Below are 110762 nucleotides of genomic sequence, written 5' to 3'. Positions count from 1 at the left end.
ACGTCCTCTGGCACGCCGTGCCAGCCTTCCCGACCCGCAGCGAGATCTGGCTGCGGCTGCTCGAGAAGGCGGGGCTCTAGGGCAGCCCCTGCTCCAGCGCGCCCTTGACGCTCGCGTCCAGCGCGTTCAGCCGCGCGAGGGTCAGCGCCTCCACCGAGCCGAACCGCCGCCCGGGGGCCTGGTCGGGCCCGTGGTGGGTGAGGACGCAGTGGGCGAGCTGCAGCCGCCGCGCCTCGTCCATCGCCGGGAGGCCGGCCGCGAGCCGGTCGACGATCCGCAGGCCGAGCTCGACGTGCCCGAGCAGCCGGCCGGCCTCGCCGAGCTGGATCTCCGCGCCGTAGGTGAACGCCTCGGTGTGGCCGAGGTCGTGGACGATCGCCGCGCAGATGAGCAGGTCGCTGTTCAGCCGCGGGTGCAGCAGGCACGTCTCCTGCGCGAGCGTGGCGACCGCGACGGTGTGCTCGAGCAGGCCGCCGAGGTACGCGTGGTGCCCGCCGCGCGAGCAGGGCGTCCGGCGCAGCGCGGTCCGCAGGGGCTCGTCGGTGAGCAGGCGCTCGAGCACGCCGCGATAGCCCGGGTCGTGGACCTCGCGGGCGAGGTGCTCGAGGAAGCCGTCGAGCTCCTCCATGTCGCGGTAGGCGACCGGGAGGAAGGCCGACGGGTCGGCGTCGCCGGCGGGCGCCCGCGCGATCGCGGTGATGTCGAGCTGGAGCTCCTCGCGGAAGCGCTCGACCCGGGCCTGGACGTGCACGAGGTCCCCGCGGTCGAAGCGCGAGGCGACGAGGTCGGCGTCGCGGAAGACCCGCCCGGCGATCGACCCGGTGCGGTCACGGAGCTCGACGGCGAGGTACGTCGTCCCGGTCTTCGCGGTGAGGCGGTCCTTTCGCGTGCACGCGAAGGTGCCGCGGACGACGTCCCCCGCGCGCAGGGTCGCGATCGACCCCGGAGGGCCGGGCGACGCGCCGCCACCCGGGCCGGGCGGCGCGCTCGCCGTCGGCGATTGGACGGGCGGCATCCGGCCATTGTGTACGGTGGATCGGATGCAGCCGTTGATCTGGGAGCACCGACCCGAGGGCCTTCGCGCCCCGGCCCTGGTCTGCGCGTTCACCGGCTGGAACGACGCCGGCGACGCCGCCTCCGCCGCCCTGCAGTTCCTCGGATCCTCGCTCGACGCCACGCGCTTCGCGCAGCTCGACCCCGACGATTACTACGACTTCCAGGCGACGCGCCCGCAGATCGCGCTCACCGACGGCCGCACGCGCCGCATCGAGTGGCCGACGGTCGAGCTCTACGAGGCGCGCGTCCCGCGGGCCGCCCGCGATCTCATCCTCCTCCAGGGTCCCGAGCCGTCGATGCGCTGGCGGTCCTACTGCCGGCAGGTCATCGACGTCGCCGAGTCGCTCGGCGTGCAGATGGTCGTCTCGCTCGGCTCGCTGCTCGCCGACGTCCCCCACACGCGCCCGGTGAGCATCACCGGCCTCTCGAGCGACGAGAGCCTCGTCGCGCACTCCGACCTGCCGCGCACGACGTACGAGGGGCCGACCGGCATCGTCGGCGTCCTCCACGCCGCGTGCGAGGAGGCGGGCATCCCGTCGGTGTCGCTGTGGGCGTCCGTCCCCCACTACGTCGCCGCCGCGCCGAACCCGAAGGCCGCGCTCGCGCTCGTCCGCAAGCTCGAGGGGCTCGTGGGCGTCACCGTCGACGCGACCGACCTCGAGCAGGCGACCGCCGACTACGAGCGCCAGGTCTCGCTCGCCGTCCAGAGCGACCCCGAGGTGCGCGAGTTCGTCGAGCGCCTCGAGCAGGCCGCCGAGGAGGAGGCGCCCGAGGTCAAGCCGTCCGACCTGCCGTCCGGCGACGTCATCGCCCGCGAGTTCCAGCGCTTCCTCAAGCAGCGCGGCCCCGAGGGCACCTGACCCACGACCGCACGCCTACCGCTCGGCGGCCGGGCAGGCGATGCGGTAGTCGCACATCGAGCACGCGCCGAAGGACGGCGTGGGCTCGAAGCCCTGCGAGAGGATCCCGTCGGCGACCTGCATGACGGTGTCGGTGATCCAGTCGCGGTCGAGCTCCTCGGCCGGGACGCGGACCTTCTCGTCGTCGAGGACGTAGTGGTAGGCCTGGCGGGAGGAGTCGAGCTGCCACGCCTCGCGCGCCCCGACCGCGTAGAGCGACAGCTGCACGTCCTCGCGGAGCTGCGCGACGGTCCGCGGCCGTCCGGTCTTGTAGTCGATGAGCTCGTACTCGCCGCTCGGCAGGCGGTCGACGCGGTCGACGCGGCCGCGGAGGACGTGCGGGCCGAGCTTGAACTGGAAGCTCTTCTCGAGCCACACCGGGTCGGCCTTCTCGTCGGCGAAGCGCGCGTGATAGCGGTGCAGGGCGCTGACGGCCTTCGCCTTGAACTGGCGCTCCTCCTCGGTGTCGCCGAAGCCGCCGCGCCGCCAGCCCGCCTCGAGCAGCCCGAGGAGCTCGTCGATCGAGCCCGGCGTGCCGTAGCTGCCGATGCCCGCGATGCCGTGGGCGCCCGACCCGCCCTCGGTATGGAAGCGCTCGAGGACCTGGTGGAAGAGGATCCCGAAGCGCTGGTTCATCGTCGACTCGCTCGGGATGCGGAAGACGCGCGCGAACTTGTACTTCAGCGGGCATGACCGGTAGGTCTCGATGTCCGACGCGCTGAGCAGCAGGCCCTCGCCGCGCCGCGGCAGGAAGGCCTCCAGCGACGGCTCCGCGCGGCCGGAGACGGCGGCGGCCCGGGCCTGCGCGTCCGCCTCGGCGTTGAGCAGCAACTCGTCGAGCGCGCTCGAGGTGAAGACCTCGCGCTGGTGGGCGGAGACCGGTTGCAGGAGCTTCGAGTTGACGTCCGCGAGCGCGTCGCGCACCGACTGCCCGGCGGGCCGCTCGAGGATCGCGGCGATCTTCACGAGCTCGAGGTAGCGGGTGACCCCGTGGGTGACGTCGAGGTCGGTGTCCAGCCGCAGCTCGCCGAGCCGCGAGCCGACCTTCGACACGGACGAGAGCAGCTCGTCGCGGAGCATCGCGTACGTCGCGTGGAGCGCCTCGTCAGGCCCGAAGAGGACCTCCTCGCGGTCCTCCCACCCGGCGCCGAGCGCGGCACGCGCCTCCTCGGCGAACGGGGACGGGGGCTGGCGTGCGCCACGGTCGGACGCGGCCGCGTAGGCGAGGACGACGCCCTCGCTCGCGCGGGTCATCGCGACGTGGAGCAGGCGCCGCATGTGGGCGACGTGGTCCGCGCGGTCCCCCGTCGCCTCGGGCGCCACGACGTCGGCCACGCCGAAGTCCGCGCCCGCCGCGTCCGCGACGAGCGCCGCCGGCACCGGCTCGACGAGCTCCTGCCGCGCGCCCGGCATCCGCGAGGACTGCAGGCCGAGGACGAACGCGTGCCGCAGCTCGACCCCGCGGGCGCCGTGCATCGCGAGGACGGCGACGGCGCCGCGGGGCGCGACCGCCGACTGGTCGAGCTCCTCCTCGTCGCGCAGCCCCGCGTCGGCCACGGCCGTGAGGTACCGGGCGAAGTCGCGCGCGGTCGCCGTCGGGGTGCGGGCCGTGTAGTTCGACGCGAGCTCCCCGAGGCGGGCGAGCGCGAGCAGGCGCTCGACGACGTCCGCCTGCGCGGCGAAGAGCTGCTGGCGGCGCAGGCCGAGCCGCTCGATGAGGCGGTGGACGAAGAGGTCCGGCCGCATCGTGTCGAGCGCCGCGGCGGTCTGGCGCTGGAGCTTCAGGAAGGTCTGGATGCGCTCCCGGGCCTCCGGTGCGACCTGGGGGGATTCGAGCGCCGCCCCGAGCGCGCTGACCATGTCGAGCTTCCGGCGGCGGGCGATCTGCACGCAGCGGGCGAGGTCGACCGAGCGCAGCTCGATCGGCGGGCGGGCGAGGACGCGCACGACGGCGGCGGCGTCCCCCGGCTCGACGAGCAGCCGCAGCCAGGCGAGGACGTCGCGGATCTCGGTCCGCTGGAAGAAGGCCGCCGCCCCGACTATCCGGTAGGGGACGGCGCGCTCCTCGAGCGCGACGGCGACCGCCTGCCCCTCGTTGCGGACCGAGCGCACCATGACGCCGATCTGCTCCGGGGCGACGCCCTCGCGGATGAGGCGCTCGATCTCGGCGGCGACGCCCTGCGCCTGCGCGCGCTCGTTCGCGCAGCGCCAGAAGCGGACGTTCCCCCCTCCGTCGCCCTCGAGCCGCTTCGGCAGGCGGTGGGGGTTCGCGCCCTCGCGCCCGGCGACGACCGCCTGCGCGGCGGTGATGACCCGCGCGCGGCAGCGGAAGGAGCGCTCGAGGCGGACGACCGTCGTCCCGGTGGCGGCGCCGCCCGCCGCCGCCCGCAGCGCCTGCGAACCGGGCTGGGCGGCGCTCGTGCGGCGCACCGCCTGGTCGTCGTCGCCCGCGAGCACGAGCGTCCCGGTCGCGCCGCCGAGGAGCGTGATGAGCGCGTGCGCGGCCGGCGTGGCGTCCTGGTGGTCGTCGGCGATGACGTGCCGGTAGCGCGCGGCCGTCCGGGCGAGCACGTGCGGGCGCCCGGCGAGCAGCGCGTGCGCCCGGAGGATGAGGTCGCCGGCGTCGAGGAGGTCCTGCTGGTGCAGGAGCGCGTCGTGCGCGGTGTAGAGGGCGGCGAACTCACGCTCGCGGACCGCGCGGGCGTCTGAGTCGTCGAGCCCCGCCGCCCAGGCGGTGAAGGCCTCGGCGGTGACGAGCTGCTCCTTCGCGCGGTCGATGCGGGCGAGGAGCCGTGCGAGGGTCGCGGCGGGCCGGCCGGCGAGGTCGTGGACGCGCAGCGGCAGCTCGTCGATGCGCGCGAGCAGCAAGGCGAGGCGGTCGGCGCTGCCGGCCATGCCGACGGTCGGGTCGATCGCCGCCTCCATCGCCTCCTCGCGCAGGAGGCGGGCGGCGAACCCGGAGGGCGTGTGGACCGCGAGCTCGGCGAAGGCGCGGTCGCCGAGGACGTCCTCCACGCGCGTGCGCAGCTCGTCCGCGGCCGCCTCGCCGCCGGTCAGGATGAGCACCTGCTCGGGGGCGACGCCGCCCTCGGAGGTCAGGAGGGCGAAGCGGGCGACGAGCGTCGCGGTCTTCCCCGTCCCGGCGCCGCCGAGCAGCACGAGGGGGCCGCCGTCGTGGAGGACGGCGGCGCGCTGAGGCTCGGTGAGGACGACGGGAGGGTCGGGCGACGGCAAGGCCTACCTAGTATGTCGCCATGGCCGACCCCGCTGACGGACTCCCGTACGCCTGGCTCGACGCCGGCCGCCGGGCCGCGGCCGGGATCGCCGCGCTCCTCGACGGGGTGCCGTGCGGCGACGGGCGCGTCGCGGAGACCGGGAGCACGGGCGAGGGCGGCGACCGGACGCTCGTCATCGACGCCCAGGCCGAGCAGCTCGTGTTCGACGAGCTCGACCGCCTGCACGCCGAGGGCGCGCGGTTCACCGTCGTCTCCGAGGAGCGCGGCACCGTCGACTACGGCGATCCGGGCCTGCTCGTCCTCGTCGACCCGATCGACGGCTCGAACAACGCCAAGCGCGGCTTCCCCCACCACGCCGTCTCGATCGCGGTCGCCGACGGCGAGACGATGGCGGACGTCTGCTTCGGCTTCGTCCACGACTTCGGCTCGGGCGAGGAGTGGCGCGCCGAACGCGGGGGCGGCGCCTTCCTCGACGACGTCCCGCTCTCCCCGGCGCCCCCCGAGCGGTGGCGCCCGGACGGCAAGCTCGAGATGGTCGCGATCGAGAACTCCGACCCGCGCTGGCTCGCGGCCTCGTCGGACGCCCTCGTCGAGCACGTCTACCGCGTGCGCGCGCTCGGGTCGATCGCGCTCTCGATGTGCCAGGTCGCGACGACCCGCGTCGACGGGATGGCGACGCTCTGGCGCTCGCGCGCGGTCGACGCGGCCGCCGCGCAGCTCATCGTCCGGGAGTCCGGCGGGCTCGTCGCCTTCACCGGGTTCGAGGACCCGCTCGGCGCGCCGCTCGACCTCGCGCCGCACTCGCCGGTCGTCGCCGCCCGCTCCCCCGAGGCGCTCGCGCGCCTCGCGACCCTGCCGTCGGTATGAGCGGGTCCCGCATCGACTGGGGGCTCGCCGAGCGCGTCGCCGGGCTCACCGGCGGCGGCCTCGGGGAGACCCACGCGCTGCCGGTCGACCTGCGGGCGATCGCCGCCGACGCCGCCGAGCGGGTCGTCGCCTACACGGGCCTGCAGCCGCGGACGCCGCTCCCGGTCGCCGAGGCGGTCGGCCGCCCCGCCTGGCGCGCGGCGAACTACGCGGCGTTCGACGCGCTCCTCGCGCCGGTCCTGGCGAAGGCGGGCGCGGGGCTCGGGCCGCTGCAGGGCCCGGCGCTGCTCGGGGCGGGGGCGCTGCTCGGTGCCGAGGCCGGCGCGGTGACGGGCCTCCTCGGCCGCCGCGTCCTCGGGCAGGTCGACGTCCACCTCACCGAGCCCGACGCGCCGCTGCGGCTGCTGCTCGTCGTCCCGAACCTCCACGCGGCCGCGAAGACGCTCGACGTCGATCCGGCGCAGCTCGTCCGCTGGGTGACGATCCACGAGATGACCCACGCGGTCCAGTTCACGGGGGTGCCGTGGCTGCGGCCCCACCTCGGCGCCCTCGTCGACGAGCTCGTCGGCGGCCTCACGGGCGCGCCCGGGCCGGACGGCCGGCCCGTCGTGCCGCGGCTCGCGCTGCCCGACGTCCGCGCGGTCGCGGGCCAGGTGCGCTCCGGCTCGGTCCTCGCGCTCGTCGCGGGCCCCGAGCGCAAGGCACTGCTCGACCGCATCCAGGCGGTCATGTCGCTCATCGAGGGGCACGCCGAGCACGTCATGGACGCGGCCGGCGCCCCGGTCCTCCCGGACCTCGCCGACCTGCGCGCGGCGCTCGCCCGTCGCCGTGAGGCGGCGAGCGGCTTCAGCCCCTGGCGGCTCTTCGAGCGGCTGCTCGGCCTCGAGCTGAAGCTCCGCCAGTACGAGGACGGCAAGCGCTTCTGCGATGCCGTCGTCGCGCAGGCGGACGTCGCGACGCTGCACCGCGCGTGGGACGCCCCGGAGCTGCTGCCGAGCCTCGCCGAGCTGGTCGAGCCCGCACGGTGGCTCGGGCGCGTCGCACGAGCTCCCGCCTGAGCGGGCGTTTCCGCGTCCGTTTCGCGGACGAACGAGCGTTCGGCACGTCACAAGCGTACGAACGGAAGAGCCCCATTTCATCGGCACTTGTGACGATGGTGTGACCGGACCTGTAACAAACGCTCCGGACGGGTTTACAAACAGATGTTCGGTGGTATTCTCCGGACAACTTAGTTCTAATATCCTTAGAGAAGTCCGAAGGAGGAGCACACTCCACATGGCCGACCAGAGCGCCCCCACCCGCAACACCAGCCCCGCCGCCAACGCCACCGCCGCGACGAAGTCGAACACGACCGTCAAGCGCGCGACCGCCGCCACGAAGCGGTCCACGACCGCGAAGAAGGCTGCTGCGACCCGCAAGCAGAACGCGACCGCCACCAAGGCGAAGACGGCCGCCAAGAAGGTCGAGACCAAGGTCGAGACGCCCGCCGAGCGCGTCCAGGTCTACGCCGAGAAGGCCGTGCTCATCCCCGTCGGCGCCGCCCTCATCGCGCGTGACGCCATCGTCGACGTCGTCGACGACCTGGCGACGAAGTACGGCTCGGTCGATGCTGCGCAGAAGCAGTTCGAGTCGATCGTCAAGGAGCTCGAGGCCGACCTCAAGAAGGCCGAGAAGCGCGGCAGCAGCGCCCGCACGAAGGCCGAGCGCGAGCTGAAGAAGAACCGCACGAAGCTCGAGCGCCAGCTCCGCACCCGCCGCACGAAGGCCGAGCGCGAGCTGAAGAAGAACCGCACGAAGGCCGAGAAGGAGATCAAGGCGTTCCGCGCCGATCTCGACAAGCAGTTCTCGGGCCTGAAGAAGGACGTCGGGGCGCGCACCGACCTCTTCACCGCCACCGCGAGCGACCTCGCCGCGTCGGTCGAGAAGACGGGCTCGGAGCTCGTGGATCGGATCGCCTCCCTGGCGTAGCAGCACCGCAGCACCCGCCCGCCCCCGCCGCGAACACGCGCGGGGCGGGCGGCACCCACTTCCCCGCACCGGCCGAGAGGGTCCGGGCTCGCGGACAGGTCTGGCGACCTCATATCCCGTCGTCAGTCGTAGCACCCTCTCCTCCCTCGACAAAGGGCCCGCGCTTCGCGTGTGGGCCCTTTGTCTTTAAGGCGCGCGGCGCCGCCGGGCCGGTGCCCACCCGCACCGACCCGCGGCGCCGACCCTGCGACAATGGGGGCATGCCTTCGACTGACGACATCCGCGAAGCCCTGCGCGCGGTCATCGATCCCGAGCTGCGCCAGGACATCGTCGAGCTCGGCATGGTCCGCTCGATCGAGCAGCAGGCCGACGGCAGCGTCGACGTGATGGTCTCGCTGACCACCCCGGGCTGCCCGATCAAGAAGCAGTTCGAGGTCGACGTCGCCAACGTCCTCGGCGACCTCGGAATCACGACCTCGCGCGTCACCTTCGACGTCCTGAGCGACGCCGAGAAGGGCGCGCTGCAGCAGAAGCTCGGCCGCGGCTCGATGCCCAAGGGCGCGCTCGCGCAGGTGAAGAACGTCATCTGCATCGGCTCCGGCAAGGGCGGCGTCGGCAAGTCGACGCTCACCTCGAACCTCGCCGCGGCCCTCGCGGCCGACGGCAAGAGCGTCGGCATCCTCGACGCCGACGTCTGGGGCTACTCGATCCCGCGCATGTTCGGCCTCGGGTCCGACCGGCCGCCCGTCTCCCCCGACCGGAAGATCCAGCCGCTCGAGGCGCACGGCGTGAAGGTCATGTCGATCGGCTTCTTCGTCGCCGAGGACGCCGCCGTCGTCTGGCGCGGCCCGATGCTCCACAAGGCGCTGACGCAGTTCCTCGAGGACGTCGCCTGGGGCGCGCTCGACTACCTGCTCGTCGACCTGCCGCCGGGCACCGGCGACGTCTCGATGACGCTGAGCCAGCTCCTGCCGCAGGCGCAGTTCGTCATCGTCACGACGCCGCAGGACACCGCGCAGAAGGTCGCCCGCCGCAGCGCCGAGATGGCGAACAAGGTGAGCCTCGACATCGCCGGCGTCATCGAGAACATGTCCGGGTTCACGACGCCCTCGGGTGAGCGGTTCCCCATCTTCGGCGAGGGCGGCGGCAAGGCGCTGGCCGACGAGCTCGACGTCCCGTTGCTCGGCAAGATCCCGCTGACGATGCCGCTGCGCGCCCAGGCCGACGCCGGCACGCCGCTCGTCATCACCGACCCGGACGACCCGGCCGCGCAGAACATCCGCCAGGCCGCGCGCGGGATCATCGCGATGACCCCGGAGCCGCTGCCGGTCCTGAACGTCATCACGGCCGACATCCCGCTCCCCGAGGCGCCGGCGCCGACGGGGATGACGCTCCCCATGGCGTGACATCCTCGCCCGGGGGCTCGGATGTCATCGGAGGTACTCGCCCAAAGGCTGGTACCTCCGGCTCCGGGCCTCCGTGAGGCCGAGCCGCGGGCTCAGCCCTTCGGGCTGAAGCTCGCGCACGCCTTCGCGTTCGCGGTGATGTCCTTCGGGGGGTCGGGCAGCTTCACGGCGTTGAGCTTGCCCTGGAGCTGGGTCAGCGCCTTCGGGCCGTTCTTGTCGGCCGACGCCGCCGTCGTGCGGAGCGTCGAGATGAACGTGCGGAAGCCCGCCGACGTGCCCTTCTGGTAGTCGGAGAACTTCGCCGGGACCTTCGCCTGCTCGAGCTTCGTCAGCGCCGCCTCCGTCGAGTCGGCGAAGCGCGTGAGGGACTTCGTGATCGCGGCGTAACGGTCGGCGGCGGGGGCCTTCGAGTCGCGGCGCACGGCGGCCGTGTCCGTGGTCACCTGCTGGGCCGCGGCGGTCACCTTCCCGCAGAAGGTGTCGATCGCCGCGTAGTAGTCCTTCGAGGACCCGCCGCTGCTCCCGCCGCAGCCCGAGGCGGCGACGGTGAGCGCGAGGGTCAGGACCGCCGCCGACGACCGCACCCCGCCGCGCCGGACGGGGTGGGAGGTCATGCGCGGGACCTACTTGGAGCTGGCGAAGTAGTCCGCGTTGATCTGGACGAACTTGCCCCACTCGTCCGGGAGCTGATCCTCCGCGAAGCAGGCGTCGACCGGGCACGCCTCGACGCACGCATCGCAGTCGATGCACTCCTCGGGGTCGATGTAGAGCTGCTCGACCTTGTCGTAGTCGGGCTCATCGGGCGTGGGGTGGATGCAATCGACCGGGCACACCTCGACGCACGAGTTGTCCTTGGTGCCGACGCAGGGCTCCGCGATGACGTAGGCCATACAGGTATTCCTCTTACTCCGGGGGACTGAAGATGAACGGCCGCGGGTGCGACTCGGACGGCGTCATACTACGACAGCAGCATGGGTATCACCTCCAAGATCCTCGGCGAGCGTGGCAGACGGCAGGCGAAGGAGGCCGGGGTGGACGCCTCGAGGGTCCCGCCGGGGCAGTACCTGACGTCGAAATTCCCGGTCCTGACGTACGGCCGTGTGCCGAAGACCGACCTCTCCTCGTGGACGCTCGCGGTGGACGGGGAGGTCGAATCCCCGTTCGCGGTCACCTGGGACGAGCTCCTCGCGATGGAGCAGCGCACCCAGACGGTGGACATCCACTGCGTCACGCGCTGGTCCAAGCTCGACACGACGTGGACCGGGGTGCCGATCACGGCGTTCATGGAGCGGGCCGGGGTGCGGCCGTCCGCGACGCACGTCCTCGCCCACTCCGACGGCGGCTACACGACGAACATGCCGCTCGAGGTCCTGCTGGACGACGACGTGATGCTCGCCCACACGTACGAGGGTCAGCCGCTCGAGCCCGATCACGGCTACCCGCTGCGGCTGCTCGTCCCCAAGCGCTACTTCTGGAAGTCGGCGAAGTTCCTCCGCCGCCTGGAGATTCTCACCGCCGACCGGCAGGGCTTCTGGGAGCTCAACGGCTACCACAACGACGGCGACCCGTTCAAAGAGGAGCGTCACTGGTTTTGAGCGATCACGACTTCTCCGATCTGCGCGCGCTGTTCGTCAACTGCTCGCTGAAGGGCGCCTCGGAGCCCTCGAACACCCAGGCGCTGATGGACGTCGCCATCGGCGTCATGGAGAAGCAGGGCGTCGGGGTGGAGACGATCCGCGCCGTCGACGAGGACCTCGTGCCCGGTGTGTACCCGGACATGACCGAGCACGGCGCCGCCTCCGACGGGTGGCCGGCGATCTTCGAGCGGGTCCTCGCGGCGGACATCCTCGTCCTCGGCACGCCGATCTGGCTCGGCGAGAAGTCGAGCGTCTGCACCCGCGTCATCGAGCGCCTGTACGGCAACAGCGGGCAGCTCAACGACCGGGGCCAGTGGGTCTACTACGGCCGCGTCGGCGGCTGCATCGTCACCGGGAACGAGGACGGCGCGAAGCACTGCGCGATGAACGTCCTCTACTCGCTCCAGCACCTCGGCTACTGCATCCCGCCGCAGGCGGACAGCTGCTGGCTCGGCGAGGCGGGGCCCGGCCCGAGCTACGCGGACCCGGGCTCGGGCGGCCCGCAGAACGAGTTCACGCAGCGCAACACGGTCTTCGCGGCCTGGAACCTCATGCACCTCGCGGCCATGCTCAAGCGCAGCGGGGGCTTCCCGGCCCACGGCAACCAGCGGGAGCAGTGGGACGCCGGCTGCTCGTTCGACCACCCGAATCCGGAGTATCGCTGAGGGCCGCTAGGTTTCGGGTGTGCTCCTGCTCACCGGCGCCACCGGCCTCGTCGGCACGCCCCTCCTGCGGCGGCTCGTCGCGGCCCGTGTCCCCGTCCGCTGCCTCGTCCGGGACCCGAAGCGCCTCGGGCCCGAGCGCGTACGCGTCCAGATCGCGCTCGGCGACCTGACCGACCCGCCCTCGTTCCGCAACGCGCTGCGCGGGGTGAAGACGGTCGTCCACCTCGCGGGCGCGATCCGGGACCAGTCCGCCGGCTCGATCGAGGAGCTCAACGGCATCGCGACCTGGCGGATGGTCCAGGCGGCCGAGCGCGCCGGCGTCGAGCACTTCATCTTCCTCAGCGCGCTCGGGGCCGGGTCCCACAACCGCACCCGCTACCTCCGTGCGAAGGCGCTCGCCGAGCGGGCGGTCGTCGACTCGCGGCTGCGGCACACGATCGTTGCCCCGTCGCTCGTCTACGCCCCGGGGGACCGCTGGGCGACGCTCATGGGCCGTCTCGCCCTCGCGCCGGTCGTGCCGCTCCCCGGCTCCGGCTCGGCGCGCTCCCAGCCGATCTGGGCCGAGGACGTCGCCGACTGCCTCATGGCGATCGTCCAGGCGCCTGCCGCCGCGGCCGTCGCCGCCGCCCGCCACGAGCTCGCGGGCCCCGACACCCTGAGCGCGACCGAGGCCGCCCACACGATCCTGCGCGCCGCCGGCCGCGAGCGCCCGGTCCTCCCGGTGCCGACCTTCATCGCCTCGCGCGGCCTGCGGGTCGCCGAGGCGCTCGCGAAGTCGCGCACGCCCGTCACCTGGGACGAGGCGGAGCTGCTCCAGGTGCCGATGACGACCCGGCACGGGACCGCGGACGCCGAGGCGCTCGGCGTCGTCCCGCAGCGCATGGCCGCGGTGCTCGGCACGGTGTAGCCCACCGCCGCGGGGTGGCGGCGGGTGTTCACGATCTGCCGTCAGACAGGCTGTCGGGGAACGGTAGGCTCGGATCATGAGCACGATCGACACCAGCGACGTACAGAGCGGGCTTGAGGGCGTCGTCGCCTTCGCCACGACCATCGCCGAGCCCGACAAGGAGGGTGGGTCGCTCCGCTACCGCGGTGTCGACATCGAGGACCTCGTCGGCCACGTCGCGTTCGAGAAGGTCTGGGGCCTGCTCGTCGACGGCAGCTTCGACCCCGGCCTCGCGCCCGCGCAGCCGCACCCGCTGCTCGTCCGCTCCGGCGACCATCGCGTCGACGTGCAGGCGGCGCTCGCGATGCTCGCTCCCGAGTACGGCTACCAGCCCGTCATCGACATCTCCGACGAGCAGGCCCGCGACGACCTCGCGCGCGCGTCCGTCCAAGCGCTGAGCTTCGTCGCGCAGTCCGCCCGCGGCCTCGGCCGGCCGTGGGTCCCGCAGGACGAGATCGACAAGCAGGACACGATCGCGGGGCGCTTCCTCATGCGCTGGCGCGGCGAGGTCAACCCCGACCACGCGAAGGCCATCGACGCCTACTGGATCTCCGCGGCCGAGCACGGGATGAACGCCTCGACGTTCACCGCGCGCGTCGTGACCTCGACCGGCGCCGACTGCGCCGCCGCGCTCTCGTCCGCGGTCGGCGCGCTCAGCGGCCCGCTCCACGGCGGCGCCCCCTCGCGCGTGCTGAAGATGATCGAGGGCGTCGAGGCGATGGACGGCGACGCCGAGCGGTGGGTCAAGCAGGCCCTCGACAGCGGCGAGCGCCTCATGGGCTTCGGCCACCGCGTCTACCGCGCCGAGGACCCGCGCGCCCGCGTCCTGCGCCGCGTCGCGTCCGAGCTCGGCTCGCCGCGCTTCGAGGTCGCCGAGGCGCTCGAGAAGGCCGCCCTCGCCGAGCTCAAGGCCCGCAAGCCCGACCGTGTCCTCGCGACGAACGTCGAGTTCTGGTCGGCGGTCATCCTCGACCTCGCCGAGGTCCCGGCCGACCTCTTCACGCCGATGTTCACCTGCGCGCGCGTCGCCGGCTGGTCCGCCCACATCCTCGAGCAGAAGCGCGAGGCCCGGCTCATCCGCCCGACGGCGAAGTACGTCGGCGAGGGCCCGCGCGCGGTCGCGGACGTCGCCTGACCCGGGGGCGCGTCAGCCGAGCGCCTTGCGCAGCAGGTCGCGGAGCTGACGCTGCTCGGCCGTGCTGAGCCGCAGCAGCGGCTCGGGCGGCTCGCTCAGCTGGGCGACGAGCCGCGCGCGGACCGCCGCGCCCTCGTCGGTGACGAGGAGGTGCTTGATGCGCCGGTCGTGGGTCGCGGGCCGGCGGGTGACGAGGCCGCGGGCCTCCAGCCGGTCGACGATGCCCGTGACGTTCGAGTTGTCGCAGTGCATGAGGCCGGCGAGGTCGCTCATCGGGGTCGGGATCGCCGGCTCGAGGAGCTGCAGTGCCATGACCTGCGGGGGGGACAGGCGCTCCTCCGCGCAGGCGGCGAAGAACGGGCCGCGGTTCTCCCGGAGCAGCCGGCTCATGAGGAGCCAGGCCTCGGAGGCGGCGGACGTCGGCGGCGCGGCGGGAGTGCCCATGTCCTATCCAGGGTACTTCGCAGCAGCGACGTTTGACGACCTCAAGCAGATGGCCGGGCTCCGGGGCGCGGCGACGGGTGGGACCGCGGGGCGCCGGGTATCCCCGGAAGATGACGTCACGCACCGATGACCTGGACCTGACGGCGATCCGCCGTGTGCTGGAGGACCGGCGCGACGGGAGCCGCGAGCGCGTCTCCGGTCTCGCGCGCACCCCCGAGCGCGGCAGCGGGCTCGGCTTCGGCAAGCGCATCGGGGACGGCACGATCGAGGCGGTGAGCCGGCTCACGGACATCGGCGTCGGCAGCACGCTCGAGCGCGGGCTCGCGCGGACCGAGCGCGCGCTCACGAAGCTCGACGAGGGGACCTACGGCGTCTGCGACACCTGCGGGGCGGCGATCCCCGCGCCGCGGCTGCGCGCCATGCCCGACAGCGTGCACTGCCTCGCCTGCGCGGCCGCCGAGCGGACGCCGCGGCCCGCGCGGCGGCGCTGAGCGGCGGCGTGGGCCGCGGGCGGGGCGGCGGCCGGCCGGGCGGCTCGGCTAGGCCCCGGCCAGCCCCGCGAGCAGGCTGCGCTCGAGCTCGCGCACGTGGCCGCGCAGGGCGGCGGGCGAGGCGAGCACCGCCGGCGACTGCGTCCGCAGCTGGGCGAGCCCGAGGTAGTGGCTGTAGGCGATGATCGCCCGGTGGCCCGCGACGGTGCGCGTCGCGCCGAGCTGGGTGAAGATCCGCCGCAGCAGCGCGAGCCGGGCGGTCGCCGAGCGCTCCAGCGCCGCGGCCACGTCCGGGTCGTCCGCCGCCGCCATGAACTGGAGGATGACCGTCGGCTGCATCTCGAGCGCGGCGTAGAGGAGCAGGCGGTGCAGGCGCTCGGCGGGGTCGGCGATCGCCCCGAACCGCTCACCGAGCTCGGTGACCTGCCGCCGTTCCCAGCGGGCGAGGGCGGCCTGCAGCAGCGCGCGCCGGCCGGAGAACTGGTGGTAGGCGCCGCCCTTGCTCACGCCGAGCCGGCGGGCGACCGCCTGCACCGAGAGCGCGCGGACGCCGGTTTGCTCGAGCTCGTCGAGCGCGGCGGCCGCCCACGCGTCGGGCGTCGTCAGCGTCGGGCGGCCGGGCCGGGTCACACGTCGAGCTCCGTCGGCGTGCCGGCCGCGAGCCACCGCACGCGCGGCGCCAGCGGTGAGGCGGCCAGCACCTGCTCGGCCGGGCCGCGGCCCTGACGGAAGTGCTTCCACCCCTCGTAGTGGATCGGGATGATCGTGTGCGGGTCGACGAGCCCGCAGAGCTCGGCCGCCTCCTGCGCGTTCATCGTGTACCGCAGGGGTCCGGAGAGCCACGGGAACGTCACGCCGCCGAGGTGGACGACGGCCGTGCCGACGTTCAGCCGCTGCGCGACCTCGCGGACGCCGTCGTAGAGGACGGTGTCGCCGGAGATCCACAGCACGCCGTGCTGCTGCCCGTCCCACTTCAGCGCGAAGCCGACGACGTCGCCGACGATCGGCTTGCTGCCGGGCGGCCCGTGGCGGCACGGGGTGGCGGTGATCTCGATGCGCGGGCGGCCCTCGGCCTCGAGCGTCGTCGTCGCCCACGGCGCGAGGCCGACGGCGCCCCCGCCGAGCCGTCTCGCCCCCGGCTCGGTCGTGACGATCTGCCCCATCCGCGGCAGCAGCTCACGCCCGGTGGGGTCGAGGTTGTCGCCGTGATGGTCGTGGCTGATGAGGACCGCGTCGATCCGGCCGAGGTCGTCGAAGGCGACGGCCGGGCCCTGGAGCTTCTTCGACGCGGTGCCCCAGCCGAAGAAGTAGCGCTTGCCCGGCGGGTCGAAGGTCGGGTCGGTGAGCAGGCGCCACGGCCCGATCTCGATGAGGGCCGTGGGCCCGCCGATGTAGGTGATGCGCACGTCCGTCAAAGCCGATCAGCTCCCTCGTCGCCGTGGTTTCATGCCGATACGTATCATACGGCGCCGTGTGAAACAGGCGACGGATGTTCACGCGCCGTCCCGGGTGACCCGCTTGACTATGGGGCGATGAGCGACGTCTTCCCCCGCTGGCCCCCCGACTGGACCGACGACCACACGCTCGCGACCGACGAGTCGCTCGCGGTCTCCGAGGACATCGAGTTCTTCAGCGCCCTGCGCTCCGACGGCCAGGTCCTCTTCGCCGTCGCGTGGCCCGGCGGCCGCCGCTACATGCTCGTCGATCCCGAGGGCGAGACGCCGCCATGCGCCCTGCGCGTCGGCGAGAGGTCCGAGGACGCCGACGTCGGCCGCGGTGTCGAGGGCGTGTGGTCGGGCGCTCTCGCGCTGGCGCGTCAGATCCTCGACGGCGAGGTCGACCCGCTGCGGCCGGGTCTGACGCCGCTCCCCGCCGAGGACGAGCCGAAGCGCCGCCGCCGGTGGCGCTCGTGACCGGCGCTCCCGACGTCGCCATCCGCGCGCGCGGGCTCGTCAAGCGCTTCGGGGACATGACGGCGGTGGCCGGGATCGACCTCGAGGTCGCGCGCGGCAGCGTCACCGCCGTCCTCGGCCCGAACGGCGCCGGCAAGACGACGATGGTCCGGATGCTCACGACACTGAGCGACCCCGACGAGGGGACGGTGTCCGTCGTCGGCTTCGACGTCGCGACCGACGCGAACGAGGTCCGGCGCCGCATCGGGTACGCCGCCCAGGACGCGACGGTCGACGAGCTGCTCACCGGCCGCGAGAACCTCGTCATGCTCGGCGAGCTGCACCACCTCGGCCGGCGCCGCGCGAAGGAGCGGGCGACGGTCCTGCTCGAGCAGTTCTCGCTCACCGAGGCGGGCGACCGCGTCGCCGGCAAGTACTCGGGTGGGATGCGGCGACGGCTCGACCTCGCGGCGACGCTCGTGGCCACGCCCGAGGTCCTCTTCCTCGACGAGCCGACGACGGGCCTGGACCCGCGGGCGCGCAACGAGCTGTGGGAGGTGCTCGACACCCTCGTGGCGAGCGGCGCGACGATCCTCCTGACGACGCAGTACCTCGAGGAGGCCGAGCGGCTCGCCGACGACATCCTCGTCGTCGACCACGGCCGCGTCATCGCCCAGGGGAGCGCGCGCGAGCTGAAGCGGCGCATCGGCGGCGAGCAGATCCGGGTCATCGTGCGCGACCGCGCGCGCCTCGACGAGGCGGTCCGCCTCGTGTCGGCGGCGGCCGGCGCCGAGGCGCTCGTCGACCCCGACGGCGACGCGATCGTCGTCGCGACCGACGGCGGGGCCGCGGCGATGGCGGCGGTCGGCGGGGCGCTCGCGGACGCGGGCGTCGAGGTCGACGAGCTCGCGCTGCGGCCGCCGACGCTCGACGAGGTCTTCCTCGAGCTCACCGGGCACAGCGCCGCCGACGCGGCCGCGCGCGCCGACGCGGGGCCGGGCCGCGGCCCCGGCCGTGGCCCCGGGGAGGCGGCGGCATGAGCCCGCGCCGGTACGTCGGCGACGCCTGGGTCATCGCCCGGCGCAGCCTCAAGCACATCCGCCGCCAGCCGGAGATGCTCACCGACGCGACGATCCAGCCGATCATGTTCGTGCTGCTCTTCGCCTACGTCTTCGGCGGCGCGATCTCGGTCCCCGGGGGCGGCAGCTACCGCGAGTTCCTGCTCGGCGGGATCTTCGCCCAGACGATCGTCTTCGGCTGCTTCGGGATCGCCGTCGGCCTCACGGCCGACCGCTCGACCGGCGCGATCGACCGCTTCCGCACCCTGCCGATCAGCCGCAGCGCGGTCCTCGGCGGGCGCGCGATCGCGGCCGTCCTCATCGGCTTCGTCCCGGTCGCGCTCATGTCGATCACCGGCCTCGTCGTCGGCTGGCGCATCCACAGCGGGGTGCTCGACGCGCTCGGCGGCTACGCGCTGATGCTCGGCTTCCAGTTCGCGATGATCTGGGTCGGCATCCTCATGGGCTGCCTGCTCGACTCGCCGCAGGCCGTGCAGGGCGTCGCCTTCACCGGCCTCTTCCCGGTGACCTTCCTCGCGTCGACCTTCGTCCCGGTGAACACGCTCCCCGGCGTCCTGCGGACGTTCGCGGAGTGGAACCCCGTCACGTCGCTCTCGGGCGCCCTCCGCCACCAGTTCGGCAACCCGGACGTCGTCGCGGGCTCGAGCGACGCGTGGTCGCTCCAGCACCCGGCGGTCTACACGCTGCTCTGGGCGGTCGCGATCGTCGCGATCACCGCGCCGCTGGCCGTGCGGGCGTTCGGTCGCGTCGCCGGCGACTGAGCGGACTCGAACCGCCCGCCGATGAGTTCCGGCGTCTCGGGGCGTCTGCGGATCATGCGTGCCGTTCACCGGGGGTCCCGCGGGGCTGGTGCTACAACGTGCGGCAGATGACCGACGCCGCCACCGCCGCCATGCCCGCCCCACACGACCCCGCGACGGGCGACCGGTCCCGCTGGATCGCCCTGTACGTCCTGTGCACGGGCGTCCTCATGATCGTCCTCGACTCGACGATCGTGAACGTCGCGCTGCCGTCGATCCAGGACGACCTCGGCTTCTCCCAGTCCGGCCTCGCCTGGGTCGTCAACGCGTACCTCATCGCGTTCGGCGGGCTGCTGCTCCTCGCCGGGCGCCTCGGGGACCTGCTCGGGCGCCGTCGCGTCTTCCTCGCCGGCCTGGCGATCTTCACGCTCGCGTCGCTGGCCTGCGCGCTCTCGCCGGCGCAGGGCGTCCTCGTCGGCGCCCGCTTCATCCAGGGGATCGGCGGCGCGCTGACCTCCTCGGTCGTCCTCGGGATGATCGTCACGATGTTCCCCGACCCGCGCGAGCAGGCGAAGGCGATCGGCGTCTTCGGCTTCGTCGCGGCGGGTGGCGGCGCGCTCGGCCTCATCGTCGGCGGCGTGCTAACCGACGCGATCAGCTGGCACTGGATCTTCCTCGTGAACCTCCCGATCGGCGCGGCGACGGGGTACCTCGCGCGGCGCCTCGTCCACGAGGACGCGGGCCTGGGGCTCGCCGAGGGCGCCGACGTCCCCGGCACGGTGCTCATCGTCAGCGGTCTGATGCTCTTCGTCTTCACGATCCTCCAGGTCGAGCAGCAGGGCTGGGGCTCGGCGCGGACGCTCGGCTCGCTCGCGGTCGCGTTCGCCCTCCTCGGTGGCTTCGTCGCGCGTCAGTCCCACGCGACCAACCCGCTCATGCCGCTGCGTCTCTTCCGCTCGCGCAACGTCAGCGGGGCGAACCTCGTGATGATCTTCACCGTCGCGGGGCTCTTCACGCAGTTCTTCCTCGGGGCGCTCTACATGCAGCGTGTCCTGGACTACAACCCGCTGCAGGTCGGCCTCGCGTTCTTCCCGTCGACCGCGGTCGTCGCCTTCCTCTCGCTGCGGACCTCCGAGCGGCTCGTCATGCGCTTCGGGGCGCGCGGGGTCCTCATCCCGACGCTCGTCTGCCTCGTCGGAGGGCTGCTGCTCTTCGCCCGCACGCCGGCCGACGGCTCGTTCGTCGTCGACATCCTCCCCGCCACGATGCTCACCGGCATCGGTGCCGGGCTCGCGTTCCCGCCGCTCATGACGCTCGCGATGTCCGGGGCGACGCCGAGCGACTCGGGCCTCGCCTCCGGCCTCATCAACACGACCGTGCAGGTCGGGGGCGCCGTCGGCCTCGCGCTGCTCGCGACGCTCGCCGCGGAGCGGACGAGCCGGCTGAAGGACGACGGCGTCGTCGAGAAGCTCGCGCTGAACTCCGGCTACCACCTCGGCTACGTCGTGGGCGCGGGCCTCGTCGGCGTCGCGCTCCTCGTCGCGATCTTCGTGCTGCAGGCGGCGCCGGCCTACGGGCACGCGCCGGCGGGCGCGGAGGCCGAGGCGGCCGGGGCCTGACGGCGGGGCGGAGGCGAGCGACGCCACCGCCCCACCTCCGTCGATGCCCCGGGCACCCGCGGCGCACGCCCGTCGGTGCCGGTGCCGCGTCAGGTAAAGACGATGGGATCGCCGCGGCGGATGCGCGCGCCCGCGGCCGGTCCGACGTAGCGGGCGTTGATCCCGAAGAGACCGCCGTGCTCGCGGGTGAGGTGGCGCAGGATGCGCGGGTCCTTCATGCCGGTGTCGGGGTCGCGGGTCGGGATGACGCAGCGCACGCACGGGTGCAGGAGGACGAACTCGGCCTCTCCGATGCTCACGTGCGCACCCTCCCACGCCTCCTCGGCGAAGGCGGGTGCGTCGAGGTCCGCGTGCACGTTCGTGCGCATCCGGCGCAGGTCGAGCCCGCCGGAGCCGAGCTCGGCGGCGAGCGCCTCGAAGGTCGCCCGGGTCGTGATGAGGACCGAGCGCTCGAGGTCCTGCTGGCCGGCGAGGTCCCGGCGGAGGACGACGTCGCGACCGAGGTCCGCGGCGAAGGCGGCCGGCAGGTGTGCATCCTCCCAGCCGTAGGTGCGGCCGTCCGGCGCGGTCACCGCGGGCAGCGGCGGCGCGTCCGGCGCAGGGTCGGCCCCCGCGTAGCTCGCGCGCCACGCGAGTAGCCTCGGCACCTGGCGGACGGTCAGGCGCCGCGGCGCGTCCTTGAAGGTGTCGAAGAGCGCGTGCGTGCGGTCCCCCGCGATGCCGCGCCCGTCGACCTGGGCGGTGTCGACCGGCTCGCCGGCGAGCGACTTCACCGGCCAGCGGTGCAGCTCGGTGACGGTCCCGGTGGCGAGCGGCATGCGCGACAGGCTAGATGGTTCGTTCCACGGCGGGGGCGGAGGAGTCGGGTAGGCAGGTGACATAAGCAGGCAGGTCGAAGTCGGCGGTGCTATCTCGCCAACGCCGACCCTGGGGGCCTCGATGGACGCCGACCTCGACCTGCTGCTGATCGCTGTTTACTGCACCTGCGACGATCTCCTGCCTGCGAAGGGCAAGAACGCCAAACGGATCTTGACCGACGCGGAGGTCGTCACGTTGAGCGTGGCTCAGCAGGTACTGCGGATCAGCTCTGACGAGCAGTTCTGGGCGATGGCACCGCATCGCTTGGGGCACCTGTTCCCGCGACTGCCCAAGCGCCCGGGTTTCGTCAAACGCCGCCAGCGCCTGTCGGACAAAATCGAAGCGCTGATCCTCGAGTTCGCCCGCCACACCAACGGCTTTGACGACGACCTGCTCGTGGTCGACAGCACACCGGTCGAATGCGGTCGCTCGGTCGAAACGACGCGCCGCAGCGCCCTGGGCAACGCCGCGGAGTACGGCTACTGCGCCAGCCATTCCCGCTTCTTCTGGGGCTTCCGCCTGCACGGCCTGTTCGCGACCGACGGCACTCCACGCGCCCTTGCCCTGACCTCCCCGAAAACGGGCGAACGAGACGTCGCGCTGGACATGCTCGCCCGCTGCCACCGCAACGGCCCGGTCACCGTCATCGGCGACAAGGGCTACTCCGGCCGCGACTTCCACGCCCAAGCCTCCGCGCTCGGCGCCACGATCGTCCGCCCCCGACGCAAGGACGAGGCCGGCAAAGAGCCGCACCTGGCCCCGATCCGGCAATGCGTGGAATCGATCTTCTGGACATGCAAAGACATGCTCAACCTCGAGGACCACCGCGCCCGCGAGCTCCACACGCTCCGCACCCGCCTGGCCGCCAAGTTCCTCGCTCTCACCGCCGCGATCGCTCTCAACGAACGCCTCGGCCGCCCACCACGCAACCTCACTGCCTACTACGCCTGACCGATCCGTGGAACGAACCATCTAGGGGGCGGGCCGGGTGCGGCAGCCGGCGCGCCGCGGGTCGGGCGGGAACGGGAGGTCCGCGACGAGCGCCGTCTCGACGTAGTCGCCCTCGTGGACGTCGCCGGAGCCGGGCGCGAGGCGGGCGCCGGTCGCGCGCAGGGCGGCGCGCGGCGCGTCGGCGGTCACCCAGGGCGCGAGCGCGAGGAACTCCGGGTGGTCGCCCGCCTCGTCCTGCAGGTCGGGCCGGTCCTCGCCCGCCGTCCACGTCCCGTTGCCGACGTAGTGGCATCCGCGGCCCCGGAGCCCGCGCTGGGTGATCGCGCTCTGCCCGTCGAAGGCGAGGTCGGCCAGGTTGCCGACGAGCATCGGCGTGACGTCGTAGGCGAAGCGGACGGACGGGTCGGTGACGGCGCGCGCGGTCGAGGTCATCCACGAGAGCGGCTGCCACTGCTCCACGCCGTCCCCGTCGGCGCCGGTCCAGCGGCCGGGGTTCGCCTCGTCCTGGAGGACGACGTTGGCGCCGAGGTGGTCGAGGCAGCGCATGTACGTCCTCGATACATCGGCGCACGGATCCGCGCCCGGCGCGACCGTCCCGTAGACGAAGGCCGGCAGGCTCGTCGCGAAGCCGAGCCGGGCCCGGGTGTGCGGGATGCGGAAGGGCCGCAGGTTCGCGACGGCGGCGGGGCCGGTCGCGGGCCCGGGGGTCAGCCCGAGGGCCTGCTCGATCGGGGTCAGCGGCACCTTCTCGTTGGCGGCGACGACGTTGCGGAGCATGGGCGGGCCGCCCGTGCGCACGTCCCGCGGGCCCCACACGAAGACCTTGTTGTGCACCGCCCGCGAGGTCGCGACGTAGACCTCCTGCGGCCGCGGGAGGTCCGGGTCGGCGAGCGCGTCGATGTCGCCCGGCGCCGAGGAGGCGGCGAAGTCCGGCTGGTCGGCCGAGCCCGCGAGGTAGACGCGGTAGCGCCGCGCGAGGTCGGAGAACGTCTGCATCCATCCGCGGGCGAACGTGTCGGTCGCGGCGACGAACGTGTCGCTCAGCCCGGGGACGCCGCCGAAGCGCAGCGCGTAGAACGCCTGCTGGCGGACGTAGCCGGCGCCGACGAGCGCGAGCGCCGCGAGCGTCGCGCAGGGGAAGCCCTGCCCCTCGCAGCCCGGGTGGCCGAGGGGGTTCGCGAGCAGGGCCCGCGCCGCCGCGCCGCGGGAGCCGGTGCCGATCGTCATGAGCCCGATGTCTTCGTCGAAGACGACGACGTTCGGCCGGGTGCGGCTCAGGTGGGGGACGACGAAGGCGCGCAGATCGCACTCGGTCTTCCGGCGGAAAGCGGCGTAGGTCTGTACGTTCGCGGGGTCCTGCTCGAGCTGCATCGCGAAGACCCGGGGGCCGTGGCCGCTGCCCCGGCGGGCGGGCGCGAGGATCGGCGCCACGGTGCGCGGCGGGCGGACGGCGGCGCACGCGGCAGGGGTGGGTGGCGGCGGGCCCGTGCCGGCCATCCCGGTCGCGGCGGCCGCCGTCGCCGCGCCGGGGGCGCCGAGCGCGACGGCGGCGAGCACGGCCGCACGCGTGATCACGCCCGCGCGGCGCGGCGCCGCCGCGTGCCGGGCGTCCGTCCTCATGCCCCGCCGAGCAGCTCGGCCCCGACCCGCTCACCCGAGCGGACGGCGCCGTCCATGTAGCCGTTCCAGTAGCCGGAGGTCTCGGTGCCGGCCCAGTGGATGCGGCCGGCCGGACGGCGCAGCTCACGGCCGTAGCTCGTCAGGACGCCGGGCGGCATGAAGCCGACGTAGCACCCGCGGGTGTACGGCTCGGCCGCCCAGCTCATCTCGAGGTATCGCGTCGGGCTGCGTGCCCGTTCGCCGAAGTAGGTGGCGAACGAGTTCAGCACGCCCGCCCGCCGCTCGGCGACGGTCTTCTGGCCCCAGACCCGGCCGAGCTCGCCCTCGATGAAGCCGATGAGGATCCCGGGCGAGCCGTCGGGCGGGGAGTTGTCGAAGGTGAGGTGGACCGGGTCCACGTCGCCGTTCGCGTAGCCGGCGAGTCCGTCCCCCCGCCAGAACGGCTCGTCGTACACCGCCTGCACCTTGATGACCGTGCCCATCGGGACGCGCTGGGTCAGCTGGTCGCGCTGCGCGGTCAGGGCGGGGAGGTAGTCGATCCGTCCCGCCAGCGTCGGCGGGAGCGTCACGACGGCGTGCCTGCCCCGGTAGGAGGCGCGGTCGGTCGTGACGGTGACGTGGCCGCCCGCCTGCGCGATCCGGCGGACCGGGGCGCCGAGGACGACGCGCCGGCCGAGCTGCGCCGCGGCGAGCAGCGAGATGCGCTGCGAGCCGCCGACGAAGCGGGACTCCTGCGCGCCACCCGCCGTGTTGATGAGGCGGTCGAACGTCCCGACGTGCTGCTCGTCGCCGGCGGCGGCCATGTAGAAGAGCGCGAAGAGGAGGGAGACGTCACGCGGCTCGGCGGCGAAGACCGAGGAGAAGCCGAGCTCGACGAGGAAGCGGCCGCCCTTCGTCAGCGCGTTGGCCTGCAGCCACGTCTCGAACGTCTGCGAGTCCCACTCGAGCGCCTGCTTCGCCGTCCACGGCGCGTCGACCGGCACGGTGGCGGCCATCGCGTCGAGCTTCTGGATCGCGGTGGCGGCGTCGAGGATGCCGTCGGGGATCGGCGGGATCGGGCCGAGCGGACCGCTGAGGTCGAACGTCTGGTGACTCCCCCGGTAGACGAGGACCGCCTTGCCCTCCTGGTAGGTCTTGAACGTTTCGACGCTGAGCTCCTTCGCGAGGGCGAGCAGGCGGTCCTGCGTCGGGCCGACCCACTGGCCGCCGACCTCCACCACCTTGCCCCCGCCGAGGTCGGCGTTGAGCGTGCGCCCGCCGACGCGGTCACGCGCCTCGAGCACGATGACCGAGCGGCCGGCCGCGACGAGCCGGCGCGCGGCGGTGAGCCCCGCGAGGCCGGCGCCCACGACGATGACGTCGGCGGTGCGCCGGGGCCGGGCCTTCCTGGCGGTGGCGGTGGCGGTCGTGGTCGCGGCGTCCGCGCCCGTGGGCAGGACCGCGGCCGCGGCGCCGGCGGCGGCGCCCCCGACGAGGGTCCGCCGGGTGATCCCGCCGCTGGGTGCGTCGTCCATCGGGCGATCCTCGCCGCCCGGGCCGTCCGCGCGCAACCGGAGGTCCGTCCCCGCGGCCGCCGGGGACCGGGCGCCGGGCGGGCCGCCCGCCGCCGGGCGGTCAGTCGAGGTGCCCGGCCTCCCGCAGCCAGGCCTCGGTGCGGCGCATGCCCTCGGTGAGGTCGATCGCGGGCGCGTAGCCGAGCACGCGCCGGGCCTTCGCGATCGAGTACGTGCCGCGCCGCGCGAGGTACAGGGCGCTCGCCCGTCCGGCCTCGGTCTCCTCACCGCGGGCACGCGCGACCGCGCCGACGGCGCCGGCGAGCGCGACGGCGACCGGGGTCGGCAGGCAGAGCGGGCCGCGGACGCCGAGCATCCGCGTGTAGTGGCCGAAGAACTCGCGGCAGCTCACGGCGACCCCGTCCGACAGCGTGAAGACCTGCCCGGCCCCGGCGGGGAGGCCGGCGGCGAGCACGACGCCGTCGACGAGCGTGTCGACGTACACGGGGCTGAAGACGCCCCGGCCCATCGCGGGGAGGAGGAAGCGCCGCGCCTTGATGTACTCGACCGGGAGGATCGTCCACGGGCGCGAGCGCGGACCGTATACGTCGCCCGGGCGGATGACGGTGACCGGGACCTCGCCCACCGCGTGCGCCTGGAGGGCGACCTGCTCGGAGGCGACCTTCGTGTCGACGTAGGCGTTCCCGTCCGTGCGGACGGGCCACGACTCCTCGACGCCGTCGGGGAAGCCGAGGTCCGAGAACGCGCGGACGGAGGAGAAGTGGACGAGGCGCTGCGCCCCGCCGTCGCGGGCGGCGTCGAGGACGCGCCGCGTGGCGAGGACGTTCATCCGCCAGGAGAGCTCGTCGCTCGCGGCGTTGGAGACGACGGCGGCGGTGTGGACGACGAGGTCGCAGCCGGCCGCATGCTGCTGCCAGGCCCCGGGCTCGCTCACGTCGCCGGCGACGACGCCGTGCTCCGGTGCGGCGACGCGGTCCACGCCGCGGACCTCCGCGCCCGCCTCGCGGTAGCGGCGCGCGAGGGTCCCTCCGATGAACCCGAGCGCTCCGGTGATGAACACGCGCTGCGGGACGGGCGCGGCGGGCGGGACGGGCGGGACGACGGCGGGCTCGGGCACGCCCGGGAGTATCGAGGAACGGGGTCGCCGACGGGGGGCCGGGCGGGGCCGTCAGACCGACACGCTGAGCGTGTGGATCCCGAGGCCGACGAGCCCGCCGACGAGGGTGCCGTTGATGCGGATGAACTGCAGGTCGCGGCCGACGTGCAGCTCGATCCGCCGGGCGGCCTCGGCGCCGTCCCAGCGCGCGATGGTGTGGGAGATGACGGCCGTGATCTCCTCGCCGTAGCGGGAGACGCCGAAGACGACCGCGTCGGCGAGCATCCGGTCCAGGCGCTCGCGGAGCGCCGTGTCGGTGTCCAGCCGCCGGGCGAGCGCCGTCGTCTCCTGCACGAGCCGCGCGCGGACCGGGCCGTCCGGCTCGCGCAGCGCGCCGAGCAGCGCCCGGCGCAGCCCGTTCCACAGCGAGATCCCGGAGGCGAGCATCTGCGGGTGCTCGAGGACCCGGGCCTTGAAGCGCTCGGCGCGGTCCTGCGTGTCGGGGTCGGTGAGCAGGTCGCGGGAGAGCTGGTCCAGCATCGAGTCGAGCGCCCGGCGGGCGTGGTGGTCCTGGTCTGAGCGGATGTCGCGGACCCAGTCGACCGCCTCGAGGTAGAGGCGGGCGGTGACCCGGGCGTTCAGGGCCTCGGGCGTCCACCACGGCGCGCGCTCGGCGACGACCGCGGTGAACGTCTCGGGGTTGTGCTCGAGCCAGCGTTCGAGCTCCTCGAGCGCGAGGTCGACGAGGCCGTGGTGCAGGTCGTCCCGCACGACCTCGCCGAGGACGGTGCCGAGGACGGGGGCCACGGGCTCCTCGCGGAAGCGGGGCAGGAGCGCTTCGCTCCACAGCGCCTCGATGTGCTCGTCGCGGATGCGGGCCAGGACGATCGCCGCGATGTCCGCGAGCTCGTCGACGACCCGGCGGGCGTGGCGCTCGTCCGCGAGCCAGTGGCCGAGCCGCCGGGTGACGGTGGCGGCGGCGACGCGCTCGCGGATGATCTCCTCGTGGAGGAAGTTGCCGGAGACGAACTCCTCCAGGCCCTTGGCGAGCTCGTCCTTGCGGCGGGGGATGAGGCCCGTGTGGGGGATCGGCAGCCCGAGCGGCGCGCGGAAGAGCGCGGTGACGGCGAACCAGTCGGCCATGGCGCCGACCATCGACGCCTCGGCGCCGGCGTTGACGAACCCGAGCGCGCCACCGGAGTGGATCGTCGCGACGTAGACGACGGCCGCGAAGCCGAGCAGCGAGCCGGCGACGACACGCATCCGCCGCAGGCCGCGGCGGCGCGCCTCGTCGGCGGCGGGGTCGGTCGTGATCAGGGGCGCGGACGCGGGCATGGACGGGCGATGATGCCCGGCCCGCGGCCCGGCCACCCCTACGACCCCCGGCGGCCCGCGCCCCACCCCGGCCCCGGACGCACGAAGGGCCCCGGAATCCGGGGCCCTTCGGTGAAGCTGAGGCATGGGAGTTGCGCGGTGGCCGACGCAGTCGGTCGACGCGCCACTCCCGGCCGAAGCCCGACGAAGTCGGGCCTTCGGCTACATCATGCCCGACATGTCCGGCATCCCGCCGCCGCCCGAACCCTCGTCCTCGATCTCGCAGACGATGGCCTCGGTCGTGAGGATGTTCTTCGCGATCGACGCGGCGTTCTGCAGCGCGGAGCGCGTCACCATGGCCGGGTCGATGATGCCCGCGGCGACGAGGTCGATGATGTCCCCGTTGGCCGCGTTCAGGCCGAAGCCCTTCTTCGACTTGCGGACGTCGTTGACGACGACCGAGCCCTCGAGGCCGGCGTTCTCCGCGATCTGGCGGAGCGGCTCCTCGAGCGCGCGCTTGATGATCTTCGCGCCGGTCTTCTCGTCACCCTCGTAGGTGTCCGGGTCGATCGCGTCGGCCGTGCGCAGCAGCGTCACGCCACCGCCGGGGACGATGCCCTCCTCGAGGGCCGCGCGGGTCGCCTGGAGGGCGTCCTCGACACGGTGCTTCTTCTCCTTCATCTCCGTCTCGGTGGCCGCGCCGACCTTGACGACGGCGACGCCGCCGGAGAGCTTCGCGAGGCGCTCCTGGAGCTTCTCACGGTCGAAGTCCGAGTCGGTGTTCTCGACCTCGGCCTTGATCTGGTTGATGCGGCCCTTGATGGCAGCCGCCTCGCCGTTGCCGTCGACGATCGTGGTGTTGTCCTTCGCCACGACGACGCGACGGGCACGGCCCAGCTGGGACACCGTGGTGTTCTCGAGCTTGAGGCCCATGTCCTCGGTGATGACCTCGCCGCCGGTGAGGATCGCGATGTCCTCGAGCATGCGCTTACGACGGTCGCCGAAGCCCGGCGCCTTGACGGCGACACCGGTGAAGGTGCCACGCAGCTTGTTCACGACGAGCGTCGCGAGGGCCTCGCCCTCGACGTCCTCGGCAATGATGAGCAGCGGCTTGCCGGACTGGATGACGGCCTCGAGGACGGGGAGCACGTCGCGGACGGCGCCGATCTTCGAGTTGGCGATGAGGATGTACGGATCCTCGAGGGTCGCCTCCATGCGCTCCTGGTCGGTGACCATGTAGGGCGAGATGTAGCCCTTGTCGAACTGCATGCCCTCGGTGAACTCGAGGTCCATGCCGAACGTCTGGCCCTCCTCGACGTTCACGACGCCGTCCTTGCCGACCTTGTCGATGGCGTCGGCGATGACGTCTCCGATGTCGTCGTCGCCGGCCGAGATGGTGGCGACGCGGGCGATCTGGTCCTTGGAGGAGATCTCCTTGGACTGCTTCGCGATGGCGGCGACGACCTCGTCGACGGCCTTCTCGATGCCGCGCTTGAGCGCGAGCGGGTTGGCACCCGCGGCGACGTTCTTCAGGCCCTGGCGCACGATGGCCTGGGCGAGGACGGTCGCGGTCGTCGTGCCGTCACCGGCGACGTCGTTGGTCGCCGTGGCGACCTCGCGGACGAGCTGCGCGCCCTGGTTCTGGAAGACGTCCTCGACCTCGATCTCACGAGCGATGGTGACACCGTCGTTCGTGATCGTGGGAGCACCGAACTTCTTGTCGAGGACGACGTAGCGGCCCTTCGGGCCGAGCGTGACCTTGACGGCGTTGGCGACGGCGTCGACGCCAGCCTCGAGGGAGGCGCGAGCCTCCGCGCCGTACTTCAGTTCCTTGTGAGCCATGTTCTAAGTTCCTTTGGTTCAGTCGTCGATCTTGGCGAGGACGTCGGACTCGCGAAGGACCAGGAGGTCCTCGCCGTCGACCTTGATCTCGGTGCCGCCGTACTTGGAGTACAGGACCGTGTCGCCGGCGGACACGTCGAGGGGGATGCGCTTCTCGCCGTCTTCGTCCCAGCGGCCGTCGCCCGCGGCGAGGACCTTGCCCTTCTGCGGCTTCTCCTTGGCCGTGTCGGGGAGCACGAGACCGCTGGCGGTCGTCTGCTCCTCTTCGATGGCCTTGACGATCAGCCGGTCGCCCAGGGGCTTGAGCTTCATTGTGGAACTACCTCCGTCGGATGGATGCTTACTCCTGGCACTCGAGGGGTGTGAGTGCCAACGTCGCTCGAATCTACGTGTGGTCCACGCAGATGTCAACCGGCGTTGGCACTCTTTTCACGAGAGTGCCAGCCCTATGGAGTGTAGGAACTCGGACGCTGCGAGCGCGCGCGGGGTCACGAAAGCGCCCCTGAGCAGGGAGAACGACGACCCGAGCAGGCACAACGACGACCCGAGCAGGCATCACGACGACGGCGTGCGGTCTCGTGGGACATATCCCCCCACTTCGCCGCACGCCGCGGCAGCGTGGGCGAGCTCGCTGGGGTGCCGGCGTCTACGGCGACCGGCTACGGCGGGTGGGTCGGGTGGGTCGGGTGGGGCGGGTGGGACGGGTGGGGCGCCTTGGCGGTGCGGCCGCGCCGGCCCTCCTCGGCGTTCCGCGCGGCGTGTGGTCTCGTGGGGGTATATGCCCCACCAGGCCGCACGCCGATGGGGGCGGACGCCCTTCGGCGCGACGAACGCCGAAGATCGCCCCCGGGGCGGGGGAAGATCGACGTTCGCGGTCGAAAACCGCATCGGCAACCCGGCCGGCGCTCCTCCGGACCGAACCCGACGCAGTCAGGGCGTTCGGCTAGACCATATGGATCGGGCCGTCGCTGGCGGCGGTGGTTCTGAGTCGTCTGTCTGAGGCGGGCGGTAGAAGTGGCCGGTCCCTCGCGAAGGGTCGTGGGGTGACGTTTGAGCTGTGCGGTTGCAGCCGCGCAGCGGCCCACAACCACAGAGGAGGAGACCGGCCATGACGAAGGCTAGAAGCCTCGTTGGTCTGGACGTACACGCCGCGAAGATCGTGGCGGCGGTGCTCGATGCTGAGAGCGGCGAGCTTCAGTGGTTCGCGTTGCGCGGTGACGTGCGTGAGGCGGCCAGGTTGTGCGCCGCACTGCCCAGGCCGGTGCGGGCGGCGTATGAGGCCGGGCCGACCGGGTACGGGTTGGCGCGGGAGCTCGCGGCGCGGCAGGTGTCGTGCGTGGTCGCGGCGCCGAGCAAGATCCCGCGGGCGTCGGGTGACCGGGTGAAGACTGATCGTCGTGACGCCGAACTGCTCGTGCGTTTGCTCTGGGCGGGGAAGCTGCATCCGGTGCGGGTGCCGGGCCACGAGGAGGAGGCGCTGCGCGATCTGATCCGGGCGCGCGAGGCCGTGCGGGTGGACCTGATGCGTGCCCGCCACCGGTTGTCGAAGCTGCTGCTGCGTCACGACCATCGCTTCGATGACGGCAAGGCATGGACGCAGCGCCACCGTGACTGGCTGGATCAGGTCGACCTCGTGTGGCCCGCGGCGCAGGCGACGCTGCTGGACCTGCGCGGCGCGGCCGACGTGCTCGTGCATCGCCGCGATCAGCTCGAGGCGCAGATCACGAGGATGCTTCCGAGCTCACCGTGGGGCGTGCAGGTCGCCCGGCTGCGGTGCCTTCGCGGGATCGACACGCTCACCGCCGCCGGGCTGTGCTCGGAGGTCGGCGACTTCGCCCGGTTCGCCCGGGCCGAGCAGCTCATGAGCTACATCGGCCTGGTCCCTTCGGAGCACACCACCGGCTCAAGTCGCCGCCTCGGCTCGATCACGAAGACCGGTTCCGGGCACGCGCGCCGGCTGCTCGTCGAGGCTGCCTGGCACTACCGCAAGGCGCCGCGGGTCACCAAGGCGCTGAGCGATCGCCACGACGGGCAGCCCGCCGAAGCGGTCGCGATCGCCTGGACCGCGCAGCGGCGTCTGTATCGCACATGGAACCGCCTTGAGCAGCGCGGCAAACGCCGCACGATCATCGCCGTCGCCGCAGCGCGCGAGCTCGCCGGATTCACGTGGGCGATCGGCCAGATCGAGTGACCTGAACCCGGCGACATCCCGTCGGCTGGGTCGGTGGCGGCCCGGCACCGCGCGGGGAACCCGCGGCTGAACTATGAGCAACCCGCCCTCGTCAGGGGGCCGGCCACGCCCGATGTTAGACAGCGGCTCCCCACGACGAACCCCTGGTCCTGCGGTACCCAACCCGCGCATATCAGTCTGACCGCGCGTCGCGCACAGCCTGCCGGACCGCCACCAACCCAGCCGACAGCACAGACACGAACGAGCGCTAATGCGCCACTTCGCCGACCCTACTAGGTTGACGAACGGCCGTCCATATCAGTTCTGCGCCCCGCCGATGCCCCGCAGCCGCTCGGTCACGGTCGGCGGGTTGTCGATGATCTGCGAGAAGCGGACGACGGTGACGAGGTCGTCCATCGTCACGGACTTGCCGTAGATCTGCTCGAGGAAGTGGATCATCTCCTCGACGCGGCGGAACTCGGGGTTGTCGTGCTCGATGTCCCGGGGGGAGAGGTCTCGCACGCGCTTGACCTCGACCTGGTCGATCACGGCGTCGAAGATCTTCTCGCGCGGCGAATGCTGGTACCCGATGGTGACGAGCACCGCCTGGTTCTTCTTGTACTTGTGCGACTTGTCACCCAGGCGGATCGTGGCGGTCTTCCGGCCGCGCTTGAGCTGATCCGCGAAGATCGTCGAGTAGAAATTCAACACCTGCATGTGACTCAGGACCCTACCCGTTCGGTTGCAGGTGCAACAGGGCCTTGCGCACCATCTCGCGCTCGCCGGCGTAGCTCAGCGTGGCGGCGGCCTCCTCGAGCGTGACCCAGCGGGCGGCCTCGACCTCGTGGTCGTGGTCGGCGATGTCCCCGCCGGTCGCCCGCATCAGGAAGAACCGCACGACCTTCGCGATGCGGCGGCCCTGGCGCATGTAGAAGTAGCGCACGTCGCCGAGCTCGGTGACGAGCTCCGCCGTGACGCCGGCCTCCTCGCGGACCTCCCGGAGGGCCCCGTCGAGCGCGCTCTCGCCCGGGTCGGGATGGCCCTTCGGCAGCGCGAGGACCTTGCTCCCGTCGGCGGCCCGGCGGGTCGGCACGATGACGACGCAGTGCGGGGTCTCCTCGTCCGGGGAGAGGACGACGCCTCCCGCGGAGAACTCCGGCTCGGCTCCGCCCGCCATCAGTAGATGTAGTTCTCGAGGGCGGAGGCGTCGTGGACGGTGACGCGGCCGCGGCCCTGGGTGACGACCCCGGCCCGCTCGAGGACGGCGAGGAAGCGGCTGGCCGACTCGCGGCTGGACCCGGCGAGCTGGGCGATGTCGGCCTGGGTGATCGTCACGAGGACGTCCTTGTCGCCTGCGCCCTCGGCCTGCGCCTGCTGCACGAGCTGGCCGAGGACCCCCGCGACGCGGCTCTGGACGGTCTGGAAGGACTGGCGCGTGAGGCGCTCGTTCGCCTCGCGCATGCGCCGCCCGAGCGCGATGACGAGCTTCACGGCGATGTCCGGGTGCTCCCGGAGCAGCCGCCGCATGTCCTGGCCGGCGATCGCGATGGCGTCCACGGCGTCGAGCGTCTCGACCGTGGCCGACCGGCGCTCGTCGTCGAACATCGCGAGCTCGCCGAAGATGTCGCCCGGGCCGAAGTGGGCGAGCGCGATCGTCCGGCCGTCGGTGTGCTCGCGGACCGCGCGGGCGTGACCGGAGCGGACGACGTAGCACGTGTCGCTCGTGTCGCCCTCGCGGAAGATGACCTGCTGGGCGTCGAACCGGCGCGGCACGGCGACCTGGGCGACGCGCTCGAGGTCGGCGGCCTCCAGCGCCTCGAAGACCGGAACCTGGGCCAGCAGGGCACTGGCTTCTGTCGTCTCGGGGGCCACGCGGCCTCTTTCATACCACGCGGGGCCCCCGGCGGAGGGCGGATCAGGCCGGATCGAGCGCGCCTTCGCGCCGCCGGCGGCGGGCGTACCGCGCCCCCAGCAGGGCCGGGACGAGGATCAGCCCGGCGGGCAGGAGGACGGCGAGCCCGACGAGCAGGACGCCCGCCGCGACCTCGAGGACGCGCAGCGCGTCGTGCGCCGCGTCGCCCGGCGTCCAGCCGCCGCCACCGGTGCCCCCGTGGCCCGCCGGCTTCGGGGCGGCCCTGAGCGCGGTGACGGTCACGAGGATCGTCGTGTTGTCCGCACGGCGGCGCAGGCCACGGAGCTCGCCCTTGATCGCCCCGATCTCGCGGAGGCCCGCGGCGATACGGCTCCTGAGGCGGGCGATCCCCTCGGCCGTCCTCGCGGCGGCGAGCGCCTTCAACAGGGCGCGGCGCTCGGCGCGGGCGTCGTGCAGCCGGTCGGAGACGGACACGAAGCCCGCGGTGATGTCGGTCTGCGACTGGCTCATCGAGCTGACGTGGGCCAGGCGCGAGAGCCCCGCGACCGCGGCCTTCGCCTGCGCGGACGGCACGCTGAGCGTGAAGTCGGCCGTACCGCCGCCGTCCGTAGCGTCGACGTTCGACTGCTGGACGAAGCCGCCCGCCGCCTGGGTCACCCGGACGACGCCGTCGGCCACCTGCTGCAGCCGGCCCGCGCTCGTCCGGAGGGCGAGCTGGGTCGACTGCTCGACCTTGCGGGCGACGCCCGGGGCGACCGGGGACGGCGTCGGCGCGGGGACCGGGACGCCGGGCGGGACGGTCGCGATCGACGATTTCGCCTCGGGGCCTGCGCTGTCCTGGCTCTGGGTGGCGGCGCCGGCCGCGGGGGTCGCCGGGGCGCTTTCGCCGGATCGGGTCGGGGCGGAGAGCGACGGGACTGCGGACCCATTGCCGCCACCACGTCCGGCTCCGCTGCCGCTGCCGCTGCCGCTCCCGCTGCCGTGCAACGCACTCGCCGCCACGACGAGCGCGACGATGACGGTCGCCGCCGCGCCGAGCGCGGGGACGAGGCCGATGCGATGGGCGGAGAGCCGGCCTTGGACGGCGGCCGCCAGCGCACGCGGGCCGCCCCCGCCACCGCGGGGGAAGCCGTCGGCGGCGCGGGCGTCGAGCTCACGGCGGAAGTCGGGGCGCGGGGCGGGCGTGTCGTCGCGGACGGCGGCGACGAGGCCGAGCAGCGCCGGGTCGGCGTCCGGGCGGCCGGCGAGGGCGGCCTCGAGCGCGTCGAGCTCGGCGGCGATCACGGGGTCGAGATCGAGGTCGGTGTCGTGCTGGGGGCGGTTCGGGGACATCAGGCGCAGGCCTCCCGGAGCTTGGTGATGGCGCGGTGCACCTTCGTACCCGCACTCGACTCGGAGACGCCGAGGACCTCGGCGATCTCGGCGTTGGACAATCCGGCGTGGAACTTCAGGGCGACGAGCTCCCGGTCGCGCGGTTCGAGGGCGGCGATCGCAGCGCGGACCGTCGCGCGGCGCTCGGCCTCCTCGCCGGCGCCGGAGACGGCGGCGGCCGCCGCCGGGTCCTCGGGGTCGACGACGAGCGCGGCGGTCCTTCGTCGCCGGCGCAGCTCGTCGAGCGCGGCGTTGCGGGCGATCCCGAAGAGCCAGGCCCGCTCGGTCCCCTTCCGCGGGTCGTAGCGGCCCCGTTTGCGGTAGGCCCGCTCGAACGCGAGCGCCGTCACGTCCTCGGCCGCGGCGCGGTCGTGGAGGAGCGACCACGCGTAGGCGTGGACGTCGTTCACGCACGAGCGGTAGAGCGCATCGAACGCGAGGGACGCGGTGTTCGGGGCTGGTAGAGCCATGGTCAATGTGTCGCCCATACCTGCACTACGTCGCTCCCGGCGATCCATCACGGGACGCCTGCGTGGCCCGGCGGGCGCCCGGTACCCTGCCGGTGTGCTGCGGGCCCGCGCAACCCTGCCGACGATCGTCGCCCTCGCCGTCCTGGTCTTCGTGCTGCCCGCCGCGACCGGCGTCGCCCGGTCCCGGCTCGCCTCGGACGGCAGCCTGCTGTGGGCGACGGTGAACGTCTGCGACACCGCGGACCACCCCGACACGATCGGGATCCGCGGCTCGATGCCCGGCACCGGCTACCGGCAGCAGCGGATGTACATGCGCTTCCAGCTCCAGTACCTCGCGAGCTTCGACGACAAGAAGTGGCACAACATCGGCGCGGCGGGCGACAGCGGCTGGATCGACGTCGGCTCCGCGAAGTACCGCCAGCGCCAGACCGGTCGCAACTTCACGGTCCGCCCGCCGGACACGGGCGCCTTCCGCCTGCGCGGTGCGGTGACGTTCGAGTGGCGCGACGGCACCGAGGTCGTCAAGCGCGCCCGGCTGCGGACGACGGCGGGCCACGGCAACACCGCCGGCGCGGACCCGAAGGGCTTCTCGCGCGCCAGCTGCGTCGTGACGAAGTAGGCCTCAGGCGTCGAAGAGCCGCGGGTCGTTCGAGATGATCCCGGTCACGCCCGGGATCGCCTCGAGCCGGCGCAGGAGCGGCAGCTCGTCGACCGTCCACACGTAGAGCTCCGCGCCGGCCTCCCGGATCGCGCGGGCGAAGCGCGGGTTCACGAGCGCCCAGTGGGACATGACGGCGTCGATCTCGCCGGCGGCGACCTTCGCGGCGGCACGGGGCGGGATCTGGCGACGCGCCCAGCGGACGGCGCCGAGCGCGAGCGGCTTCGTCACCGGGTTCGCGAGGTAGTTGCGACGGACCTGGGGGACCGACCAGCCGAGGCGGATCTCCGGCGCGCAGGCGCGGACGACGGGGAGCGAGACCTCCTCCATCGTCGAGATGAGCGTCCGCTCCGCCAGCCCCGCCTCCCGCAGCGCGGCGCAGACCCGCTCCTCGTACCCGGGGAGCTTGAGGTCGACGTCGAGGTGCAGGTCGCCGAAGGCGTCGCCCGCGAGGTGCGCGAGCCCCTCGGCGAGCGTCGGCGCCCCCTCGACGTGGTTGTAGTCGTGGGCGAGGTACAGCTCGCCGGTGCCGTCGCGGTGCTCGGGCAGGACGTCGAACTCGATCATGTCGACGCCGGCGGCGAGCGCGGCGTCGAACGACGCGGGCGTGTTGCCCGGTGCGATGTGGTCGGCGCCCTTGTGCCCGATGCGGCGCACGCGGGCGTCGGTCCCTGCGGTCTCCTCGGCCATCGCGTCCAGTATGGAGCCCGTCGACGGGAGGGGTCAGGCCCGCGGGCTCAGGCCTGGCAGCCCGGGCACCAGTAGACGGGGCGGCTGTCGTCGCCGAGGCGGCCGCGTGCGATCTTCGCGCCGCAGCGCCGGCACGGTCGCCCGTCCAGCCCGTAGCAGGCGCGGTCGCGGGCCTCGGTCCCGGTCCGGGCGCTGACGGCCATCCGCGGGCCGACGTCGCGGACGGCCTCGAGGACCTCCTCGTCGCTCACCTCGCCGGCGCGCCGGTGCGGATCGATGCGCGCCGCCCAGCACGCCTCCGTTCGCCAGACCGTCCCGAGCCCCGCGATCGTGCGCTGGTCCAGGAGGGCGTCGCCGATCGGGCGCGTCGGGTCGTCCTCCCGCAACCGCCGCAGGAAGCGCGCCTCGTCGAGCCCGTCCGGCGCGAGGATGTCCGGGCCGAGGCCCGCGATGCGCTGGTCACCGCGGGCCCGGCCGGCGGTCATGAGCTCGAGGACCGGCCCGTCGAACTGCACGACCTCCACGTCGCCCGCGCGGATCACGAGCCAGGCCCGGCGCGGCGCCCGCTTCCAGCGCGTCCCGAGCGGGTGCACGCCCCACGAGCCGGTCATCCGCAGGTGCGAGTGGATGACGAGCCCCCCGTCGAACCTGACGAAGAGGTGCTTGCCGCGCGCGTCGACGCCGGTGACCGCGAGGCCCGCCAGGCGGTCGGGCCAGCGGTCGCGCCCGAAGCGCGGGTGCGGCGTGCGGATCTCGTCCGGGACGGCCCCCTCGAGGACCGGCCGGATGCGGTTCGCCGCGTAGTGGATGGTGTCGCCCTCGGGCACGGTCGCCCAGGGTACGGCCCGCCTACACTCGGGGACGATGCACTCAGACCTCGCCCGGATCGTCGGAGAGCAGTACGTCCTGAAGGATGCGCCGGCCGAGTGGACGCAGGACGCGTCGATCGCGATGGGACTGCGCGGCCACGCCGACGCCGTCGTCCTCCCGGCCACCGCCGACGAGGTCGCGAGCGTCGTCGCCTGGTGCTACGAGCGCGGCGTCGCCATCGTCCCGCGCGGCGGCGGCACCGGATACTCGGGCGGCGCGACGCCGGCGCCGGTGCCCGGGACGGCGGGGCCGGAGGGGACGGTCGTCGTCGCCCTCGACCGCCTGGACCGCATCCGCTCCTTCGACCCCGGCCTCTGGCGCATCGAGGTCGAGGCGGGCGTCACGACGCAGACGATCGCCCGGCGCGCCCGCGAGAACGGGCTCATGTTCCCGGTCGACCCGGGCGCGGCCGAGCAGTCGCAGATCGGCGGTAACATCGCGACGAACGCGGGCGGCCCGCACTGCTTCAAGTACGGCGTCACGCGGGCGTGGGTCACCGGCGTCGAGGCCGTCCTCGCCCCGGGCGAGCTCGTCTCCGTCGGCGGCCCGACGCGCAAGGACGTCGCGGGCTACGACCTCGTCGGCCTGCTCACCGGCAGCGAGGGGACGCTCGGCATCGTCACCGCGGCGTGGCTGCGGCTGCTGCCCGCGCCGCCGCACCCGGCGGTCCCCGTCGCCTGCGCCTACCCGACGGTCGACGCGGGCTGTGCGGCGATCGAGGCGGTCATGGCCTCCGGGGTCGTCCCCGCGACGATCGAGTACCTCGACGCGGGCGCGCTCGCCGCGGCCGCCGCGTCGTTCCCCGGCGGGCTGCCCGCCGACGCGCAGTTCCTCGTCGTCTGCGAGGCCGACAGCGGCCAAGCGGACGTCGCCGAGCTGCTCGAGGCGCTCGGGCCCGGCGCCCGCCGCCACGAGCCGCGTGAGCTGTGGCGCTGGCGCGACGGCGTCGGCATCGCGGTCACCGCGGTCCAGGGCGGCAAGCTCTCCGAGGACATCGGCGTCCCGCTCGACCGCCTGGCCGAAGGCATCACCGGCACCGTCGAGATCGGCCTGCGCCACGGCCTCGACGCCTGTTCGTGGGGACACGCGGGGGACGGCAACCTCCACTCGACCTTCCTCCTGCGGCCGGGCGACCGCGAGCAGCTCGCCAAGGCGGAGGTCGCCGTCGAGGAGCTCTTCGACCTCGCGGTCTCCCTCGGCGGCACGATCAGCGGCGAGCACGGCCTCGGGTGGCTCAAGCGCGGCCAGCTCCACAAGCAATGGGCGCCCGCCGCGGTGCGCGCGCACCGCGCGGTGAAGGACGCGCTGGACCCGGCGGGGCTCTTCAACCCGGGGAAGAAGACGGCTTAGGGGCGCGCAACCGCAATGCGGCCAGTCAGGCTGAGGCTGAGGCTGACCGGCTGCATCCCGAAGGCGGAGCAACCGCAATGCAGCCACTGTCGCTCAGCGCAAGCAGCTGCATTCCGATTGCCCGGGCGAGCCCTCAGACCTTCAGCGGCCGCCGCCGCTTCTTCCCGGCCCGCGACGGCCGCCCCAGCGCCTCGCGCACGAGCTCGCGGTCGTGCTCGTAGTCGAGGAGGTGCTCGGCGTCGGGGACGGGGACCCAGCGGCGCTCGTCGACCTCGTCGCTGACGGTCAGCCCCTCGTCGGCGACGACGGTCATCACCCACCAGCGGACGGTCTTCGGGCGGCCCTTGCGGTCGACGTACTCCTGGGCGCTGAGCTCGGCGCCGAGGGTGCAGCGCAGGCCGGTCTCCTCGAACACCTCGCGCAGCGCGGCGTCCTTGTGCCGCTCGCCCGGGTGGAGCTTGCCCTTCGGCAGCGACCAGTCCTCGTAGTCGGGCCGGTGGATGACGCACACGCGCCCCTCGTGCAGGACGACGCCGCCGGCGGCCTTGACGTGACGGGAGGAGGACACCCTGGACGCAGGGTAGTGCGCTCGGCGGCGGTGTCCAGGACGGTGTGCTCAGGCCGACCGGCCGAGGCCGGTCCACAGCAGCTCGGTGCCCGCGTCGACCAGGTCGGCGCGGGTCGCCTCCGGGTGCTCGCGCCACCAGCCGACGGCCCCGGTGAGGGCGCCGACGAGCATCTCGACGATGATCTCGACCTGGGCCGGGCTGCGGTCCAGGCCGGCGGCGCGCGCGTCCGCGGCGAGCAACGCGGCGACCGCCGTCACCCGTGCGGCGCGGATCTCCCGCCACGTCGCGTCGAGCCCGGGGTCGCCGTGGGTCGCGTTGCCGAACAGGAGGCGCCACGCGTGCGGATGCGTCTCGGCGAAGCGGAAGACGGCGTCCATCGTGCCGCGCATCCGCTCGCGCGCGGTCCCCTCGCCGGCGATGCGTGCACCGACGTGGCCCATGAAGAGCGCGTTCTGCTGCTCGACGACCGCGAGGAAGACCGCCTTCTTCGAGGCGAAGTGGTCGTAGAGGACGGCGCGGGTGACGCCGGAGGCCTGGGCGATGTCCGCCATGCTCGTCGGGCCGTAGCCGCCGGAGGCGAACGCCTCGAGCGCGGCGGCGAGGATCCGCGTCCGGCGCGCCGGGGCGGGGAGGCGCCGGCGCGGCAGCAGCGGGTCGGGGGCCTGAGCCGACATGGGCGCAGGTTACACAGCCACCGATAGCGCGCAAGCACACCTATGCGCCGCGTTGACAACCGACAGTTGTGTTGGTTACCGTCGGCGCGACGACACGACGGGAGGGTGGTTGCGATGGACGACGGGCAGCAGGACCGGCAGGCGGCGACGGGGGTCACGCGGCGGCGCTTCCTTCGCGACGCGGGGACGGCGGGCGCGCTCATCGCCGTGCCCGGGCTCGCCGCCGGCACCGCCCGCGCGGCGACCACCGGCCGCCGCGTCGCCGTCCTCGGTGGCGGCATGGCCGGCCTCGCGGCGGCCCACGAGCTCGTCGAGCGCGGCTTCCGGGTCACCGTCTACGAGCGCAACGCCCTCGGCGGCAAGGCCCGCAGCATCCCGGTCGCGGGGACGGCGCGCGGCGGCCGCAAGGACCTCCCGGGCGAGCACGGCTTCCGCTTCTTCCCCGGCTTCTACCACCACGTCCCCGACACGATGCGCCGCATCCCCTTCGGGCACAACGCGCACGGCGTCGGCGACAACCTCGTGAACGCGACGGGCGGCAAGTTCCTCCGCGCGGGCGACCGCGCCGACGCGGGCCCCTTCGGCATCTTCCCCGACCCGACGACGATCGGCACGCCCGACGGCCTGCGCCGCCAGCTCACCGAGTCGCTCAAGGGCGAGGGCCTGCCGCCGCAGGAGCTGAGCTACTTCGTCGAGCGGCTCATGGTCTTCGCGACGAGCAGCGACGAGCGCCGCTTCGGCCAGTGGGAGCACACGAGCTGGTGGGACTTCATCGGGGCCGAGAGCCGCTCGCAGGAGTACAAGACCGTCGCCGCCGCCGGCATGACCCGCAGCGTCGTCGCCGCCAAGGAGACGGTCGCGAGCACGCGGACGATCGGCAACATGGCGGAGGCCTTCGTCTTCACCGCGGCGAACCTCGGCAACGACGGCGCCCTGGACCGCGTCCGGAACCTGCCGACGAACGAGGCGTGGATCGACCCGTGGGTCGTCTACCTGCGCTCGCGCGGCGTGCGGTTCGTCGTCGGCCGCTCGATCACGGGGCTCGACGTCAAGGGCGGCCGCATCGTCTCGGCCCGCTCGCGCGACGCCCGCGGCCGGCGCCACCGCATCGACGCCGACTGGTTCGTCTCCGCGATGCCCGCCGAGCGCGCGCGCAGGGTGTGGGACGCGCCCGTCCTCGCCGCCGACCCGGCCCTCAAGGGCATGGACGACCTCTTCGTGGACTGGATGGCCGGCATCCAGTTCTTCCTCGACCGCAAGGCCGACCTCGTCCACGGCCACATCAGCTTCATCGACGCGCCGTGGGCGCTCACCGGCCTCACCCAGGGCCAGTTCTGGGGCACGCGCGCGTTCGCCCGCGACTACGGGGACGGCAGCGCCGTCGACTGCCTCTCGGTCGACATCTCCAACTGGGACGCGAAGGGCGTCCTCTTCGGCAAGACCGCCAAGGAGTGCACGCCGGACGAGATCGCCAAGGAGGTCTGGGCCCAGATCATGCGCCACGGCACCGCCGCGAAGGTCCTCTCCGGCGTGAACGTCCGGCGCTGGTTCCTCGACCCCGGCATCGTCTTCGACCGCCGCACCGGCCGCAACCGCAACGCGACCCCGCTGCTCGTGAACACCGTCGGGACGTGGGAGAAGCGCCCGCAGGCCCGGACGGCGATCCCGAACCTCTTCCTCGCCGGCGACTACGTGCAGACGAACATCGACCTCGCGACGATGGAGGGGGCGAACGAGTCGGCCCGTGCCGCCGTCACCGCCCTGCTCGACGCGGCGGGCTCGAGCGCCGCGCCGCCGCAGATGTACAAGCTCTACCGCTCGCCCGCGATGGAGCCGGCGAAGGCGATCGACGCGCAGCTCTACAGGGCGGGCCTGCCGAACGCGCTCGACGTGCCCGTGGCGTGATCAGGCGCTCAGCGTGAGCTTCCGCGGGCCCTGGCGGAAGCCGTGCTCGACGAGCAGCGCCTCGTAGGGCGAGCCGATGACGTCCTCGCCGTCGATCCGCTCGACGGCGAGCTTGCGCCCGCGGCCGCCCCGGACGAAGGCGGCCAGCGCCTCGATCGCACCCGGGATGCGCGGGTCCTCGGGGTCGCACAGCGTCTGCAGCCCCTTGCCGGAGCGCTCGACGTAGAGCACCGGCTCGCCGCCGACGAGGACGACGTGCGCGCCGGCGACCCGGGCCGGGCGGCGGGACGGGGCGGTCGTCTGCTCCGAGGGCCGGACCGGCCACTTCAGCGCCGCGCCGTACGCCTGCGCCGGGTCGGTCGCCGCGAGGACCTGCGCGGTCTGGTCGTGCTCCTTCTGCGCGCGGAGCCGCTCGACCGCACCCGGCAGGGCGAACTGCGCGCCGCCGAGCCCCTCGATGAAGTAGCCGCGCCGGCAGACGCCGAGCGTCTCGAGGTCGGCGAAGGCGGTGTAGAGCGCGGAGAAGCCACCCGGGACGCCCTCGGCGAGGACGGTCTCGCGGGTGACGATGCCGTGGCGCTCGAGCAGCAGCTCGGCGACGGTCCGCCGCTGCTGATCGGGGGCGGGCGACCCGTCCCCACCCACCCCGAAGATCGTCGTCGTCAGCGACCAGCGGCCGGACACCTGGGCGGCGGCGCCGGTCCCGCGCCGCGTCGAGCCGAACCGGCGGCCCGGCCGGGTGACCGCGCGGTCGCGCTGCGCGGTCGCCTTCGCCAGCGCGAGCCGCGGCGCACGCAGCGGCGCCCACGCGTCGTTCGTCACCTCGCCGGCCCACACGAGGTCCCACAGCGCCTCCTGCAGCTCCTCGGGGACGAGCGGCACCTCGGCGAGCAGGTCGGTGAAGAAGCACGGCGCGGCGGCCAGGCGCGTGCGGATGAGCTCGTGGGACTCCGCCGCCGGCGCCTCGCCCTTGACGACCACGGGCCCGATGGCCTCCGCGTCGTCGCGGAACCACAGCGCCACGCGGCCGCTCGCCCGGCCGACCGACCCGGCGCCCGCCCACACGAGCTCGCCGCTCGCGCAGAGCTGGTCGAGCCACGCGGGCGAGTAGGCGCCGCAGCGGCGCGGCAGCACGTCCTGCTCCCACACGGCGGCGGGCAGCGCGAGCCCCTGCAGCGGGACGAGGACCTCGCGCAGGCGGTCGATCCCGGCGCCCGCGGGCGGGTGACGGTCCACGCCCTGCCACGACGGCGCGAAGCGGGCGAGCTGCGCGGGCTCGGCCGCCTCGATCTCCTTGCGCAGGACCGCGAGCGACGCACGGCGCAGGCGCCGCAGCACGTCGGCGTCGCACCACTCGCGCTCGGACCCGCCGGGGCGCAGCTCGCCGCGGACGAGCGCGCCGCTCGCCTCGAGCTCGTTCAGCGCGCTCGAGGGGTCGACGAGGTAGCGGGCGCGCAGCTCCGCGGTCGTGAACGGGCCGTGCGTCGCGGCGTAGCGCGCGGCGAGCCGGCGCAGCGGGTGCGGGGCGTCCTCGAGGAAGGCGGCCGGCAGCCCGCCGGGCGGGACGGTCCCGAGCGCGTCGCGGTAGAGCCCGGCGTCGTCCGCGGCGATCCAGCGCTCCTCGCCGCCGACGCGCACCCGCACCGCGCGCCGCTCGCCCGCCAGGCGCGCCGTCAGGTCCGCGGGGTCGACGCCGTCGACCACGCGCGCGGCGACCTCCGCGTCCGTGAGGTCCCCGACGCGGCGCAGGATGTCCCCGAGCTCGTCGGCCGTCGCCGCGCGCATCCGCTCGGTGAGGTGCTGCAGCGCGGCCTCGACCTGCTCGAGCGCGTCGGGGTCGATGAGGTCGCGCAGCTCCTCCTGCCCGAGCAGCTCGGCGAGGAGGTCCTTGTTCAACGACAGCGCCGCCGCGCGGCGCTCCGCGTTCGGCGTGTCCCCCTCGTACATGTACGTCGCGATGTAGTCGAAGAGCAGCGAGGACGCGAATGGGGAGGCGGTGGGGGTCTCGACCTCGACGAGCGAGAGGTCGCGTGCGTGGAGGGCGCGGAGCAGGTCGGTGAGACCCGGCACGTCCAGCACGTCGCGGAGGCACTCGCGGTAGGTCTCGAGGATGATCGGGAAGTCGGCGTAGCGCTTGGCGACCTCGAGCAGCGACTGCGCCTTCAGCCGCTGCTGCCACAGCGGCGTGCGCTTGCCCGGGTACGCGCGCGGGATGAGCAGCGCGCGGCCGGCGTTCTCGCGGAAGCGCGCGCCGAAGAGGGCGGAGGACCCGAGCTCGGCGACGACGAGGTCCTGCACCTCGTCGGGCTCGACCATGACGAGCTCGGCGCCCGGGGGCTCGTCGGCGTCGGGGAGGTGGACGATGATCCCGTCGTCGGACCAGATCGCGTCGCTCTCCAGGCCGTAGACGTCGCGGATGCGCGCGCTGAGCGCGAGCGCCCACGCGGCGTGCACGCGGCCGCCGTAGGGCGAGAGGATGCACAGCCGCCAGTCGCCGATCTCGTCGCGGAAGCGCTCGACGACGATCGTCCGGTCGGAGGGGACGACGCGCGTGGCGGCCTGCTGCTCCTGGAGGTACTCGACGAGGTTGCGCGCGGCGCGCGGGTCGAGGTCGTGGGTGCGCTCGAGCTCCTCGGGGTCGGCGTCGACCGCGGTCCGCGCGAACTCGCCGATCGCCTGACCGAGCTCCTTGGGCCGGCCGACGCCGTCGCCCTTCCAGAACGGGACGGCGCCCGGCGCGCCCGGCGCCGGGGTGACGATGACGCGGTCGCGCTGGATCTCCTCGATCCGCCAGGCCGACGCGCCGAGGAGGAACGCCTGCCCCGGCCGCGCCTCGTAGACCATCTCCTCGTCGAGCTCGCCCACGCGGCGGCCGTCGGGGAGCGTGACGGAGTACAGGCCGCGGTCGGGGATCGTGCCCGCGTTGACGATCGCGAGCGAGCGCGACCCCTTGCGGGCGCGGATCGTCCCCGCGATCCGGTCCCACGTGATGCGCGCGCGCAGGTCGCCGAACTCCTGCGACGGGTAGCGGCCGTCGAGCATGTCAAGGACGTTCTCGAGCAGCTCACGGGACAACTCTGCGTAGGAGTGCGTGCGGGTGACGAGCGCGTGGAGGTCGTCGACCGCGAGTCCGCCGCCGCCCTCGGCGTCGGTCGCGTCGGCGGCCATCGCGACGATCTGCTGGGCGAGGACGTCGAGCGGGTTGCGGGGGACGACCGTCGGCTCGATCTTCCCCTCGCGCATCTGCTTGACGACGACCGCGCACTCGAGCAGGTCGGCGCGGAACTTCGGGAAGATGCGCCCCTTCGACGTGTCGCCGACGCCGTGCCCGGCGCGGCCGACGCGCTGCAGGCCGCGGGCGACGGACTTCGGCGACTCGACCTGGAGGACGAGGTCGACCGCGCCCATGTCGATCCCGAGCTCGAGCGAGGACGTCGCCACGAGGCACGGGAGGTCGCCGGACTTCAGGAGCTCCTCGACGACCTCGCGCTCCTCGCGGGCGAGCGAGCCGTGGTGGGCGCGGGCGATGATCTCGGTGCTCGCGTCCTCGTCCGCCTCGACCCGCTCGGCGTGGTGCAGCTCGTTGAGCCGCAGCGCGAGGCGCTCGGCCCCGCGGCGGTTGTTCACGAAGACGATCGTCGACCGGTGCTCCCTGACGAGCTTCAGGATCTCGGGGTAGATCGCGGGCCAGATCGACTTGCGCGTCGACTCGCCGCCGATGACCGGCTCGAGCGGGTCGCGGGGCGCGCCGTGCTCGTCCAGCGCCTCGGGTTCGACCATCGACTCGACGGGGACGTGGATCTTCAGGTCCAGCGGCTTGCGCACGCCGGCGTCCACGAGCGTGCAGGTGCGGCGCGGGCCGACGAGGTAGCGGCCGACCTCCTCGAGCGGGTTCTGCGTCGCCGACAGGCCGATGCGCTGGACCTCGTGGGGTGGGTGAGGGCCGGTTTGTTGCAGCGCCTGCAGGCGCTCGAGGGTCAGCGCGAAGTGGGCGCCGCGCTTCGTCGCGGCGATCGCGTGGATCTCGTCGACGATGACCGCCTGCGTCCCGCGCAGCATCTCCCGCGCCTGGCTCGTGAGGATGAGGTAGAGCGACTCGGGCGTCGTGATGAGGATGTCCGGCGGGCGGCGCACCATGGCCGCGCGGTCGCGCTGCGGGGTGTCGCCGGTCCGGATGCCGACGGTGACGTCGGCGCCGATGCCGCGCAGGGGCGCACGGAGGTTGCGGTCGACGTCGTAGGCGAGGGCCTTCAGCGGGGAGACGTAGACGATGCGCGTGTGCGCCGGCTCCGGACGCGGCTCCCGCGCGAGGGCATCGAGGCCCCAGAGGAAGGCGGCGAGCGTCTTGCCGCTGCCGGTCGGCGCCGCGATGAGCGTGTGGGCGCCGCTGGCGATCGCCGGCCACGCCTGCTGCTGCACCTCGGTCGCGCCCGCGAACGCGCCCGTGAACCACTCGCGGGTGCGGGGGCTGAACTGCGCGAGCGAGGGGTCGGCGGACGGGGGCATGGCGGGCCTCCCAGCCTATTGCCCGGGGTCCGGTTTGCTGAAAGGCTCGGCGGCATGCCGGACGTGCCAGGACCGACCGCGCCGCTGCTCGTCACCGAGCGCGGGACGGTGCTGGCGTTCACCTTCGCCGACCTCATGCGCTTCCACGGCCCGGGGGCCCCCGGCGGGGTCGCCCACGCCTTCAAGGTCCTGGAGCGCGGGCTGCCGCTGCTCGGAGGCGGCGGCGCGCCGCCCGAGCGGCGCGAGCTCACGGTCGCGACGGCGTTCGGCGGCCCCGGCGCCCGGGACGGCATCGAGCTCGTCACCCGCGCGGTGAGCGACGGGCGCTTCGTCGTCGATCCGGCCCTGCGGCGCCCCGGGCTCGGGCCCGAGCGCGAGCGCTTCGTCTTCCGGCTCGCGTGCGGCGGGCGGGCGGTCGAGCTCGTCCTCCGCGAGGGGTTCGTCACCCCCGAGTTCGCCGCGCTCGCCTTCGCGCCCGAGCGGGACGCCGGGCAGGACGCGCGGCTGGAGGTCCTCAAGCCGCAGCTCGCGGCGCGGCTCATGGGCGCCGCGGCCGAGGACGTCTACGACGCGACGGTCCTCTAGATGGTTCGTTCCACGGCGGGGGCGGAGGAGTCGGGTAGGCAGGTGACATAAGCAGGCAGGTCGAAGTCGGCGGTGCTATCTCGCCAACGCCGACCCTGGGGGCCTCGATGGACGCCGACCTCGACCTGCTGCTGATCGCTGTTTACTGCACCTGCGACGATCTCCTGCCTGCGAAGGGCAAGAACGCCAAACGGATCTTGACCGACGCGGAGGTCGTCACGTTGAGCGTGGCTCAGCAGGTACTGCGGATCAGCTCTGACGAGCAGTTCTGGGCGATGGCACCGCATCGCTTGGGGCACCTGTTCCCGCGACTGCCCAAGCGCCCGGGTTTCGTCAAACGCCGCCAGCGCCTGTCGGACAAAATCGAAGCGCTGATCCTCGAGTTCGCCCGCCACACCAACGGCTTTGACGACGACCTGCTCGTGGTCGACAGCACACCGGTCGAATGCGGTCGCTCGGTCGAAACGACGCGCCGCAGCGCCCTGGGCAACGCCGCGGAGTACGGCTACTGCGCCAGCCATTCCCGCTTCTTCTGGGGCTTCCGCCTGCACGGCCTGTTCGCGACCGACGGCACTCCACGCGCCCTTGCCCTGACCTCCCCGAAAACGGGCGAACGAGACGTCGCGCTGGACATGCTCGCCCGCTGCCACCGCAACGGCCCGGTCACCGTCATCGGCGACAAGGGCTACTCCGGCCGCGACTTCCACGCCCAAGCCTCCGCGCTCGGCGCCACGATCGTCCGCCCCCGACGCAAGGACGAGGCCGGCAAAGAGCCGCACCTGGCCCCGATCCGGCAATGCGTGGAATCGATCTTCTGGACATGCAAAGACATGCTCAACCTCGAGGACCACCGCGCCCGCGAGCTCCACACGCTCCGCACCCGCCTGGCCGCCAAGTTCCTCGCTCTCACCGCCGCGATCGCTCTCAACGAACGCCTCGGCCGCCCACCACGCAACCTCACTGCCTACTACGCCTGACCGATCCGTGGAACGAACCATCTAGGGCAGGCGCCAGTCGATCGGCTCGCCGCCCTGCTCGGCGAGCAGCGCGTTCGCGCGGGTGAACGGGCGCGACCCGAAGAACCCGTTGTGCGCCGAGAGCGGGCTGGGGTGCGCGGACTCGATCGCCGGCACGTCGCCCAGCAGCGGCTTGAGGTTGCGCGCGTTGCGCCCCCAGAGGATCGCGACCAACGGCCCCCGGCGATCGGCGAGCGCGCGGATCGCCTGCTCGGTCACCGCCTCCCAGCCACGCCCCTGGTGCGAGTTCGGCTCGCCGGGGCGGACGGTCAGCGAGCGGTTGAGGAGGACGACGCCCTGCCGGGCCCACGGCGACAGGTCTCCGCTGGACGGCCGCGGCAGCCCGAGGTCCTCCTCGTACTCCTTGTAGATGTTCACGAGCGACTTCGGGATCGGCCGCACGTCGGGCGCGACGGAGAAGCTCAGGCCGACCGCGTGGCCCGGCGTCGGGTACGGGTCCTGACCGACGACGAGGACCCGCGCGGCGGCGAAGGGCTCGGCGAACGCGCGCAGGACGTCCTTCCCGGCCGGGAGGTACGGGCGCCCGGCGGCGACCTCGGCGCGGAGGAAGTCCCCCATCGCCGCGATGCGGTCCGCCACGGGCGCGAGGGCCTGCGCCCAGCCCGGATCGACGATCTCCTCGAGCGGTCGCGCGGCCACGGCGGGCAATCTAGTGCGCCACCCGCCACGACGCGACGAGGGACGCCGGCCCACCGTCGCGAAGGCCCCGGAACGAACGAAGCCCCGCTGGTTGGTCAGCGGGGCTCGGATCGTGTGGTGTCTAGCGGTGCCGCAGAACTCCCCCGCAATGGGGGCAGCTCGCGCGATCCGCGACACGCGCCGCGGGCCAGAGCCGCAGGCACTTCGCACAGAGGACACGCATGGCGGCCCTCCTCTCTTCGTTGATTGTTGCCGTACGCACGTTAGCGGCATCGCGGGGGCACGTCTTGAATTCCGGCTCCCGGGCGGCGCCGTGGGTTCAGCCGAGGCGGTCCTCGATCGCCCGCAGCTCGCGCTCGAGGATCGGGCGCAGGCGGGGCTCGGCCGGCAGGTGCAGGCGCATGACGGCGGCGCGGCGGGCGGTGAGGAGATCCCCCCGCGCGGTGTACGCCATGACGAGGTTGTTGAGCATCCGCATCGCCGTCTCGGTCGGCGTCCACGGCCGGACGTCCTCCGGGTCGCCCGCGTAGCTCACCTGCGCCCCACCGCCGAACGGGTCGAGGAGGATCGGTGGCGACGCCCCGAAGTGGCCGACGACATAGTGGCCCGGGAGCCCGACCCCGGCGAGCGGCAGCCCCGCGCGCCGGCCGACCTCGGCGTAGACGACCGACAGCAGGATCGGCAGGCCCCGCCGGCGCTCGAGGACGAGGTCGAGCATCGAGTTGTCGGGGTGGTCGTACTCGTCGGTGTCCCCCGTGAAGCCGTGCTCGCCGCCGAGGAGCGCCGCGGTCGCGGCGGCGGCGGTCTGGGGGTCCTCCTCGTCGCCGGAGCCCGCGAGCAGGACGGCCAGCTCGTCGCCGAGCGCGTCGAGCTCGGCCAGCGCGCCGTCGGCGTCCGTCCCCGGGCGCAGCTCGGCCGCGAGCGCGAGGGCGAGCTCGTCGAGCCCGGGGGCGGGGGCGGAGGCGAGCTCGGAGAAGGGCGGCAAGGTCGGCATCACCGCACATCGTCGCGCAGGGAGAGGGGCGGCGCAGGTCGAATACCCCCGCCGACGTGTCGCGTCCGTGTTCGAACACCCGTCCACTCCGCTGGGCACCCGGCAAGGTCAGGCATCGAACGACCGATGAGAGGGGCAGTCGGGCGCCGGAGATCCCCGTTTCCAGCGCCTCCCCCGGTCGCTGCCGCCGCCCGGACCGGGGCTCCGCGAACCCCTGCCCCGAGGTCTCGTCCCGATGTCCCCGCTGACTCGCAGGTCGCTGCGCGTGCTCGCTTTCGCGCTCGCCGCGTCCACCCCCTTCGCCGTCACCGCGCCCGCCGCCCACGCCGGGAAGGCCGACCGCATCGCGCCGACGATCTCGATCGCGGCGCCCGCCGCCGGCGCGACGGTGACCGGCACGCTCGCCGCGCGCGGCAAGGCCGCCGACAACGTCGGCGTCACCCGCGTCGAGGTGAGCGTCGACGGCGGCGCCGCGACGGTCGCGAGCGGCACGACCGCCTGGTCGGCCGGCGTCACGACGACCGCCTACGCGAACGGCACCCACACCCTCACCGCCCGGGCGTACGACGCCGCCGGCCACGCGACGAATGCGTCGGTCGCCTTCACCGTGGCGAACGCGGCGGCCGACACGACCGCGGCGGCCGACACGACCGCGCCGGCCGTCGCGATCACGACGCCGTCCAGCGGCACGACCGTCGGCCATCAGGTCGCGGTCGCCGGGACGGCCGCCGACGGGACGAGCGTCGCGAGCGTCGCGGTGCGGCTCGACGGCGGCGCCTACCAGACCGCGTCCGGCACCTCCTCGTGGACGGCGTCGATCGACGCCTCCGCCGCGAGCGACGGCAGCCACACGATCACCGCACGCGCGACCGACCCCGCCGGCAACGTCGCGACGACGAGCACGACGGTCTCCATCGCCTCGGGCCAGGTCGTCGCGGCCCCCGCGATGGACCCCGGCACGATCGGCGGCTTCGTCTTCCAGGAATCAGGCCGCGACGGCGTCTTCGAGACGACCGACACGGCCCTGGCGGCGTTCACGGTCTACCTGTACTCCGGGGCGGGCACGTACCTCGGCAACGCGAAGACCGACGCGTCGGGCTTCTACCGCTTCACCGGCCTCGCCGACGGCGCCTACCGCGTCGCCCTCGCCCCGGTGTCGTGGAACGCGCTGCAGGCCGACTGGGTCCCGGACACCACGGCGGGCATCAAGCCCACCCGCGACGTGACGCTCGCCGGCACCGCGCGGGCGGACTTCGGCACGCGCCGCATCGTCCGCTCGACCGACCCGGCGGCGCCGATCTCCACCTACGTCGGCCCGAGCGGCCTGACCGTCAGGAGCTACGACGACGTCGTCCCCGCGAAGGCGATCCACGACCGCCTCATGACCGGGTCGCTCGTCGGCACCGAGGCGGCCCGCGTCATCGTCCGCTTCGACCTCGTGCAGGCCGGCTTCACGACGAGCTTCGCGTCGCAGTCGAACGGCATCTACACCGACTACAACGCGACGTCCGACATCACGTGGGCCGGGTGGCTGCGGGGCGACGGCGAGCTCTTCCACGAATACGGCCACGCCTGGTCGATGGACTACGCCGCACTCGTCCAGCAGGACCTCACGCTGCGGGCCTACCTGCAGGCGCGCGGCCTCTCCGGCGACCCGCGCATCGACAGCTCGTACGGCTGGCGCCCGGGCGAGATGATCGCCGAGGACTACCGCGAGCTGTTCGGCTCGCCGACGGCGCAGGCCGACACGCAGATCAATCCCGACATCCCGCTCGCGAAGGACGTCCCGGGGCTCGAGAGCTTCCTCTCGACGACCTTCATGCAGACGCGCGTGCCGTGACCGGGGACACGGGCGGGGCCGGTCTGCCGACCGGCCCCGCCGTCACCGCCTGATCCGGTCCCCGCCGCCGGCTACGGGATGACCACCGTCGCGCTGTGCGAGCCGGACTGCAGGCTCGTCGCCGAGGCGCCCTTCGTGAGGGCGCAGAGCGCGGCCTCGGTCATCGACGCGGTGGCGTCCGCGGTGCCGATCGACACCGGCCGCACGCTGCCGTCGATCGTCACGGCGCTCGGGATGAGCTTCGCGTCCGTGTTGCGACAGACGAACGCGACGACGTGGTAGGTCCGCGGGTCGGTCGCGCCGACCTCCTTCGTCTCGCCGTTGGCGAGCGTGATCGACTGCGGGAAGGACGCGTCCTTCGCGTAGCCGGCCGGGACCGTCGTCTCGTCGATCGAGTAGGTCCCCGCCGTCACGCCGGTGATCGAGCACTGGCCCGAGCCGGCCGTCGGGGCGCCCGTCGTGCACGAGCCCTTCGCCACGCCGCCCTGGGAGATCGTGAACACCGCGCCGTCGACCGGGTTGCCGCCGTCGTCGACCTTCGTGACGTTCACCGTCGCCGGTGCGGCCTGGTCGACGAACTGGAGCGTCTTGGACTCACCCGCGGCGAGCGAGAACGTCTGGTCCGCGGCGGCGTTGTAGCCGGCCGGGACGGTCGTCTCGTGGACGGTGTACGTCCCGGGCGGGAGGTTCGTGAACGTCGTCAGCGTGCCGCCCGCCACGACGCAGGAGCCGTCCGCCGCCACGGTGCACGTGCCGACGACCGTCCCGCCGGTGCCCGTGCCGTTGTAGAGCGTGAACACGGCGCCGGCCTGGGTCCCGCCGTCGCTGCCGGTCTTCGTGATCGTCACGCTGCCGCAGTTGGCGATCGTGAAGGCACCGGGCCCGACGAGGTCCTCCATCGCCGCCTGCGCGGAGTTGCCCGAGCTGCGGCTCACGCCGTAGGCGCTGCCGAACGCGGCGCACACGCCGTTGCCGAACACGCCCGCGTCGGTGAGGTTGATGCCGGCCTCACCGAACTCGACCGCGCTCGGGTCCGTCCCGCCCGGCTTGAGGGCGTCCACGCTCGAGATGACGCCGAAGTTCACCTTCGCCTGGGCGAAGCCGAGCGTCGTGAGGATCTTCGTGTCGCCCCAGCAGCCGCCGCCGATCGGGGGCGGGTTGCCGCTCACCTCGCAGACCGCGCCCGGGCTGCCGGTGAACGTCGCGTTGAGCCAGCGCGAGAGCTTGATCGCGGGCGGGTTGGAGCCGCCCTCGAAGTCGTAGACGACGAGCATGTCGCCGCCGGTGCGCTTGACGAGCGTCGAGGAGCCGCCGCAGCCGCCGCTCGCGCCCTGGTTGAACTCGTAGCCGACGTGGGCCGACGCCGACGTCGAGTTCTGCGGGATCCGGACCCACGCGAGCGAGAGGATGACGTCGCCGTTGACGGTCTTCGTCGCGAGGTAGATGCGCTTGAGGTCGTCCTTGTTCGGCGCCTTGCCGCCCTTGAGCGTGGCGCAGTCGTCGTCCTGCTTCACGCCGCCCGCGAAGCCCGTGTCGGTCCCTGACGCCTGGGCGTCCTCGAACGCCTTCAGCGTCCAGCCGCTCGCGACCGAGCCGGCGGTGCGATAGGGCGCCGTGCCCGTGTACGTCTGCGCGCCGAAGCTGTTCCAGTCGAAGGTGCTGTCCTGGGCGAGGTTGCCGTCGCCGCTCTCGAAGCTGCCGAAGCCCGCGGCGTGCCCCGGGGCGGCGAACACGAGGCCGCTCACGAGCAGGGCGGGGAGGACGCTGAGCGTCCTGCGCACGCACCTGCCCCGGGTGCGATCCGGCGCGGGCCGGGTCCGTCGGTGGTCGAACATCGATCTGCCCTCTCGTGTCGAGTGGCGCGGCACGTGGTCGCGCCGGTGTCCCGGCCGGGCATCGGCCGAATATCGACGTATCTCTACGCGGGGTGGGGACGCCGGGCAATGGTCCGGGCGGGCACAAAGCGTTCACGGACGTGAACGATCCGATTTTTGGAAAAACGGGATGAGGTGGCGTACGGTGTGGGGGGACATGGCAACCCCGGCGACCGGCGACCGAGCGGCCACGACACGGCGGACCCGGGTGGTGGTCGTCGACGACCACGACCTCTTCCGGGCCGGCCTGTGCCGGCTGCTCGGTGACGAGCCGGCGATCCACGTGGTCGGCGACGCGCCGGACGGGGAGCGCGCCGCCGGCCTCGTCACCGCGCGCAGGCCCGACGTCGTCGTCATGGACATCCACCTGCCGGGGATGAGCGGCATCGACGCGACGCGGGCGATCCGGGCCCTCGCCCCGGACACCGCGGTGCTCATGCTCACCGTCTCCGACGACGAGGACGAGATCCTCGAGGCGGTGCTCGCCGGGGCCTCCGGCTACCTGCTGAAGGACGCGCCGCTGCCGGAGATCGTGCGCGCCATCCGCTGCGCACGCGCCGGGCAGGCGCTCCTGGCGCCGGCCGTCGCAGCGAGCCTCGTCGCCCGGGTGCGGCGGCAGGGGTGGCCGGACGGGCCGGAGCCGCCCGCCCACGGGCTCTCCGCGCGCGAGTGCGCCGTGCTCGAGCTGCTCGTCGCCGGGAGGGACAACACCGAGATCGGCCGGCACCTGCACGTGAGCCCGAGCACGGTGAAGCACCACGTCTCGAGTGTCCTCGAGAAGCTCGGGGTGGAGAACCGGGTCCAGGCGGCCGTCCTCGCGGTGCGTGAGGGCATCGTCGCCGCCCCGGCGCCGTGCGTCGCCGGGCCGCGATGGCCCGAGGCGGCCGGAGCGCGTTCAGCGCCCTGAACGCCCGGCGTGCGGGTCGAGCAGGGCGATCGCCTCGTCGCGGTCGGCGACGCCGAGCCGCTCGACGGCGCTCGACACGTGCCGGCGGACCGTCACCGGGGTGATCGCCAGCAGCGCCGCGATCGCGCCGGTGGAGAACCCCTCGGCGAGGAGCTCGAGCACCTCGAGCTCGCGGGCGGTCAGCGGCCGGCCGCCGGGGTGCGCGTCCGGCCGGTGGGCGCGGACGCGGTCGGCCGGGCGCATCGCCTCGAGCAGCGCGTAGGTCAGGCGGCGCGAGAGGGCGGCCTCGCCGGCGAGCACGCCGCGGATCGTCGCGGGCATCCGCGTCGCCGGCTGGTCTGTGCGGAGGTATCCCGACACGCCGGCGTGGATCGCGGCGACGAGGGCGGCAGGCCGCTCGGACCCGGTGAGGACGAGCAGCTTCACCGCGGGCGCGTGGCGGTGGATCGTCTCGATCGCGGCGAGACAGCCGCCCGGGAGGGCCTCGTCGAGGAGGCACACGTCGGGTGGGTCGGCCAGGGCCAGGGCGATCGCGTCGTCCGCGTCGGCGGGCTCGCCCGTGACGACGAGGCCGTCGTCCGCGAGCGCGAGACGGATGCCCATGCCGGTCGGCGCGTCGGCGCCGGCCACGAGGAGGCGGATCGGCGCGCTCACGCGAGCATCACGACGACCTGCGTCCCGTGCCCTTCGCCCGAGCGGATCTCGAGCGCGCCGCCGACTGCGGCGGCTCGCTCGCGCATCCCGGTGAGCCCGTGGTGGCCCGGGCGATCGACGCCGGGGTCGAACCCGACGCCGTCGTCGCGCACGCAGAGCCGAAGGGCCGGGGCCGCACGGAGCTCGACGTGGACCTCGCGGGGGCGGCCGTGGACGGCCGCGTTGTGCGCCGCCTCGGACACGATGCCGAGCACGGCCTCGCGCGCCGGGCCGGCGAGCTCGACGCCCGCGTCGACGTCGGCGCGCACCGCGGCGCCCCAGCGCGTGGCGGCGTCGCCCGCGGCGCGCGCGATCGCCTCGGCGAGCGGCTCGTCCGCCGGCCCGCGCAGGGTGCCGATCGCGGCGCGCGCACCGGCCAGCGCGCGGTGCGCCGCGACGGCCATGTCGGCCGCGGCGGGCGGGCCGTCCGCGCGGGCGGCGAGGGCGTCGGCCTGCTGCGCGAGGAAGGCGAGATCCTGGGCGAGGCCGTCGTGGAGCTCGCGGGCGATCCGCCGCCGCTCGTCGGCCACGTCGCGCGTGGCCCGGCGCCGGGCGCCCTGCGTCGACACGTGGGCGCAGACGGCGCACGCCGCTGCGACCGCCGCGGGTACGGCGAGGCGGCGGAAGGGGAGGGATGGAGTGCCGGGGCGCTGATCCACGAATAACCCGAAAGAAGTAAAACGTCGGGACAATCCTCCGCCCGCGACGGCCGGGAAGCAAGCCGATGGGGCTCGGATGTGACGAACGCCACGCTCCGAACGCGCCGTTCGCGCGGTGTCGCCACGGGGTGTCGTGCCTCGGGGCGTCCCGGGGCGTCCCGGCGCCCGCGCGCGACGCCGGGCGCTCGCCGGCCCGCCGGCGCGTCGTCAGGCCGGTCGCGCGGGGAGCTGCCGGCTGTGGGCGCGCAGCTCCGCCAGCAGCTGCCCGCCCCGTCGCGCGTGACGGCGACGTCGTAGATGCCGCCACGCCCGACGACGGAGCGCTCGATCGCGGTGGCGGTGATCGCCTGCCCGGGGAAGGCGGGCGCGAGGTACTCGATCGCGCACGAGCGGCCGATGGCGGGATGGCCGTGCGAGTTGCAGGCCATCGCGAAGGCGATGTCGGCCACCGCGAAGAGCGCGGCGCCGTGCGCACTCCCGTGGCCGTTGACCATCGCGGGGGCGACCGTCATGTGCGCGGTCACCTCGCCGGGCGCGACGTGGCTGACCGTGATGCCGAGCGCCTGGGCCGCCGTGTCGTCCGCGAGGAACCTCCGCACCGACGCGTTGGCGATCTCCTGCGCACCGGCCGCGCGCTGGGGGCCGGGCCGTGGCTCCGGCGCACTGGTGCTCGTCATGCCTTCCCCTCCGATGCTCGGACGTCCGACCGTCCACCCTACGGGCTTGTGTCAGGCGGCGGCGGGTGCCGCGTCGCGGAAGGTCGCGCGGTAGGCCGTCGGGCGGGTCGACGTCGCGCGCCGGAAGTGGATGCGCAGTGACGCGGCGCTGCCGAACCCGGCCTCGGTCGCGACCGCCTCGATGTCGAGGTCGGTGCGCTCGAGCAGCCGCCGGGCGTGGAGGACGCGCTGCGTGAGCAGCCACTGCTTCGGCGTCAGGCCGGTCTCTGCGCGGAACCGCCGGGCGAAGGTCCGCTCGCTCATGTGGGCGTGGCGGGCGAGCGCCGTGACGTCGAGCCGGTCGCGGAGGTGCGCCTGCGCCCACGAGAGCGTCGGCCCGAGCCCGCCGCCGGGCGCGTCCGGGACGGGCGTCCGGATGAACTGCGCCTGCCCGCCCGCGCGGTGCGGCGGGACGACGTTCCACCGCGCGACGCCGTTCGCGACCTCGGCGCCGAGCTCCTGCCGGACGACGTGGAGGCAGAGGTCCATCCCGGCCGACAGGCCCGCCGAGGTCAGGATGTCCCCGTCGTCGACGTAGAGGACGTCGGGGTCGACGCGGACCTGCGGGAAGCGGGCGGCGAGGTCCGCGCAGTAGCCCCAGTGGGTCGTGGCGTGGCGGCCGTCGAGCAGGCCGGCCTCGGCGAGGATGAAGGCCCCGGTGCAGATCGACAGCATCCGCGCGCCGCCGGCGTGGGCGGCACGCAGCGCGTCGAGCAGCCGCGGCGGCACGGGCCGCGTGACGTCGGTCCCGGGAACGATGACGAGGTCCGCCGCGGCGATGGCCTCGAGGCCGGCGTCGACCCCGACGCGCAGCCCGGACATCGTCGTGATCGTCCCGCGGCGCACGCCGCACGGGGTGAGGGCGTAGGGCTGGTCGGGCCGGTCCGGGCGCGGCGCGCGCGGCCCGAAGACCTGCAGCGCGATGCCGACGTCGTACAGGACGGCGCCTTCGAGGAGGACGAGCGCGACGTCGCGCGACACCGGCGGCATGGCAGGAACATAGCGAACCTTGTCGTTTCTGCCACTGGCGGTCCGGCGACGGCCACGCGAGAGTTCCCGGCGATGCCCGCCCGCTCCCGTCGCCTGCACCCGGCCTGGACCGTCGCCGCCGTCGGCTTCGTCGTCCTGCTCGCCTCCGCGGCGATCCGCGCGACCTTCGGCATCCTTCTCGAGCCGCTCATGGACGAGTTCGGCTGGAGCCACTCGGACATCTCGGCGGCGGCGTCGATCAACCTCGTCGTCTTCGGCCTCGCCGCGCCCTTCGCCGCGGCGCTCATCGAGCGCGTCGGCCTGCGCCGCGTCGTCTCCGCCGCGCTGCTCCTCATCGGGCTGAGCGCCGCGCTCATCACGCAGGTCACGCAGCTGTGGCAGCTCTACCTCGTGTGGGGGCTCATGGCGGGGGCGGCGACCGGCGCGGTCGCCCCGGTGCTCGCCGCGACGATCGCGGGCCGCTGGTTCGTCGCCCGCCGCGGGCTCGTCCTCGGGATGCTCACCGCCGCGAACTCGACCGGGCAGCTCGTCTTCCTCCCGCTCATGGCGCACCTCGTCCACGACGGGTGGCGCTGGACGATGCTCGTCGTCGGGGGCGCCGCCGCCGTCGCGCTCGTCGCGACGCTCGCCGCGCTGCGCGACCGGCCCGCGGCGGGTGAGGCCGCGTATGGCGCCGAGGCCGCCGAGCCGCCGCCGGAGGACCCGTTTCCGCCCACCGGGCGCCCGTCCGCCTTCGCGGTCCTGCGCGACGTCGCGCGCGACCGCGTCTTCCTCGCGCTCGCCGGGTCGTTCTTCGTCTGCGGCGCGACGACGGTCGGGCTCATCGCCGTCCACCTCATCCCGGCCGCGCACGACCACGGCATCCCCGAGGGCCGGGCGGCGAGCCTCATGGCGGCGATGGGCGTCCTCGACATCGCGGGCACGACCGGGTCGGGCTGGCTCACCGACCGCCACGACCCCGAGAAGCTCCTCATCGGCTACTACGTCGGCCGCGGGATCTCGCTGCTCATCCTCCCCGCCGCGCTGTCGATGCAGGGCGGGGTCCTCACGCTCTTCACGGTCTTCTACGGGCTCGACTGGATCGCGACCGTCCCGCCGACCGTCGCGATCATCACCCGGCGCCTCGGCCGCGAGCGGGGGACCGTCGCCTTCGGGTGGATCTTCGCCGCGCACCAGCTCGGCGGGGCGGCAGCGGCCTACGCGGCGGGCGCGGTGCGCGACCAGACCGGGACCTACGACGGCGTCTTCTTCGTCTCCGGCGGGCTGTGCGTCGCGGCGGCGATGCTCATCACGCTCGCGCGCGGCCCCCGCGTCCCGCTCGCGGAGCCCGCCGCCGCCTGACGTCCGCTACAGCCCCGCGAGCTCCCGCGCGTGGGTGAAGACGCCGTCGATCATCGGCTCGGTGAGGCGCCCGGTGAACGTGTTCTGCTGGGAGGGGTGGAAGCAGCCGAGCATCGGCAGCCAGCCGCCGTCCGCGAAGAGCACGTCGTGGCCGAAGCGCGGCCGGCGGCCCGCCGGCGGGGGTGCGCCGGCGGCCTTGCGCAGCCGCAGCGCGGCGTCCCAGGCGAAGCCGCCGAGGCACACGACGATCTGCAGCTCGGTGAGGAGCGCGAGCTCGCGGACGGCGAACGGCAGGCACGTGTCGCGCTCGGCGGGCGTCGGCTTGTTCGCGGGCGGGGCGCAGCGGACCGCCGCCGTCACCCACGCGCCCTGCAGGCGCAGGCCGTCGTCCCGGTGGACGGACTCGGGCTGGTTCGCGAGGCCCGTGCGGAACATCGAGCCGAAGAGGAAGTCGCCCGAACGGTCCCCGGTGAAGATGCGGCCGGTGCGGTTCGCCCCGTGCGCGGCGGGGGCGAGGCCGAGGACGAGGACGCGCGCGTCGGGGTCGCCGAACCCCGGCGCCGGGCGGCCCCAGTACTCCTGGTCGCGGAACGCGGCGCGCTTGACGGTCGCGACCTCCTCGCGCCACGCGACGAGCCGGGGGCAGGCCCGGCAGGCGATGACCTCGGCCTCGAGCGCTGCGAGCTGCCCGCGCCGGCCGCTCACCGCGGGCGCGTCACGCGATGCCGGGGGTGCGGGACTGCGAGAGGATGCCGAAGATGAGGCGCAGGAGCGTCGGCTCGACGTCGCGGATGTCCGCGGGCTGCCGCGTGCGGAGCTGCCGCGTGACGACCTCGACGATGCCGCCGATGACCGTGAACGCATCGTCGGGCGAGACGAACGTCGGCGCGCCGAAGGCGGGGGCGCTCTCGGCGTTGTCGCGGTGCAGCCAGTCGGCGAACGCGTCCAGGCAGGCGTCACGTCGCTGCGCGGCGCGGTCGCCCGCACCGATGCTCACGACGAGCAGCGTGCGCGTCTCGGCCGGGTACGTCGCGAGCGTCTCGAGGAACGCGCGCAGACCGCGGCGCATCCAGTCCTCGTAGCTCTCGCCGCCGACGCGCGGGCCGGCGCCCTTCCGGGTGGCGCGCATGACCTCGGCGAACGCGGCGTCGAACAGCGCGAGCAGGCACTCCTCCTTGTTGGAGAAGTGCTCGTAGAACGTCGCCTTCGACATCCCGGCCTCGCGGGCGATGCCCTCGGCGGTCGCGTCGGCGTAGCCGCGGGTGGCGAAGACGTCCGCGGCGGCGGCGAAGAGGCGCGTGCGCTGGACGCCGACCCGCACCTCGAGGGGCGGTGCGTGGCGCCCGCGGGGGAGCGGACCGGGCCCGACGGGATTGGCTGAGATGTCCGCCACGGCGCCCATCCTCGCAAAAGGCCCCTCGGCTACGCTTCGCCGCATGTCCCGGAGCCGTCGCGTCGTCATGGTCCTGCCCATCCTCGCGCTCGTCGCGGGCGGGTGCGGGAGCACGACGGCGGACTCCGCGAAGAACTTCAGGGGCGAGCCGAAGGCCGTCGCCCAGACGATCGACGACCTGCGCACGGCGGGCGAGAAGCGGGACGCCTCGAAGATCTGCGGCGAGCTCCTCTCCACGAAGCTCGTGGACGCCATCACCGCCGCCTCCAAGTCGACGGGCCGGTCGACCTGCACCGCCCAGGTGAAGGAGTCGCTGAAGGACGTCGACAGCTTCAAGCTCGACGTCGTGAAGAACGGCATCACGATCACCGGGACGACGGCGACAGCCAAGGTGAAGACCGAGTCGGGCAAGAACGACAACCACCTCGACACGCTGCAGCTCGTCAAGGAGGACCAGCGCCGGGGCGGCCGGACCGTTCAGGTCTGGAAGATCGCCGCGCTCGCCGGGTAGCTCTCCCGGCAGCGTGCGGTCTCGTGGGGGCATATCCCCCACGAGACTGCACGCCGGGTGGGGTCGGGCTCAGGTGGGGTCGGGCTCAGGCCGGGTCGAGCAGCACGTCGAGGCACCATGGCGCCCCGGGGCGCGCCGGCTCGACGAGCTCGCAGCGCAGGCCGGCGGCCGTGACGACCGCCGCGACCTCGACGGGGGTCGAGGCGTCCGCGGCGCCGCCGCCCATCCGCTGCAGCAGCGCCCGCGCGACGTCGCCGCGGGTCGCCTTCGCGTTGTGGCTCACGACCGAGCGCGTGCCGTCGGCGGCGACCACGAAGACCCGCACCGCGACGACGACGCTCGACCCCGCGGGCGCGGCGGGCGGAATCCACATCCCCGCGTACGCCGCCGAGCGGCAGTCCACGACGAGGGCGTCCGTCGGCAGCGCCCGCGCGAGCGGCGCCTTCCAGAACGCGCCGAGCTTCCCGACGCCCGGGAGCGTGACCCCGGCCGAGAGGCGGTAGGCGGGGATCGGGTCGTCCGGCCGGACTGCGCCCCAGAGCGCGGAGACGATGACGACGGACGCCGCCGCGCGGGCCCGGGCGGCGGCGTCGAGCGTCCCGAGCGACAGGTGGTCGTAGAGGACGCCGGTGTAACGCTCGGCGGCCGGCATGGTCGGCGACTCCAGGAGCGCCGCGTCGGTCGCGAGCTCGCCCGCGAGCCCCTCGGACAGCCCGAGCACCGCGCGCGCCCGCGCCGTCGTCTTCGGTCCGCGGGCGCCGGCGGCGACCTTGACGAGCGACCTCAGGACCCTCGTGCGCGGCCGCGTCAGGACGTCCGCGCCGGAGAGCGACGCGAGGTCCAGCGGCGGCCCGTGGCCGCCGGGCGCCTTGCCCTCCGAGGGCGGCAGGGCGATGAGGAGCGGACGCCGCCCGGCGCCCGCGCCCGCGTTGGCGTCCCTCAACCGCCGCAGCCGCCGAGCGCCGTGCCGTACTGGCGCTGGTAGTACTCGAGGTAGTCGCCCGAGCGGATCGGCTCCCACCAGGCGGCGTTGTCCTTGTACCACTGCACGGTCGCCTCGAGCCCCTCGTCGAAGCGCACCTGCGCCTCCCACCCGAGGGCGCGGACCTTCTCGCTGCCGAGCGAGTAGCGGCGGTCGTGACCGGGGCGGTCGGTGACGTACTCGATGATCGACTCGTCGTTGCCGGTGAGGGCGACGATCCGCCTGACGACCTCGAGGTTCGGGCACTCGTCCGGGCCGCCGACGTTGTAGACCTCGCCGGGCACGCCGTGCTCGAGGACGTGGCCGATGCCGCGCCCGAAGTCCTCGACGTAGAGCCAGTTGCGGACCTGCATGCCGTCGCCGTAGACCGGCAGCTTGTCGCCGTGGAACGCGTTGAGCACCATCAGCGGGATGAGCTTCTCGGGGTACTGGTAGGGCCCGTAGTTGTTGGACCCGCGGCAGATGACGGTCTCGAGGCCGAAGGTCTCCGCGTAGGACGCGACGAGCAGGTCGGCGCCGGCCTTCGTCGCGCTGTACGGGGAGGACGGCTGCAGCGGCGACTCCTCGGTGAAGGACCCCTCCGCGATCGAGCCGTAGACCTCGTCGGTCGAGACCTGCAGGTAGCGGAGGCTGCGCTCCCGGGCCGCCTCGAGCAGGACGTAGGTCCCGACCGCGTGGGTGGTGACGAACGCGTCCGGCTCGGCGATCGAGCGGTCGACGTGCGTCTCGGCCGCGAAGTTCACGACCGCGTCGACGTCCGCCATCGCCTCGCGGACCTTCGCGGCGTCCGCGATGTCCGCGTGGACGAACTCGTGCTCGACGTCGGCAAGGTTCTCCTTGCGGCCCGCGTACGTGAGCTTGTCGAGGATCACGACCTCGTCGCCGTGGTCGCGCACCCGCAGGCGCGCGAAGTTCGAGCCGATGAACCCGGCGCCGCCACAGACCAACAGCCTCATGCGTTCTTCCTCTCGTCCAGATGGCCCTGCACGCCGTCCTCCCATCGGGGCAGCACGACCCCCGGGTCCCGCTCGGTCCCGAGCACGCTCCACGCCGGCCGCGGCGCCGGGCGCCTGAACTCCGCGCTCGTCGTCGGCAGCACGCGGCAGGCGACGCCCGCCCGCTCGAACAGCTCGATCGTCAGCTCGTTCCACGAGCACTGCCCCGCGCCGACGCCGTGGAAGATCCCGGTGTCGCCGCGCCGCTCGGCGAGCTCGATGAGCGCCGGCGACAGGTGGCCCGCCCACGTCGGCGAGCCGACCTGATCGGTGACGACGGAGACGCTGTCCCGCTCGGAGGCCAGGCGGAGCATCGTGTCGCAGAAGTTCGGGCCGCCGGCGCCGAAGAGCCAGGCGGTGCGGACGATCGCGTACTCGCCGCCGGCCTCGGCGACCTGCTCCTCGCCGGCGAGCTTCGTGCGGCCGTAGGCGCCGAGCGGCCCGGGCGGGTCGCTCTCGAGCCACGGGGTGTCCTTCGCGCCGTCGAAGACGTAGTCGGTCGAGACGTGGACGAGCCGGGCGCCGATGGGGGTGGCGGCGCGGGCGAGGTTCCCCGCGGCGTCGCCGTTCACGCGCAGCGCGACGTCCTCGTGCTCCTCGGCCGCGTCGACGTTCGTGTAGGCGGCGCAGTTGATGATCGCCTCGGGGGCGAGCGCAGCGATGCGCGTCGCCGTCGCTTCCGCGTCGGTGAGGTCGAGGTCGGGCAGGTCGATGCCGGTGACGTCGTGACCGAGCGCGCGGGCGTCCGCGACGACGCGCCGTCCGAGCATTCCGGCCGCGCCGGTGACGAGCAGCCGCATCGGCTAGAGGATCTCGATCTCAGAGGTGTCGCCGACCATGAAGCGGTAGGCCTTCGGCTGGCGGTCGGACCGGCCGATCTTCACGTCGCGGCCGAGGAGCGAGGACTCCATGCGCCCGTCGAGGCCGGTGACCGATGAGCCCTGCAGGAGGATCGAGTGCTCGACCTCCGCGTTCTCGATGACGCACTCCTCGCCGATCGCGCTGTACGGGCCGACGTAGCAGTCGGTGAGCCGGGCGCCGGCGCCGATGATCGCGGGGCCGCGGACCGTCGCGCGGGTGAGGACGGCGCCCGCCTCGACGACGACGCGGCCGTCGACCTGGGACTCGACGAGCTCGCCGTCCACGCGGGTCTTGATCGTGTCGAGGATGAGACGGTTCGCCTCGAGCATGTCGGCCAGACGGCCGGTGTCCTTCCACCAGCCCTGCACGACGTGCGGCTCGACGCGCTTGCCGCTGTCGACGAGGTACTGGATCGCGTCGGTGATCTCGAGCTCGCCGCGCGGCGACGGCTTGATGGCGCGCGCGGCGTCGTGGATGCCGGGGGTGAACATGTAGACCCCGACGAGCGCGAGGTTCGTCTTCGGCTCCGGCGGTTTTTCGGCGAGGGCGACGACGCGGCCGTCCTCCCCGAGCTCCGCGACGCCGAAGTGCTGCGGCTCGTCGACCGGGGTCAGGAGGATGAGGGCGTCCGGCTCGCTCGCGGTGAAGGCCGCGACGAGATCGTGGATGCCGCCCTGAAGGAGGTTGTCGCCGAGGTACATGACGAACGGCGAGTCACCGAGGAACGGCTCCGCGGTGAGGACGGCGTGCGCGAGGCCCGCCGGCTCGTCCTGGACGATGTAGGTGATGGAAACGCCGAACTGCGAGCCGTCGCCCGCGACCTCGCGGATCTCGTCGCCGGTCTCCGGCGCGATGATGATCCCGATCTCCTCGATTCCGGCGCTCGCCATCGCCTCGATGCCGTAGAAGAGGACGGGGCGGTTCGCGACGGGGACGAGCTGCTTCGCGCTCGTGTGGGTGATCGGACGCAGGCGCGTGCCCTTGCCGCCCGACAGGATGAGGCCCTTTAGGGGGTTCATGAAGCCCCAGAGGGTAGTGGGCACGCCGCCATGCCGCCCGCTCGGCCCGTGCGGTGTCGGCCGGGGGGACCCGGGGTAGCGTGCAGGCATGGACCTCGTCATCGCCGGCGCGCACGGCGCCATCGGTCGCCGCCTCACCCGTCTGCTGGCCGCCCGCGGCGACCGCGTGCGCGGCCTCGTTCGCAACCCGGACCACACGGAGGACCTGCGCCAGGACGGCGCCGAGGCCGTCGTCTGCGATCTCGAGGCAGCGACCGTCGACGGGGTCGCGGCCGCGATCGGCGGCGCCGCCGGAGGGCGACGAGGTCTTCGCCGTCTACCTGCAGGCGAAGGCGGCCGCCGACGCCGCGGTGGTCGCGGGCCCGCTCGCGTGGACGATCGTGCGGTCCGGACGCCTCACCGACGAGCCGGGGACCGGCCGGGTCCGGCTCGACCTCGACCCGTTCCGCGGCGAGATCCCGCGCGACGACGTGGCCGCCGTGCTCGACGGGGTGCTCCACGGCGAGCGCGCGGTCGGGCGGACGCTCTACCTGGGCGGCGGTGACGCCGAGGTGGCCGCCGCGCTCGACGCGGCGCTGCGGTAGCGCCTAATAGACCCCGGAGCCGAGCTTGCGGTGGTCCCAGGTCGCGCGGCCGGTCTCGACGAACTCGAGGGCGACGCGCTTCTCGGCCTGCTTCTGCACCATCGCGCGGGCGCTGTCGTCGAACCCGGCGACCGGGCCCGCGCCGTAGCGCGAGAGCAGCTCGAGGCCCATCGGGAGGATCGTCTCGATGTCCGTGTGGACCTTGACCTCGCACTTGAGCATGACCCCGCGGAGCTCCTGGTACTGCTCGCCGGCCTCGACCTGGATCGTCGCCTTCGGGTCGCGCTCGAGGTTCTTCACCTTCTGCGACTTGCCGAACGTCCACGCCCACACGGTCCCGTCGCGGACGATGTACCAGAGCGGCATCAGGTGCGGGAAACCGTCCTTCCCGTTCGTCGCGGCGACGAGGACCTTCTCCTCGTCGAGGAACGCGAGGACCTCCTCGTCGCTCATCTGGATCTGGTCGCGGCGGCTCATGCCGCCGATCCTAGAAGACGACCGGCCCCGGGGTGAATCCGGTTCACCCCGGGGCCGGGTCACAGCAGGCCGGGCGGGCGGGCGCGGTGGAGCCGCCCGCCCGCGCGCGCCTCAGAACTTCGCGGTGCGCTTCGGCCCCGGCTCGACCGTGATGACCTTGCCCTTGTAGCGGACGGTCAGGTTGAGCGTCACCCGCGAGGTCACCTTGTTCGAGGCGAGGTTGCCCCGGTACTCGAAGATGATCTTCCGCGAGGTGAGGTTCAGCGGGAGGATGAGCGTCAGCCGCCCGAGCGCCCGCGAGCGGATGCCCGTCTTGCGGATGCGCACCTTCTTGCCGCGGATGACGTGGAAGACGTCGATGCGGCCACCGACGATCGACTTGCCGCCGCAGCTGACGATCCGCCCGCGGGTCACGATGCGGTTGCCGTACGTGCTCGAGAAGTACTTCTTCCGGTTCGGGACGAAGTACATCGAGAGCTTGCCGCAGCCGCCGTTGGCGCCGTTGAGCTGGATCGTCGTCGGCCTGCCCGAGGAGCCGGTGTTCGTGTTCCCGTTCGGCACCGGGACGTAGATGATCGACGGGCTGACCGGGGTGGCGGGGGCCGTGGTCGTCGTCGTGGTCGGCGGGTTGTTCGGGCTGCCGCTCGTGTCCGGCGGCGTCGTCGTGCCGTCGCACGTGCGGCCCTGGCGGGTGACCTTCGCCTCGCCGAGGACGGCGGTCGCCATCGGGGTGCCGGTGAGGCTCAGGAGCTCGACCTTCAGCGCCTGCTGGGCGACGGACTGCGTGTCGCCGTTCGCGTCGCCGACGATCTCGGCCTGGTTGACCGTGAGCTTGATGAGCGCCGACAGCGGGCTGCCGTTGACGACCGTCGAGATCTGCGTGAGCGTCGAGTCGACCGGGACGGACTGTCCGTTGACGCTGATCGTCGCGACCGAGCTCGTGCGGCTGAACGTCGGTACGCCGGCGACGCACTTCACCGAGGCGGTCGAGAGGATCGCGCCGACCTCGATCTTCACGCCGGAGAGGTTCACGACGGCGTCGGCGGCGGCGACCGCTGCGGTCGCGGTCTGGTCACGCGCGGCGGCGACATCGGGGTCGAGGAGCGTGACCGCCTTCACCGCGTCCGCGTCGACCTTGATCGGGCCGTCCGGCGTGGAGATGTGCGGGACCGACTGGCTGTCGTCGGCGCAGTAGGGCTGATCGGGGTGCGCCGGGTCGGTCGTGATGCCGTTCGCGGCGAGCGGCTCGATCCGGGCGAGCGGGCCGGGCAGGATCGAGTTCTTCACGTACGCGATGCTGGCGCGGCAGTTCCACGTCGGTGTCGTCGTGTCCGCCTGCGCGATCGCGGGCGCGAGCGCCCCTGTCAGGGCGACGGCGCCGAGCGCCGTGCCGTACCTGCGAAATCCCCTGCCGAGCATTGGTGCTCCTCCGTGTGATGTGTCCGGCGCGGGTCCCGACCGCGCCCCCGGCAGGCCGACTCCGCGTCGGACCGCCACTGCATGAGCCTAAGTATGCGCACACCGGGCCGCGACATCCAGTCGCGGCCCGGAAGCGCGGGTGCTGCGGTCAGTCGTTCAGGACGTAGCGGGTCTCGCAGTTGCGGACCCGGCGGCCTTCGTTGCGGTTGTAGCGGACCTTGTCCTTGCCGCTGCCGCAGTCGACGGTCGCCGGCGGGCCGGCGGTCGCGACGTTGATGAAGTCGACCCCCGAGCCGCCCTTGACGGTGTCCTGGCCGAAGGCGGCGTTCAGCGAATCGTTGCCGGTGCCGCCGCTCAGGTAGTCCTTGCCCGGGCCGCCGTTGAGCGCGTCCCCGCCGGAGGTGCCGTAGACGTGGTCGTTGCCGATCCCGCCCGCGAGGTTGTCGCGGCCGCTGCCGCCGTCGATGCAGTCGTCACCGCGGCCGCCGTCGACCTGGTCGTTGCCGCCGAGGGCGAGGATGCGGTCACCCGTGTTGCGGCCGGTGATGCGGTCCGCGTGGTTGGTGCCGACGATCGCGTACTTCGGGCCGGGGCCGCTGAGGCAGATGCTCCGGTACTTCTGGCGCGCCTTGACGAGCGAGAGGACGGTGCCGCCGGACGGGCCGGTGAACGGGCGCCCGATGATGATCTCGCCCTGGCCGCCGGTCTTCGACGCGGTGATGATGCAGAGCACGCGCGACGGGTCGAGCGTCGAGCCGGCCGGGCAGACGCCCTGCAGGGACGCGGTGCCGTTCGAGCCGGAGCCCGTCGTGTTGCCGTTGCCGGCGTTCGGATCCTTGTTGCCGTCGGCGTTCGGGTCGCAGGCGCTCGAGGAGCTCACCGTCGACTGGGCGACGATGACGTCCGCCAGCGGCGTGCCGGCCGCGGAGAGGACGCGAATGTGGGCCGCGCGCTGGACGAGGGTCTCGCCGGAGACGACCTGCTCGTTGAGCTTCACGGAGACGACGCCGCCGAGCGGCGAGTTCGAGATCGCGTCGGTGAGGCCCGTCAGCGGGCCGTCGAGCGTCACGGTCTGGCCGTTGATCGTCAGGCCGGTGACCTGGCTCGTGCCCTTGAGGACGGCCTTTCCGTTCGCGCACGACGCCGTCGCCGAGGACTGGGCCGCGCCGACACCGATGGCGACGGTGCCGTTCGCGGTCTGCAGCGTCAGACCCTCGATGCCGGCGGCGCCGACGATCGTCTGCTGGATCGGGCGCCCGGCCGGCGGTTTGGCGGTGGTGATCGCGTAGGCGCTCTTCGCGTTGATCGTCGGCGCGAGGCCGATGGCGTTCGTCGTGTTGGGAAGCCCGACCGCCTGGTCCGAGCACGGCGTGCGCCGCGCGGTGATCGGGTTCAGCGGGCTCATCCCCGCGACGGAGGCGGTGACGGCGTCCGCACCACAGGTCCACGTGGCGGTGGCGGCCTGCGCGCTCGAGACGGCGGTGAGCGATGCGGCGCAGGCGGCGGCGCCTGCCGCGATCCCGATGGCACGGCGAAGGGTGGGACGCGCGGTACGCGTCCGTCCAGGAGACAGCATGGAGGTTGTTCCTTCCGTAGATGGTGCCCCTGCCCCGGGGCGATTCGACGCGGTCCGGTCTACCCGGATCACGCGTGGCTCATGCCTACGAACCGGCTGCACGCAGATCGATGCGCCGCTGGACGGACTTCTTCTCCCGAGCGGGGTGTCCAGCCGCGTCGAACGGCGGGGGCGTCGTCGCTCAGTCGAGCTGGGCGGTGGCGGCGAGGACCGCCTCGCGCGCGTCCGCCGGCTCGACGATCGCGGCGTCGCCGGCCTCCATGAGGACCTCGCGCACGAGCCAGTCGGTGCCGGCGAACCGCAGCTCGACGACGACCGAGCCGTCCTCGAGCTCCTCGGCGACGTGGCGCTCCTCGCGGGCCCAGCGGGCGCGCTCGGGGCTGACCCAGACGCGCGCGGTGCGCGACGCGGGCACCTCGCCCGTGCGCGGCCAGCCCTCGACGTCGCGGGCGGGGTCGACCGAGGCGCGCGGCTCGAAGTGCGTGTCGGTGACGGTCGCGGTCTTGATGCGGTCCAGGCGGAAGTGGCGCACGTCGTCCTTCGCCGGGTCGTACGCGGCGACGTACCAGCCCTCCTGCCCGTTGATGAGCGCGTACGGCTCGATGAGCCGCTCGGAGAACTGGTCCTCGTTCGCCTTGTAGTACTCGATGTTCACGAGGACGTTGTCGCGGATGCCCTGTGACGCGGCGCGCGCGATGGCGGCGTCGTCGCCGCCGGACTTCGCGACGTGCAGCCCCTGTTCCATGGGGTCGGCGCCGAGCGCGGCGACGATCTTCTCGCGGGCGCTCTCGAGCGTCCCCTCCGGCAGGTGGTCGCCGATGAGGTCGATCGCGGCGACGAGCGCCTTCGCCTCGACGGGGAGCAGGCGCGCAGGCCGCGCGAAGTTGTCCGAGTACGGCTCCGGGTCGACCTCGATCGTCCCGTCGTCGTGCACCTCGGCGTAGAGGACGTAGGAGCCGCCGCCGAAGTTCACGACGTTGAGGACGGCGACGTCCTCGCGCAGCTCCGCCTCGGTGATCTGCAGGCGCTGCAGGACGTCGGCGAGCTCGAGGCGCTTGCCGGCGCGGCCGGCCTCGATGAGGATCGACGCGAGCGTCACGAGCCGGGCGAAGCGCTCGGGGCGGATCGCGGCCTCGCGGCGGCCCTCGCCGGCGCTGCGGGTCGGAGCGGCCTCCTCGACCGGGCGCGGCGGCAGGGCGGGGGCGAGGTCGAGCGGCCCGGTGTGGCGGGCGCGCAGCGTCTGGATCCGGGCGGCGACCTCCTCGCGGAGGGACTCGGGCTCGAGGACGCGGGCGTGCTCGCCGAGGCGCAGGACCCAGGCGGCGAGCTGGCGGGTGTTCGCGTAGTCGGTGGCGAAGACGACGCCCGGGCGGGCGGGGTCGGTCCCCGGGGTGAAGGTGCCGTAGCGCCCGTAGTGGCGCTCGACCTGCCAGGCGATGCGGTCGGAGATCCACACGCGGCCGGTCGCGACGGTGTCACCGAATTGCCAGTCGGCGCGGCTCGCGTAGTCGCGCGGGTCGAAGACCGACTGGGCCGGCCGCTTGAAGTCGTGCTCGGCCTTCGTGGCGTAGGCGACCTTGCCGCGCATCCGGGAGAGGCGGAAGACGCGCAGCGCCCCGCGCTCGTGCGAGTGGCCGAGGAGGTAGAACTGCCCGCCCTGGTAGAGCAGGTGGTACGGGTCGACCTTGCGGGCGCCCTCGGCGTCCCGCTCCATCGTGTAGTAGTCGAAGGTGATCGTCTTGTTGCGGAAGATCGCCGTCTCGACCTTCGCGAGGCGCTGGGAGAGCTCGTGGCCGCCGGCGCTGCCGGTGATGCCGAGGGCGATCGACTGCTGGGCGGGCGCAGTCAGCGGGGACGGGCGGCCCCAGGTGATCTGCTGCAGGGCGAGGCGCAGCGGCTCGGCGTAGGCGAACTCGCCGTCGAGGAGCGACAGCGACGTCTGCAGCGACGCGAGCTCCCCGTCCGTGAAGGCGATCGGGGGGAGGTGGAAGTTCTCCGGCCGCAGCGAGTAGTTCTCCTGCTCGGCGATGCCGTCGATCGGGCGCTCGACGGTGAGCTGGATGCCGAGCGAGTCGAGCTCGGCGCGGTCCGCGTAGAAGCGCCGCGCGAAGGCGTCCTCGTTCATGCCGCTGTAGCCCTCGACGTCCCGGCGGATCTCCAGCGCGGTCACGGGCCGGCGCTCAGCCATCAGGTACGAGATGAGCGAGAGCTGACGGATGAGCTTCTCGGTGTCCTTCGCCATTCGAGGCGCACGATAGTCGGGCGGCGCCCCCCGCGGGCGGCGCTGCCCGCGGCCGGATGGCCGTGCGCCAGTGTTTGCCCGCTCTTTGCGGCAATCCGTCGGTCCGCACCCTCGCCCGGTACCGTTGCGGTCCAGATGACGAAGATCGTGATCGTGGACGACCATGAGGCCCTGCGCGAAGGGCTCGCCGCGCTGCTCGGGGCCCACGGCCTCCAGATCGTCGGCGCGGCCGGGAACGTCGCGGCGGGGATCGACCTCGTCACCGTCGCGGATCCGGACGTCGCGATCGTCGACATCCGCCTCCCGGACGGCAGCGGGATCGAGCTCTGCCGGGACCTCCTCGCGCTGCGTCCCGACCTCGGCGTGATGCTCTACACCGGCGACGCGGACGCCGAGCTGCTCTACGACGGCCTGGACTCGGGCGCCCGCGGCTACGCGCTGAAGGCCGGCTCGATGGACGAGCTCGTCGGCGCGATCGAGCGCGTCGCCGCCGGCGGCTCCTACGTCGACCCGCGCCTGGACCGCATCCTCCTCTCCCCGCGCGCGACCTCGAGCGTGCCGCAGCTCTCCCCGCGCGAGCGGGAGATCATGCACCTCATGGCCGAGGGCCTCACGGCCGAGAAGATCGGCGAGCAGATCTCCGTCTCCGTCGAGACCGTCCGCACCCACGTCCGCAACGTCATCCGCAAGCTGCAGGCGCGCAACCGCGTCCACGCGATCGCGCTCGCCCTCGAGCGCGGCGAGATCGCGCTCGGGACCGTCGATGACATCGACGCCCGCTGACGCCGACGCCTGGCCGCAGGATCCGGGCGAGCGCCTCGTCCGCATCGTCCACGACGTCCGCACACCCCTGACGATCATCGGCGGCTTCGCCGACATGCTCGTCAAGCGCCCCGACATGGACGCCGCCCAGCGCGAGGACTTCATCGCCCGCATCGCCGAGGCCGCGCGCGACATGCGCGCAGTCCTCGACAGCGAACGGGCGAACCGGGGGGTCTGAGGTTCCGGGCAGGACGTCGTCGGGGCCGCAGCGCCGGCGGGGTCCGGGGCGTCTACGGGGTCCGGGGCGTCTACGGGGTCCGGGGCGTCTACGGGGTCCGGGGCGTCTACGGGGTCCGGGGCGTCTACGGCGGCTGGTTACGGCGGACGGGCGTGGGGGGGTGCGGGGCGCGGGCGGCGCCGCCGGCGCGTCTGTGATCGGCGTGCGGTCTTGTGGGGGGATATGTCCCACTCGGCCGCACGCCGGGGCGGGTCGCGGGGAGGTCGCGGGCAGGTGTGTCCTCCCAGGGGCGTGGGGGTGGTGCGGGGCGCGCCGCCGGCGCTTCCGTGGTCGGCGTGCGGTCTTGTGGGGGGATATGTCCCACTCGGCCGCACGCCGGGGTAGGTCGCGGGGAGGTCGCGGGCAGGTGTGTCCTCCCAGGCGGGCTCAGTCGGCCTGAGAGGACACACCTCGCGCCCCGCACCGCCGCGCCCCGGCCGCCGTCTTTGCCCGCCGTTCGAACGCCCGCACCCGTACGGCCCGCTCGCGTCAGCGTCAGAGGCGATGGCCCCTCGGGCGTCCCGCCACCAAGACGCCGTCAGGCCGCGTGGAACGCCGCGCTCGCCGCGACCGCCGGGCGCTCGGCGGGCGTCCCGCGCGGGGCGGCGAACGGGGGCGGTCCGTCGAGGAGCGGGGCGGGGCCGGCGACCGCGGGCGGCGTCCCCGTCCCCGCGCCGAAGAACGCCCCGCCGCCGACGACGCGGTCGAAGGCCGACCAGTCGGTGCCGGGCGGGAGGGTCTTCTCGAGCCGGTCGTAGGCGCCGAGGCGGCCGCCGAGGTTGTCGAGGAAGTGGACGAGCGTCGCCTCGCGCGTCGCCGGCAGCACGGGGGAGCCGTGCTCGAGCCGGCCGTGGTGGCTGAGGATGATGTGGAGCAGCGCCTGCGCGGTCTCCGCGGGGAAGCCGGGCATGGCGTCGAGCTCGCGGCGGACGCGGTAGTACCCGAGCGGGATCTCGCCGATGAGGCGGCCCGCGTCGGTCATCGCGATGTCGAGCGGGTCGCTCGTGTACGCGTCGAGCTTGCCGATGTCGTGCAGCAGCGCGCCCGCCGTCTAGAACCACGTGTGCCGGATCAGGGTTCCTCGGCGAAAGGGAGCACCGCGGCGAGCCGGCAGAACTCAAAGACCTGTTGCACCCGGGCGGGCCCGGGCCTGATGCTGAGGGTCTGCTTCAGCAGCCCACAGCGGTGATACAGCTGCTCGATCGCGCGTGCTCCGCTTGAGTCGATGCGGGTGAGGGTGCGCAGGTCGATGATGATCTGGCGGCGCTCTTGGCGGGTGATGCGGTCAAGCTCTGGCTGCAGCTGCGCGACGGTGGCGACGACGAGTTCGCCGTGAACGCCGATCACCCGTGCTGTTGGGGTCTGTTCTGTGGTGACGCGGAGCGTCGGTGTGGCGGCAGTGTTGCGGGCGGGCGTGCGCGGCATGGGCCTCACGTAGGACGACAACACTCGTCGCAAGCGGTCGCGCTGGCATCCGAGACCTCACTGCCCGGAGCCGGGACGAAGAGACCGTCGAGGTGCTGAGCTGGCCGTGAACTCCCGTGGCAGGTGGGCGTGGTCATGCTGGCGGGAGGTCGAGATCGGCTGGATGCGGGGTGCCGTCGGCGGGCGAGAGGGCGGCCAGCGCTCCGGCGATGGAAGGGCTGACGCCAAGGGCCGGCTCGAGGCCGGCGAGGGCGAGGATCCGTGCCACGCGGCCGCCGGGGCTGACGCAGGTCGCCAGCCGACCTCCGCGGTGGCGTCGCTGCGCGATCAGGAGGACCGCGATGCCCGACGAGTCGAGGAAGCTCAGCTCCCGCAGATCGAGCACGAGGCACGGCGCGGTGACCTGCATGACGGCCTGACGGCACATCAACATCGAGGTTATGTCGAGTTCGCCGAAGCACCGCAACACATGGGTTCGGGCATCGAACTTCTCAAGGTCTGTCCGGAACTCTCCGGGTCTCATCGGGCGCGAGGCTCCTGGACCATCTTGGGAAACAGAAGCCGTCCGACGAGAGACTGATCAAAATCCCACGAGTCCGGCACGGTCGACCCTATCGCGGCCACTCCCCGAGCTCGAGCACCACCGCTGGGCGCGACGGTGCTCGCAGTCTGCTGTCGGCCGGCCTGCGGGGTGTCAGTTCTGGTTGGTCCAGTCGAAGTCGTAGAGGATCCAGTTGCTGTCCTTGAAGGACATGTGGATGCCCTCGGCCTCGACCTCGAAGGTGCCCTGGCCGCAGTCGCCCTGCTTCCAGATGAAGCCCTGGTTCAGGACGATCGAAACGAGGTGGTCCTCGCCGGTGACGGGGTTCTTCAGCGTCGTGCCCCGGGCCTCACCCACGCCCTCGACCCGGAACCCGCTGTGCATGCCGTCCTCGTCGACGTCGATGTCGGCGCGGACCACGCCGGCGACCTCGAAGGTCGTGCCGAGGATCTCCCAGGGCATGCCGCCGAGCTGTCCGGTGTAGATCTGGGCCAGGGCGCCGAGCTGCTCGTCGGTGACCGCCGGCGGGGCGACCATGACCGCCTTGCCGCCCCCGTCGTGGATCGCCTTGGGCCAGTCGAGGATCGCGAGCGTCGTCACCCCGGCGAGGTCGACGTCGCCGCAGTGGCCGCTCGTGATCTGGTTGACGACCGCCGCCTTGCAGCTGCCGTCGGGCGAGGTCGGAAAGCCGTTGAAGTTGCACGTGCAGCCGGGCTGGCAGTTGCAGAACTCGTAGCCCTTGCCGGCGATGCGCCAGGCGGTCCGGGTCTCGGTGGTCGACATGTCTTCTCCTAGGTGATGTGCGGGATCAGGGACGGGGCGACGAGCAGCGCGGCGCCGAGCGCCGCGAGCGCGGGAGCGGCGGCGCGCGCGATCCGCTCGCCGGCCGGCAGGTTCTTCTCGGCGAAGATCAGCGCGGTGAAGGCGACGAGCCAGAGGACGCTCATGCTCGCGGCGGCGACGAGGACCGCGAAAAGCGCCCAGCAGCAGCCGACGCAATAGGCGCCGTGGACGACGCCCATCCGCACCGCGCCGCCGGGGCGGCGCGCGTCCCCGCCGAAGCGCAGGAAGACGCCCATCGGCGAGCGGCAGTGGCGCAGACAGGCCGACTTCACGGGACTGACCTGCCACGCCGCGGCGGCCAGCAGGGTCATGCCGGCGACGCGGCCGGCCCATGCCTCGCCGTCGGCGAGCGGCATCTCCAGCGCCCGCCAGGCGAGGTAGGCCGGTCCGGCCAGCACCGTCCAGAGCGCGAGGTACCCCGCGACGAACAGCGGCACCGGCGCGACGGTCCCGCGGGCCGCGGCCAGCGCGTACAGCTTCACCACCGGCAGCACGGCCGGCAGCATCATCGCCGCCATCATCGCGAGCCAGGCGACGACGAAGGCGCCGAGCGACATGGGGTCGGCCATCGCGTCCATCCCGCCGCCGGACATGTCGGCCGCGACCTTGACCGACCACCACCAGCCGGCCGCGGCGAGGGCGAGCAGGACGAGCGGTGTGGCTCGCCACGCGGCGGCGCCGCCCTGGGTGGAGCGGGGTGCGACCTGGGCTCCGGCGTCGGCCATGCGCAACCTCCTCGCGTCGTCGGCGCCAGGATGCCACTTTCCGGCCTATCGATCAAGCGTCTGGCGGGCTACCGGGGCGCTGTGCGGCAGGTGCAACAACGCGCAGCTCACACGCGTGACGTTGGCGGCGTCCCGCGCGTGCGATCGATCTCACGGCCACGGGAGACGAGCCGGCGTGGCCAGGTCGCGGTGGGGCGCGACCTGGCCGGTGGGCGGGGGTGTGGGGGTCAGCTGCCGACGGCGGCGGCGATCAGTTCCTTGATGCCGAAGCTGCCGTTGTTCTGGAGGTCGTGGCGTGGGGTGAAGGTGGGGTGTTGGCGCAGGTAGGAGTGGCTGTCGTGCCAGAGCAGGCCGACGAAGGTCTCGGCGACGAGCGTTGCGCCGACCGGGCCCAGGCGGATGGGGGCGGTGTCGTCGACGAAGGCCTGCTGGGCTTCGCGCAGGATGTAGAACCACAGCGGCGCGTTGTTTGCGAAGTGGGGTGAGATGTCCAGCAGCGGGGTCCCGGGCTGGTCGGCCTCGTTGGCTTTGCCGATGCGCAGGTCCGCGTCCGGGATGACGGGCACCCGGATGGCCCGGGCGACGCTCTGTCCCGAGGGCAGACGCATCGACTTGCCGCGGAGCAGGTTGCGGGCCGCGAGGGATGAGGGGTTTGCCGCGATCGACGGCGGGAGCGCGCCGAGGGGGTTCACGAGCGAGGTGTCGATCTTGTAGGACAGCTGCGGGCGGCCGATCTGCGTTGTGCTTTCCATGGGGAAGAAGAAGCGCCAGTCGATCGCCCAGTCGTCCGGGATGGGACGGAAGCCGCCGAGGTCGGCGGCGGGCTGGTCGGGCGTGGGGGAGAAGATCGGGCGGCGCTCGATGGTCTCGTTGAGGCGGTAGATCGGCCGGATCATCGAGTGGCCGAAGCGGTAGGCGGCGGCGGAGAACTCGATCGGCATGAACGCGTTGTTCCGCGGCGTGTACCACGACAGCTTCGGCGGCTGGTGGGGGCCGTGAGGGAAGAGCGCGTCGACGGCGGCCTGCCCCACGATCGTGGGTAGGAAATCGTGCAGGACGATCCATTGGTAGTGCCAGCGGACCTGCTCGGCCACGTGCTCGAACGGGCCCGTGATCCTGGTGGTCATGAGGTTGTGGAAGCGCAGCAGCGCGACCTGAAGTTGCGCGACGATGCGGTTCTCGTCGTTGCGGGGGTCGCCGATGAGGGCGCGGCCACCTGAGTTTCGCGGCAGGTCGACCGCGTGCGGGTCTCCTGGGTTGCCGCTCAGCGGCTCGCCGAGCAGCATCGAGCGACCGTCCGGCTGGTAGAGGTAGGGCTGATCGCTCGGGCCACGACCGTAGACGCAGTCAAGGTCAAAGCGCGGTGTGCGGAAATCCACGAGCGCGTCGGGGTCGTTGGTGCGCTGCAGCGAGGAGACCGGGTCGAAAGTCAGGTCGTGGTCGATGAGCTGGCCGAGGTAGGTGTACCCGGCCGCGATGCCGGGGTTCTCCTCGTCGTCGGCCGTCCCCTCGGGCGTGGGGTGGTCCTCGGCCTCGGCGGTCATCGCGGCCCCGAGCGCCGTGAGGTCCTCATCGTGATGATGCGCGGCGGGCAGGCTGCGGAACATCCGCCCGAAAAGCCCTTCGAACGACGTTGACGACGGAACGCTCTGCGACCCGCGGACGCCACCGTGGTGCGGTCGTGGCATGACTCTGATCCCCCTGGACGTGTGCTGGATAACCCCTCCCCGATGGTGCTCCCGGCCGGCGCCGTCGGCAAGACCACATCTGACGCAAACGCGCGAATGACGCACCAGCGGCCGGGCTGTGACGGGCGGACCACCGAACTGCGGGGACGCGCCGGCGGGTGCGCCGCGCGACCCGATCGCCCTACGCAAGATCCAGGCTTGTCCGTCCGGGCGAACCCGGCTCGGCTTCAGCGGTCAGTCGAGCGCGAGCGCCCGCGTGACGTCGCGTTGGTCAACCGCTCCGTTGGCTGGTCGGGCTGCGCGTCGCGTGGCCGCTCGGTCGCGCGATAGAGGTGATCAGACGCCGCGTCCAGCGCAGCGCGGAGCCGGTCGAAGGCCGCCGTGTCGCCGTCGGCGAGCGCGGAGAGCTCCAGTTTGGCTGCCAGAACTGACTGCAGGGCGTTCTCCTGGGCGGACGTACGTGATCGATCGATCCGTTCACGGTAGCGGTGTTTGTGCGAATCAGCATCAACACGGCCAAGATGCGAACCTCGCGACTCGACGTGTCGCGTCGTCATGTGTCGTGGGCAAGGTCGGGGCGTAGGGTGGCGAGCGGGCCGGTACTGCGGGGACCGTTGGGATGGTCGGCGCGGCGGTCGTGGTCGGCGAGCAGGGCCAGCAGCGGGGCGGTGAGGTAGACGGCGCTCTGCAGGCCGGCGCCGATGAGGAGCATCAGGAGCAGGCCGCTGGGGGCGCCGGCGATCGCGATGAGGGCGGGGATCGCCAGGGCGAGGAGGGCGAGCAGCAGTTCGGGGATGCAGGCGCTCAGGGCGCGCAGGCCTTTGGGGAGGGTGGGGAACTTGTCGGTGCGCCGCCAGGGGATCGAATGGGTCAAAAGGCCCCAGATGCTCGCGGTGGTGACGGTGTACTCGAGGGCCTTGCTGGCGAGGAACGCGCCGATCGTGTCGATGAGCGAGCAGCCAACGAGCACACGGAACGTCAGCCAGCGCAGCAGCAGGCTCGTGGCCGTTCCGGCGGTGACGGTCGCCCAGAGCTCGAACGGCACCGGGATGCGCTCGTGGTGCAGCGTCATGGACGCGGCGATCGCCACGCCGAGTGGGAGCAGCAGCACGCGCAGGCCCATCGCCACGCGGTCAAGGCCGTGGTTGAGATGGTGGATCTTCTGAGCCGGGGTGAGCTGCGAGGGCGTGGCCAAGGGGCGGGGCAGGAAGAGCCGCCAGTGGCGGCGGAGTTCCTGGACGGGCCCGTAGGTCCAGCGAAAGCGCTGGCGTTTGTAGCCGGCGAAGGTCTCGGGGATCAGGCCTTGGCCGAAGCTGGTGGCGAGGTAGAGCGAGCGGTATCCGGCTGCGTGGATGCGGACGGCCAGTTCGGAGTCCTCGGTGACGCACCATTCCGCCCAGCCGCCGGCGCGCTCGAGTGCGTCGCGGCGGATCAGGCACATGGTGCCGACGGTGATCGCGGCGGTGCGCTCGTTGCGGCTGGGCAGGATGGTCCGGAAGAAGTAGGCGTACTCGAAGTTGCACATCCGCAGGTACCGGCTGTGTTGCCACTGGCGGTAGTCGTGTGGCGTCTGCACGAACCCCAAGGAGGGGTCTTCGAAGCACGGCACGAGGGCTTCCAGGAAGTCTGCTCTTACGTGGTAGTCGGCGTCGATGACGCCGATGATCTCCGCTGCGGCAGGCGTGAGCGTCAGCGCGAGGTTCAGTGCGCCGGCCTTTGCGCCGGAGAGGCCGTCGACGTGTACGAAGCGAAACCGCGGCCCCAGGCGCCGGCAGTGCGCTTCCACGGGGCGCCAGAGCTGTTCGTCGTCGGTGTTGTTGTCGATGACCAGGACGTCGAGGTGCTCGTAGCGGAGCGCGGCGAGCGCGTTCAGGGTGCCGATCACGACCTCGGGGGGCTCGGCGTGGACGGGGACGTGCAGACAGACCGGCGGTCGGCGCGCTCCTGGCCTCGCGGTCGGGACGCTCGTCGGGCGAGTCCATGTGCGTCGGCACAGCGGCTCCCATGCCTCGAAGAGCTGCACGGCCGCGACGGGAAGCAGCAGCAGGATCAGCGGCACCCCGGCCAGCATCAGGGCACGGGTGAGGTGGCTCACGGGAATACCCGCGACGTAGAGCACCGTCCACGGGGCAGCGAACAGCGCCATCGTCGCGCACGCCGAAAGCAGCACGACGCCGGTCGGCGAGAACCCCGGGAGCATGGAACGCCCCAGCGCGCATCCTGCCGCGAAGATCAGGCCGGCTACGAGCACCGCCCCGATCGGTTCAGCTCGCCAGCCGGCGAGCAACACGCCCGCACAAGTGGCTAGGGCCAGCGGCGAGACCCAGCCGGGTGCGCGATGCCTGAGATGGGCGTGCACGAGCGCGCTCACGCTCGCCAGGTAGGCGCCGACCGCTGCCAGCAACCCCGCCGCCAGCCACCGCAGTGCTTCTTCACGGAACGTCTGATCCATCCAATGCCCCCGATCGACTGAGATCTCGCGCGTCATCGGGCGCCGGGCGGACCCCGCTCCAGCTCGGCTGCCCCACCGCATCAACACCACTGGCCGCCAAAAGGTCAGGACCCATTCCGGAGCCCTCGTCCGTCCACCAGCGGAACTGCCGGACGGCAGCCAGAGTCGTTCCAACCTTGCCGCCACTGTGGTGTTGCACCGGGTGAGAAGGGTCCACCCGCAGTCCCACCCCAAGGAGTGAAGATGCGCAAGTCATCTCTCATGTGCGTCGCGGCAGCCGCGGCGCTCGCGGTCCCCGCCGCAGCGTCGGCCGCCGACGTGCAGACCGGCGTCGACGCCGCGACGAGCCACACCGCCAAGGCCGACAGCGCGCTCACCCATGCGCTGACCCTGTTCAAGGGCGGCGACGTGACCCGCGGCACCGCGGCGTTCACGGCCAGCCGCAAGGAGATGGGCCTGGCGCGCTCGGCCGCCGCCCAGGCCCGCCACGCCGCACGCACCGCTGCCGACCGTGCCCTCGCGGCCGACGCGCAGGCCGACGTCGCCGGACAGCAGGACACGAACATCGTCAAGCTCGCCACGCTGCTGCCCCGCACCCACGGCACGGTGCAGAACCAGGTCGCCCAGGCCGCACTGGCGGACACCAAGGGTCGCGACAAGGCGCTTGCCGTGCTTGCTGCCGTCGCGCTCACCGCTCCCGCGCAGGCGCAGTCCGGACTGGCTCACGCCGTGCAGGCGCTCTCCACCGATCGCTCCAGTGAGATCACCGCCGACGCCAAGGCGCTGGTCAGCGACGCCGTGACCCCGTCCAACAAGCAGACGCTCGCCGCTGCGGTGAAGCCCGACGTCTCCGGGCAGACCACAGCGGCCGACAAGCTCAAGGAGCTGCTCGGCGCGGCGTCGACCCCGGACGCGGCCAAGCCCGGGCTGGCCAAGGCCTACGACGCGGTCACCACCGAGCACGGCACGCTGGCGGACATCCTCAGCCGCTTCTCCGACCGCATGCCCGCGTCCGTCCGCAGCTTCGTGACGAGCATCGTGACGAACGCCCGCACGGACGCGCGCACCATGCACAACGACCGCCCGGCCCCGCCGACGGCGACGACCCCGCCCACGGCGCCGTCGCACCCCACCGGCAAGCCCGTAAGCTGACATCCCGAGCGGCTGGCCGCGTGTGCACACGTCGCTCGGCTAGCCCTCTGGATGCACCGATCGCTCCGCGGCAACCCCCGCAACGCCGCGAGCGCGGCCGCCCGCCTCTCAGCGGCGGCGGTAACCATGAGCGGCTCCGTCCGGCACCCCGCACCTCAACGCCGGCGGAGCCGCTCATGACCATCCGGCAAGCGGTTCGCAGCTCGCCTCAGCGGTGCCGCTTCGGATCGTGGCCCAACGCCCGCCGGGTCGACGCGAACCGGTCCTCGCCCAACCCGACCGAGACCGGCTTGAACACCGCGGCTGCGAGCATGAGGAACCCTCCCGAAGAGTCGACATGAAGAACGTCTGGAGACTCGCCCGCTCCGCGGAAGGCCACGGCGCTTCATCACATCCCACGGGCTCACGTCACTATCTGCGCCACCGCTGGGCTTCACCGCCGCGCGGAATCCCAGCCGATGACGGTGGGGAAGTCCTTGCCACGGGACGAGTCGTCTCGTCGGGAGCTGGCTGAGCTTCCCGCGTGGGATGTACGACCAACCTTTGCCGAAGTCGTGTGTTATCAGCACGTGCCCCCGACCGTCCTTCCTTCTTGATGCCCCGTCTTCTACGCCTCACTTCCCTTCAGCAGCTCCTGCGGCCCGTGATCTGGGGCCTCAGCGTGGTGGTGTTGATCCCGCTGGTCATCCTCGGCGGCGGCGCCGCGGCCCTCTTGGGGACCGTCACGACCGTGGTGCGCGCCTCCCGGCGCAGTCGGCTGGCACGCCAGGTTCGGGCTCCGCTGCCGGGTTCGGTCACGCCGCGCCCCGCACAAGGGCGCGGGGCGCCAGCCGAACTCCGCGCCGTGCTGGCGGGCCGCCGCGCCGCATGAGACTGCCCCGGGGGTGGCTGGGCGGCTCCGCTGTCCTTATCCTGCTCGCGAGCAGCGCGCCGGCTGCTGCAGGTGTCGACGGCGTCCCGGCGGACACGATCGCCACGGGCTACGGCCCGATCGGGCCCGGGACGGTCTACGACGGCCGGTTTGTCAGCGAGACGGACGTGGACTACCTCCTCTTCGACATCCCGACGCCGGGGACGACCTACCGGTTCGACCTACGCAACACGGTCTCGCCGTGTCTCTCCCTCGACCTCACCGGCTGTCCGGTGTACGCGTCGCTGCTGGACCTCCACGGCGGGCAGCTCGGTGGGGAGGGCAGCGGGGCCGGTAGCGGCCCCGTGACCGACGATTACTCCGAGGAGACGTTCGACTGGACGTTTCCGGAGGCGGGCCGCTACGTCATCGCGATGGACTCGGGCGGCGACGATCCGACCTACGCCATCTCCTACGACCTGGCGCCGCCCCCGCCGCCCCCGGCCCTGCCGACTGGTTCCGGCCCGGGCACGAGCGGCGGCAGCGGCGGCGGCGGCGGCAACAACGGGACTGCGAGCGGCGCCACCGGCACGATCGGCGGTACCGGGTCCACCTCGAGCAACGGCGCGCGGGGAACAGGCGCGGCGATCGCGTCGTTCACCGTCGCGCCGGCCGGGAGCTCGGCTGCACGGGCCCGTGTCACGGTGCGGCGACCGCTGGACACGCTGCGCCTGCGCATCCGGGATGGACGCGGGCGCACCGTCGCGACCGCAGTCCGCCGCGACGTCCCCGTCACGACGCTCACGGTGCGCCTCCCGCTGGACGCGCGCGCCCGCCGTGCGCTGACCCGCGGCGGCCACCTGGCCCTCCGCGTGTCCCTCAGCGCGAGGACCCTGGACGGCACGACGGTGACGGCACGGCGCACCGTGCTCCTGCGCGCGCGATGAAGGTGCGATCCGATTTGCTGCCGTGGGTCTGAGCTTCTCCTACAAGGCCGGCCACCGGGTCTGCGGGTGAGACGGTCGCGATCGTCGGGCCGACCGGCGTCGGCAAGGCAATGATGGTGAACCTCCTCGTCCGTTTCTTCGACCCGGCGAGCGGCCGCATCCCGATGGCCGGCGTCGACCTGTGGGAGATGCGCCACCGGTCCCTGCGCCGTCAGGTGGCGATGGTGCTGCAGGGCCCGTTTGCCGACGGGGAGCTACTGGCCAGCGACGGGTTCTACGCGTCGCTCTACAACCGCCAGATGGACATCGCCGACCACGACGCGCTCTCGCGCGTCGCGGACACGACCCCAGGCGGCGCCGATGCCTGACGGGCGTCGCCTGCGGATCGCCCTGATCGCCCCCGTGGCCCAGCCCGTCAGGCGCGGCGCGGGCGACTCGATCGAGCAACTCGTCGGCGCGCTCTGCGACGGCCTCGTCCGCCGCGGCCACGACGTCACGCTCTACGCGACAGGGGACTCGGAGACGACGGCGCGGCTGCGCGCCGAGCGCCCGTTCGGCTACGAGAAGGACGAGCGCCTGTGGGACTGGCGGTTCGCCGAGAGCATCAACGCCGCCGCCGCCTTCGCGCACGCGCACGAGCACGACGTCATCCACGCCCACGATCTGCACTTCGCGCTCCCGTTCGCCCGCCTCACCGGCGTCCCGTTCGTCGAGACGCAGCACGTGGACTCCTCCCCCGAGGTCCGGGAGGCGCAGCGCCGCACCCCGACCGCCCACCTCACGGCCGCCTCCGAGCACCACCGGTCCGCGCTCGGCGCCGGTCTGGACGTGACGGTGATCCCGCACGGCATCGAAGTGGACGCCTTCCCGTTCTCCCCCGTCGTCGGGGAGTACCTCCTGTTCCTCGGGCGGCTGCTGCCCGACAAGGGGCCCCTGGACGCGATCCGGATCGCGCGGGCGGCCGGGATGCCGATCATCCTCGCCGGACCCGAGGTGGAGGGTGAGGCTCACGGCCTCGAGCCGCACTTGGACGGCGACCGCGTCCAGTGGGTCGGCCCGGTTGACCACGCGACCCGCGACCAGCTGCTCGCCGGCGCCGCCGCGCTGCTCTTCCCGATCACCTACCCCGAGCCGTTCGGCCTCGTGATGATCGAGGCGATGGCCTGCGGCACGCCCGTCCTCGGCACCGCCCGCGGCGCCGTCCCCGAGGTCGTCGAGCACGGCGTCACCGGCTTCGTCGCGGAGGACTGGGAGCAACTGGTGGCCCACGTCCCAGCCGCGCTGGCCCTCGACCGGCGCTTGATCCGCGAACGGGTCCAGGCACGGTTCGACCTGAAGCGGATGGTCGACGCGTACGAGGCCCTCTACCGGCGGCTCGTCGCGTGACCACACCACCCCGCACCGGCCGTGTCGTCACGGTCGGTGCCGCCCACCTGAACCCGGCCACCTCTGTCCGACAAAACTGGGGATCCCGGTCCTCCGCTTTTGTCTACTCGCGGGCAGGGATGAGTCGCACAGGGCGCCTGCCGCCGATAGGCGTGGTGGATGCGCACTGTGCCTTTTCTTCTTCACGTTCGGTCAAGCGAGCGCGGTCCCGCTGGTGCGTGGTGGAGGATGGTCATGGTCGTCCTCGTCGCTCTGACGGTCAGCGGCATCCACCCTGCGCAGGTCGATGCGGCCACCACCACCGCCCGCTCGCATCGGCCGGTATGCGGGGCGGCAGCCCGCGGGTTCGTCCGCTGCGATGCGGATGTGGTCACGAACGAGTCGGCCGTGCCGCTGGTGACCTCCGCCCCGGCGGGGTACGGGCCCGGTGACCTGCAGGCAGCCTACGGCCTGAGCACGCTGTCCTCTGCCTCTGGCAGCAGCCAGACCGTCGCGATCGTCGACGCGTACGACGACCCGAACGCAGAGGCCGACCTGGCGACCTACCGCGCCCGCTTCGGGCTCCTCCCATGCACAAGCACCAACGGGTGCTTCACCAAGGTCAACCAGCGAGGCACGAGCGCCTACCCTGCCCCGGACGCTTCATGGGCGCAAGAGATCTCGCTGGACCTCGACATGGTCTCCGCGATCTGCCCGAGCTGCCACATCCTGCTCGTCGAAGCCGACTCGGCCAGCATGCGCAACATCGGGGCCGCAGTCGACCGCGCCGCGACGCTCGGCGCCACCCAGATCACAAACAGCTACGGGGGCGATGAGTACTCCGGCGAGCTCGCCGACGACGCGCACTACGACCACCCCGGCATCGCCATCACCGCCAGCTCCGGCGACAGTGGCTACGGCGTCCAGTTTCCCGCCGCCTCTGCCCACGTGACCGCGGTCGGCGGCACGCAGCTGGTCCGCGACACCGGCTCGACTCGCGGGTGGAACGAAACAGCGTGGACCGGCGCGGGGAGCGGCTGCTCGGCATACATCCCCAAGCCCACCTGGCAGACCGACACGGGATGTGCCGGCCGCACCGTCGCCGACGTGTCTGCCGTCGCTGACCCGCAAACCGGAGTTGCCGTCTATGACAGCTTCACCTATGCCGGCGCCGGTGGATGGATGGTCTTTGGAGGCACGAGCGCCGCCGCCCCGATCGTCGCCGCGTATGACGCGCTGATCGGGCCAACTGCCGCGACCCTGGGCTACCCGTACGGGCATCTGCGGACCTACACCAACGTCCTCACCGGATCCAACGGCACCTGCACCCTCACCTACCTCTGCAGCGCGGCCGCCGGCTACGACGGCCCCACCGGCGTCGGCACCATCTACGGAGCACCGACACCGACACCGACACCGGCACCGAAGGTGGCGACGCAGCCGGCCAGCTTGATCGGACCGTACTCGGCGACCGCGAATGCGACCGTCGACCCCGACGGCACGCCGACCAGCGCCTTCTTTGACTACGGCACCACGACCGCCTACGGCCTGAGGACAACGCCTCAGACGGTCGGAGCAGACGCCGGCACCCACCAGATCGCTGCCCTGGTCGTAGACCTGCTGCCGGCCACGACCTACCATTTTCGCGCCGCCCTGGACACCGGTAGCGGGCCGGTCTTCGGCGAAGACCAAACCTTCACCACCCCTACCCTGCCGACCCTCACCAGCCCCGCCCCATCCTCACCGTCAACGCCCGCCCCCACTGAGCCCGTGCTCGCCACGCCGACGACGCCATCGGATTCCCCGACCACGCTCACCCCACCGTCCGCCACCCTGCCTCCCGCCGGAGACAAGCTGGGTCCGGCACCCAGCCGTCAACCCGCAGCGCTCCGGGTCCGTCACGCGAGACTCCGCCTTGGCCGGCTTCAGCTGCTCAGCACGATCACGCCTCTGGCTAACACCGACCCGGTCTTCATCATCTTGAAGGTCGGACGCCAGACGCTCCACTTCACCACCCGGGTGACGAATGGACGCCTCCGGCTGGATCGTCCGCTCCCGCACAGACTGCGAGGCCCTGCCGCCTACCCGGCGGTGACGATCACCTACCTCGGCAACCCACGGGTACGACCCGCCACGCGAACGGAGAAAGTCCGATCCTTTGTGCCGGCGTGACCAAGAAGGAGCTCTAACGTCGCCAAAGCGAATGCAGGATGAGGAAGTGCCCGCTGGGCGTCCCGACGCGGGGCCAGTTGCTCGTCGGCGAGGCGCTCGCCGAGCCTCCTCGCCGCGGCCCAGAGTAGAGGTGGCCCGGGCGGTCTGCTCTCGCGGCTGACCAAGCGCGTGGTCGAGCGAGCGATGAACGTCGGGCACCATGTGGCCGCTGTCAAAGCGCGCGGTCATCAACAGGCGGACCGTCGTTGATCACCGGTACCGCGTGGAGGTGGCGCCACTTGTCGCTCGGTGCGTTCACCCTGTCTGGGCGCGCGCGGCCTTGCGCTCGGCGATCACGGCGCCGACGGCGTCCCAGTCGACGTCGCGGAAGTTGTGCATGGGGCAGAACTTCGGCCCGCACATCGAGCAGAACTCGGCGGTCTTGAAGTGGTCCTGGGGGAGGGTCTCGTCGTGCATCGCGCGGGCGGTGTCGGGGTCGATCGCGAGGTCGAACTGGCGGTTCCAGTCGAACGCGAAGCGCGCCTCGGAGAGCGCTCGGTCGTGGGCGTGGGCGCGCGCCGAGCCGCGCGCGAGGTCGGCCGCGTGGGCGGCGATCCGGTAGGCGATCATGCCCTGCTTGACGTCCTCGGCGTCGGGCAGGCCGAGGTGTTCCTTCGGGGTGACGTAGCAGAGCATCGACACGCCGTGCCAGCCGACGATCGCCGCGCCGATCGCGCTCGTGATGTGGTCGTACCCCGGCGCGATGTCGGTGACGAGCGGGCCGAGCGTGTAGAACGGCGCCTGGTGGCAGACGTCCTGCTGCAGGCGGACGTTCGCCTCGAGCTGGTCGAGGGGGACGTGTCCCGGGCCCTCGACCATGACCTGCACGTCGCGGGCCCAGGCCCGCTCGGTGAGCTCGCCGAGGGTCTCGAGCTCGGCGAACTGCGCGGCGTCCGACGCGTCCGCGATCGAGCCCGGCCGCAGCCCGTCGCCGAGCGAGATCGTGACGTCGTGCGCGCGGCAGATCTCGAGGATCTCGTCGAAGCGCGTGTAGAGCGGGTTCTCCTGGCGGTGGTGGACCATCCAGCGCGCGAGCAGTCCGCCGCCGCGGGAGACGATCCCGGTGACGCGGTGGCGGCAGAGCGGCAGGTGCTCCAGGCGCACGCCGGCGTGGATCGTCATGTAGTCCACGCCCTGTCGCGCCTGGTGCTCGATGACCTGCAGCAGCACGTCGCCGGTGAGGTCCTCCGCCGCCTTCACCTGCTCGATCGCCTGGTAGATCGGGACGGTGCCGATCGGGACGGTCGCGACGGCGAGGATGGCCTTGCGGGTTTCGTCGATGCGCTTGCCGGTCGAGAGGTCCATGACCGTGTCGGCGCCCCAGCGCTCCGACAGCGCGAGCTTCTCGACCTCCTCGTCCAGGGACGAGGTCGTCGGGGAGCTGCCGATGTTCGCGTTGATCTTCACCCGTGCCTTCAGGCCGATGGCCATCGGGTCCAGGGCGGTGTGGTGGACGTTCGCCGGGATGATCATCCGGCCGCGGGCGACCTCGGCGCGGATCGTCTCGGCCGGGAGCTCCTCGCGCTCGGCGACGCGCCGCATCTCGGGCGAGACGACGCCGTCGCGGGCCAGCCGCATCTGCGTCCGGCAGACGGCATCGGACGGGAACTGGGTGCGCAACGACATGTGGTCCTCCCTTCGCTGGTATGAGCCAGATCAGGTTCGTCGGGTCGGCGCTTGCAAGCGCCCTCTCAGCCCCTGGACAGGGACCCCCCGGGATGTATGAGTGTCTTCAGCAAGCTACTGCAGCGGACGGCAACCTTGGTCTCCTCCTCGCCGCCGTACCGCCGCCGATAGGTCGCGGTCGAGTCGAGTCCCGTCTCCGCCGCCCGCAACGGCGCAAGTGATCCGCAGGACCTCAATCAGCACCAGCGTGCAGCTGACATTGGTGATGGTCAGGCACGTAGGGGCCAGGGCGCTGCGACCCGGACGGCCCCGGATGTGTTCGTCCCGGTCTTCTCCGGCGCCGCGCACCTCACCGCCGGCGGAGCCGCTCACTGCGCCGTTCCACCCTGCGTCGGTAACGCGCCGGCAGTTGGGCTCAAGCGCGGTACCGTTTCTGCCGATGATTGTCGGTGCCGGTCGCTGGGTCTGTGCCGTGGTTTCCACCCTGAGGTGTTCATGCTTTCCACCGCTCGCTGTGCCGGCCGTACGGCCGTAGCCGTAGCCGTTCTCTTCTTGGCCTCGGCTTCGGCCGCGGTCGCGGCGCCGTCGGCGCAGGGGGTGGCGCACAAGGCGGTCTGCCCGGGTGCGCCGTCGGGCTTTGCGCACTGTGACTCCCAGGTCGTCACCGACGCGTCGGGTGCGCCGCTGGCCACGGCGACGCCGTCCGGGTTCGGACCGGCCGATCTGCAGTCCGCCTACGCATTGGCGACGGCGGCTGCGGGTGCGGGTGGGGGGCGGACGATCGCGATCGTCGATGCCTACGACGATCCGAACGCGGAGTCCGACCTCGCCGTGTACCGGGCGCAGTACGGGCTGCCTGCGTGCACGACCGCAAACGGTTGCTTCAAGAAGGTCAACCAGGCCGGGGTGCAGGGCTCCTACCCCCGTGCTGACGGCGGGTGGGCGCAGGAGATCTCGCTTGACGTGGACATGGCGTCGGCGGTCTGCCCGAATTGCAAGATCCTGCTGGTCGAGGCCAAGACCAACAGCTTCGCCAACCTGAGCACGGCGGTCGACACCGCCGCGGCGCTTGGGGCCTCCACGATCTCCAACAGCTACGGCGGCAGCGAGTACGCCTCCGAGGTCACCGACCAGTCCCACTACAACCACCCCGGGATCGCCGTCACGGTGTCTTCGGGTGACAACGGGTACGGCGTGGAGTTCCCCGCCGCCTCGCAGTACGTCACCGCCGTCGGCGGCACGTCGCTGAAGAAGGTCGCGAGCACCCGGGGCTGGGCCGAGACGGCCTGGTCGGGCGCCGGCAGCGGCTGCTCGGCGTACATCGCCAAGCCCTCGTGGCAGAAGGACACCGGCTGCTCGAAGCGGACGGTCGCGGATGTCTCGGCGGTCGCCGACCCCAACACCGGCGTGGCGGTCTACGACTCCTTCCGCGGATCGGGTGGCTGGCTCGTGTTCGGCGGCACGAGCGTGTCGGCGCCCGTGATCGCCGGGGTGTACGCCCTCGCGGGCAACACGGTCAGCGACGGCTCCTACCCGTACCTCCACACGAGCGATCTGTTCGACGTGACCTCGGGGAGCAACGGCACCTGCGGCGGGAGCTACCTCTGCACCGCGACGACCGGCTTCGACGGCCCGACCGGCCTCGGCACCCCCAACGGCGTGGGCGCGTTCTAGCACCGACCGTGTCGGCGGCGCCCGGCGTACCGGGCACCGCCGGCGCCTGTTGATCGCGGGAAATCCTTCCAACGTTGGGTGCTCGGCGTTGTTGAGGGGATATGTCGTTCTCTCGGTCTGATGACGTCGGCCGCTTTCGGTCCTGGCCGGTGCTTGTGGTCGTCGCGGTGCTCGGGTTTGCCTGCGCGGTGCTGCCGGCGCTCGCCTCCACGCCAACCATTCGCGCGACGAGCTCGAACACCTGGAGTCCGAGCACCGTCACCGTCACCGCGGGCGACACGGTGCACTTCTCCGACACCGATGACGGCACGCACAACCTGCGCTTCGACGGTGAGGCCGCGGCGGTCACGCCGCTGAGCTCCTCGTGGACGTACGACCGGACGTTCGCGAGTGCCGGGAGTTTCGGCTTCTACTGCGAGGTCCACCCGCGGATGACCGGCACGGTCATCGTGCAGGCGGCGAGCACCACGACAACGAGCACTGGCACCACGTCAACGTCGACCGGGGGCACGACGACCACGAGCACAACGACCTCGCCGACGACGAGTACCACCACCTCCGGCGGGCAGGCGAGCACGACCGGTGGATCGACGACGACCGGCGGCGCTGGCGCGACCACGACCCCTTCGCCCACGGCCGGGTTCGCCTCCTCGCCGCGGCGTTTGCGCGTGTCCGCTCACGGCCGGTTCCGCTACCGCTTCAGGGCGACGCCGTCGAGCGGCGGGACGTTCGCGCTGCGCAGCGTGAAGCAGCTGAGGGTCGGCGCCGTCCGCAGGCGAGTCCGGGTCGGCCCGGTGCGGTTCATTGCGTCCTCGACGGGCCACGTGCTGGCCAAGGCCAAGCTCGCCAGGAGTGGGCTTCGCGCGTTGCGCCGGGTAGGGCGGATCCGTTTCCGGGTCGTGGTCGTGCTCGGCGGGCAGACGTTTACTGCGCACGTGACGTTGCTCGCGCCCTGATCGGCCCCGGGGGGCGTCGGGACGCCGTGCGGACGGACTCGGTCAGCCGGCCGCGGTGCCGCCGGCCCCGGGGCCGGAGCGAGGGGCTGTGCCGCTGCCACCGCCGCTGGTCGGGACGGTGGGCGTGGTCGGTGCGGTCGTGGAAGTGGTGGTCGGGGCGCTCGCAGATGCCGTCGGCGTTGTGGTTGTGGATGACGACGGGACGGGCGCGGTGGTTGTGGGTGTCGTCGGTGCGGCGGTCGGCCCTGTGGTGGTGAGCGGACGCGCGGTCGTCGTCGGCGCTGCTGCCGTTCCGGTGCTCGTCGGCGGACGTGTCGCGGTATTTGGGCGCGTCACGGTCGTCGGGGCGGGCGCCGAAGGTGTCGCGGTGACCGGGCGTATCCGCGTCGGCGCGGGACGCTGGGCGGCGGGGACGCTCGTCGGCGACGCGGAGGGCTGATGTGCGGCCGTGGTCTGCGACGGGGCGCCCGTCGCGCTGTTGTGCGCTTGCGGCATGTTGTGGGTCGAGTCGCCGCCGGCCGTCGTCGGTCCGGACGCGCGGCTGGAGGCTGCGCGGCGGCTCGTCCCCGCGGTCGCCGGTGGCGTGGCTGCAGGACCGGAGGTCGCGGCGCGGTGCCCGGCCGTGTTGGCGGGTCCGTTGGAGCTGATGGACGTCCGCGGCGCCGGGTGGGTCGTGGCGTGGTGATGGACCGCGACGCCGGTGGCCCCGGCGGCGGCGACGCCCGTCGCGGCCAGGACGGCCATCTTGGTGGTGATGGCGGCGGCGACGGTGCTGGTCGTTCCGGCGGCCCCGCCGGCGCCGGCGGTGAGGGCGCCGCCCTTGGCGGCGGCGCCGCCGGTGTGGAAGAGGTGGCCGAGCAGCGCCGCGCTCGCGGCAACGGGCAGAACGGGGAAGAGGGCGCCGAGCTCCTGGGGCCGTGCGGTGAGCGCGAGGTCGAAGTGACGGCAGGCGGAGCAGCTTGCGAGGTGGCCGCGCATACGCCGGCCGCGGCGGACGCGGCCGTCGCCGTCGGAGAGCTTGCGCTGGATCTCATCGCACTGCATCGCGCGTCCTTCGGCGAGCTCGGCCAGGGCGGTGCGGGCTTCGAAGATCGTCTGCTTGACCACGGTCGGGGCGCAGTCCAGGACCTTGGCGATCTCCTGGTGGGAGAGGCCGCTGAGCTCGCGCAGCACGAGCGCCTGGCGCTGGCGGTCGGGGAGCAGCGTCAGGTCGCTCCAGAGCTGCTTGAGGCGGTCGCGGTCGGCGACCATGTCGCTCGTCGGCGGGCCCTTGCTGGCGTGTGTGGTGTCCAGTTCGCTCGTCGGGCGCTGCTGGCGGATGCGGTTGATCGCTTCGTTGTGGGCGATCCGGAACAGCCACGGACGCAGCTCGAAGTCGCGGTCCTCCTGTTGGAGCGCGACGATCGCCTTGACCATCACACTCTGCAGGACATCCTCGGCGTCGGCCGGGTCGCGGAGGATCGAGCGGATGTACCGGTACAGGTCCTGATGGTGCTCGCGGTAGACCTGCGAGAACAGCGTGCAGTCCGCCCGGACCGCGCTCGAGCGCACGGGTAGGCGCCGGGCGAGCAGGCCCGTCGGCGAGGGGAGGGTGTGTGGTGGGCTCACGGCCACGTCCCATGTATCGACAACACCCCGCACGCGCTGAAGTCAGTCCGCATCTGCACCGAACGGGGCGAGTCGCGCGAGTGCAGGCGCCGGGTCGGCATCGGGGTCAGTATCCCGGGTTGGTGGGGCAGCTGGCAAAGGGGTCCGTCGCGCCGGCGGGCAGCGGCGGGCAGCGGGTGTAGTGGCGGCGCACAAACGGGTGGGTAGGGGTGCTGAGGTTCAGCCAGTAGGAGACGATCACGCGCCGGTAGGTGTGGCCGGCGTGGCCGATCGCGGAGACCTGCCGGACGATCAGCTGCCCGGCCGGGATGCTCGTGGAGGCGGCGACGGTGCTGGGGAGGGTGATCGTGGTGGAGATCGCGTAGCGGTAGGACTCGCCGTCGGAGAGGGGCTGCTCAGTGGTCATCTGGCAGAAGTTGTTGCCCGCGGAGATCGGCGCGACCTGGACCCCGGCGGTGGTGGTGCTGAGGGTGGCCAGCGGGGTGCTGACGGTCGCGGTGGTGGCGGGCTGGGCGGGGATGCTGGTGGTGCTGGCGTCGTTCATCTGCACGCCGACGCAGCCGAGGGTGCGCAGCGTGCCGGTGGCGAGGCCGAGCAGGCCGTCGCTCTCGGGGGCGATCAGGGTCTTGCTCATGCGGTAGCCGGCGATGTCGGCGCCGGCATCGGCGGCGGCCTGGGCCTTCTCGCTGTCGCGGGCGGGGGTCGCTCGCTGCAGGCCGGAGACGGCGACGGCGATCGCGGTCCCGGCGAGCAGCAGCACGATCGACAGGACGATCATCGTCGCGACCATCGTGAACCCCGCATCAGTGCTCGAGGACGTGGGCCTGCGGGTCATAACAGGTGGGCGTCGGGGTTGGTGATGACGGTGGTCAGCCAGATGTAGTTGCGGGGCCCGATGTCGGGGCTGCTTGAGACGGGCCGGACGGCGATGCTGACGCGCACGGTGTTGTGGGCGCTGCCGGTGTTCAGCACGGCGAGCAGCGCGCTCGCGCGGTCGGTCTGGGTGCTGGCGAGCGTGCCGAGGTCGACGCTCGTCTGGGTGCTCACGGTCGCGGTGACGGTGCGCCCGTCGGCGGCGCTGACGCCGAGGCTGCCGCTGAGCGTGACCGAGCCGGCCGCGGCGGTGACCGCGTCGTCCTGGGAGGAGATCGTGCTCAGCAGGCTGTCGGCCACGCCGAGCACCACGTTATCGAGCGAGCTCGAGAGGTCGGTGACCTTCTGATCCAGCGTCGTCGAGGTCGAGGTCAGGGTGGCGAGCTGGGTGGTGAGGGTCGGGAGCGCCTGGCTGATGGCGGCGAGGTCGCGCAGGTCCGGGAGGGTGGTGCTGTCCGGGAGCTGGCACAGATCAACGCGCGTGCCGGTGAGTCCCGCTGTGGTGGTTCCCGCGGTGAGTTTCTGCCGTAGCGGGTCAAGGCCGCTTGAGAGGCTGGTGAGCGCGCTGCGCAGCCCGGCGACCGCGGTCTGCAGTGGCGCCGTCCCGCCCTGGATCGCATCCAGGCTCGTGCTGAGCGCGGCCTGCGTCTTGGCGCCGAGCGTTGATCCGAGCAGGGCCAGCACCGTCGAGGTGAGCTTGGCCTGCGCACCGGTGGTGTCGGTCACGATCTTCGCCAAGAGGCCGCCGGTGCCGGTGCTCCCGACGAGCTGGTAGAGGAAGTTCTGGGTTCCGCTGGAGGCGGTGAGCGCGGCGATCGCGGCCTGGACGCTGGTGATGGTGTCCGCGAGCCGGCTGAGGTCAAGGACCGGGCAGCTCTCCTGGCGGTAACTGACAATGCGCCACACATCGAACGTCCGAGGACCCTTGTCGGTCTGCACCACGAAGCGCTCGTAATCCGCCGGTGCCGTCGGGTCCGTGGAGTACGGCACCAGCGGCTCGGTGACCTGGGTGCCGGTGCTGTCGGTGAACGTGTAGGAGCCGTTGCTCACGCGGCCGGGATCCACCGCATCGGCGGGCGGGGCGGTGTGGCGGACGGCGGCGGTGCTGAGCGTCGACCACGGCCGGGCGCGGAGCTGCTCGATCGCCGCAGTGCCCACGTCGGAGGCGATCTGGATGTTCTGCGAGGTCGCGGCGGTCTGGTGCCCGCGGGTGAACACCTCGTAGGCCGGGAGGATCCCGAGGCCGAGGACGAGCATCGAGACGAGCACCTCGATCAGCCCGAACCCCGCCTCACCCCGGACGCGTCTCATGGCCATGGGCAGTCACTCCCGACGGTCAGCGGGATGGTCTGGCAGTTGCGCGGCACGAACGTCGTGTCGAAGTCGACGGTGGCCGGCCGCGAGGCGATCGGCGCCGACAGCCGCACCCGGACGCTCGGCAGCCCGCCGGCCCCGCTGACGGGGGCGAGCACGGTGAACGCGCTGACCCCGGAGACGGTGAACTGCCCCGGGGCCGGCTGGTCGGCAGTCCCGGCAGTGAGGTCACGTCGTACGCATGCCCACGTCGCGGCACCGGCGGGCGCGGCGCAGTCCCACCGGATCGTGTGAAGCGCGATCGCCCCGTCCGACTGGCGGGTCAGCACCTGCAGATCGAGCGTGTCGCTCGGCGTCGTCGGGCTGCTGGTCCACGGGGCGACAGCGAAGCTCTGGCGCACGTCGTCGCCGATCCGGGCGATCGTCTGGTCAGCGTCGTCGGTCCCGGCAACCCTTCCGGCCACGGCGAGTTCGTGCACGGCCGAGCCGTCCAGCAGCGACAGCACGGCGAAGAGGATCACCACGCCGACGAGCATCGTGACGAGGAGCTCGACGAGCGTGAAGCCGGCCTCATCACGACGGCGGGTGGATGGAGGGTGGGGGGCTGGAGGGGGGTGGAGGGTCATGAGCGGCTGGGCCGCCTCACCGTGGTGAGGTCCCTGGCTTTGCGTCCCCGCCTCGCGACGGGTTTGCCTTTGGTCGGTGTCAACGGGCCCGAACAGGCTCGGGCGGCGGGTCAGGCCTTCCCGGTCGTGTCGTTTGCGGCGATAGCGGGAAGCGCCCGCAAGGTGGTCAGCCGGGGGTGCCCGGAATGCCCGACCGCTCGCGCCTGAGCGTGAGCGGGGAGATGACGCAGGAGCGTGGCGAGATGGTGCGCGACCGTGCGCGCGAGCGTGAGCTGCTGGCGGGTCCAGGGCCGGTCCTCACTGCTGAAGACCTCAAGCAGCCCGACGGCCTGTCCGCAGGCGCGCAGCGGGATCATCATCAGTGCGGCCAGGCCGTTGGTGTGCAGCAGTTGCAGCTCGTGCTCGTCGGCGCCGGTATCCCCACGCAGGACCTGGGCGGCGTCTCCGGTCCGCAGCAACGCGCCCGTGGTCGGGTAGTCGGCGACGCGATAGCAGGGCTCGTCCTCCCAGACGGACCCGGCGCAGGTCTGCAGGTAGGGGTCCCCGCCCGGGTCCTCGAGGCGGGAGATGCTCAGGCCGTCGGCTTGCAGCAGCAGCTGCAGCTGGGGAAGGGTAGCGTTGAGGTCTGCGAGGGAGGTGCAGTTGCTCAGCCGGGCGGCGAGCGCCTCCTGCAGGATCTGGACGTGGTCGCCGAGCGGCCGGTCGCCGTGGCGCAGCGCCGAGGCCAGGCCCTCCCGGCAGGCCAGCGCGGCCATCGGCGCGACGGTCGGCCACCGGGCGTGGGGGCGGGCGAGGTAGAAGCCCTGGCCGATCGGCACGTCGAGGTCGGCGAGCGTGGCGAGCTCGTCCTCGTGCTCGATGCCCTCGGCGCAGAGCATCGCGCCGGTGCGCACAGCGAAGCGGCTGAGGGCCTCGATGAGCGCAACCTTCGCCGGGTCAAGGTGCACGCCGGACACGAGCTCGCGGTCGAGCTTGATGATGTCGGGGCGCAGCAGCATCACCTGCCTGAGGCTCGCGTACCCCGCGCCGGCGTCGTCGACCGCGATCAAGGCTCCTCGGCCACGGAGGTCGTCCAAGTGGGTCTGGATCGAGGAGCCGTGCAGCACGAGCTCGTTCTCGGTGATCTCCAGGATGAGCCCCGACAGATCACGAGGCAGCATCCGCTGCACCGCGTCGGAGGCCAACGCTGAGGCGCTGACGTTGACCGCCAGCAGCGCGCCGCCGGGTGGCCGACCGCCGCGGAGGGCCAGCGTGATCGCCAGCGCCTCGGCCACCGGGCCGGCGCCCTCGCGGCGGGCCTTCGCAAGCCACGCGGACGGCGAGGCCGACTCTGGGCGCAGGAGCGCCTCGTACGCCCACGGTCGCCCGGTCTGCAGATCGACCATCGGCTGATAGGCGATCGTGAGGCCCTCGGTGATGTCGGTGCTGGACGTCATCGCGTAGGTGGAGTTGAACCGCACGGCGATCGGCGGCGACCCTTCGGGGGTCGCCGCCGACAGGCCGTTGCTCAGCGGCGGCTCGTGGCCGTCGTCGGGTCCGTCGGGGCCGGGTCCGTCGTCGGGTCGGTCGCGGGCGCCGGGTCGGTGCTCGGGTCCGGGGTCGTGACGGCCTGATCCTTGGCGAGCTTCGCGGCGGCCTTCACGCACTGGCTGAACGCGGTCCCGTGCTGACCGGCGACGTGCTTCTTGCTCAGCGACTTGCAGGCGCTGGTGGGGTTGCTCGTCACGCCCGAGGCGAGCTTGGCCATGGCGGTGACGCACTTGCTGAACGGCGTGCCGGTCTGCCCGTCGACCGGCTGCTTGCTCTCACCCTTGCAGTAGGTGCCGTAGGCCTTCGCCTTGCTCGAGGCCGACGCGTTCGGCCCCGGCGTGCCGGCGGGCTTGTGGCTCATACCCGGGTTGCTCGTCCCGGTCGGGTGGTTGTCGGCGGTCGGCGTGCCCGACGGCACGTACGCGCTACCGGGGTTGCTCGTCGCGGTCGGGGTGCCCGACGGCGCAGCGGTCGTGGCCAATGCGGGCGGGCCGGCGGTGAACCCGGCCGGGATCCCAGCCGCGAACGCGGCGGCGGGCGTGAGCGCGACCGAGAGGGTCGCGGCGATGGTGGTGAGCGTCGTGCGGTACATGGATGCCTCCTGGGCAACTGGGCGGCCTTCCGTCCGTGGAAGACCCCTGGCTTTGCGTCCCCGCCTCGCAACGGGTTTGCCTTGATCGGGTAGGTCCGAGGACAAGCCTCTAAGCCAGACAACACGGGCCGCTGGGCTCGGTCAGCCCCAACTTCCCAGATCAAACGAACGTCCAGAACGCCGCCGTGCGGTCCCCCGCGCCGGGAGGCGGACGGCGACCGAGATGCGGCAGCGGGAGTTGCAGAGCGAGGATCCGAATCCGACAAGATGCCCGCCTTAGGGGATGCGCGCGCGGCGCCGGACCGCGCTCGGTGCCGGCGCCCGCTCGGCCGCACGCTCAAGGATGGGACCGGCGGTGCCGAAGCCCCAACAAGCAGATCGTCACCTCCGGTGCGCGTCGGGACATCCCCGCAGCACCAAACCGAATGGACCACCCGTGAACTTCTCGCTCCGCCGCTCCGCGCTGTGCCTCCTGCTCGCCGCCGGCGTGGCCACGGCCGGCGCTCCCTCGAGCGCCCAGGCCGCCGGCAAGCCCACCAAGCCGTCCGCCCCGACCTGCGGGACGACGATCTACAAGAGCAGCGGCAGCGCGTGGACGTGCACCTTCGACGACGAGTTCGGCGGGACGAGCCTGGACGGGTCCAAGTGGATCGCCCAGGAGACGGCCAACAGCGGCTACACGAGCGGCCTCACCGCGTGCTTCGTCAACAGCCCGAACAACATCTCCGTCGCCGGCGGGACGCTGAACCTCACCGCCCGCAAGGAGGCGGCGCCGTTCACCTGCACCGACCCCTACGGGAACTTCACCACGCAGTACACCAGCGGCATGGTCTCCACCTACGGCCGCTTCGGACAGGCCTACGGCCGCTTCGAGGTCCGCGCCAAGCTCCCCGCCGCGACCGTCGCCGGGCTGCAGGAATCCATGTGGCTGTGGCCCGTGGACCCGTACAAGTACGGTGCCTGGCCGGGCTCAGGCGAGATCGACATCGCCGAGGCCTACAGCCAGTACCCCGACCGCGCGATCCCCTACATCCACTACAACGCGGCCGCCTTCGACCCGAACGTCACCAACACCTCGTGCCTGATCTCAAACCTCGCCGCCTTCCACACCTACGCGGTTGAGTGGACGACGAGCACGCTGAAGATCATCTACGACGGTCAGACATGCCTCATCGACGACTGGAACCCGGCATCGCCGCTCATCAAGCCCCAGCCGTTCGACCAGCCGTTCATCATCGCCCTCACCCAGGCGCTCGGCATCGGCACCAACGCCTTCGACCCCGCCACCACCCCGCTTCCCGCCACCACGAGCATCGACTACGTCCGCGTCTGGAAGTAGCCGCATCGCGTGATCGGTCCGGGCCCGAAGTAACGGAGGCCCGAGCTCACCACCGCTCGCTGACCTCGGGTTGGCTTTCTGCGTCAGAGCGTGACTCTCCGGGCAGACGCGCGCGGCGAACATGAGCCGCCCATCCGGCGGCGGCATCCGCCGCTGCATCGGTGCGGCGCTGGCTCAAGCCGAGCTCGCGGAGGCGGTCGCCTGCGCGGCGCGTAGGCCCGACGCAGACAGCGACGTCCTTGCGGCTGGTCAGTAGCTGAAGACCGTCGCGGCCTCGTCACCGATCCAGTCCCACAGGGGGGTTGCGCCGGCGACGCGGGCGTTGGCGACGAAGCCGGTGGCATCGAGACCGCGGGAGGTGACGCAGATCGGGCAGACCAGCAGTTCGCCGCCGGCTTCGGCGTACTGCTCGAAGAGGCGCTCGATCGGCGGGCAGCCCTCGCACGCGACGCCTTCCGCGGTGCCGGGGACCGCAAGGTGCACCGCGTCCTTGGTGAGGAACATCGCGACGGGCTTGCCCTTGGCCGCGGCGGCGCCGCCGACGAGGAACGCGATCATCACGCGCTCTGGGTCTTCCAGGCCGGTGGCGAGGTTGATGACGACCTTGTTGCTCATTGGGGTTCCTCTTGATCTTTGGTGATGGGTGGTTGGTCAGCGTCGGCGGGCGAGCAGCGAGATGCTCGTCACGCCGTACTTCTGGGTGGCGTTGTCGGCCTGGTCTGAGACGAAGCGGTATTCGGTGTTCTCGCGCCAGGTCTCGATCTGGAAGCCGGCGGCCTCGATCGCCTCGCGGTAGCCGTCGTGCTGCATCGCGCCACCGATGCACGCCGCCCACAGCGACGCGTCGCAGGTCACGCCCTCGGGCAGTTGGGTGGCGGTGACGATGTCTGAAAGGGCGAGCCGTCCTCCGGGGCGCAGCGAGCGGGCGGCGGCCGCGAACACGGCGGGCTTGTCGGCGGAGAGGTTGATCACGCCGTTGGAGATCACGCAGTCCACGCTTGCGTCGTCGATGGGCGGAGTCTCGATGTAGCCCTCGCGGAACTCCGTCTGCGGGAAGCCGTGCTGGGCGGCGAGGTCACGCGACTTCGCGAGTTGCGCGGCGGTCATGTCGACGCCGATCACCCGGCCGCCGGTTCCGGTCGCGAGGGCGGCGAGGAAGCTGTCGGTGCCCGAGCCGCTGCCGAGATCGAGGACTGTCTCGCCGGCCGTGATTGCGGCGAGGTCGAGGAAGTAGCCAACGCCGGCGAACGAGTCGATCGCGGCGGCAGGGATCTGGTCCAGGTCGGTGGGCGGGTAGCCGAGGCGCTCGCACAGCGGGCGGCCGGTCTCGAAGTGGAACTCGCGCTCGGGCTCCAGCGCGACCTCTTCGTACATGCGCTTGACACGCTGCTCGAGCTCTGTGGTGTCGAGCTGGCGGGTGGGTGTGGTCATCGGACTGCTCCTTGGGTGTTGCTCGCGGACGTGGGTGTGCGGCGGCGTTCGATCCAGGCGAACGTCTCCGATGGCAGGCAGAGGTTGGTGGCGGTCACGGTTGCGCAGGCCGCGACGAGTAGGCCACCGAGCATGAGCGCGACGGTCGTCGCGCCCGCGGTCAGCAACGCGCCGACGACGAGCAGCCACGCCGTGCCGACCTTGAACGCGTCGCGGCGGCGCGGCGGAGTGGGGGGTAGCGGCGGTGCGCCGAGGAGGTGGCGCGCCCCGTGGTTCCAGAGGTGGTCGAAGGGGTGGCGCGCGCCGAAGCCGGCGACCGCGCCGATCGCGGACAACGCGAACACCATCACCGGCGAGGCGAGTACGAGCGCCACGACGACGAGGCTCAGGCACAACCCGGTCGAGAACCGCAGCCCCAGCGCCAGATCACGCCGCTCGGAATCGCTGAGGCAGTAGCCCTGCGTGGTGAGGTTGCCGCGCATCCATGCTCCGGCGTCGACGGTTCGCATCGTGTCCTCCTGCTGGATTCACGCGGCCCTGCGCCGCTTGTTGGATTTCGCGGCAAGCCGCCACTCGGGCCAGCCATCCTGCAGGCGCCGCGCCTGTCGGCCGTCGGCCTGCAGACGGCGGACGGCCTGGTGGGCGTAGGCGCAGAACGGCCCGCGGCAGTACGCCACGACCTCGCGATCGGCCGGCAGCTCGGCCAGCCGGCTTTCGAGCTCTTCGATCGGGATCGAGCGCGCGCCCTCGATGTGCCCGGCCTCGTACTCCTCGATGGGGCGCACGTCGATCAAGACGACGTCGCCGGCGCGCAACCTGGCGATCAGCTCGTCGCGGCCGATCGCGTCGACCTCATCACCGAGGTACTCGCGAGCGGCGCGCTCGACATCGCCCAGGCGCGTGACGGAGGCGTCGCGCAGTGCCAGCCACAGCGCCAGGACCTCGTCGCCCGCGAGGGCGTAGCGGGTGCTGGTGCCTTCGCGCGTGCGCGAGACCATGCCGGCGGCGTGCAGTGCCTGCAGGTGCTGGGAGGTGTTCGCGGTGGACTGCTCGCTGGTCCGCGCGAGCTCATCGACGGTCCGGGGCGTCTGTGCGAGCAGGTCCAGTAGCTCCAGGCGTACGGGGCTGGCGAACGCCTTGCCCATCAGCGCGATGGCTTCGAAGAGTGCGTCTTTGTCGCGGCGCGATTCCATTCGTTGTTATTCAATAGATCACTTGATAACTTGTCAAGCATGTTCCTTCGCCAGCTGCTGAACGACGAGACCGCGTGCGCCTCCTACCTGCTCGGCTGCAAGACCAGCGGCGAGTTCGCGGTCGTGGAACCGCACGTCGACCTCGTCGACCGCTACGTCGAGCTTGCGGCTGCGCAGGGCGCAGAGGTGGTCGCGGTCTTCGACACGCATGTGCAGGCCGACCACGTCTCCGGGATGGGCGACCTCGTCGCGAGGGCCGGAGCGACCGCGTACCTCCCGGAGGGCGCGGGCGTTGCGTTCGAGCACCACGCGCTCAGCGACGGCGAGAAGGTGACGCTCGGCAACGTCGACATCGCGGCGGTTGCGACGCCCGGTCACGCGCTGGCCCATCACGCCTACCTGGTGACCGATCGCACGCGCGGCGACGAGCCGTGGTTCGTGCTTACGGGGGACGCGCTGCTCGTCGGCGACGCCGGCCGCCCCGATCTGCACGCCGGCGGCGAGCACACCGTCGAGCAGATGGCGCGCATGCTCTACCGCTCCCTGACCGAGCGGCTGCTCGCACTGCCGGACGATCTCGTGCTTTACCCCTCGCACTACTCCGGGTCGGTCTGCGGGCGCGGCCTGTCGGCCAATCCGATCTCCACGATCGGGTTCGAGCGCCGCCACAACAGCGCGCTGCAGTTCGGCTCCGAGGACGCCTTCGTCCAGGCCCTGACCACCGACATCCCGCCGGCCCCCGAAGGCCAGGCCGAGATCGTGGCCGCCAACCGCAGCGGCCGTCCGCACGCCCACAGCGCATGACCGTAGCGCCGGTCCGCCTCGGGCTGCGCGAAAACGCCGCGCAGTTCTCGCTGCTGGTCGCGATCAACGCGTTCGTCGGCATGATGGTCGGCCTCGAGCGCTCGACCCTGCCGCTCGTCGGCCGCCATGACTTCCACCTCACGTCAAACGCTGCCGTCCTCTCGTTCATCGTCGCGTTCGGCCTCTCCAAGGCGCTGACCAATCTCGGCGCCGGCGCCCTGGCCCAACGCGCCGGACGCCGTCGGCTCCTGATCGCCGGCTGGGCTTTCGCGCTCCCGGTCCCGTTGCTGATCGGCGTCGCCCCGAGCTGGTCGTGGATCGTCGCCGCCAACGTTCTGCTCGGCATCAACCAGGGCCTCGCCTGGTCCATGACCGTCGTCATGAAGATCGACCTCGTCGGTCCCAAACGCCGCGGCCTCGCACTCGGCCTGAACGAGGCCGCCGGCTACGGCGGCGTCGCCCTCGCCGCCGGACTCAGCGGAGTGCTGGCATCGCAGTTCGCCGCCCGCGACGTCCTCGTCGTCGCCGGCGCAGGCATCGCCGCGATCGGGTTGCTGCTGTCGGTCTTCTTCGTCCACGACACCGCCGCCCACGTCGCGCTCGAGCAAGCCACCCACCATTCGGGATCCGACGCCGAACCGCCACCGCTTCACGAGGCGTTCGCCCAGGCCACCTACCGTGTACCGGCGCTGCGCTCCTGCTCCCAGGCCGGACTGGTCAACAACGCAGGCGACGGCCTGGCCTGGGGCCTTGTCCCGCTGTACCTCGCCGCCCACGGTGCATCCGTCGCTCAGATCGGCCTGGTTGCCGCCGTCTACCCCGGCGTGTGGAGCGTCGCGCAGATCGCCACCGGCCACTGGTCAGACACCATCGGTCGCAAGCCGCTGATCGTCACCGGGATGCTCATCCAGGCTGGTGCACTTGCGATCCTCGCGACCAGCAACGGCAACGTCGCGATCGCGACCGGTACCGCCGCGCTGCTCGGTCTCGGCACCGCGCTCGTGTACCCGACGCTGATCGCGGCGATCTCCGACGCCGTCTCACCGATCGCCCGCGCACCCGTCGTCGGCGTCTACCGCTTCTGGCGCGACATGGGCTACGCGCTCGGCGCGATCATCGCCGGCGCCGTCGCCGACGCCCTCGGCTACAGCGGCGCGATCGCGATCGTCGCCGGCCTCACCGCCGCCTCCGGCCTCTGGGTCCTCCGCGACATGCCTTCACGCAGTCCCAGCGCCACGCCTGCTGGCCGAGGCGAAAGCGCTCCAAGCGTCGCGGCAGTGCGATGACGGCGACCCGCTCGCCGGGCAGCGTGTAGCCCCGCTAGCCTCGCTTCGCGGCACCGCGATTGTGTCGACAGCGACCGCCGTATCCTCTGAACGGAGCGATGAGAGTCGAACTTCTGTACTTCGACGGGTGCCCCGGCGCTGAGGCACTGTTGCCTGAGCTTCATCAAATGATCGCGGACGCCGACCCTGCCGGGGTGCTCTCAGCGTGCGCGGTCGAGTCTCACGAGGAGGCGGATCGCCTGCGGTTCCTTGGCTCGCCTACCGTCCGCGTCGACGGCGAGGACGTCGAGCCCGGCGCAGCTGACCGACGGGACTACGGGATGAAGTGCCGCCTGTACCGGCTGGACGGCGTGCAGCTCCGGGTACCTCCGGAGAAATGGATCCGGGCAGCGCTGCGGCGTAGCATCGACGGCCGTGGCCCGAACGATCGCCCAACGCCTGCACAATCCGCGTAACCGCACCTGCGGCTGCGACCCAGACTGCTGGTGCCAGCGCACCGCACTCGGCCGGGCAACCAAGTGGTGGTTCCCCGCCCGCCTCATCGGGCTGCATCACAAGCGCCAGGGACTCGCGGCTTGGAAGCGCGAGCACGACCCAAAAGGGCCCACGGACTAGCAGTCCACGTACTGCACGCGTGCCGCACGGCGCCTCGCCCGAGCTTTTATTCCCCGGTCGACCTCCACGCCCCGCGGAGCCGGACAGAGTTGTGGAGGTGGATCCAAGAGCCCGGCGGCCGGTGCTAGGAGCAGAACGGTCAGCGTCGGCTACGTATCGGCGCCGTTGCGTATCACAGGCGCGTGCTCGCGAGGGCTGTTGCGGAGGTGCTCGACGTGGCCGACGGCCTGGGCGAGGAACTCGGCGACGTGGTGGTCGTGGAGCTCATAGACGACGTGGCGTCCGGCGCGCCGGCCGATGACCAGGCCGAGGTGTCGCAGCAAGCGCAGCTGGTGAGAGACGGCCGATGCTTCCATGCCGACGGCGTCGGCAAGGTCGCCGACCGAGGCTGGGGCGGTGTGCAGGTAGGCGAGGATGCGCAGACGGCTCGGGGTGCCGAGCGCTGCTACGTCTCGGACGCGACGCGGAGATCGACACGAGGACCATGGCTCAGGGGTGCGGGCTTGGCAGTCGGGGCTGGGAAGCTGGTCGTGAGTGTGCCACGGTCTTGATCCCAGAAGGTCTGCACCTCCTCGTAGCCTGTCGGGTGCGGGCCGGCGACTACGGCTTCGCAGCAGCGTGTGACTCTTGGCCGGGTATACGGATCGTCGCGTCGCCCTGAATCGGACCTCACGGCCGACAGCTTCGACCTCATGGCCGTCGACGCGATGGACGAGGTCGTCGTTAGCGGCGGGGTCTGGAGGCCGGCACGGTCGCCGCGACGTCGGACGAGGCTGCCGCGTGTGCTCTCCCTGGGTCATCGGTCCGAGGGTGGCACGGGAGGCAGCGTGAACAGTGCGTCGACGCGTCTCAGTGTTGCGTCGACTACGGGTCCGTCGCCGGTTTCGGTCCATTCGATGAGGAGGCCGCGCAGCAGCGCGAGCACGAGGCTGGCGAGGTCGTCGCGGGCGTCGTCTGGGTGTCCGGCGTGGGCGAGGCGGCTTGAGATCATGTGCAGCCAGGCCTGTTTGAGTGCGGTGAGTGCGTGGTCGATCTCGGGTGTCTCGGCGCTGCCCCCGAGGAGCGTGATGTACGCGCGGGCGAGCTCGGGCTCGGAGGTGGCGCCGCTCCACAGGACCTCGGCGTTTGAGCGCTCGATCTCGCCGATCGTGGCCTCCATGCCTCGGGCCATCTGCTCGCCGACGGCTTGCACGACGCGGACGAGGAGCGCTTCGCGGGAGCCGTAGTAGTAGGAGATGTTCCGCTTGTCCACGCCGGCCTGGTCGGCGATTCGTCCGAGGGTGGCGCCGCCCATGCCGTCGCGGCCGAGGACGACGGTCGCAGCGTCGAGGATGCGCGCGGCGGTGCTGCGACCCTTGGGGGTCGAGGGTTCAGGCGTGTTCATGGGCAACGCGCGGGACATCGGCTGGCCTCTGCAACGTATCGGTTCGGGCAGCGTCCTCCCCCGAATACTCCTCGATCGTAGAAGTATAATTCCTCGATCGGAGCAAAAATGCTACCGTCGGTGCCATGAAGAGCTCCGCAGCGGTCGGGCCATTGGCGCGGTTGGCGTACTGGTCGGCCGGGAACGGACGCCGTGTGGTGGTGGGGTGGCTGGTGTTGATCGCCGGGCTCGGTGTGTTCCTGCCGAAGCTTGAGAGCTCGCTGTCGGGGGCGGGGATGGAGCACACCGGTTCGGAGTCGGTGCGCGCGCGCGAGGTGATCCAGGCGGCAAATCCGCTGTTCGCAAGTTCGGCCCTCAACGTCGTCATGCGCGGGCCCGGGCCGTACGCGAAGGACCCGCGGTTCCGTGCGGCGGCCCGCGCGGTTGCGCACGTGTTGTCGGCCGATCCCGCGGTGCGCGGCGTGATCGGCCCGACCCGGAGTGGCCTGATCTCGCCCGATGGCCGGACGGTGATCGTGACCGGCGGGGCCGGGCGCGACACCAGCGGCATGGTCCACGCGGCCGATCGTCTGCGCGATCGGGTCAGCAAGGCGGCCGGCCCGCGCTACCAGGCGCACATGTCGGGGCTCTCGGCGCAGTGGGCCGACTTCAACAAGCAGAACAAGGACGCCCTGGTCCGTGGGGAGAAGTACGCGCTGCCGATCACGCTGCTGGTGCTCGTCATCGCGTTCGGGTCGCTGCTGGCGGCGGGGCTGCCACTGCTCATCACTGTGATCGGGCTGTTCGTGACCGGCGGGTTCCTCTACCTGTTCACGCGGATCGGCTTCGTCTCGATCTGGGCGCTGTCGTTCATGTTGATCTTCACGATGGCGCTTGGGATCGATTACGCGCTGTTCATCGTCATGCGCTTTCGCGAGGCGCTGCGAGAACACGCCGATCCGGTCGACGCGGTCGCGTCGACGATGGACACCGCGGGCCGGGCGGTGGCGTTCTCGGGGACGACGGTGCTCGTGGCCACCGCGCCGTGCTACCTGATCCCCAGCCCGATGCCGAAGTCGATCGCGATGGCGATCGAGCTTGCGGTGTGCCTCGTGCTCGCGGTCGTCTTCACGTTGTTGCCGATGCTCCTCGCGCGCCTGGGGCCGAGGATCGATGCCGGAGCGATGCCGTGGCTGAGGCGCCGGCGCGCGACGAAGCGCGGTCCAGACGCAAGCCGCATGGCGCGCTGGGGCGCGGTGGTCTGGGCACGGCCATGGCCGGTGGTCGCGGTCATGGCCGGTGCGCTGGTCCTGTTGGCGCTCCCGATCGCGCATCTGCGCATCGGCATCCCGGTGGAGGAGACGCTGCCCGCGCACGCGCCCGCGCGCGTCGGGGCCGAGCTCGTCCAGAGATCGTTCGGTCCGACATCGATCGGGCCCGTCACCGTCGCGGTCGATCGGGCCCAGGCACAGCAGGCCGCGGCCGTGATGCGCCACGACCCCGACCTGACCGGGGTGCGCAAGCTCCCGGTGGTGGCCGGCGCCCAGACGGTCCTGCTTCAGTCGAACCTGCGTGCCCCGCCCAACAGCGACGCCGCCGGCACGCAGCTCGACCGGCTTGACCGTCTGCTCCCGCCGGGCGCGCTGCTCGGCGGCGGCCCCGAAGAACTGCACGACATCCGCGTCGCGATGCAGGACAGCGCCCCGCTGGTCATCGGCCTGATCCTGCTGCTCGGCTTCCTGCTGCTGCTCGTCGCGGTGCAGGCGCCGTTCATCGCCCTGGCCGGGACGCTGACGAGCCTGCTCTCCAGCGCGGCCGCCTTCGGGATCACCGTTCTCGTCTTCCAGGACGGGCACTTCACCGGGCCGCTCGGGATCCACGCCACCGGCTACATCGACTTCTGGGCGCCGGTCTTCTTCTTCGCGATGATCTTCGCGGTCGCGATGGACTACACCGTGTTCTTCATCTCCTCGGCCCGCGAGCAGTGGGACCTCAGCGGCGATCCGCGAACCGCCGTCGTCAGCGGGATGGGCCGCTCCGGACCGGTGATCGTCGCCGCCGCGGCCGCGATGCTCGGCGTCTACGGCACCTTCGCCGCGTCCAGCGCGCTCCCGGCCAAGGAGATGGGCATGATCCTCGGCCTCGCGGTCCTGCTCGACGCGTTCCTCGTGCGCCTCGCGCTGCTGCCCGCATTGCTGCGCCTCGCCGGGACGTGGGCGTGGTGGCAGCCGGCGTGGCTCGGCCGGATCCTTCCGTCGTTCAGCCTCGCCCACAGCAAACCCACCACGGGCGCTGGACCCGGGCTCGACCCGGCCACACCGACGCCGAGCGACGCGGCCGACCGCCGCGACGCGATCCTCGACGCCGCGCAGGCCCTGTTCGCCGAACGCGGCTACCGCTCGGTGACGAGCCATCAGATCGCGCGCTGCGCGGGCGTGGACCTCGACGACCTCGAGCGCCTCTTCGAGTCGCGCGACGAGATCCTCGCGACCGTGCTGGAACGGCTCATCGACCGCGCGGCGCAGGCGGAGCGGCCGGCCCGTCCGGAGGTCGTTCGATGAGCAGAGCTCGCAGCGTCTGGGTGCTGACCGTTCTGTGCGGTGCGGTGAGCCTCGTCGTCGCGTCGATCACCACGCTCTACGTCGCCGGCCCGGAGATCGCCCGGGACGTCGGCGCCAGCCAGACCGAGCTGACGTGGATGATCGACATCTACACGCTGGTAATGGCCGGGCTGCTGCTCCCGGCCGGTGCGCTCGGGGACCGGTTCGGCCGCCGCGGCGTGATGATCGCGGGCCTAATCATCTTCACCGCGGCCGCCGCCGTCCTGCAGGTCGTCGACACCCCCACGACGCTGATCGCCACCAGGGCGCTGCTCGGACTCGGAGCCGCACTGATCCTGCCCTCGACGCTGTCGCTGATCACCAGCACGTTCCCGCCCGACTTCAGGGACACCGCGGTCGGGGTGTGGACCGCCGCCTTCACGCTCGCCGGGGTGTTCGGCGGGGCCCTCGCCGCGATCCTCCTGGAGTTCTTTTCCTGGCGCTCGGCCTTCTGGAGCATCCTCGCGGGCGCGATCGTCGTCCTGGCCGCGTCGCCGAGCATCCCCAGCTCACGCGACGAGCAGCCGCCACCGATGGACAACTGGGGCGCCCTCGCCGCGCTCGTGTCCGTCAGCGCCCTCGTCTACGGCTTCATCCAGGCCGGCATCGACGGCTGGACCAGCCCGACGATCATCACCGCCCTGACCCTGGGTGTACTCGCCGGCGCGGGCTTTGCGGCCATCCAGCTACGCCGCGCCCACCCGCTGCTTGACGTGCGCCTGTTCGCCAACCGGTCCTTCGCCGTGGCGGCGTTCACCGTCTTCGTCGCCTTCGCCGCGGTCTACGGCCTGGCGTTCCTCATCATTCCCTACCAGCAGATCGTCCTCGGTGACTCCGCGCTGGCTGCGTCGATGCCGATGTCAGCCACCGCGGTGACGATCATCCCCATCACGATCGTCGCCCGCCGCCTGACCGAGCGCATCGGCCTGCGCGCCGTGGTCGCCCTCAGCTGCCTGTTGAACGCCGCCGGCTTCGGCATCCTCTGCGGCATCGGCATCGACGGTCCCGTCTGGGTCCTCTACGCCGCGACACTCGTGATCGGCGCCGGCCTCGGCCTCGGCATGGTCCCCTGCACCGAGGCGATCCTCACCAACGTCGAACCGGCCAAACAGGGCGTCGCCGCCTCCGTCAACCACACCACCCGCGAGGTCGGCACCTCGCTCGGCGTCGCGCTCTTCGGCGGACTGCTCTCCGGCTCCTACGCCGCATCGGTGCACGACATCACCCAGGCCCTTCCCGGACCTGCGCGCGAGGCCAGCCGCGGGTCGGTCGCCGGCGCCCTGCAGGTCGCCCAACAGTCGGGTCCGCGCGGCGCGGAGCTCGCAGGCCAGGCCCGGCACGCCTACGTCACCGCCACCCAACACACGTCACTCGTGATGGTCTTCATCATGGTCGCCGCCGCCCTCATCGCCGCACTCTGGGCCCCACCCAAGACCCCGCGCGCCGTCTCCGCGACACCCGTCGAACACGACCGACGCCACCAACTCACGCCGGCGACCAACCGGTGAACACCCGGGGCCGTGACCGACGGTTGCTGCGGTGGCCACAGGCCTCCAGGAGGACGCTGCGGTCGGGGTCCTCGCTGAGGCCGGGCGGTGACCTTCGATACAGCCGGTCGTGGACGCGTGCGCCCTCGCCCTCGCCCTCGCCGCGTTGCTGCTCAACACCGGTGTGATCGCCGACCGCGCCGGCCGCGGCCGGACAGCGTGCCGACGTCACCCTGAGCGTCCGGTCAGAGCGCGGAGCGACATGAACGCCCGGTGTCTGGCCGACGCGCACCTCGAGCCCCGCCGACGTCGACCGCTTCGGACCGCCCGCGACCGGACCAGCCGCCACCGCACGAAGACACCCCATCAAGGACCCACCCATGCCTGAGCCTGTTGCCACGTCAGCCCCGTCGTTGCTCATCACCGGGGGTGGAGGCCTTGCGGAGGTGGCAGAGTCAGCCCGCCTGGCCGAGGAGGCAGGGTTCGCCGGCGCCTGGACGACCGAGTTCTACGACCGGTCGGCCACGATCTCGCTGGCGGCAATGGCGGCCGCCACGACGACGATCACCCTCGGGAGCGCGATCGCCTACGCGTTCGGCCGCACCCCCCTGGTGTGGGCCGCAGAGGCACGCGACTTGGACGAGCTGACCGGCCAGCGTCTGATCCTCGGGCTCGGCACTGGCACGCGGAGGATGCAGCAGGACTGGCACGGCCTCGACGGCGAGCATCCGGCGCCCCGCATGGAGGAGCTCATCCCGTTGCTTCGCAACCTGCTGCGACTCAACGAGGGCCCCATCACCCACGACGGCCGCTTCTACCGACTGCACGTCAAGCCGACGCTACCGGTCGGTCCGCCGCCGCGGACCGACCTGCCGATCTACCTCGCCGGCGTGAACCCGAGGATGATCCAGGCCGCCGGCCGCGTCGGCGACGGACTCGTCGGCCACCCCTTGTTCACCGCCGAGTACGTGCGTGACGTCGCGCGTCCCGCCCTGCAAGAGGGCGCCGAGCACGCCGGTCGCGACCGGCAGATCCCGATTGCCGGCTATCTCACCTGCAGCGTGAACGACGACGGTGACCTCGCGCGCGAGGCCGCCCGCGCCACCGTCGCGTTCAACTCGACCGTCAAGACTTACAGGGTCATCCACCGCCACCACGGCTGGGAGGCACACGCCGAGAAGATCCGCGAGAAGTGGATCGGCGGCGACTTCGCCGCAGCGGTCAAAGCCGTCCCCGACGAGATGGTCGACACCATCACCCTCGCAGGCACCCCCGACGAGGTCCGCGCCAAATACGCAGAACGCTGGGACGGCGTATACGAGCACACGCTCCTATGGCCGTCGGCGTTCGCCGGCATGGACGGCGTACGCAAGGTCATCGAGACATTCACCGCGGTCCACACGCCGTGAGACGGTCCGATGCTCGTCGCGCCGAGCTGGCCGTGTCCGCGCCACGGGACTTCGTCCCGAAGTTCGTCCCACACCCAGATTCCAGTCGCGCCCGACCAGCCCAACGTCTAGGATCCGTCGGGTAATCGACGTACTCAGACGCCGATCGAGGAACTACGGAACCGAGGGTCAGTCGTCACTCTCGGCGAGCTGACGCGCGCCTCAGCGCCCGGGTTGATCAGCCTGCGGCGCGCGAGCGTCATCCGGGCTGGTGCCAGCGAAGGCCTGGGTGAACTTGTCCGCCAGATCGGTCGCGGAGCGAGCGTGGAGGTAGCGCTCGGTGGTGGACAGGCGGGCGTGGCCCATGGCGGCCTTGACGCTGGCGAGGTCGATGCCGCCGGCGACGAGGAGTGAGCCGTAGGTGTGGCGCAGGTCGTGGAAGCGCAACTCACGGAGTTCGGCGGCCTCTCGCGCGCGAGAGACACGGCGGCGCAGTGCTGAGGC

The 110762-nt window shown here is 72.6% G+C and carries 104 protein-coding genes, 3 pseudogenes and 3 riboswitches (2 of these 110 only partly in view); of the genes and pseudogenes, 44 read left to right on the top strand and 63 right to left on the bottom strand.

What is annotated here, in order from left to right; all coding sequences use genetic code 11:
* Nucleotides 1–80, top strand: the end of a protein-coding gene (locus NBH00_RS24300) for a dihydrolipoyl dehydrogenase family protein (RefSeq protein ID WP_254571148.1). Its footprint begins 1303 nt before the window's first position; only the last 80 of its 1383 coding nucleotides appear in the window; the start codon falls outside the window, past its left edge; the stop codon is at nt 78–80.
* Here NBH00_RS24300 and NBH00_RS24295 read toward each other — a convergent pair.
* Entirely contained in the window at nt 77–1015 is a 939-nt protein-coding gene (locus NBH00_RS24295; RefSeq protein ID WP_254571147.1) for an HD domain-containing protein, read from the bottom strand. The genes NBH00_RS24300 and NBH00_RS24295 overlap by 4 nt on opposite strands.
* A gap of 25 nt (nt 1016–1040) precedes the next feature.
* Here NBH00_RS24295 and NBH00_RS24290 point away from each other — a divergent pair, with 25 nt between their 5' ends.
* Nucleotides 1041–1916 (top strand): PAC2 family protein, encoded by an 876-nt coding sequence (locus NBH00_RS24290; RefSeq protein ID WP_254571146.1) that lies wholly within the window; start codon nt 1041–1043, stop codon nt 1914–1916.
* A 15-nt stretch (nt 1917–1931) separates the two neighbouring features.
* On the opposite strand, the gene NBH00_RS24285 is transcribed toward NBH00_RS24290, so the two are convergent.
* Nucleotides 1932–5189, bottom strand: coding sequence for an ATP-dependent helicase (locus NBH00_RS24285; RefSeq protein ID WP_254571145.1), 3258 nt, complete (start codon nt 5187–5189; stop codon nt 1932–1934).
* A gap of 20 nt (nt 5190–5209) precedes the next feature.
* Here NBH00_RS24285 and NBH00_RS24280 point away from each other — a divergent pair, with 20 nt between their 5' ends.
* The 4 genes from NBH00_RS24280 to NBH00_RS24265 all read left to right on the top strand — a co-directional run bounded on the left by NBH00_RS24280 (nt 5210) and on the right by NBH00_RS24265 (nt 9432).
* Entirely contained in the window at nt 5210–6058 is an 849-nt protein-coding gene (locus NBH00_RS24280; protein WP_254571144.1) for an inositol monophosphatase family protein, read from the top strand.
* Nucleotides 6055–7116 carry a zinc-dependent metalloprotease gene (locus NBH00_RS24275; RefSeq protein ID WP_254571143.1) on the top strand — a complete coding sequence of 354 codons (1062 nt, stop codon included), beginning with the start codon at nt 6055–6057 and terminating at the stop codon, nt 7114–7116. The genes NBH00_RS24280 and NBH00_RS24275 overlap by 4 nt, the downstream gene beginning before the upstream one ends.
* 217 nt (nt 7117–7333) lie before the next feature.
* Complete coding sequence (locus NBH00_RS24270; protein ID WP_254571142.1) at nt 7334–8026, top strand: hypothetical protein; 693 nt, start codon at nt 7334–7336, stop codon at nt 8024–8026.
* Between the two features lie 260 nt (nt 8027–8286).
* The gene (locus NBH00_RS24265) at nt 8287–9432 is read left to right on the top strand and encodes an Mrp/NBP35 family ATP-binding protein (RefSeq protein WP_254571141.1); all 1146 of its coding nucleotides are present in this window, start codon (nt 8287–8289) and stop codon (nt 9430–9432) included.
* A 92-nt stretch (nt 9433–9524) separates the two neighbouring features.
* Here NBH00_RS24265 and NBH00_RS24260 read toward each other — a convergent pair whose 3' ends face one another.
* Both NBH00_RS24260 and NBH00_RS24255 read right to left on the bottom strand, forming a co-directional pair.
* A complete protein-coding gene (locus NBH00_RS24260) occupies nt 9525–10046 on the bottom strand; it encodes a hypothetical protein (RefSeq protein ID WP_254571140.1) in 522 nt (173 codons plus the stop codon).
* A gap of 9 nt (nt 10047–10055) precedes the next feature.
* Entirely contained in the window at nt 10056–10322 is a 267-nt protein-coding gene (locus tag NBH00_RS24255; protein ID WP_254571139.1) for a 4Fe-4S dicluster domain-containing protein, read from the bottom strand.
* Nucleotides 10323–10403: 81 nt separating this feature from the next.
* Between NBH00_RS24255 and NBH00_RS24250 the strand changes: the two genes are divergently transcribed.
* The 4 genes from NBH00_RS24250 to NBH00_RS24235 all read left to right on the top strand — a co-directional run bounded on the left by NBH00_RS24250 (nt 10404) and on the right by NBH00_RS24235 (nt 13815).
* Nucleotides 10404–11027 (top strand): sulfite oxidase-like oxidoreductase, encoded by a 624-nt coding sequence (locus NBH00_RS24250; protein ID WP_254571138.1) that lies wholly within the window; start codon nt 10404–10406, stop codon nt 11025–11027.
* Nucleotides 11024–11734: a flavodoxin family protein gene (locus NBH00_RS24245; RefSeq protein ID WP_254571137.1), complete on the top strand. Its 711-nt coding sequence runs from the start codon at nt 11024–11026 to the stop codon at nt 11732–11734. The genes NBH00_RS24250 and NBH00_RS24245 overlap by 4 nt, the downstream gene beginning before the upstream one ends.
* 19 nt (nt 11735–11753) lie before the next feature.
* Nucleotides 11754–12641 carry an NAD(P)H-binding protein gene (locus tag NBH00_RS24240; protein WP_254571136.1) on the top strand — a complete coding sequence of 296 codons (888 nt, stop codon included), beginning with the start codon at nt 11754–11756 and terminating at the stop codon, nt 12639–12641.
* A 76-nt stretch (nt 12642–12717) separates the two neighbouring features.
* Nucleotides 12718–13815 carry a citrate synthase 2 gene (locus NBH00_RS24235; protein ID WP_254571135.1) on the top strand — a complete coding sequence of 366 codons (1098 nt, stop codon included), beginning with the start codon at nt 12718–12720 and terminating at the stop codon, nt 13813–13815.
* A 12-nt stretch (nt 13816–13827) separates the two neighbouring features.
* Here the strand turns inward: NBH00_RS24235 and NBH00_RS24230 are convergent, their stop codons facing one another.
* Complete coding sequence (locus NBH00_RS24230) at nt 13828–14259, bottom strand: MarR family winged helix-turn-helix transcriptional regulator (protein WP_254571134.1); 432 nt, start codon at nt 14257–14259, stop codon at nt 13828–13830.
* A gap of 110 nt (nt 14260–14369) precedes the next feature.
* On the opposite strand from NBH00_RS24230, the gene NBH00_RS24225 reads away from it, so the two are divergent.
* A complete protein-coding gene (locus NBH00_RS24225) occupies nt 14370–14750 on the top strand; it encodes a TraR/DksA family transcriptional regulator (RefSeq protein ID WP_254571133.1) in 381 nt (126 codons plus the stop codon).
* 48 nt (nt 14751–14798) lie between these two features.
* Here the strand turns inward: NBH00_RS24225 and NBH00_RS24220 are convergent, their stop codons facing one another.
* Both NBH00_RS24220 and NBH00_RS24215 read right to left on the bottom strand, forming a co-directional pair.
* Nucleotides 14799–15380, bottom strand: a complete 582-nt coding sequence (locus tag NBH00_RS24220) for a TetR/AcrR family transcriptional regulator (RefSeq protein ID WP_254571132.1) — start codon at nt 15378–15380, stop codon at nt 14799–14801.
* Nucleotides 15377–16165, bottom strand: a complete 789-nt coding sequence (locus tag NBH00_RS24215) for an MBL fold metallo-hydrolase (RefSeq protein WP_367401274.1) — start codon at nt 16163–16165, stop codon at nt 15377–15379. Before NBH00_RS24215 ends, NBH00_RS24220 begins: the two co-directional genes overlap by 4 nt.
* A gap of 117 nt (nt 16166–16282) precedes the next feature.
* On the opposite strand from NBH00_RS24215, the gene NBH00_RS24210 reads away from it, so the two are divergent.
* The 4 genes from NBH00_RS24210 (at nt 16283) to NBH00_RS24195 (ending at nt 20080) form a co-directional block, all read left to right on the top strand.
* Nucleotides 16283–16663 (top strand): hypothetical protein, encoded by a 381-nt coding sequence (locus NBH00_RS24210; protein ID WP_254571131.1) that lies wholly within the window; start codon nt 16283–16285, stop codon nt 16661–16663.
* Complete coding sequence (locus NBH00_RS24205) at nt 16651–17682, top strand: ATP-binding cassette domain-containing protein (protein WP_254571130.1); 1032 nt, start codon at nt 16651–16653, stop codon at nt 17680–17682. Before NBH00_RS24210 ends, NBH00_RS24205 begins: the two co-directional genes overlap by 13 nt.
* Complete coding sequence (locus NBH00_RS24200; RefSeq protein ID WP_254571129.1) at nt 17679–18482, top strand: ABC transporter permease; 804 nt, start codon at nt 17679–17681, stop codon at nt 18480–18482. Before NBH00_RS24205 ends, NBH00_RS24200 begins: the two co-directional genes overlap by 4 nt.
* 107 nt (nt 18483–18589) lie before the next feature.
* Nucleotides 18590–20080, top strand: coding sequence for a DHA2 family efflux MFS transporter permease subunit (locus tag NBH00_RS24195; RefSeq protein ID WP_254571128.1), 1491 nt, complete (start codon nt 18590–18592; stop codon nt 20078–20080).
* 89 nt (nt 20081–20169) lie between these two features.
* Here the strand turns inward: NBH00_RS24195 and NBH00_RS24190 are convergent, their stop codons facing one another.
* Nucleotides 20170–20898, bottom strand: coding sequence for an MOSC domain-containing protein (locus NBH00_RS24190; protein ID WP_254571127.1), 729 nt, complete (start codon nt 20896–20898; stop codon nt 20170–20172).
* Nucleotides 20899–21019: 121 nt separating this feature from the next.
* Between NBH00_RS24190 and NBH00_RS24185 the strand changes: the two genes are divergently transcribed.
* Nucleotides 21020–21889 (top strand): IS982 family transposase, encoded by an 870-nt coding sequence (locus NBH00_RS24185; RefSeq protein WP_254569017.1) that lies wholly within the window; start codon nt 21020–21022, stop codon nt 21887–21889.
* 21 nt (nt 21890–21910) lie between these two features.
* Here NBH00_RS24185 and NBH00_RS24180 read toward each other — a convergent pair whose 3' ends face one another.
* The 6 genes from NBH00_RS24180 to groES all read right to left on the bottom strand — a co-directional run bounded on the left by NBH00_RS24180 (nt 21911) and on the right by groES (nt 29587).
* Nucleotides 21911–23509 (bottom strand): hypothetical protein, encoded by a 1599-nt coding sequence (locus tag NBH00_RS24180; RefSeq protein ID WP_254571126.1) that lies wholly within the window; start codon nt 23507–23509, stop codon nt 21911–21913.
* Nucleotides 23506–25023, bottom strand: a complete 1518-nt coding sequence (locus NBH00_RS24175) for a flavin monoamine oxidase family protein (protein WP_254571125.1) — start codon at nt 25021–25023, stop codon at nt 23506–23508. Before NBH00_RS24175 ends, NBH00_RS24180 begins: the two co-directional genes overlap by 4 nt.
* Nucleotides 25024–25123: 100 nt before the next feature.
* Nucleotides 25124–26140 carry an NAD-dependent epimerase/dehydratase family protein gene (locus tag NBH00_RS24170; RefSeq protein ID WP_254571124.1) on the bottom strand — a complete coding sequence of 339 codons (1017 nt, stop codon included), beginning with the start codon at nt 26138–26140 and terminating at the stop codon, nt 25124–25126.
* Nucleotides 26141–26191: 51 nt separating this feature from the next.
* On the bottom strand, nt 26192–27454 hold the full coding sequence (locus tag NBH00_RS24165; protein WP_254571123.1) for a DUF445 domain-containing protein: 1263 nt from the start codon (nt 27452–27454) through the stop codon (nt 26192–26194).
* A 201-nt stretch (nt 27455–27655) separates the two neighbouring features.
* Nucleotides 27656–29275, bottom strand: coding sequence for a chaperonin GroEL (groL, locus tag NBH00_RS24160; RefSeq protein ID WP_254571122.1), 1620 nt, complete (start codon nt 29273–29275; stop codon nt 27656–27658).
* Between the two features lie 18 nt (nt 29276–29293).
* Nucleotides 29294–29587 carry a co-chaperone GroES gene (gene groES, locus NBH00_RS24155; protein WP_254571121.1) on the bottom strand — a complete coding sequence of 98 codons (294 nt, stop codon included), beginning with the start codon at nt 29585–29587 and terminating at the stop codon, nt 29294–29296.
* A gap of 796 nt (nt 29588–30383) precedes the next feature.
* Between groES and NBH00_RS24150 the strand changes: the two genes are divergently transcribed.
* Nucleotides 30384–31466 (top strand): IS110 family RNA-guided transposase, encoded by a 1083-nt coding sequence (locus NBH00_RS24150; RefSeq protein WP_254570847.1) that lies wholly within the window; start codon nt 30384–30386, stop codon nt 31464–31466.
* A 297-nt stretch (nt 31467–31763) separates the two neighbouring features.
* Here NBH00_RS24150 and NBH00_RS24145 read toward each other — a convergent pair whose 3' ends face one another.
* Genes NBH00_RS24145 through NBH00_RS24125 form a run of 5 tightly spaced genes read right to left on the bottom strand, consistent with a single transcriptional unit; the run spans nt 31764 to nt 35159 of the window.
* On the bottom strand, nt 31764–32162 hold the full coding sequence (locus tag NBH00_RS24145) for an ASCH domain-containing protein (RefSeq protein WP_254571120.1): 399 nt from the start codon (nt 32160–32162) through the stop codon (nt 31764–31766).
* A gap of 13 nt (nt 32163–32175) precedes the next feature.
* A complete protein-coding gene (locus NBH00_RS24140) occupies nt 32176–32622 on the bottom strand; it encodes an NUDIX hydrolase (protein ID WP_254571119.1) in 447 nt (148 codons plus the stop codon).
* Nucleotides 32622–33317, bottom strand: coding sequence for a Crp/Fnr family transcriptional regulator (locus tag NBH00_RS24135; protein WP_254571118.1), 696 nt, complete (start codon nt 33315–33317; stop codon nt 32622–32624). Before NBH00_RS24135 ends, NBH00_RS24140 begins: the two co-directional genes overlap by 1 nt.
* A gap of 43 nt (nt 33318–33360) precedes the next feature.
* Nucleotides 33361–34650 (bottom strand): DUF4349 domain-containing protein, encoded by a 1290-nt coding sequence (locus NBH00_RS24130; RefSeq protein ID WP_254571117.1) that lies wholly within the window; start codon nt 34648–34650, stop codon nt 33361–33363.
* On the bottom strand, nt 34650–35159 hold the full coding sequence (locus NBH00_RS24125) for an RNA polymerase sigma factor (protein ID WP_254571116.1): 510 nt from the start codon (nt 35157–35159) through the stop codon (nt 34650–34652). Before NBH00_RS24125 ends, NBH00_RS24130 begins: the two co-directional genes overlap by 1 nt.
* A 94-nt stretch (nt 35160–35253) precedes the next feature.
* On the opposite strand from NBH00_RS24125, the gene NBH00_RS24120 reads away from it, so the two are divergent.
* A complete protein-coding gene (locus NBH00_RS24120; RefSeq protein WP_254571115.1) occupies nt 35254–35778 on the top strand; it encodes a hypothetical protein in 525 nt (174 codons plus the stop codon).
* A gap of 3 nt (nt 35779–35781) precedes the next feature.
* On the opposite strand, the gene NBH00_RS24115 is transcribed toward NBH00_RS24120, so the two are convergent.
* Nucleotides 35782–36507 (bottom strand): glycerophosphodiester phosphodiesterase, encoded by a 726-nt coding sequence (locus NBH00_RS24115; RefSeq protein WP_254571114.1) that lies wholly within the window; start codon nt 36505–36507, stop codon nt 35782–35784.
* A 47-nt stretch (nt 36508–36554) separates the two neighbouring features.
* On the bottom strand, nt 36555–37334 hold the full coding sequence (locus tag NBH00_RS24110) for an Fpg/Nei family DNA glycosylase (protein WP_254571113.1): 780 nt from the start codon (nt 37332–37334) through the stop codon (nt 36555–36557).
* 37 nt (nt 37335–37371) lie between these two features.
* Here NBH00_RS24110 and NBH00_RS24105 point away from each other — a divergent pair, with 37 nt between their 5' ends.
* Entirely contained in the window at nt 37372–38727 is a 1356-nt protein-coding gene (locus NBH00_RS24105; protein WP_254571112.1) for an FAD-binding oxidoreductase, read from the top strand.
* 133 nt (nt 38728–38860) lie between these two features.
* Here the strand turns inward: NBH00_RS24105 and NBH00_RS24100 are convergent, their stop codons facing one another.
* Together NBH00_RS24100 and NBH00_RS24095 are read right to left on the bottom strand one after the other, a co-directional pair.
* Nucleotides 38861–39295 carry an NUDIX hydrolase gene (locus NBH00_RS24100; RefSeq protein WP_254571111.1) on the bottom strand — a complete coding sequence of 145 codons (435 nt, stop codon included), beginning with the start codon at nt 39293–39295 and terminating at the stop codon, nt 38861–38863.
* 48 nt (nt 39296–39343) lie between these two features.
* On the bottom strand, nt 39344–39970 hold the full coding sequence (locus NBH00_RS24095) for a TetR/AcrR family transcriptional regulator (protein WP_254571110.1): 627 nt from the start codon (nt 39968–39970) through the stop codon (nt 39344–39346).
* Nucleotides 39971–40084: 114 nt separating this feature from the next.
* Here NBH00_RS24095 and NBH00_RS24090 point away from each other — a divergent pair, with 114 nt between their 5' ends.
* Nucleotides 40085–41875: a hydroxysqualene dehydroxylase gene (locus NBH00_RS24090; RefSeq protein WP_254571109.1), complete on the top strand. Its 1791-nt coding sequence runs from the start codon at nt 40085–40087 to the stop codon at nt 41873–41875.
* Here the strand turns inward: NBH00_RS24090 and NBH00_RS24085 are convergent, their stop codons facing one another.
* Nucleotides 41876–46381 carry a DEAD/DEAH box helicase gene (locus tag NBH00_RS24085; RefSeq protein ID WP_254571108.1) on the bottom strand — a complete coding sequence of 1502 codons (4506 nt, stop codon included), beginning with the start codon at nt 46379–46381 and terminating at the stop codon, nt 41876–41878.
* A gap of 54 nt (nt 46382–46435) precedes the next feature.
* Here NBH00_RS24085 and NBH00_RS24080 point away from each other — a divergent pair, with 54 nt between their 5' ends.
* On the top strand, nt 46436–46966 hold the full coding sequence (locus tag NBH00_RS24080; RefSeq protein WP_254571107.1) for a hypothetical protein: 531 nt from the start codon (nt 46436–46438) through the stop codon (nt 46964–46966).
* A 107-nt stretch (nt 46967–47073) separates the two neighbouring features.
* On the top strand, nt 47074–47943 hold the full coding sequence (locus NBH00_RS24075; protein ID WP_254569017.1) for an IS982 family transposase: 870 nt from the start codon (nt 47074–47076) through the stop codon (nt 47941–47943).
* Between the two features lie 21 nt (nt 47944–47964).
* Here the strand turns inward: NBH00_RS24075 and NBH00_RS24070 are convergent, their stop codons facing one another.
* Both NBH00_RS24070 and NBH00_RS24065 read right to left on the bottom strand, forming a co-directional pair.
* Complete coding sequence (locus NBH00_RS24070; RefSeq protein ID WP_254571106.1) at nt 47965–48642, bottom strand: uracil-DNA glycosylase; 678 nt, start codon at nt 48640–48642, stop codon at nt 47965–47967.
* A gap of 319 nt (nt 48643–48961) precedes the next feature.
* Entirely contained in the window at nt 48962–49636 is a 675-nt protein-coding gene (locus NBH00_RS24065) for a transglutaminase family protein (RefSeq protein ID WP_254571105.1), read from the bottom strand.
* A 235-nt stretch (nt 49637–49871) separates the two neighbouring features.
* Between NBH00_RS24065 and NBH00_RS24060 the strand changes: the two genes are divergently transcribed.
* A complete protein-coding gene (locus tag NBH00_RS24060) occupies nt 49872–51476 on the top strand; it encodes an Ig-like domain-containing protein (protein WP_254571104.1) in 1605 nt (534 codons plus the stop codon).
* A 71-nt stretch (nt 51477–51547) separates the two neighbouring features.
* On the opposite strand, the gene NBH00_RS24055 is transcribed toward NBH00_RS24060, so the two are convergent.
* Nucleotides 51548–53257, bottom strand: coding sequence for an MSCRAMM family protein (locus tag NBH00_RS24055; protein WP_254571103.1), 1710 nt, complete (start codon nt 53255–53257; stop codon nt 51548–51550).
* Between the two features lie 250 nt (nt 53258–53507).
* Here NBH00_RS24055 and NBH00_RS24050 point away from each other — a divergent pair, with 250 nt between their 5' ends.
* Entirely contained in the window at nt 53508–54257 is a 750-nt protein-coding gene (locus NBH00_RS24050; protein ID WP_254571102.1) for a response regulator, read from the top strand.
* Here NBH00_RS24050 and NBH00_RS24045 read toward each other — a convergent pair.
* The 4 genes and pseudogenes from NBH00_RS24045 to NBH00_RS24030 all read right to left on the bottom strand — a co-directional run bounded on the left by NBH00_RS24045 (nt 54246) and on the right by NBH00_RS24030 (nt 57315).
* Nucleotides 54246–54911 (bottom strand): response regulator transcription factor, encoded by a 666-nt coding sequence (locus NBH00_RS24045; RefSeq protein ID WP_254571101.1) that lies wholly within the window; start codon nt 54909–54911, stop codon nt 54246–54248. The genes NBH00_RS24050 and NBH00_RS24045 overlap by 12 nt on opposite strands.
* Nucleotides 54908–55609: a sensor histidine kinase gene (locus tag NBH00_RS24040; protein WP_254571100.1), complete on the bottom strand. Its 702-nt coding sequence runs from the start codon at nt 55607–55609 to the stop codon at nt 54908–54910. The genes NBH00_RS24045 and NBH00_RS24040 overlap by 4 nt, the downstream gene beginning before the upstream one ends.
* A gap of 329 nt (nt 55610–55938) precedes the next feature.
* Nucleotides 55939–56121: pseudogene (locus NBH00_RS25675) on the bottom strand (hotdog fold thioesterase); the annotation flags it as partial.
* 216 nt (nt 56122–56337) lie between these two features.
* Nucleotides 56338–57315 carry a GlxA family transcriptional regulator gene (locus NBH00_RS24030; RefSeq protein ID WP_254571098.1) on the bottom strand — a complete coding sequence of 326 codons (978 nt, stop codon included), beginning with the start codon at nt 57313–57315 and terminating at the stop codon, nt 56338–56340.
* 72 nt (nt 57316–57387) lie between these two features.
* On the opposite strand from NBH00_RS24030, the gene NBH00_RS24025 reads away from it, so the two are divergent.
* The gene (locus tag NBH00_RS24025; RefSeq protein ID WP_254571097.1) at nt 57388–58656 is read left to right on the top strand and encodes an MFS transporter; all 1269 of its coding nucleotides are present in this window, start codon (nt 57388–57390) and stop codon (nt 58654–58656) included.
* 6 nt (nt 58657–58662) lie between these two features.
* Here the strand turns inward: NBH00_RS24025 and NBH00_RS24020 are convergent, their stop codons facing one another.
* The gene (locus NBH00_RS24020; protein ID WP_254571096.1) at nt 58663–59361 is read right to left on the bottom strand and encodes a uracil-DNA glycosylase; all 699 of its coding nucleotides are present in this window, start codon (nt 59359–59361) and stop codon (nt 58663–58665) included.
* 10 nt (nt 59362–59371) lie between these two features.
* The gene (locus NBH00_RS24015) at nt 59372–60049 is read right to left on the bottom strand and encodes a TetR/AcrR family transcriptional regulator (protein ID WP_254571095.1); all 678 of its coding nucleotides are present in this window, start codon (nt 60047–60049) and stop codon (nt 59372–59374) included.
* A gap of 43 nt (nt 60050–60092) precedes the next feature.
* Between NBH00_RS24015 and NBH00_RS24010 the strand changes: the two genes are divergently transcribed.
* Complete coding sequence (locus NBH00_RS24010) at nt 60093–60560, top strand: hypothetical protein (protein WP_254571094.1); 468 nt, start codon at nt 60093–60095, stop codon at nt 60558–60560.
* A gap of 85 nt (nt 60561–60645) precedes the next feature.
* On the opposite strand, the gene NBH00_RS24005 is transcribed toward NBH00_RS24010, so the two are convergent.
* Genes NBH00_RS24005 through NBH00_RS23990 form a run of 4 tightly spaced genes read right to left on the bottom strand, consistent with a single transcriptional unit; the run spans nt 60646 to nt 64417 of the window.
* Nucleotides 60646–61503 (bottom strand): YaaA family protein, encoded by an 858-nt coding sequence (locus tag NBH00_RS24005; RefSeq protein ID WP_254571093.1) that lies wholly within the window; start codon nt 61501–61503, stop codon nt 60646–60648.
* Nucleotides 61500–62498: a dTDP-glucose 4,6-dehydratase gene (gene rfbB, locus NBH00_RS24000; protein WP_254571092.1), complete on the bottom strand. Its 999-nt coding sequence runs from the start codon at nt 62496–62498 to the stop codon at nt 61500–61502. Before rfbB ends, NBH00_RS24005 begins: the two co-directional genes overlap by 4 nt.
* Entirely contained in the window at nt 62495–63337 is an 843-nt protein-coding gene (gene rfbD, locus NBH00_RS23995; RefSeq protein ID WP_254571091.1) for a dTDP-4-dehydrorhamnose reductase, read from the bottom strand. Before rfbD ends, rfbB begins: the two co-directional genes overlap by 4 nt.
* Nucleotides 63338–63340: 3 nt before the next feature.
* Nucleotides 63341–64417 (bottom strand): glucose-1-phosphate thymidylyltransferase, encoded by a 1077-nt coding sequence (locus tag NBH00_RS23990; protein WP_254571090.1) that lies wholly within the window; start codon nt 64415–64417, stop codon nt 63341–63343.
* Between the two features lie 88 nt (nt 64418–64505).
* Between NBH00_RS23990 and NBH00_RS25670 the strand changes: the two are divergent.
* Nucleotides 64506–65001 (top strand): annotated as a pseudogene (locus NBH00_RS25670) (NAD(P)H-binding protein).
* Nucleotides 65002–65004: 3 nt separating this feature from the next.
* Here the strand turns inward: NBH00_RS25670 and NBH00_RS23980 are convergent.
* From NBH00_RS23980 to NBH00_RS23965, 4 genes are all read right to left on the bottom strand, one after another.
* Complete coding sequence (locus NBH00_RS23980) at nt 65005–65478, bottom strand: pyridoxamine 5'-phosphate oxidase family protein (RefSeq protein ID WP_254571088.1); 474 nt, start codon at nt 65476–65478, stop codon at nt 65005–65007.
* Between the two features lie 111 nt (nt 65479–65589).
* A complete protein-coding gene (locus NBH00_RS23975; RefSeq protein ID WP_254571087.1) occupies nt 65590–66897 on the bottom strand; it encodes a hypothetical protein in 1308 nt (435 codons plus the stop codon).
* Nucleotides 66898–67045: 148 nt separating this feature from the next.
* A complete protein-coding gene (locus NBH00_RS23970) occupies nt 67046–68473 on the bottom strand; it encodes a hypothetical protein (RefSeq protein ID WP_254571086.1) in 1428 nt (475 codons plus the stop codon).
* Nucleotides 68474–68654: 181 nt separating this feature from the next.
* Complete coding sequence (locus NBH00_RS23965; RefSeq protein WP_254571085.1) at nt 68655–70715, bottom strand: helix-turn-helix transcriptional regulator; 2061 nt, start codon at nt 70713–70715, stop codon at nt 68655–68657.
* Between the two features lie 135 nt (nt 70716–70850).
* Here NBH00_RS23965 and NBH00_RS23960 point away from each other — a divergent pair, with 135 nt between their 5' ends.
* Together NBH00_RS23960 and NBH00_RS23955 are read left to right on the top strand one after the other, a co-directional pair.
* Nucleotides 70851–71498, top strand: a complete 648-nt coding sequence (locus NBH00_RS23960) for a response regulator (protein ID WP_254571084.1) — start codon at nt 70851–70853, stop codon at nt 71496–71498.
* On the top strand, nt 71479–71715 hold the full coding sequence (locus NBH00_RS23955; protein ID WP_254571083.1) for a histidine kinase dimerization/phospho-acceptor domain-containing protein: 237 nt from the start codon (nt 71479–71481) through the stop codon (nt 71713–71715). The genes NBH00_RS23960 and NBH00_RS23955 overlap by 20 nt, the downstream gene beginning before the upstream one ends.
* A gap of 577 nt (nt 71716–72292) precedes the next feature.
* Here NBH00_RS23955 and NBH00_RS23950 read toward each other — a convergent pair.
* The 8 genes from NBH00_RS23950 to NBH00_RS23915 form a co-directional block, all read right to left on the bottom strand.
* Complete coding sequence (locus tag NBH00_RS23950; RefSeq protein WP_302182765.1) at nt 72293–72790, bottom strand: hypothetical protein; 498 nt, start codon at nt 72788–72790, stop codon at nt 72293–72295.
* 35 nt (nt 72791–72825) lie between these two features.
* Nucleotides 72826–73179, bottom strand: coding sequence for an STAS domain-containing protein (locus NBH00_RS23945; RefSeq protein WP_254571082.1), 354 nt, complete (start codon nt 73177–73179; stop codon nt 72826–72828).
* Between the two features lie 133 nt (nt 73180–73312).
* Nucleotides 73313–73702 (bottom strand): STAS domain-containing protein, encoded by a 390-nt coding sequence (locus NBH00_RS23940; RefSeq protein WP_254571081.1) that lies wholly within the window; start codon nt 73700–73702, stop codon nt 73313–73315.
* Nucleotides 73703–73873: 171 nt separating this feature from the next.
* Nucleotides 73874–74503, bottom strand: coding sequence for a DUF1326 domain-containing protein (locus tag NBH00_RS23935; protein ID WP_254571080.1), 630 nt, complete (start codon nt 74501–74503; stop codon nt 73874–73876).
* 8 nt (nt 74504–74511) lie between these two features.
* On the bottom strand, nt 74512–75288 hold the full coding sequence (locus NBH00_RS23930; protein WP_254571079.1) for a DUF2182 domain-containing protein: 777 nt from the start codon (nt 75286–75288) through the stop codon (nt 74512–74514).
* A gap of 227 nt (nt 75289–75515) precedes the next feature.
* Entirely contained in the window at nt 75516–76895 is a 1380-nt protein-coding gene (locus NBH00_RS23925; RefSeq protein WP_254571078.1) for a peroxidase family protein, read from the bottom strand.
* Nucleotides 76896–77203: 308 nt separating this feature from the next.
* Nucleotides 77204–77533 carry a hypothetical protein gene (locus NBH00_RS23920; RefSeq protein WP_254571077.1) on the bottom strand — a complete coding sequence of 110 codons (330 nt, stop codon included), beginning with the start codon at nt 77531–77533 and terminating at the stop codon, nt 77204–77206.
* The gene (locus NBH00_RS23915; protein ID WP_254571076.1) at nt 77530–79428 is read right to left on the bottom strand and encodes a glycosyltransferase; all 1899 of its coding nucleotides are present in this window, start codon (nt 79426–79428) and stop codon (nt 77530–77532) included. The genes NBH00_RS23920 and NBH00_RS23915 overlap by 4 nt, the downstream gene beginning before the upstream one ends.
* Before the next feature lie 243 nt (nt 79429–79671).
* Here NBH00_RS23915 and NBH00_RS23910 point away from each other — a divergent pair, with 243 nt between their 5' ends.
* The 6 genes and pseudogenes from NBH00_RS23910 to NBH00_RS23885 all read left to right on the top strand — a co-directional run bounded on the left by NBH00_RS23910 (nt 79672) and on the right by NBH00_RS23885 (nt 85914).
* Nucleotides 79672–80580, top strand: a complete 909-nt coding sequence (locus tag NBH00_RS23910) for a hypothetical protein (protein WP_254571075.1) — start codon at nt 79672–79674, stop codon at nt 80578–80580.
* Between the two features lie 643 nt (nt 80581–81223).
* The gene (locus NBH00_RS23905; protein WP_254571074.1) at nt 81224–81451 is read left to right on the top strand and encodes a hypothetical protein; all 228 of its coding nucleotides are present in this window, start codon (nt 81224–81226) and stop codon (nt 81449–81451) included.
* Nucleotides 81448–82377: a hypothetical protein gene (locus NBH00_RS23900; RefSeq protein ID WP_254571073.1), complete on the top strand. Its 930-nt coding sequence runs from the start codon at nt 81448–81450 to the stop codon at nt 82375–82377. The genes NBH00_RS23905 and NBH00_RS23900 overlap by 4 nt, the downstream gene beginning before the upstream one ends.
* Nucleotides 82378–82448: 71 nt before the next feature.
* Nucleotides 82449–82745 (top strand): annotated as a pseudogene (locus NBH00_RS23895) (ATP-binding cassette domain-containing protein); the annotation flags it as partial.
* The gene (locus NBH00_RS23890; RefSeq protein ID WP_254571071.1) at nt 82738–83763 is read left to right on the top strand and encodes a glycosyltransferase family 4 protein; all 1026 of its coding nucleotides are present in this window, start codon (nt 82738–82740) and stop codon (nt 83761–83763) included. The pseudogene NBH00_RS23895 and the gene NBH00_RS23890, both read left to right, overlap by 8 nt.
* 234 nt (nt 83764–83997) lie before the next feature.
* A complete protein-coding gene (locus NBH00_RS23885) occupies nt 83998–85914 on the top strand; it encodes a S53 family peptidase (protein ID WP_254571070.1) in 1917 nt (638 codons plus the stop codon).
* 294 nt (nt 85915–86208) lie between these two features.
* Here NBH00_RS23885 and thiC read toward each other — a convergent pair whose 3' ends face one another.
* Nucleotides 86209–87579, bottom strand: coding sequence for a phosphomethylpyrimidine synthase ThiC (gene thiC / locus NBH00_RS23880; RefSeq protein WP_302182667.1), 1371 nt, complete (start codon nt 87577–87579; stop codon nt 86209–86211).
* Nucleotides 87570–87679: riboswitch (TPP riboswitch) on the bottom strand. (Overlaps the previous gene by 10 nt.)
* A gap of 395 nt (nt 87680–88074) precedes the next feature.
* Between thiC and NBH00_RS23875 the strand changes: the two genes are divergently transcribed.
* Both NBH00_RS23875 and NBH00_RS23870 read left to right on the top strand, forming a co-directional pair.
* Complete coding sequence (locus NBH00_RS23875) at nt 88075–89253, top strand: S53 family peptidase (protein ID WP_437126599.1); 1179 nt, start codon at nt 88075–88077, stop codon at nt 89251–89253.
* Nucleotides 89254–89402: 149 nt separating this feature from the next.
* Nucleotides 89403–90209, top strand: a complete 807-nt coding sequence (locus NBH00_RS23870) for a cupredoxin domain-containing protein (RefSeq protein ID WP_254571068.1) — start codon at nt 89403–89405, stop codon at nt 90207–90209.
* A gap of 42 nt (nt 90210–90251) precedes the next feature.
* Here NBH00_RS23870 and NBH00_RS23865 read toward each other — a convergent pair whose 3' ends face one another.
* From NBH00_RS23865 to NBH00_RS23840, 6 genes are all read right to left on the bottom strand, one after another.
* On the bottom strand, nt 90252–91817 hold the full coding sequence (locus NBH00_RS23865) for an RNA polymerase sigma factor (protein WP_254571067.1): 1566 nt from the start codon (nt 91815–91817) through the stop codon (nt 90252–90254).
* A gap of 106 nt (nt 91818–91923) precedes the next feature.
* Nucleotides 91924–92652 carry a hypothetical protein gene (locus NBH00_RS23860; RefSeq protein WP_254571066.1) on the bottom strand — a complete coding sequence of 243 codons (729 nt, stop codon included), beginning with the start codon at nt 92650–92652 and terminating at the stop codon, nt 91924–91926.
* Nucleotides 92649–94001, bottom strand: a complete 1353-nt coding sequence (locus tag NBH00_RS23855; protein WP_254571065.1) for a prepilin-type N-terminal cleavage/methylation domain-containing protein — start codon at nt 93999–94001, stop codon at nt 92649–92651. Before NBH00_RS23855 ends, NBH00_RS23860 begins: the two co-directional genes overlap by 4 nt.
* Nucleotides 93998–94630 (bottom strand): PulJ/GspJ family protein, encoded by a 633-nt coding sequence (locus NBH00_RS23850; RefSeq protein WP_254571064.1) that lies wholly within the window; start codon nt 94628–94630, stop codon nt 93998–94000. Before NBH00_RS23850 ends, NBH00_RS23855 begins: the two co-directional genes overlap by 4 nt.
* A riboswitch (cyclic di-GMP riboswitch) is annotated at nt 94629–94708 on the bottom strand. It overlaps the preceding gene by 2 nt.
* A 32-nt stretch (nt 94709–94740) precedes the next feature.
* On the bottom strand, nt 94741–96066 hold the full coding sequence (locus NBH00_RS23845) for an EAL domain-containing protein (RefSeq protein ID WP_254571063.1): 1326 nt from the start codon (nt 96064–96066) through the stop codon (nt 94741–94743).
* 71 nt (nt 96067–96137) lie between these two features.
* Complete coding sequence (locus NBH00_RS23840; RefSeq protein WP_254569725.1) at nt 96138–96752, bottom strand: hypothetical protein; 615 nt, start codon at nt 96750–96752, stop codon at nt 96138–96140.
* Between the two features lie 9 nt (nt 96753–96761).
* Nucleotides 96762–96843: riboswitch (cyclic di-GMP riboswitch) on the bottom strand.
* Nucleotides 96844–97188: 345 nt separating this feature from the next.
* Between NBH00_RS23840 and NBH00_RS23835 the strand changes: the two genes are divergently transcribed.
* The gene (locus NBH00_RS23835) at nt 97189–98091 is read left to right on the top strand and encodes a glycoside hydrolase family 16 protein (RefSeq protein WP_254571062.1); all 903 of its coding nucleotides are present in this window, start codon (nt 97189–97191) and stop codon (nt 98089–98091) included.
* 249 nt (nt 98092–98340) lie between these two features.
* On the opposite strand, the gene NBH00_RS23830 is transcribed toward NBH00_RS23835, so the two are convergent.
* Genes NBH00_RS23830 through NBH00_RS23815 form a run of 4 tightly spaced genes read right to left on the bottom strand, consistent with a single transcriptional unit; the run spans nt 98341 to nt 100715 of the window.
* Nucleotides 98341–98706, bottom strand: coding sequence for a DsrE family protein (locus NBH00_RS23830; protein ID WP_254571061.1), 366 nt, complete (start codon nt 98704–98706; stop codon nt 98341–98343).
* 36 nt (nt 98707–98742) lie between these two features.
* The gene (locus NBH00_RS23825; protein ID WP_254571060.1) at nt 98743–99522 is read right to left on the bottom strand and encodes a methyltransferase domain-containing protein; all 780 of its coding nucleotides are present in this window, start codon (nt 99520–99522) and stop codon (nt 98743–98745) included.
* Nucleotides 99519–100031 carry a DUF4395 family protein gene (locus tag NBH00_RS23820; RefSeq protein WP_254571059.1) on the bottom strand — a complete coding sequence of 171 codons (513 nt, stop codon included), beginning with the start codon at nt 100029–100031 and terminating at the stop codon, nt 99519–99521. Before NBH00_RS23820 ends, NBH00_RS23825 begins: the two co-directional genes overlap by 4 nt.
* 18 nt (nt 100032–100049) lie before the next feature.
* Nucleotides 100050–100715 carry an ArsR/SmtB family transcription factor gene (locus tag NBH00_RS23815; RefSeq protein WP_254571058.1) on the bottom strand — a complete coding sequence of 222 codons (666 nt, stop codon included), beginning with the start codon at nt 100713–100715 and terminating at the stop codon, nt 100050–100052.
* 39 nt (nt 100716–100754) lie between these two features.
* On the opposite strand from NBH00_RS23815, the gene NBH00_RS23810 reads away from it, so the two are divergent.
* From NBH00_RS23810 to NBH00_RS25720, 3 genes are all read left to right on the top strand, one after another.
* On the top strand, nt 100755–101519 hold the full coding sequence (locus NBH00_RS23810) for an MBL fold metallo-hydrolase (RefSeq protein ID WP_254571057.1): 765 nt from the start codon (nt 100755–100757) through the stop codon (nt 101517–101519).
* On the top strand, nt 101516–102805 hold the full coding sequence (locus NBH00_RS23805; RefSeq protein WP_254571056.1) for an MFS transporter: 1290 nt from the start codon (nt 101516–101518) through the stop codon (nt 102803–102805). The genes NBH00_RS23810 and NBH00_RS23805 overlap by 4 nt, the downstream gene beginning before the upstream one ends.
* 98 nt (nt 102806–102903) lie before the next feature.
* Complete coding sequence (locus tag NBH00_RS25720; protein WP_437126598.1) at nt 102904–103260, top strand: DF family (seleno)protein; 357 nt, start codon at nt 102904–102906, stop codon at nt 103258–103260.
* A gap of 309 nt (nt 103261–103569) precedes the next feature.
* On the opposite strand, the gene NBH00_RS25665 is transcribed toward NBH00_RS25720, so the two are convergent.
* Together NBH00_RS25665 and NBH00_RS23795 are read right to left on the bottom strand one after the other, a co-directional pair.
* A complete protein-coding gene (locus tag NBH00_RS25665; RefSeq protein WP_254573753.1) occupies nt 103570–103977 on the bottom strand; it encodes an ArsR/SmtB family transcription factor in 408 nt (135 codons plus the stop codon).
* A gap of 239 nt (nt 103978–104216) precedes the next feature.
* Nucleotides 104217–104822: a TetR/AcrR family transcriptional regulator gene (locus tag NBH00_RS23795; protein ID WP_254571055.1), complete on the bottom strand. Its 606-nt coding sequence runs from the start codon at nt 104820–104822 to the stop codon at nt 104217–104219.
* 107 nt (nt 104823–104929) lie between these two features.
* Here NBH00_RS23795 and NBH00_RS23790 point away from each other — a divergent pair, with 107 nt between their 5' ends.
* The 3 genes from NBH00_RS23790 to NBH00_RS23780 all read left to right on the top strand — a co-directional run bounded on the left by NBH00_RS23790 (nt 104930) and on the right by NBH00_RS23780 (nt 110279).
* Nucleotides 104930–107344, top strand: a complete 2415-nt coding sequence (locus tag NBH00_RS23790; protein WP_254571054.1) for an MMPL family transporter — start codon at nt 104930–104932, stop codon at nt 107342–107344.
* Nucleotides 107341–108891, top strand: a complete 1551-nt coding sequence (locus NBH00_RS23785; RefSeq protein WP_254571053.1) for an MFS transporter — start codon at nt 107341–107343, stop codon at nt 108889–108891. Before NBH00_RS23790 ends, NBH00_RS23785 begins: the two co-directional genes overlap by 4 nt.
* Before the next feature lie 359 nt (nt 108892–109250).
* Nucleotides 109251–110279 carry an LLM class flavin-dependent oxidoreductase gene (locus NBH00_RS23780; protein ID WP_302182665.1) on the top strand — a complete coding sequence of 343 codons (1029 nt, stop codon included), beginning with the start codon at nt 109251–109253 and terminating at the stop codon, nt 110277–110279.
* Nucleotides 110280–110480: 201 nt separating this feature from the next.
* Here the strand turns inward: NBH00_RS23780 and NBH00_RS23775 are convergent, their stop codons facing one another.
* Nucleotides 110481–110762, bottom strand: the end of a protein-coding gene (locus tag NBH00_RS23775; RefSeq protein WP_254571051.1) for a tyrosine-type recombinase/integrase. The gene runs 1095 nt beyond the window's last position; 282 of the gene's 1377 nt are visible here — the last part of the coding sequence; its start codon lies off the right edge, out of view; the stop codon is at nt 110481–110483.

It is taken from the genome of Paraconexibacter antarcticus, from assembly GCF_024220175.1.
GTDB classification, from domain to species: domain Bacteria; phylum Actinomycetota; class Thermoleophilia; order Solirubrobacterales; family Solirubrobacteraceae; genus Paraconexibacter; species Paraconexibacter antarcticus.
Note: the sequence above shows the minus strand (reverse complement) of the source record. Positions and strands in the feature narration are given on the sequence as shown.

Excerpts from the sequence above, each read along its gene's own strand:
- NBH00_RS23940 (WP_254571081.1), bottom strand. The coding sequence starts at position 73,702 with ATGAGACCCGGAGAGTTCCGGACAGACCTTGAGAAGTTCGATGCCCGA.
- NBH00_RS24255 (WP_254571139.1), bottom strand. The coding sequence starts at position 10,322 with ATGGCCTACGTCATCGCGGAGCCCTGCGTCGGCACCAAGGACAACTCG.
- groL (WP_254571122.1), bottom strand. The coding sequence starts at position 29,275 with ATGGCTCACAAGGAACTGAAGTACGGCGCGGAGGCTCGCGCCTCCCTC.
- NBH00_RS24235 (WP_254571135.1), top strand. The coding sequence starts at position 12,718 with ATGAGCACGATCGACACCAGCGACGTACAGAGCGGGCTTGAGGGCGTC.
- NBH00_RS24190 (WP_254571127.1), bottom strand. The coding sequence starts at position 20,898 with ATGCCGCTCGCCACCGGGACCGTCACCGAGCTGCACCGCTGGCCGGTG.
- NBH00_RS23975 (WP_254571087.1), bottom strand. The coding sequence starts at position 66,897 with ATGCTCGGCAGGGGATTTCGCAGGTACGGCACGGCGCTCGGCGCCGTC.
- NBH00_RS23840 (WP_254569725.1), bottom strand. The coding sequence starts at position 96,752 with ATGTACCGCACGACGCTCACCACCATCGCCGCGACCCTCTCGGTCGCG.
- NBH00_RS24050 (WP_254571102.1), top strand. The coding sequence starts at position 53,508 with ATGGCAACCCCGGCGACCGGCGACCGAGCGGCCACGACACGGCGGACC.
- NBH00_RS24060 (WP_254571104.1), top strand. The coding sequence starts at position 49,872 with ATGTCCCCGCTGACTCGCAGGTCGCTGCGCGTGCTCGCTTTCGCGCTC.
- NBH00_RS23810 (WP_254571057.1), top strand. The coding sequence starts at position 100,755 with ATGTTCCTTCGCCAGCTGCTGAACGACGAGACCGCGTGCGCCTCCTAC.
- NBH00_RS23960 (WP_254571084.1), top strand. The coding sequence starts at position 70,851 with ATGACGAAGATCGTGATCGTGGACGACCATGAGGCCCTGCGCGAAGGG.
- NBH00_RS24140 (WP_254571119.1), bottom strand. The coding sequence starts at position 32,622 with ATGGCGGGCGGAGCCGAGCCGGAGTTCTCCGCGGGAGGCGTCGTCCTC.
- NBH00_RS23990 (WP_254571090.1), bottom strand. The coding sequence starts at position 64,417 with ATGAACCCCCTAAAGGGCCTCATCCTGTCGGGCGGCAAGGGCACGCGC.
- NBH00_RS24260 (WP_254571140.1), bottom strand. The coding sequence starts at position 10,046 with ATGACCTCCCACCCCGTCCGGCGCGGCGGGGTGCGGTCGTCGGCGGCG.
- NBH00_RS23915 (WP_254571076.1), bottom strand. The coding sequence starts at position 79,428 with ATGGATCAGACGTTCCGTGAAGAAGCACTGCGGTGGCTGGCGGCGGGG.
- rfbD (WP_254571091.1), bottom strand. The coding sequence starts at position 63,337 with ATGCGGCTGCTCGTCACCGGCGCGGCCGGAATGCTCGGACGGCGCGTC.
- NBH00_RS24085 (WP_254571108.1), bottom strand. The coding sequence starts at position 46,381 with ATGCCCCCGTCCGCCGACCCCTCGCTCGCGCAGTTCAGCCCCCGCACC.
- NBH00_RS24225 (WP_254571133.1), top strand. The coding sequence starts at position 14,370 with ATGACGTCACGCACCGATGACCTGGACCTGACGGCGATCCGCCGTGTG.
- NBH00_RS23820 (WP_254571059.1), bottom strand. The coding sequence starts at position 100,031 with ATGCGAACCGTCGACGCCGGAGCATGGATGCGCGGCAACCTCACCACG.
- NBH00_RS23785 (WP_254571053.1), top strand. The coding sequence starts at position 107,341 with ATGAGCAGAGCTCGCAGCGTCTGGGTGCTGACCGTTCTGTGCGGTGCG.
- groES (WP_254571121.1), bottom strand. The coding sequence starts at position 29,587 with ATGAAGCTCAAGCCCCTGGGCGACCGGCTGATCGTCAAGGCCATCGAA.
- NBH00_RS23935 (WP_254571080.1), bottom strand. The coding sequence starts at position 74,503 with ATGTCGACCACCGAGACCCGGACCGCCTGGCGCATCGCCGGCAAGGGC.
- NBH00_RS23885 (WP_254571070.1), top strand. The coding sequence starts at position 83,998 with ATGGTCGTCCTCGTCGCTCTGACGGTCAGCGGCATCCACCCTGCGCAG.
- NBH00_RS23780 (WP_302182665.1), top strand. The coding sequence starts at position 109,251 with ATGCCTGAGCCTGTTGCCACGTCAGCCCCGTCGTTGCTCATCACCGGG.
- NBH00_RS23855 (WP_254571065.1), bottom strand. The coding sequence starts at position 94,001 with ATGAGACGCGTCCGGGGTGAGGCGGGGTTCGGGCTGATCGAGGTGCTC.
- NBH00_RS24090 (WP_254571109.1), top strand. The coding sequence starts at position 40,085 with ATGGACGACGGGCAGCAGGACCGGCAGGCGGCGACGGGGGTCACGCGG.
- NBH00_RS23890 (WP_254571071.1), top strand. The coding sequence starts at position 82,738 with ATGCCTGACGGGCGTCGCCTGCGGATCGCCCTGATCGCCCCCGTGGCC.
- NBH00_RS23900 (WP_254571073.1), top strand. The coding sequence starts at position 81,448 with ATGAGACTGCCCCGGGGGTGGCTGGGCGGCTCCGCTGTCCTTATCCTG.
- NBH00_RS23955 (WP_254571083.1), top strand. The coding sequence starts at position 71,479 with ATGACATCGACGCCCGCTGACGCCGACGCCTGGCCGCAGGATCCGGGC.
- NBH00_RS24075 (WP_254569017.1), top strand. The coding sequence starts at position 47,074 with ATGGACGCCGACCTCGACCTGCTGCTGATCGCTGTTTACTGCACCTGC.
- NBH00_RS23970 (WP_254571086.1), bottom strand. The coding sequence starts at position 68,473 with ATGCTGTCTCCTGGACGGACGCGTACCGCGCGTCCCACCCTTCGCCGT.
- NBH00_RS24030 (WP_254571098.1), bottom strand. The coding sequence starts at position 57,315 with ATGCCGCCGGTGTCGCGCGACGTCGCGCTCGTCCTCCTCGAAGGCGCC.
- NBH00_RS23805 (WP_254571056.1), top strand. The coding sequence starts at position 101,516 with ATGACCGTAGCGCCGGTCCGCCTCGGGCTGCGCGAAAACGCCGCGCAG.
- NBH00_RS24280 (WP_254571144.1), top strand. The coding sequence starts at position 5,210 with ATGGCCGACCCCGCTGACGGACTCCCGTACGCCTGGCTCGACGCCGGC.
- NBH00_RS24180 (WP_254571126.1), bottom strand. The coding sequence starts at position 23,509 with ATGAGGACGGACGCCCGGCACGCGGCGGCGCCGCGCCGCGCGGGCGTG.
- NBH00_RS24145 (WP_254571120.1), bottom strand. The coding sequence starts at position 32,162 with ATGCAGGTGTTGAATTTCTACTCGACGATCTTCGCGGATCAGCTCAAG.
- NBH00_RS23815 (WP_254571058.1), bottom strand. The coding sequence starts at position 100,715 with ATGGAATCGCGCCGCGACAAAGACGCACTCTTCGAAGCCATCGCGCTG.
- NBH00_RS23925 (WP_254571078.1), bottom strand. The coding sequence starts at position 76,895 with ATGTTCCGCAGCCTGCCCGCCGCGCATCATCACGATGAGGACCTCACG.
- NBH00_RS25720 (WP_437126598.1), top strand. The coding sequence starts at position 102,904 with ATGAGAGTCGAACTTCTGTACTTCGACGGGTGCCCCGGCGCTGAGGCA.
- NBH00_RS24270 (WP_254571142.1), top strand. The coding sequence starts at position 7,334 with ATGGCCGACCAGAGCGCCCCCACCCGCAACACCAGCCCCGCCGCCAAC.
- NBH00_RS24265 (WP_254571141.1), top strand. The coding sequence starts at position 8,287 with ATGCCTTCGACTGACGACATCCGCGAAGCCCTGCGCGCGGTCATCGAT.
- NBH00_RS23795 (WP_254571055.1), bottom strand. The coding sequence starts at position 104,822 with ATGTCCCGCGCGTTGCCCATGAACACGCCTGAACCCTCGACCCCCAAG.
- NBH00_RS24065 (WP_254571105.1), bottom strand. The coding sequence starts at position 49,636 with ATGCCGACCTTGCCGCCCTTCTCCGAGCTCGCCTCCGCCCCCGCCCCC.
- NBH00_RS24010 (WP_254571094.1), top strand. The coding sequence starts at position 60,093 with ATGTCCCGGAGCCGTCGCGTCGTCATGGTCCTGCCCATCCTCGCGCTC.
- NBH00_RS24080 (WP_254571107.1), top strand. The coding sequence starts at position 46,436 with ATGCCGGACGTGCCAGGACCGACCGCGCCGCTGCTCGTCACCGAGCGC.
- NBH00_RS24210 (WP_254571131.1), top strand. The coding sequence starts at position 16,283 with ATGAGCGACGTCTTCCCCCGCTGGCCCCCCGACTGGACCGACGACCAC.
- NBH00_RS24250 (WP_254571138.1), top strand. The coding sequence starts at position 10,404 with ATGGGTATCACCTCCAAGATCCTCGGCGAGCGTGGCAGACGGCAGGCG.
- thiC (WP_302182667.1), bottom strand. The coding sequence starts at position 87,579 with ATGTCGTTGCGCACCCAGTTCCCGTCCGATGCCGTCTGCCGGACGCAG.
- NBH00_RS23850 (WP_254571064.1), bottom strand. The coding sequence starts at position 94,630 with ATGACCCTCCACCCCCCTCCAGCCCCCCACCCTCCATCCACCCGCCGT.
- NBH00_RS24275 (WP_254571143.1), top strand. The coding sequence starts at position 6,055 with ATGAGCGGGTCCCGCATCGACTGGGGGCTCGCCGAGCGCGTCGCCGGG.
- NBH00_RS24115 (WP_254571114.1), bottom strand. The coding sequence starts at position 36,507 with ATGGCCGAGGAGACCGCAGGGACCGACGCCCGCGTGCGCCGCATCGGG.
- NBH00_RS23875 (WP_437126599.1), top strand. The coding sequence starts at position 88,075 with ATGCTTTCCACCGCTCGCTGTGCCGGCCGTACGGCCGTAGCCGTAGCC.
- NBH00_RS23825 (WP_254571060.1), bottom strand. The coding sequence starts at position 99,522 with ATGACCACACCCACCCGCCAGCTCGACACCACAGAGCTCGAGCAGCGT.
- NBH00_RS23945 (WP_254571082.1), bottom strand. The coding sequence starts at position 73,179 with ATGCCGCGCACGCCCGCCCGCAACACTGCCGCCACACCGACGCTCCGC.
- NBH00_RS23790 (WP_254571054.1), top strand. The coding sequence starts at position 104,930 with ATGAAGAGCTCCGCAGCGGTCGGGCCATTGGCGCGGTTGGCGTACTGG.
- NBH00_RS24125 (WP_254571116.1), bottom strand. The coding sequence starts at position 35,159 with ATGGCTCTACCAGCCCCGAACACCGCGTCCCTCGCGTTCGATGCGCTC.
- NBH00_RS24175 (WP_254571125.1), bottom strand. The coding sequence starts at position 25,023 with ATGGACGACGCACCCAGCGGCGGGATCACCCGGCGGACCCTCGTCGGG.
- NBH00_RS23920 (WP_254571077.1), bottom strand. The coding sequence starts at position 77,533 with ATGACGACGCGACACGTCGAGTCGCGAGGTTCGCATCTTGGCCGTGTT.
- NBH00_RS23980 (WP_254571088.1), bottom strand. The coding sequence starts at position 65,478 with ATGAGCCGCCGCGACCAGATCCAGATGAGCGACGAGGAGGTCCTCGCG.
- NBH00_RS24185 (WP_254569017.1), top strand. The coding sequence starts at position 21,020 with ATGGACGCCGACCTCGACCTGCTGCTGATCGCTGTTTACTGCACCTGC.
- NBH00_RS24195 (WP_254571128.1), top strand. The coding sequence starts at position 18,590 with ATGACCGACGCCGCCACCGCCGCCATGCCCGCCCCACACGACCCCGCG.
- NBH00_RS24290 (WP_254571146.1), top strand. The coding sequence starts at position 1,041 with ATGCAGCCGTTGATCTGGGAGCACCGACCCGAGGGCCTTCGCGCCCCG.
- NBH00_RS23860 (WP_254571066.1), bottom strand. The coding sequence starts at position 92,652 with ATGACCCGCAGGCCCACGTCCTCGAGCACTGATGCGGGGTTCACGATG.
- NBH00_RS24200 (WP_254571129.1), top strand. The coding sequence starts at position 17,679 with ATGAGCCCGCGCCGGTACGTCGGCGACGCCTGGGTCATCGCCCGGCGC.
- NBH00_RS24150 (WP_254570847.1), top strand. The coding sequence starts at position 30,384 with ATGACGAAGGCTAGAAGCCTCGTTGGTCTGGACGTACACGCCGCGAAG.
- NBH00_RS24025 (WP_254571097.1), top strand. The coding sequence starts at position 57,388 with ATGCCCGCCCGCTCCCGTCGCCTGCACCCGGCCTGGACCGTCGCCGCC.
- NBH00_RS23930 (WP_254571079.1), bottom strand. The coding sequence starts at position 75,288 with ATGGCCGACGCCGGAGCCCAGGTCGCACCCCGCTCCACCCAGGGCGGC.
- NBH00_RS23910 (WP_254571075.1), top strand. The coding sequence starts at position 79,672 with ATGCGCAAGTCATCTCTCATGTGCGTCGCGGCAGCCGCGGCGCTCGCG.
- NBH00_RS23965 (WP_254571085.1), bottom strand. The coding sequence starts at position 70,715 with ATGGCGAAGGACACCGAGAAGCTCATCCGTCAGCTCTCGCTCATCTCG.
- NBH00_RS24095 (WP_254571110.1), bottom strand. The coding sequence starts at position 39,970 with ATGTCGGCTCAGGCCCCCGACCCGCTGCTGCCGCGCCGGCGCCTCCCC.
- NBH00_RS24295 (WP_254571147.1), bottom strand. The coding sequence starts at position 1,015 with ATGCCGCCCGTCCAATCGCCGACGGCGAGCGCGCCGCCCGGCCCGGGT.
- NBH00_RS23830 (WP_254571061.1), bottom strand. The coding sequence starts at position 98,706 with ATGAGCAACAAGGTCGTCATCAACCTCGCCACCGGCCTGGAAGACCCA.
- NBH00_RS24165 (WP_254571123.1), bottom strand. The coding sequence starts at position 27,454 with ATGCCCGCGTCCGCGCCCCTGATCACGACCGACCCCGCCGCCGACGAG.
- rfbB (WP_254571092.1), bottom strand. The coding sequence starts at position 62,498 with ATGAGGCTGTTGGTCTGTGGCGGCGCCGGGTTCATCGGCTCGAACTTC.
- NBH00_RS24130 (WP_254571117.1), bottom strand. The coding sequence starts at position 34,650 with ATGTCCCCGAACCGCCCCCAGCACGACACCGACCTCGATCTCGACCCC.
- NBH00_RS24105 (WP_254571112.1), top strand. The coding sequence starts at position 37,372 with ATGCACTCAGACCTCGCCCGGATCGTCGGAGAGCAGTACGTCCTGAAG.
- NBH00_RS24230 (WP_254571134.1), bottom strand. The coding sequence starts at position 14,259 with ATGGGCACTCCCGCCGCGCCGCCGACGTCCGCCGCCTCCGAGGCCTGG.
- NBH00_RS23845 (WP_254571063.1), bottom strand. The coding sequence starts at position 96,066 with ATGACGTCCAGCACCGACATCACCGAGGGCCTCACGATCGCCTATCAG.